This window comes from Novosphingopyxis baekryungensis DSM 16222 (assembly GCF_000420305.1).
Taxonomy (GTDB): domain Bacteria; phylum Pseudomonadota; class Alphaproteobacteria; order Sphingomonadales; family Sphingomonadaceae; genus Novosphingopyxis; species Novosphingopyxis baekryungensis.
In genome coordinates this window covers 1-103,232 of sequence record NZ_ATUR01000010.1, presented here as the reverse complement: position 1 = coordinate 103,232, position 103,232 = coordinate 1, and the positions used below count along the sequence as shown (strand labels likewise).

The following is a 103,232-nucleotide window of genomic DNA, read 5'->3' as shown; positions in this document are numbered from 1 at the left end:
GGACGCTGTCTGGCACCGCGCCGCTGTCATTGAGGGCATCGAGCACCAACTCCCACAGCCCTAACAAGGTCCAGCGCCGAAACTGGCGATAGACGCTCGACCACTTGCCGAACTCTTCAGGCAGATCACGCCAGGCAGCACCAGTGCGAGCAATCCAGAAAATGCCATCCAGAACAAGCCGGTGGTTGGAGGCAGGCCGACCGCCTTGCCCACGCACCGCCATCAAAAAGGGTTCAAAGAATGCCCACTCCGCATCCTCCATCAGCAACCGCGCCAAGATAACCTCCGCAAAAGCTATCTTGAATCACAACTCAGCCCGTTTGTGAATCCAGTTTGTCAACAGGGCCTAGGCTTTTTTGAGCAGCGGCTGCATCCGAGCCGCGGTGCCAATTATGCTCTAAACCTCTGAGGGCGAGAAGAAGGGTTCCAAGTTCCGTCTCGAAAAGCTGCGCCGCCTCTGCGGCAATGCCGAACTTGGCAAATAGCTCATGCCGGTCCTTCATGTTTGCAAATTCCATCTCTAGCTGCGAATTCTTCACCTGCCCGCCCCTTTGTTAGATATGCAATTATAAAAACATCGGGTTCTACAATAATACCATTTAACTCTTTGTAGTTTTTACTATGAACGCACATATATTTTAATATAAGTTATTAATACAACATTTACTGTCTTGTTTTGAAGGAAATAAGGTTTAGGACCGATATATGCTCCAGGTTATTTTCGGCGATGATGAGCATACTGCCGAGGACGGCGCGTACAAACGCTGTCTAGCCGCAAGAAAGTGGCTATATGTCACCACAAGCGCATTACTTATTGTAAATTTTGGGTTATACGATGCTTCCGCATTTAAGGCACTAATCTCACTATTTTCGCTTCCTGAGGTCGTGCTGAAAAGGTCGCTACTGGTAGCAAGCATCTATCTTATATTACAATATAGCCTCATCGTAGCTCAACTTATTACAACATATGATCTTATTTTGAATGAGCGCTTCAAGCTGAGAAAATTTGATGAAATGGATGCTGCTAGAAAGCGGCTTACGGCGGCGAGAGATAGCTATGCAAATAACAAGGAAAAGTTCGCAGGCAACGAAAAAATAGCTGTAGAGCGGCGCAGTTCAGCTCGCGCTTTGTACTTGTCTGACCTCGAAAATTCTTCCGGTGCAACAGTTGCGGGAATTCAAGGAGAGCTAGACAACCTCAGCGGACATGATCAAGAAACGCGTTTGAGATATGCTCAATTGAGAAATAAGTCCAGACTAGCTCTTGAAGCGCGGCGCTTCGATGAGCGTTATGCGGATGAATATAATTCATATATAGAACAATACGACGCCGAATTAGTGAACTCTAGGTCAGAGGTAGCGCAGGCAGAGCAGCTCATATTTAGTCTGCTCCAAGACGAGCCATCTGAAAGACGAGGATACAAATTTACTGAGCGATTATTTGATTTATTTAGAACATCTCCACCTTATTTCTTAGTAGCTTATTCATGGTGGAGTTACTGAATCTCAATCAGTGGTGACGGCGACCAATTAAGTCCTCTGTGAGGAGTTGTTGCTCAGATATCGAACTAATAGTATTAGCTGTTGCTAAATATCAGAACATGCTACGTTTTTTCGACGCACTTAAAGGTAACGTGTGAACGAGATAACATCAATCGCGATGAACACAGTGACGTGGCTGGAAGCGCATGAGGGGTTGTCGGGCTGGGCGCAATTTGCGGGCGCAATGCTTGCTTTGGTTGTAACCTATCTGACCGCGTTCATTCCAATCTGGAATCGCAAGCGCCAACTTCGGAAGGCTGCCGCTCGATTGCTATCGCATAGCTACGAGGTGCTAGAGAGCTACCAGCGGACAACCCCCAAATTTCTCCCGGAATCATTAAGTCTTCGCGGCGGCGTCATGGTTATTACCGGGGTGATTGACGAGATCAGCCGATTCCCTGTCTACGAACTGGACGACCAAGGTAGCCGGTCACTGGCACGTCATCTTGTTGCGGTGAATGTTAGCCTGCTCCACATCAGGTTGGTGTTTGAGAGCATGGCTGTGAACATTGAGGGCCGTATAGCGACATTTGAAGAGAGGGACATTCTCCTTGAGGCTTTGAACCAGCAGCTTGAGTTGGTACGCAAAATGATAGCGGGCGAGGAGCTGGAACGTCCTGTATGGCCAGGTGCCGAGACCTAGCGCTCGCTTGGAAGCTGCGGCTCGTTAGGTTGAAGCGGAGCTAACAAGGCTTTGTTACAATGTAGAATTGGACGAGAGGATGTTTGCGCTGGGGAATGTTAGTAACAGCGCTGGAAATATACCATACTTTAGATCCTTTTCACGTAGGCTCGTCCAACGTGCGCTTTCGCGATTGCGGTCGACGATTTCTGTGCGACGTTCGCATAGTTGCAGAAGGACGGCGTCACCATCGTCTCGCCGCCGCGCGAGCTGCCTAACAGCGGCGGGAGTCGGTTCGCTTTTATTTATGATAATTTTATTTATGCAATGAGCAGATGCTGGTGGAGCGGCTTAAGCCTGCGTGACACGGCGCGAGTAGCCATCCATCCGCCACCGTTCCCTCTTTGTTCTGTCCTACACGCCCCTCTTTTTGGCATAAGCGGCGCATGACCGAGTCCGTGCCACACCCCCAATCCACCTCCTCCGCCCCGCTTGCCGACGGCCTGCCGGCCGATCCGCTCGACTTCGTGCCCTTGCCATGCCGGGCGTCGAACGGGTGGACGGCGGCGCGGCAGCGGGGGTTTATCGCTGCCTTGTGCGAGCTGGGGCTGGTCGGCGCGGCGGCCGAGGCGGTGGGGATGAGCCGGCAATCGGCCTATCGGCTGCGCGCGCGGGCGGCGGCGCGGGGCGCGGCGGACGCGGTGGGCGCGGGCTTCGTCGCGGCGTGGGACGCGGCGATCGATCAGGGGGAGACCGAGGCGCTGTCGCTGGCGCTCGACCGGGCGGTCAATGGGGTGGCCGAACCCTATTTCTACGGTGGGCGGCAATGCGGTGTGCGGCGGCGCTATGACAATCGCCTGCTGCTGGCGGCCATGCGGGCCATCGATGTGCGCCAGCGCGGGATTGCCGCGTCTGCGTCCGACGAGCCAAAGGCGCGTTCGGGCAGCGAGCACACGCGGCGCGGCGCGTCGCCAGCGGGCAACGGCTGAGCCGATGTTGGGCCCTTCCGCCTGTCACCTTTGTCACCCTTGGGCGGCGGGGGCGATGGTGTGCGCGGTCTCTTCCCAAGCCCCTGCCCATGCGCTAGACATCGTCGCGTCGCGCCAGCTGTTCGGGTCAGCAGCCGATCTGGTAGCTACACCGACGGACCTTGCTGATGCCCCACCGCCAAACTTCGGACCATGCGCAGGCCTATTGGCGCGATCCCGTTACCATCACAGGCAGCGTCGATCCGCAGGAACCGCAGGATCTGGCCACGGAGCTGACGCGGCTGGCGGAATTTCTGCCCACGCTCAGCTGGATCGCGCTGAGCGACGGATCGATCTTCTGGTACAACCAGCGCTGGCACGATTATACCGGGACCGAGCCGGAAACGATGAAAGGCTGGGGCTGGCAGTCGGTCCACGATCCCGACGTGCTGCCCGACGTGATCGCGGGCTGGACCGGCGCGATCCGGGACGGGCAGCCGTTCGAGATGATGTTCCCCCTGCGCGGCGCGGACGGCAATTACCGCACCTTCCTGACGCGCGTGATCCCGATCCGCGATACGGACGGCGTCATCGTGCGGTGGCTCGGCACCAATGCGGAGATCAGCGCACAGGTGCGGGCCGAACGGGCGCTGGCCGCATCCGAGGCGAAATATGAGGTGCTCACCAACGCCATGCCGCAGATGGTGTGGTCCACCCTGCCCGATGGCTTCCACGATTATTACAACGATCAATGGTATGAATTTACCGGCGTGGCGCCGGGATCCACCGATGGAGAGGGCTGGAACGGCATGTTCCATCCCGACGATCAGGAACGCGCGCTGGCACGCTGGCAGCATTCGCTCGACACGGGTGAGGCGTACGAGATCGAATATCGCCTGCGCCACCACAGCGGCACCTATCGCTGGGTGCTCGGGCGCGCGCAGGCCGTGCGGGACACGCATGGCACGATCACCCGGTGGATCGGCACCTGTACCGATATCGACGATGGCAAGCGGGCGGCGGAACAGAATGAATTGCTGAGCCGGGAGTTGAGCCACCGGATCAAGAATATCTTCGCCGTCGTTTCCGGCCTCATCAACCTGACCGCCCACCGGTCTGGCGAGGCGAAGCCCGCGCTCACCGCGCTGCTTGGGCGGATCAGGGCGCTGGCGCAGGCGCATGAGTTTGCCCGGCCGCACAGCCCCCATTCGCAGCCGGCCAGCCTGGCCGGATCACTGCAGGGCCTGCTGGTGGAACTGCTATCGGCCTATGGCGATGAAGGCACGGCGCGCATTACCGTGACGGGCGACGATGTGCCCATCGACGATCGCAGTGCCACCCCGCTGGCGCTGGTCGTCCATGAACTGGCGACCAACTCGGCCAAATATGGCGCGCTGTCCGCCGAAGACGGCACCCTGTCGGTCACGTCCAGCCTGGCTGACGACGAGCTGACGCTGACATGGAGCGAGCATGGCGGCCCGGACATCGCCGCACAGCCCGAGCGCATCGGTTTCGGCACGGAACTGGCGGAGCTGAGCATCAAACGGCAGCTTGGCGGAACGATCACGCGAGACTGGCGATCCAGCGGCCTTCAGGTGACGGTGGTACTGAAGGCGAGCTTGCTGCACCGCCCGTTTTGACGGCGCGGTATGCACAACAGGCCGTTAACCGGGTAGGGCTAGCCATCCTCGGCTGAGCGCACGATCTGGGCCAGCTCGGCTTCTTGCCACGGCTTGTCGATCACCCCGATCAGGCCATTCAGGTTGCACCCCATCTGTCCGGGATTGGCCGACAGGACATAGACCCTTGCGCCAAACTGGTTGGCCAGGCTGCGGGCAATGTCCGGACCGGTCAGCCCATCGCGCAGGTTGAGGTCCACAAAGGCAAGATCCGGCTTTTCCTTGGCCAGCTCCAGCGCGGTGCAGCGATCGGGCGCAATGCCGATCACATCGCAGCCAAGGTCCGCAATCGCGCTTTCCAGGTGAAGAGCGGCGAAGATTTCGTCCTCGACGATCAGTACTTTCATAGTCGAACAGGCCTCAATGGGTCATGCATTGGCAAGGGAAACGACCGATGCGTCCCCTTGAGTGAAAAACGAGATTACCGAACTCTGATACCAACTAAACGCATAACGCGCGAAGAATGCAATTCGAACCTGCCTGCCCAATTCATTTTTCCGGTATGGACCGCACGTGGCCCGCACATGGCCCCCCACTTTCCGGTCCGGAAATTGAGCGCTGCCTCTCCGGCAGATCAGAATGTCAGGCCGAGGGCCCAGCCGCCGATGGCGTAGCAGACCAGCGTGATGAGCAGAATGCCGATCAGGTTGAGAACGAAGCCGCCCCGGGCCATCTGCCTGATGGTGACCGCCCCGGTGCTGAACGCGATCGCATTGGGCGGCGTGCCGACCGGCAGCATGAAAGCGCAGGTAGCGGCAAAGGCGGCCGGGATCAGCAGCGTCATCGGATCGGTGCCAATGCCGATGGCCACGCCGCCAAGCACGGGGATGAATGTGGCCGCGGTCGCCGTGTTGCTTGTTACCTCGGTCAGAAACAGCACGATTGTCACCACCGCGCCGACCAGCAGGAGGATCGGCAAAGTCCCAAGACCACCCACCTGTGCGCCGAACCAGCCATCGAGCCCGGACGCGGCGACCGCGCTCGCCAAGCTGAGGCCGCCGCCGAACAGCAACAAGACGCCCCATGGGAGCCCTTCTTCTGCATCCTTCCAGTCCAGAACCATGCGCTGGCGTCCCTCCCCCGGCAAAAAGAACAGCGCGATGCCAGCCGCTACGGCCACGGCGGTATCGTCCAGCTGGCCGAACCAGCCGAGCCGCGCCTCCATGCCAGGAATGCTGGCGAGCACGCCCGGAACCACCCAGAGAAAGGCCGCGCCTGCAAAGACAATGCTTACCATCGCCTCGCCCTGACTGAACCGTCCGAGACGGGCGATCTCCCGGTCGATCATCTGACGACCGCCAGGTATTTCCCTGAGATCGAACCGGTAGAGAAACCGCGTCATTACGAACCAGCCGATCAGGATAAAGCCAAAGGCCAGCGGCATGCCGATCAGCATCCAGTCCAGAAAACCGATCGGCAGGCCAAGCGTATCCGCAGCATAGCCGGCCACGATGGCGTTGGGCGGACTGCCGAGCAGCGTGCCCAAACCGCCCATGCTGGCGGACCATGCAATAGCCAGCACAAGGCAAGTACCGAAACGGCCAATGTCATCGGCAGCATGTGCGCCCTGATTTACCGCGGAGCCGTTTGCCGCGGCTCCGTCTGCCGCTTGCCTTTGCCCGTCGGGGTCGCCGCACAGTCCTTGGTCTTTCAGTTGATCCGCGACCAGCGCCAGTACCGAAAAGCCGATTGGCAGCATCATCAGGGTGGTGGCCGTGTTGGAGACCCACATGGACAGGAACCCCGTGGCCAGCATCATGCCCAGCACGATGCGATTGGGGCTGGTGCCGACGCGTGCCAGCGTCAACAGAGCCACACGGCGATGCAGGTTCCACTTTTCCATCGCGATCGCGATCAAAAAGCCGCCGAGGAACAGGAACACGATAGAGCTGGCATAGGGTGCTGCCGCCTCCCCCACCGTCTGCCCGGTCACGGCAGGGACGATGACGATCGGCAGCAGGGATGTGACGGCAAGCGGGATGGCTTCGGTCATCCACCAGATGGCCATCAAGGTCGCGATGGCGGCCACCCAGCGCGCATCGGGCAGCACTTCCTGCGCCGCGCCCATGGCCAGCCAAACCGCCGCGGCCGCGGCCACACCCGCCAGCCGCAGCGCCCAGATAGTTGCCGCCGGGCGCGGCGCGCTTTGGCTCATCACTGAATCGGTCATCCGGGGTCGCTACCGCAGAAGGCTGGGAAAAGGCGCGCTCAGAACGCCGCTTTGGCAGTGGCCTCGTTCAGCATGGCCGCGCGCACCATCGGGATGGGCGGGCCGCCATAGCTCAGAAACTCGTCGTGAAACGCCTTCCACTTGCTGCGATCCCCCTTGGTCCAGTCTTCCCGCAGCTTGCGGATCATCAGCTTGCCCATGGTGTAGTTCAGATATTGCGGATCATAGGTGCCGCGCGCCGCCTGTTGCCGGGCATTGCCTTCGTCCTGGAAGCATTCATTGCGGAACAGATCATAGCTCTGCTGCACCGTCATGCGGCCCGTGTGCAGGCGAATGGCCGAAAGATAGCGGCAATCGCGCAGCAGCGCGTTGCTCAGCTGGCCGATATGCGTTTCCGGATCGAAATCGTTCAGGCCCGCATCGTACATCATCTCTTCGCTATAGTGCGCCCAGCCCTCGGCAAAGGCATAGCCGACGAACAGCTGGCCGAAAATGCTATCCGACCGGTTGGCGTGCAGGAAATTCAGGAAATGGCCCGGCCATACTTCGTGGACGGAGGTGAACAGCAGGTCCTTTACGCCGGGCACATAGGCATCGCGCGTTGCCGCGTCCCAGCTCGGGTCCGGCGGGGAAATATAATAGACGCTGGGCAGGCCAGTTTCATAAGGCCCGGGTATATCGATATAGGCGCTGTTCTGCCGGTTATAGGGCGGAGACTCCTCGACCATCGCCTGCTCGGTGCCGGGAATGGTGACGATGTCCTTGTCGATCAGGAACTTGCGCAGCGTGGGCAGCTGACGGCGGGCCTCGGCCACCGGGCCGCCTTCGGGCTTGTCCGCGCCCATTTTGGCGATGCAATCCGGAATGGACGCGCCGGGCGCAAACTGTTCGCAGGCCGCACGCAGGGCCGCCTGGTTGCGCGCCAGATCCGCCTCGCCGATCCGCTCCAGCTCGGCCAGCGGCGTGTCCACGCCTTCGGTGGTCAGAATCATCTTGCTGAAATTTGCCGCGCCGATGGCAAAGCCGGTTTTGGTGCCGGGTCTGGAGCCAACGTAGCCGCTCAGATCCCGCATCGCGGCCGACGCCCTGGCGGCGGCGACATCGAACTGCCGCTGCAGCGCCGGATCCTTCACCTCGGCAAAGGCGGCCTTGGCATCGCCGCTATAATAATCGGCAAAGCCCCTGAAACCGGCCTGACCATATTTCACGAACGTCTCGGGCAGTGGCAGCTTCAGATTGGCCTTGATCTGCGCGGCGGCAGCGGGAACGTTTTCGGCATAGGTGATGAACGCCTTCATCCGCGTGGTCGCATCGGCGTAGGGCCGCGCGATATACACATTGGGATCGAGCGCGCCGACATAATAGGCCGGGTTCTTTGCCGGGAAATTCGCGTCTTCGATGAAAAACAGCTGCCCCTCGGCCACATGCACCAGATAGTCGCGCTCGAACCGCTCCTGTTTCGTCAGGCCGCTCAACGCTTCGGCATCGCGGATAGTGCTCTTGAGAAAATTCTTCTGTGCCGCGATCCCGGCTGGGCTCCAATCCGGCAGCAAGCCGTCAAATTGATGTTTGCCCTGATAGACCGCGACATTGGGGAACTGGTTGAAATAACCGGTCAGGAAGGCGTCGCGGAAATTGGCCCATTTGCCCTGCTCCAGCGTGGTGCCGGGGGCGGCCGCCACGGCGTTCTCGCTCCCGGACGATATGGTCTGGCAAGCGCTCAGGGCCAGAGCGGCAGTGGAAACGGCAAGCATTGCGAGCAAACGGATCTTGGGCATGAATGAAAGACTCCTCTAAGGCGAGAGAGTGACACAAGCAGGCGGGCGCGCCAAGCCGCTGCATGCCCGCAACGGCATTTGCGCCGCCCGCCAGGCGCGCGAGCCGATACAGCCAGTCTCTGCCGGTTGCGATCACAGCGTGGATTGCACCGCGCGCCGGGCACGGCCATAGCGCGGCGATGAGCGCCGCCCCCCACCCCTTTCGCATCGCCAATTTCCGCTATTACTGGTTCGTCCGGCTGTTCAGCATGCTGGCGGTCTATGCGATGATGCTGATCGTGGCGTGGCAGGCCTATAATCTGGCGCGCGAGACGATGGGCATCGCCGGTGCTTCGGCCCGCCTGGGGTTGATCGGCCTGCTGCAGTTCGTGCCGCTATTCTTCCTCACCCCCGTCACCGGCTGGGTGGCCGATCACTGGGACCGGCGCTGGGTGGTGCGGATCGTGCTGCTCGCGCTGTCGGCGATTGCCGGCACGCTGGCCTTCCTCACCTGGTCGGGCGCGATGACGCTGGCGGTTCTGTATTTGATGGCCGTGCTATTGGGGACGGCGCGCGCCTTTCTCGGTCCGGCACAAGGTGCGCTCGCCCCCAATCTGGTGCCCAAGGAAGTGCTGCCGCAGGCCATCGCGCTCAGCACCATCGCCTGGCAGTTCGGCGCGCTCGTCGGCCCCGGTATCGCCGGTCCGCTCTACGGCATCGCGCCGCATCTGCCCTACACCCTGTCCGCCATCCTCTACGCCGCCTCGGCCCTGTGCATGTTCCTGATCGGCGATGTGCCGCGCAGCGCGCCCAAGCGCACCGGCCCGATCGAGCAAATCATCGAGGGCGCACGCTATGTCTGGCGCAACAAGCTGGTGTTCGGCGCGATCACGCTGGACCTGTTCGCCGTGCTGCTGGCCGGTGCGACGGCGCTGATCCCCGTCTTCGCGCGGGACATTATCGATCTGGACTGGTCGGCGGATCTGATCGGTGGGCCGGTTGGGGACTGGGTGCGCGGCAGCCCGGAACATGCCCTCTCGCTGCTCGCCGCCTCCCCCGCCGTGGGCGCGGCCACGGTCGCGGCGATTTTCAGCATCGTGCCGCTGAAGACCAATGTCGGCGTGAAGATGCTGGTCGCCGTGTTCGTCTTCGGCCTCGCCACCATCGCCTTCGGTTTCTCCACCTTGCTGTGGTTCTCCATGCTGTGCCTGTTCATCGTCGGCGCGGCGGACATGTTCAGCGTCTATATCCGCCAGTCGCTGATCCAACTCAACACGCCGGACGACAAGCGCGGGCGCGTGGGCGCGGTGTCGCAACTGACCATCAGCGCCTCCAACGAGCTGGGCGAAGCGGAGTCCGGCTTTCTCGCGGCGTTGATCGGCCCGGCCTGGGCGGTGGTGGCCGGCGGGATCGGCGCGATGGCGATCACGGCGGTATGGATCAAGCTGTTCCCGCAGCTGGCCGGCGCGCGCACCTTCGATCCGTCGGACGAAGTGATGGCTTCGGAACCGGGCGAGCCCCGCGCCGGTTGAACAGGCAAACGCAACGCGAAAAAGCGAAGGGAAGATACCCATGAAAGCCGCCAATATTCTCGAAACCATCGGCAACACGCCGCATGTCCGCATGGCCAAGCTGTTTCCGGACCATGAGGTCTGGATCAAGTCCGAGCGGACCAATCCCGGCGGTTCGATCAAGGACCGCATTGCGCTCGCGATGATCGAAAAGGCGGAAAAAGACGGCCATCTGAAACCCGGCGGCACGATCATCGAGCCGACGTCCGGCAATACCGGCGTGGGCCTGGCCATGGTTGCCGCGGTCAAGGGCTACAAGCTGGTCCTGGTGATGCCGGAGAGCATGTCGATCGAGCGGCGGCGGCTGATGCTTGCTTATGGTGCCACCTTCGATCTGACGCCCAAGGAAGGCGGCATGGGCGGCGCGATCAGCCGCGCGCAGGAGCTGGCCAGCCAGACCGAGGGCGCCTGGGTGCCGCAGCAGTTCGAGAACGCTGCCAATTTCGAGGTACACAAGCGCACGACTGCGCAGGAGATCCTGACAGATTTCGAAGACAGCCCGGTCGACGTGATGATCACCGGTGTCGGCACCGGCGGCCATATCACTGGCTGCGCGGAAGTGCTGAAAGAGGCATGGCCGGACTTCAAGGCCTATGCCGTGGAGCCCGCCGGATCGCCGGTCATCTCCGGCGGCAAGCCCGGTCCGCACCCGATTCAGGGTATCGGGGCCGGTTTCATTCCCGGCAATCTGCACACCCAGTCGATCGACGGCGCTATTCAGGTCGATCCGGAAGATGCCAAGGAATGGGCCCGGCGCTCGGCGTCCGAAGAAGGCATGCTGGTCGGCATTTCCTCGGGCGCAACCTTGGCCGCGATTGCCAAGAAGCTGCCGGAGCTGGCCTCTGGAAGCCGCGTGCTCGGATTCAATTATGATACCGGCGAGCGCTATCTGTCGGTGCCGGACTTCCTGCCCGAACAATAAGGTCGGCTATTGAATTCCAAATGCCCGGCTGAACGTCAGCCGGGCATTTTGCCGAATGGGACGACATGGTTGCTGGCGGCATGGCCAATCTCGGCCCGGCCCAGATAGGCGATGCCCGATCGCGCACACCAGTCCCGTGCAATTTCTTCCGCGCTCGATCCGAACGGCCGGTCATTTTCCGGCACGGCATTGACCAGCCCCAGCCGAATGCCCGTCACGCCCTTGCCTTCCAGCGCCTGGGTGAGATGAAAGAACAGCCGGTCGACCGAATAGAGATATTCGGCCACCTCTTCCACGATCACGATATGGCCGGAAAGGTCCGGCATGATCGCGCTGCCGGTCATCATCGCCAAAGTCATGAGATTGAACGCGGCATAGCGTTCGCCCGCCACCAGCTCCGGCTCCAGCCCGCTGGGATCGCCGCGCACCAGCCAGTCGAGCGATCGCGCCACGGTATCCGCGCCGCCCTCGCGGGAGATATCGGTCACCATCGGTCCATGGGCCTGCCGTCCGATGCCGGCGCGGTACAGGCTGCCGAGTAGATAGCCCATGTCGCTATAACCCAGATAGGTCTTCTCAGCCGCCGGAGCCGCCAGCGCGGACACCGCCCGCTGCGCAATCCGGTTGGAGCCATAGCCGCCCTTGGCAAACCAGATCGCTTCCAGCGTCGGATCGTTCGCCATCTGCACGAAGGCGTCGAGGCGCTGCTGGTCCGTGCCCGCATAATGGCCATGTTCGTAAAAGCATTGCGGATGGAAAATCAGCTCGGCATCGGGATAATAGCGCTCAGCCAGCGCCCAGACGGCGGCGGCCTGATCCTTGCCCAGCGGTGTGGCCGGCGCACAAATCCCGATCCTCATCGCCTGTCACTCCCGCATTGTAAAATCCGCCGCCCCCGCATAGCGAACGGGCATGACCAAAGCCAATTCCTATTCCGGGGCCTATTTCTTCTGCGGCATCGGCGGATCGGGCATGCTGCCGCTTGCCTCCATTCTGGCCGCCCATGGCGCCGCCGTCGCAGGATCGGACCGCGCGCTCGATCAAGGGCGCAGCGATGACAAGTTCGACTGGTTGCGCGCCCAAGGCATCACGCTGTTTGCGCAGGATGGCAGCGGCCTGAAAGCCGGGCAGACGCTGATCGCCAGTGCCGCGATCGAGGACGATGTGCCCGATATTGCCGCGGCCAGAGGGCTCGGCTGTCCGCGCAAGACCCGCGCCCAGTTGCTGGCCGAACTGTTCAATGCCGCGCCGCTGCCCATCGCCATCGGCGGCACCAGCGGCAAGTCCACCGTCACCGGCATGACCGGCTGGATCCTGGCCGATTGCGGACTGGACCCTGTGATCATGAACGGCGCGGTGATGAAGAATTTCGTGGGCGAGGATGGCGGATTTGCCAGCGCCCGCGTGGGCGGCGGCGCGCCCTTCGTCAGCGAGGTGGATGAAAGCGACGGATCGATCGCGCTATTCGACCCGAAGATCGCGGTGCTCACCAATGTCAGCCTCGATCATAAATCGATGGACGAACTGCGCACGCTGTTCGGGGAATTTGCGCGCCGCGCCACCCATGTGATCTGGAATGCAGACGATGCCGAAAGCCGCGCGCTGATCGATGGCCTGCAGATTACCGGCGTGGCCGGCTTCGGCTTCTCCGACGGCGCGAATTTCCGCGCGATCGACGTGGTCGAAGAGCCCTTGGGCAGCCAATTTACGCTGGAAGCACGCGGCAAATCCTATCCGGTGACCATGCAGGTGCCCGGCCGCCACAACATCTCCAACGCGCTCGCCGCGCTGGCAGCGGCGGAAGCGGCGGGCGTGCCCATCGCGCAGGCCGTGTCCGCCATCGGGCGCTTCCAGGGGCTGCGCCGCCGTTTCGATGTCATCGGCACCGCCCATGGCGTGACGGTGATCGACGATTTCGGCCATAATCCGGAGAAAATCGCCGCCACCCTGCGCGCCCTGAAGGCTTTTGAGGGGCGTCTGCTCGTGTTTTTTCAACCCCATGGCTATGGACCCTTGCGCGTGATGGGAGAGGAGCTTGCCGCCATGTTTGCCGGGGAACTGGACGCGGCCGACCGTCTGTTTCTCTGCGATCCGGTCTATTTCGGCGGCACGACCGACCGTAGCGTCGGCAGCGCCGATATCGTGGCGCGCATTGAGGCCGCTGGCGGCAGCGCGGACTATGTGGCGGACCGTGCCGATGTCGGCCAGCAATTGACCGCGTTGGCGCAGCCGGGCGATCGCATCATCGTCATGGGCGCGCGGGACGACACGCTGATCGACTTTGCCGAAAATCTGCTACAGCGGATCGCGCAGGATGATCGCGGGTAACGCCGCGATCGCCGATCAGCCGGGGGGAAAGACATGATATCAATGCAGGCCATAGCGTGCGGCGCGCCGGGCAAGGTGGCGGCGCTGGCGGGATGCCTGTTGCTGTCCCAACCTGCCTTCGCTCAGGAGGAAGAAACGACGACCGACAAGCCGGACCTGCTGTTTCTGGTCGGTCTTGGCGTGCAGCTGCGCCCCTCCTTTCCAGGCGCGGACCAGTTTCGCCTGTCGCCCTTGCCGTTCGTCCGGGTCCGCCGTGAAGGCGATCTGCTGCCCGATCGCGCGCCGGACCAGAACAGCTCGATCCGGATTGTCGGGGGCCGCGAGGGGCTGAGCTTCGGCGGCACCTTCAACTTCCAGTCGCGGCGCGACGAGGATGATGTGGGCGCCGCGGTCGGCGATGTGGGCTCTACCTTCGAGCCCGGCGTCTTCGCGCAGGTCTTCGTGCGGGAGAATGTGCGATTGCGGGCGGAAGTGCGGCGCGGCCTTGGCGGCCACAACGCCTTTGTCGGCGATCTGGCCGGCGATTATGTGATCCGCGCACCGGACGACCGGTTCGTGGCAACCATCGGTCCGCGGCTGCGCTTCGCCGATTCGCGCTATCACCGGCGCTATTTCGGCGTCTCGCCGCAGACCGCCGCCGCCACCGGATTGCAGCCGTTCGATGCCGATGCGGGCCTCTATGCCGTGGGCGCCACGGCAGGCACGCTCTACCGGTTTACCCCCAGCTGGGGGGCGCTCGGCTATGTGGCCTACGACCGGCTGACCGGCAGCGCCGCCGATTCGCCCATCGTGCGCGCATTCGGATCGCGCAACCAGTTCTCCACCGGCCTGGCGGTGACCTATACCTTCGCCGTCAAACGCTAGCGCGCGAGGGGGCAAGCGGCAGGCCGTTCGATGGCGCTATCCCGGGTATGTTTGCGCTGATGAATGCTCGTGCGGATCGTCCCTTGGAACAGACGGGACCGGGCAATGTAGGAAATAATATTATACGGCCGCGCAATCGTCTCGTGCTTACTTTGTCAACTTTGGGCAATTTATGAAGCGGGGCGCATCCTTTCGGCCCCTTGTCATACGGTCCGGTTTCGCCTAGGGAGGCCGCTTCCGTCGGGGCATGCCCTGCCGGTTGCAAAGAAAGCCGGAGGGGCGTGTGCATGGTGCCGCGTCAGCGATCGGTGGTAAACAAGGATATATCCCATGCCGTTATACGAGCATGTGTTCCTGGCGCGCCAGGATCTGAGCCAGGCTCAGGTCGATGCACTCGCCCAGAACGCAACCCAGATTATCGAAGACAATGAAGGCAAGGTCACCAAGACCGAGACCTGGGGTCTGAAGACCCTCGCCTACAAGATTCAGAAGAATCGCAAGGCGCATTATGTCATGCTCAACATCGAAGCCCCCGCCGGCGTCGTTGCCGAGCTGGAGCGTCAGACCCGCGTGAACGAGGACGTCATCCGCTTCCTCACCATCCGCGTTGACGAGCTGGAAACCGAGCCTTCCGTGCAGATGCGCAAGACCGAACGCAGCGACCGCAAGGGCGGACGCGACGGTGGCCGTGGACGCGACCGGGACGAGAGGAACTAAATCATGGCACGACCCTTTTTCCGTCGCCGCAAGACCTGCCCCTTCAGCGGGGCCGACGCGCCGACCATCGATTACAAGGACACCAAGCTGCTCCAGGGGTATATCTCCGAGCGTGGCAAGATTGTCCCGAGCCGCATCACTGCGGTATCCGCCAAGAAGCAGCGCGAGCTGTCCCGCGCGATCAAGCGTGCACGCCACATTGGCCTGCTCCCGTACGTCGTAAAGTAAGGAGCCGCTGATATGGATATCATTCTACTGGAACGAGTCGAGAAGCTCGGCACGATCGGCGATGTCGTCACGGTGAAGGACGGCTATGCCCGTAACTTCCTGCTGCCGAACAAGAAGGCCCTGCGCGCCAACCGGGCGAACCGGGAAGTGTTCGAAGCCAATCGTGAGCGGATCGAAGCCGACAACGCCGCCAAGCGCGGTGAAGCCGAAACCAAGTCCAAGGACGTGGATGGCCTGGAAGTGACGCTCATCCGCGCCGCCTCCAACACCGGTCAGCTCTACGGATCGGCCTCGGTGCGCGACATCGAGAACGGCCTGAACGCTCAAGGCGCCGAAGTCAGCAAGTCGATGATCGTGCTGGACCGCCCAATCAAGGCGATCGGCATGTATGACGTGCGCGTGATGCTTCACCCCGAGGTGATCTCGATCGTCAAGGTGAACGTTGCCCGCTCCGAAGACGAAGCCGAACTGCAGCGCAGCGGCGTCGACGTCATCGCCAAGATGTTCGAAGACGATCAGGCTGAACTGCGTGAACTGGCAGCCGAAGTCACCAGCGATGGCGATGAAGACGGCGACTCCGAGAGCGCAGCTGACGCAGCTGAAGTGTTCGAGGATGCTGCCGTCGATCAGGCAGAAGAAGGCACCGCAGCCAAGGATGAGGGCACCAGCCCGCCGTCCGACGCCAACGCCTGAAGCCTTTAACGATCAAATAAAAAGGCGCGGGAACCGATGGTTCTCGCGCCTTTTACTTTGCCCGAAGCAAATTTGGCAGGCCGCGACCGCGCGGCCATGGCTTAATCAGTACGTACTGAAAAGAGCCGTGCCGACGGCCAGCAATGTGCCGCCTGAAAGGATGAGGGGGAGAATGTTTTTGAGCATGATTGAGCTTCCCGTTGACCAAGCCATTTGCTTGATATCCGATTAACGGGAAAGTCAGAATTGGGTTCCGCTGTCATGCCCGGCTGGCGATCGAGAACGCAGGGGCTGCTAATAGCCCATCAGGCTCATCACCTCTTCCCGGCTGCGCTGATCGTCCAGAAAACAGCCGAGTAGGCGGCTGGTCATCATCTGCACCCCGGGTGTCCGCACACCCCGCGCGGTCATGCAGCTGTGGCTCGCTTCGATGACCACCGCTACGCCGCTTGGCGCCAGCTTGTCCTGAATGCACTGCGCGACCTCGGCCGTCAGGCGCTCCTGCACCTGCAGACGCCGTGCATAGCCGTGCAGCACGCGGGCGAGCTTGGAGATACCCACCACGCGATCGGTCGGCATATAGGCGATATGCGCCCTGCCGATAATCGGTGCCATATGGTGCTCACAGTGCGACTGGAACGGGATGTCCTTGAGGATGACGAGCTCATGATAGCCGCCGACTTCCTCGAACGTACGGGAGAGATGAACGCCCGGATCGTCCAGATAGCCCTGGCAATATTCCTTCCACGCGCGTCCTACCCGCTTGGGCGTATCGAGCAGGCCTTCGCGATCCGGATCGTCACCGGTCCAGCGGATCAATGTGCGGATCGCTTCCTGCACATCGTCTGGCACCATCACGCGGCCATCGGGGCCACGCACCAGATCTCCGTCCACCGCATGATCGAATTCGCTCATATCGCACTCCTTGATGTGCAGCAGGCGCTATCGGTCAGCGGTGCAATAGGCAAGGTCCGCTCGGCCTGGATCAGGCGTTGCCGCCCTTGCGATCCTTGAACTTGCCGCCCTTGAACGGCTTTTTCGGACCGCCCTTGCCTTTGCCGAACTTGCCGCGTGGCTTGTCGCCCGGTGCAGCAGCCGCGCCGCCTTCCTTGCGATGCAGCTTGGGACGGCCCTCCTGGGGCTTGTCCCCATTGGCCCGGGCATCATAACGCGGCTTGCTCTCATGGCGTGGCTTGCGACCGGGACGGGTGCGTTCTTCCGGACCCTCTGGCGAGAAAGCGATGTGCACGTCATCGCGCTCGTCACCCTCACTCTGTCCGGCGGTGCGCGACAAGGCATCGTTGAATTTGTCGGACACGGCGCGCGGCACCTGAAAGAAGGTTTCCGACGGCCCGATGCGGATGGCACCGATGTCTTTCTTGGTGATGTGCCCGCGGCGGCACAGCAGCGGCAGAATCCAGCGCGCGTCGGCGTTCTGACGCCGCCCGATGTCCATGCGATACCATACGATATCCTCGAAGCCCGGGCGATGCCGCTCTTTCTGATCGGCCTTGCGGGCTTCCGGTGTGTTTTCGATCAGCTCTTCCGGCGCCGGCATCTTGGCACGGTGCGCCTGAACCAGTGCGGCAGCGATGTCTTCCGGACTGCGTTCGGCCATCAGGCGCGATGCGAGCGCGCGATCCTCCTCTTCGAACTCCACCGGTTGCAGAAGGGCCTCCAGAAGCCGCTCATGGTCCTGCTTGCGAATGGACTCGGGCGAAGGCGCATCGATCCAGCTGGCTTCGACCTTGGCGCCTTTCAGCATCGATTCCACGCGGCGTCGGCGCGGATAGGGCACCACCAGAATGGCCGTGCCCTTTTTGCCGGCGCGGCCGGTACGACCGGACCGGTGCTGCAGCGTCTCCGCGTCGCGGGGGATTTCGGCGTGAATCACAAGGCTGAGGGTCGGCAGATCGATGCCGCGTGCGGCCACATCGGTGGCCACGCAGACACGCGCGCGCTGATCGCGCAACGCCTGCATCGCCTGATTGCGCTCCGATTGGGAATGCTCACCAGACAGTGCGACGGCAGCGAAGCCGCGTTCCTGCAAGGTGGCGTGCAGGCGGCGCACGCTCTCGCGCGTGGCACAGAATACCATGGCCGTTTCCGCTTCGTGAAAGCGCAGCAGGTTCACCACCGCATGCTCGATTTCCGACGGGGAAACCGTCACGGCCTGATAGGCGATATCGCCATGGCCGCGATCTTCGCCGACGGTTGAGATGCGCAGCGCATCGTTCTGATAGCGCTTGGCGAGCGACACGATCGCCTTGGGCATCGTCGCAGAGAACAGCAGCGTGCGGCGCTGATCGGGCGTGGCGTCGAGGATCTCTTCCAGATCGTCGCGGAAGCCCATATCGAGCATCTCGTCCGCTTCATCCAGCACGGCGGTGCGCAGCGAGGACAGGTCAAGCGCATTGCGTTCCAGATGATCGCGCAGACGGCCCGGTGTGCCCACGACGATATGGGCGCCCTGACGCAGAGCGCGGCGCTCCTTGCTGGGATCCATCCCGCCTACGCAGGTCGTGATGACTGCGCCGGCCTTCTGATACAGCCATGCCAGTTCGCGGCTGACCTGCAGCGCCAGTTCGCGGGTCGGCGCGATCACCAGAGCCAAGGGCGCGGCGGGGATCGAAATGCGATCCTGATCGCCAAGCAATTCGGCAGACATGGCGAGACCAAAGGCAATGGTCTTGCCGGATCCGGTTTGCGCCGAGACGATCAGATCGCGCTCGGCAGCGTCGCTTTCGAGGACGGCGCCCTGGACGGCGGTCGGCTCGTCATAGCCACGGGCGGTAAGCGCATCGCGAAGGAGCGCAGGCAATTCGGGAAAGGGCATATATCTCGATTATCGTTGGCCGGTCGCAGTGCCGGCTTGGGGAATGGCGATCCGCGCCATTATGGAAATACCCCGATCGGCCATCGGGCCGAGACGATAATCTTTATGCATCGCTGGCGGGGAATGGTGCGCCCGGAAGGATTCGAACCTCCGGCCCCCAGATTCGTAGTCTGGTGCTCTATCCAGCTGAGCTACGGGCGCTTGGAAGGGCTGGCAATTAGGCAGGTGCGGCCGGTCTTGCAAGGGTAAATTTGCCAAATGCGGCTTTTATCCTCCATCTCTTTTCGCAAAGGTGCCGGCCAGCGCCTCGTACAGCTTTTCCCGGCAGACGAATTGGCTCGTCTGGCTGGCGATCAGCGCCGCGCCCAGCATCGGCAACATCAGGCCCCGGCTGAAGGTGGTTTCGCTGATGATGATGACGGCGGTCAGCGGCGCGCGCACGACTCCGGTGAAATAGGCGACCATGCCCAGCAGCACCACCGCACTGGCAGGCTCGGCCGGGAACATGAAGCGCAGCATATTGCCAAAGCCGGCACCGGTCGAAAGGCTGGGCGAGAAGATCCCGCCCGGCAGGCCCGCCACCGCGGTAGCCAGCGTGGCGGTGAATTTGGCGAAGCCGAACCATAGCGGCATGTCCTTGCCCTCGATCATCGCGCGCGCAGGCTCATAGCCCGTGCCCCATGTGCTTTGTGTGGTCACACCGAGAACCGCGACCAGGACGCCGCACAGACCGGCGGTGGCCAGCGGATAGGCCCTCATCCGCCGCGTCAATCCGCTGCCGGACCGGGTCGCCGCCAGAAGCAGGCGCGAGAAACAACCGCCGGTCAGGCCGCCAAGCGCCCCTGCCAACGGCGCGATGATCAGCGCGCTCTTGATCGACAGCGCCGATCCGGTGACGCCGAAATAGACATAATTGCCGGCCAGCCCCTGCGCGACCATGCCGGAAATCAGAATGGCGGTCATCACCAGCAGCGTGACGCGCTGCTCATAGGCCGCCGCCAGTTCCTCGATGGCAAAGGCGATGCCGGCGAGCGGGGTGTTAAACGCGGCCGCGACACCGGCCGCTCCGCCGGCGATATACATCGAAGTATGCATCGGAATGCGCATGATCCGGTGGCACTGGGCCATGACGGCCGCCGCCAGCTGTACGGTCGGCCCTTCGCGACCGGTCGACCCACCGGACAGCAGCGCACCGATGGTCAGCACCGCCTTCAGCAGCGCCGTGCGCAGCGAGACCAAAGGGTTGGCAAAGGTCGCCGAGGCGGATTTGGCCGCGATGACCTGCGGGATACCCGATCCACGGGCCAATGGCGCGAAACGCGTGGTGATATAGGCGATGACCATGAAGCCGACCGGCGTCAGCAGCAGCGGTGCATAGGGAAAGGCCTGCGCAAAAGCCTCGAAGCGGCCGGTGGCTTCATCGGCCAGCCTGGCGAACAGCAGCGCGACCAGCCCGATGGCCACCGCGCCCGCGCCGATCGCCAGGCGGCGGCGGAAGATATCGGAGCGCGGGCCGTGCAGGCGCAGCATCGCGCGCGCCCGCCGCCTGGACAGCGGTTTCACGCCACCCTCTGACGCGGCAGCGTTGCAGCGAGACGGATCGCGCGGTTCATGGCGCGATCCCTCCGCTCAGCTGGCGAGCGCAGCCTGCGCCGCTGCAAGCCGGGCGATCGGCACGCGATAGGGCGAAGCGCTGACATAATCGAGGCCGACCTTGGCGCAGAAGGCGATACTGGCGGGATCGCCGCCATGTTCCCCGCAGATGCCCAGCTTGATGCCGGGGCGGCTCTCCCTGCCCCGCTCCACCGCGATCTCGATCAACTGGCCCACACCGGCGACATCCAGGCTGACGAACGGATCGCGCGCGTAAATGCCCTTTTCGACATAGTCGCCCAGGAAGCGGCTGGCATCGTCGCGGCTGACGCCGAGCGCGGTCTGCGTCAGATCATTGGTGCCGAAGCTGAAGAACTCGCCCACTTCGGCGATCTCGCCCGCCATCAGCGCAGCGCGCGGCAGCTCGATCATGGTGCCGACCAGATAGGCGATCTCGCGCCCCTTTTCGGCGAACACTTCCTTGGCCACGCGGTCCACGATCTCGCGGGTGATCTCCAGCTCGCGCCGCGTGCCGACCAGCGGGATCATCACTTCGGGCAGCGGCGCAGCGCCGGAGCTGGCCTCCACATCGCACGCCGCCTCGAAGATGGCGCGCGCCTGCATTTCGTAGATTTCGGGATAGGTGATGCCCAGGCGGCAGCCGCGATGGCCGAGCATGGGGTTGAACTCGTGCAGATCGTCCGCACGGCGCTTGAGCATATCGACCGAGACGTCCAGCTCCTGCGCCAGCCCCACAAACTCCGCCTCCTCGCGCGGGAGGAATTCGTGCAGCGGCGGATCGAGCAGGCGAATGGTCACCGGCAGACCGGCCATTTCGCCGAAGATCGCGGCAAAGTCGCTGCGCTGTTCCGGCAGCAACTTGGCGAGCGCGGCGCGGCGGCCCTCCTCGTTCTGGGCCAGGATCATCTGACGCACCGCGCTGATGCGCCCCGCATCGAAGAACATATGCTCGGTGCGGCACAGGCCGATGCCTTCCGCGCCGAATTCGCGCGCGGTCTTGGCATCATGCGGGGTCTCCGCATTGGCGCGCACCTTCAGGCCGCGCAGATCGTCCGCCCATTCCATCAGCGTGGCGAAGTCCCCGGCCAGCTCCGGCTGCAGCGTCGGCACGCGGCCCGCCATCACCTGCCCGTTGCCGCCATCGATGGTGATGACATCGTCCTGATCGAAGGTGCGCCCGCCAACGGTCAGCGTCCTGGCCCTTGCATCGATCCGCAGCTCGCCCGCGCCCGAGACGCAGGGGCGCCCCATGCCGCGCGCCACTACGGCGGCGTGGCTGGTCATGCCGCCACGCGCCGTCAGGATGCCGGTCGCTGCGTGCATGCCGTGGATATCTTCCGGGCTCGTTTCCACCCGCACAAGGATCACGCTCTCGCCATTGGCCGCGAGCCGCTCTGCCGTATCGGCATCGAAGCAGACGGTGCCGGACGCCGCGCCGGGCGAGGCCGGAAGGCCGCGCGCGATCACGTCGCGCGGCGCATCGGGGTCCAGCGTGGGGTGCAGCAGCTGGTCGAGCTGCATCGGATCGATCCGCAGGATGGCCGCCTTGCGATCGACCAGCCCCTCGGCGGCCATATCGACGGCGATCTTGAGCGCGGCCTTGGCGGTCCGCTTGCCGGTGCGCGTCTGCAGCATCCACAGCTTGCCGCGCTCCACCGTGAACTCGATGTCCTGCATGTCCTTGTAATGCTGTTCCAGCGTTTCGAACACGGCGGTCAGCTCGCCAAAGGTGTCCGGCATCGCCTCTTCCAGGCTGAGCGGCTTGGCCCCCGCCGCCTCGCGCGCTGCCTTCGTCAGATATTGCGGCGTGCGAATGCCGGCGACGACATCCTCGCCCTGCGCGTTGATCAGATATTCGCCATAATAGGCATGCTCACCAGTCGACGGATCGCGGGTGAAGGCCACGCCGGTGGCCGACGTTTCGCCCATATTGCCGAACACCATCGCCTGCACGTTCACCGCAGTGCCGATGTCGTGCGGAATGTCATTGATGCGGCGATAGACGCGGGCGCGCTCCACGTTCCAGCTCTTGAACACGGCGGCCACCGCGCCCCACAGCTGATCGTGCACATCCTGCGGGAAGGCGTCGCCGCGCTCGTCCGCGACGATGGTCTTGAACTGGCCGACCAGCGCCTTCCAGTCGTCCGCGCTCATCTCGGTATCGTTGAAATAGCCCTTGTCTTCCTTGGCGATCTCCAGCGCCTCTTCGAACAGGCCATGGTCCAGGCCCATCACCACGTCGGAGTACATCTGGATGAACCGGCGGTAGCTGTCCCAGGCGAAGCGTTCATCCTCGGAAATGCGGGCCAGACCCTCCACCGTCTCGTCGTTGAGGCCAAGGTTCAGCACCGTGTCCATCATGCCGGGCATGGAGATGCGCGCGCCGGAGCGGACGGAGACCAGCAGCGGATCGTTCACATCGCCGAAGCGCTTGCCCGTCACCTGCTCGATATGCGCCACGCCGTCGGCCACTTCGCCGGTCAGGCTGTCCGGAAACGCCTCCCCCTCGGCGTAGAAGCGGGTGCACATCTCGGTGGAGATGGTGAAGCCCGGGGGCACCGGCAGACCGATGGACGCCATCTCGGCCAGATTGGCGCCCTTGCCGCCGAGCAAATTCTTGTCGCCCGTGCCGCCCTCGGCGGTGCCGCCTCCGAAGCGATAGACATATTGGGTGGCGGTCTGGGCGTCGGTCATCGGGTAGCTCCTTGGCAGAGTCTGGATAGGCAAGCGGTTGGACGATGCAGCAGGTTCACACGGGTCACACTGTCCAGGAGAGGAAACATCAGCCGTCGATCCGCGAGAAATCGGCGACCTGGTGCACGGCGGCCCGGAAGCGCGCGAGCAAGGCGAGACGCGCGGCGCGTTTATCCTCGTTCTCGTCGTTCACCGTCACCTCCTCGAAAAAGCGGTCTATCGGATCGCGCAAGGATGCGAGCGCGGCCATGGCCCCCTCGAAATCCTCCGCCTCGACCGCGGACGCGGCGCGCGTTTCGGCGCTGTCCAGCGAGTCGATCAACGCCTTTTCCGCATTTTCCGGCGTGTAGGACAGGGAAATCGCGTCGGGTGCCGCGTCGCTCGCCACGTCTTCCTTCTTCAGGATGTTCGCGGCGCGCTTATAGCCGGCCAGCAGATCGCGGCCCTCGTCGGTTTCAACGAACGCCTGCAGCGCATGGACGCGGGCGAGCAAGCGAACGAGATCGTCCTCCCCGCCGAGCGCGAACACCGCGTCGATGAGGTCGTGGCGAACGCCGGCTTCGCGCTGCTGGACTTTGAGGCGGTCTACAGCGAACTCGAAAAGCTCGTTTTCAGCTGCTGAGTAATAAGCCTGATATTTACCAGATGCTTGCCAAAATAACTTATGAAAACCGCATCTTAGGCCGTTCGACTGAAGCAACTGCAGTACGGAAATCATCGCCCGACGCAATGCAAATGGATCTTTCGATCCAGTAGGTTTTAAAGTTCTTCCAAAGAAGCCAACCAACGTATCCAGCTTGTCCGCCAAACTCACCGCCACCGTCACCGGCGCGGTGGGCACGTCATCGCCTTGCCCGACCGGCTTGTAATGATCGCGGATCGCATCGGCGACGCGTTGGTCCAGCCCCTCGGCGGCGGCATAATAACCGCCCATAAGGCCCTGTAATTCGGGGAATTCGCCGACCATCTCGGTCACCAGATCGGCCTTGCACAGCCGCGCCGCCTGCTCCGCCAGATCGGCCAGCGCGGCCCGCTCCAGATCCTCCCCACCTGTGGGGAGGTGGCTCGTCGAAGACGAGACGGAGGGGGGGTGCGTGCCCGCGCTATCGGTGCGATCCGCAGAGACCCCTCCACCACCGCTTCGCGGCGGTCCCCCTCCCCGTTCCGGGGAGGATGTTACGATCCCCTCTTCGACCAGCCACCGCGCGAGCTTGGCCACGCGGTCCACCTTGTCGGCGAGCGTGCCCAGCTTTTCATGGAAGACGATGGCCTTCAGCTTTTCGGCGTGGGTTTCCAGCTTCGTCTTGCGGTCGAGATCCCAGAAGAACTTGGCATCGGACAGGCGCGCGGACAGCACCTTTTCATTGCCCGCCACCACCGCCTTGCCGCCATCATGGGCATCAATATTCGCGGTGCAGACAAAGGCGTTGGCCAGCGTGCCATGCGCGTCCTGACAGACGAAATATTTCTGGTTCACGCGCGCGGTTAGCTGGATCACTTCGGGCGGCACGTCCAGAAAGGCCGCATCGAACCGGCCCAGGAGCGGCACCGGCCATTCGGTCAGCCCGGCATTCTCCACCACCAGCCCTTCATCGGCCACCAGCTCCAGCCCGGCAGCGCTTGCCGCCTGCGCCGCGCCGTCGCGCACGATCGCCTCGCGCTCCGCCTGATCGACGATGACATGGCACGCCCGCAATTTCTCGATATAATCGTCGGCGCCGCCGATGGTGATCGGTCCGTCATGATGGAAGCGGTGGCCCACCGTGTCGAAACCGCTATCGATATTGGCGATGGCGCACGGCACCAGATCCTCGCCCAGTATCGCGACGATGCCCTGCAACGGGCGCACCCATTTCAGGCTTTCCGTACTGGTAGAGGCGGCGCCCCAGCGCATGGATTTGGGCCAGCTGAACGCGCGGACGATCGCCGGAATCGCCTCGGCCAGCACATCGCGCGTGGCGCGGCCCGGCGTCTCGATCACCGCGAAGAGCACGGCATTGCCCTTCTTGTCTTCCCGCGCGACCAGTTGATCGCGGCTCAGCCCGGTGGAGCGCAGAAACCCCTCGATCGCCTTGTCCGGCGCATCGGCGCGCGGGCCTTTGCGTTCTTCGGACACCGCCTGCGTTTCATCGGCCAAGCCCTTGGCAATCAACGCCAAACGGCGCGGCGTGGAATAGACGTCGAGGGTTTCGGCCGTCAGTCCAGCCGCGTCGATCTGCTGCCGGAACAGCTTCTCCAGCTCCTGCCGCGCGGCCTTTTGCATCCGCGCAGGAATCTCTTCGGACCTGAGTTCGAGCAGAAAATCGGTCATCGAAAATCCTCCCCGCCTGCGGGGAGGGGGACAATGCCGGAGGCATGGTGGAGGGGGCTATCGAGCCTTGCCACGATGGCCGCAACAGCCCAGTCGACATCCGCCAGCACGTCCGAAGCCATCAGCCGAAGCACGTCATATCCCCGCGTCTCAAGATAGCGGTCCCGCTCTGCATCTCGCACGGCACGCTCGGCCACATCATGCGCTTTCCCGTCGACTTCCACGATCAGCTTCTCTTTCACGCAGCAAAAATCGACGATGTAGGGACCGACGGGATGCTGCTTACGAAGTTTATACCCAGTTTGTCCTGCGCGCAGGCGCTGCCAGATCAGCACTTCCGGCAACGTCATCTCTCGGCGGAGTTTACGTGCGCTGTAGGTTTGCGGGCGTCGCAAAGGCACCCTTGCGGGCAGCGGCGAACCCCCTCCACCACTCGGCAGCGCCGAGCGGTCCCCCTCCCCGTACCGGGGAGGATTTTCAAGTGCGCTCATGCCGCGCTCCAGTCCGGGTGGCGTGCCGTCCAGTCGGGCGTGTGGCGCTCGATATGCGCTTCGCATGCGCCCTTCGCCAGATCGCGCACGCGGCCCATATAGGCGGCGCGCTCGGCCACCGAAATCACGCCGCGCGCCTGCAACAGGTTGAACACATGGCTGGCCTTCACCGCCTGCTCATAGGCCGGGATCGGCAGCTTGGCGGACAGGCAGTTCTCGCTCTCCGCCGTGGCCTTGCGGAACAGATCGAACAGCGCCTCGGTATCGGCATGTTCGAAATTCCAGGCGCTCATCTGCTTCTCATTCTCCAGGAACACATCGCCATAAGTGGTTCCGTTTCCATCGAAATCCAGATCGTACACGCTGTCGACGCCCTGGATATACATGGCGAGACGCTCCAGCCCATAGGTCAGCTCGCCCGACACCGGTTTGCAGTCATAACCGCCCATCTGCTGGAAATAGGTGAACTGCGTCACCTCCATCCCGTCGCACCAGACCTCCCAGCCCAGCCCCCAGGCGCCCAGCGTGGGGCTTTCCCAGTCATCCTCGACGAAGCGGATATCGTGCAGCAGCGGATCGATGCCGATGGCGGTCAGGCTGTCCAGATAGAGCTGCTGCAGATTGTCCGGCGATGGCTTCAGGATCACCTGATATTGATAATAATGCTGCAGCCGGTTGGGGTTCTCGCCATAGCGCCCGTCGGTCGGGCGGCGGCATGGCTGCACGAAGGCGGCGCGCCACGGGTCCGGCCCCAGCGCGCGCAGCGTGGTCGCCGTGTGGAACGTGCCCGCGCCCATCTCCAGATCATAGGGCTGCAGGATCAGGCAGCCCCGGTCGCTCCAGTAATTGTGAAGCGTGAGGATCATCTGCTGAAAGCTCAGCGGCGTATCGGGCGGCGTTTGGGCGGCCACTATGGTCCTTTCGCATATGCGAGATAAAAACAGGGCCACGCCTTGGCTCAACCCCCGTTGCGGGTCAAGCCGGGGCGGGCTGCATCCTTTGGCGCGAGAAATCATGGCAGCAGGGCGAAGAGGCCTTATATTCAGCCCAAATGAGGAGATTATCTGTGGCAAAATCCGTATTTCGCACATCCGCACTGGCCGGCGCTCTGGGCCTTGGCATGGCGGGGCTTTCGCCTGTCGCAGCGCAGGACCGCGCGGCCCCGGCGGTGGAAATTGCACCCGAGGCGGCCGTGGAGGCGGCATCCAAGACGATCGCGGCCGATCCGGCGCTATGGCTGGTCGAGGACGAGGATACCAAGATCTATCTGTTCGGCACCGTGCATATGCTCAAGCCCGGCATGCAGTGGTTCGACGGGCCGGTAAAATCGGCCTGGGACAGTGCGGACGAGGCGGTCTTCGAAATCGTTCCCGGAGACGATCAGGCGGCGATGGTCGCCACCTTCCAGCGGCTCGGCACCGATCAGACCGGGACCAAGCTGCGCGAGCGGCTGGATGGTGAGGACCGGGCACAATATGAAGCCGCGCTGACGACCCTGGGCATCCCCGCCCCGGCGTTCGACAGTTTCGAGCCGTGGCTGGCCACCATGAACTTGTCGCTGATGACCTTTGCCAAGGCCGGGTTCGACCCCAATAGCGGTGTCGAGCAGATCCTGATGAGCAAGGCCAAGGCGAGCGCCAAGCCGATGACCGGGCTGGAAACGGTGGAGGAGCAGCTGGGCTTTCTCGATACGCTGCCCATGCCGAGCCAGATCACCTGGCTCAACGAAACCGTCGATACGCTGCCGGACGCCGAGGAGGCGCTCGACGAGATGGTCGGCGACTGGGCGGCGGGCGAGCCGGAGAAGCTGGCGGAGCTGCTGAACGAAGGCATGACCGATCCGGTGCTGCGCGAAGCCATGCTGACCAGGCGCAACGCCAATTGGGCCAAGTGGATCGACGCGCGGATGGCCAAGCCCGGCACGGTGTTCATCGCCGTGGGATCGGGCCATCTGGCGGGCGACGGCAGCGTGCAGGAGCAGCTCAAGGCCTATAATCTGACCTCACAGCGTATCGCCTATTGATAGGGGCCTGCCGGTCATGACCGCCGGGCGGCGGGGCGCCAACATGGTGCACTGCCGCTGGTGATGGCAGGCGCTTTCTCTTTCGCGCGCTTTTGGTTTTGAACGGGCGCGCGTCGCCGCTAAAATAGGTGCGATGCGCTTCCTCCTCGCTCTTCTTTGCACGCTGGTGCTTGCGTCATGCTCGGACACGGCGCGCTATCGGATCGATCCGGATGCCCGCCCAGCCCTGTGGCAGTTGCAGTCCGCGGACGGGGCCCCGCGCGGTTATCTGTTCGGCACCGTGCATCTGCTGCCGGACGGCGTGAACTGGCGCAGCGATCGGCTGACCGCTGCGATGAACGGGTCCGACACGTTGGTGATCGAAGTGCTGGGCGCGGATGATCCGGACACGCTATCGGCGGCGTTCAAGGCCCTCGCCTTTTCCCCCGGCCTGCCCCCGGTGGCGGACCGACTGCCCGCCGATCTCAAAGATTCGCTTGCCGCTGCCAGGCAGGGCACCGGTCTTGGCGGGCTGATGCTCAACCGCATGGAAAGCTGGGCCGCGGCGCTGACCCTGGCCTCCGCCCAGCATGAGAAACTGGGGCTGGACCGCGACGATGGCGTGGAGACAGCGCTGCTCGCCAGCTTTCGCGCGGCGGGCAAGCCGATCCGCGGGCTGGAGACCATTTCAGAGCAGCTGGGCGCGTTCGACCGCCTGCCCGAAGCCGATCAGCGGCTGATGCTGCGCGATGTCGTGGCCGACCGGTCCGATGCGCGCGCGCAGTTCCAGCAGCTGCTCAGCGCCTGGGCCAGCGGGGACGAGGCGGCGCTCGCCAAACAGTCCCAGGGCGGTATGATGGATCAACCGCGCATTCGCGACGCGGTGCTGGTGGCGCGCAATGCGGCCTGGGCGCGGCGGATCGATGCGATGCTGACGCGCGGCGACCGGCCCTTCATCGCCGTGGGTGCCGGCCATCTGGTGGGGCCGGACAATGTGCGCGCGATGCTGGAGACGATGGGATATAAGGCGGTGCGGGTGCAGTAGCGACCGCCCTCTTGCCTTGACGGCTGCCCACGCCTATAGCGCGCGGCTTGTCCGGCATATTCATCCCTGGAGGGTGCCGGGCGCAAACCATTTGGAGATTTATTATGAGCGATCAGCTGACCCTGTCGGCCGAAGCGCGCGAGCGGGCGGGCAAGGGAGCCTCCCGTGCATTGCGTCGTGAAGGCCGCGTTCCTGCCGTGATCTATGGCAACAAGAAGGACGCCGTGTCCATCCATGTCGAGGAAAAGGAGCTGTACAAGCTCCTCATGACCGGCCACTTCATGAACAGCGTTATCGAAGTGACGCTGGACGGTTCCACCGAGCGCACGCTGCCCAAGGACGTGCATTTCGATCCGGTCACTGATCGCCCGATGCATGTCGATTTCCTGCGTCTGGACAAGAATTCGAAGATCGACGTGAACGTGCCCGTGGTGTTCGTGAACGAGGAAGCATCCCCCGGCCTGAAGCGTGGCGGCGTGCTCAACGTCGTGCGTCACGAGCTGGAACTGCTCTGCGCTTCGGACAAGATCCCCGGCGAGATCGAGATCGACGTCACCGGCCTGGAAGTCGGCGATTCGATCCATATCTCGGCGCTGACGCTGCCCGAAGGTTCGGAAAGCGCGATCACCGACCGCGATTTCACCATCGCCACGATCGTCGCACCGTCCGCGTTGAAGCGTGAAGAAGGCGAAGCCGGCGGCGAGGACGAGGTCACCGAGACCGAAGTCACCGAGCAGCATGCCGAGACCGTGATGGGTGAGCAGGGCGAGGAAGCGGACAAGTCCTGATAGTGAGGATCTTGCCTTTCAAGACCATGATCGGGGCGGCGGCATTGCTGGCCGCCCCGATTGCATTTCCGGCTGGCGCGCTGGCGCAGCAACCGACGGCGCAGAGCGATTTTTCCTGCCATGCCCTGCTGGAACAGCGCAGCCTGACCGTCCGCGCCGATGGGCAGATGGACCCGCAGACCAAGGCGCAGCTGCTGCGTAATCTGGACGTCATCACCGCCTTTTACCAAGGCCGCATCAGCCAGTTGCCGGCAGACGGTGCCTTGGCCATGCTGAACCGGGGCAAGCAGGTGGTCGCCGTGCTGACGCCCGCGCAGAAAGACACCGAGGCGCAGAATTGCGCCACCGTTTATGCCTCCATGGCGGCCACGATGGACCAGCTGGATCAGGGCATCGAGCCAAGCGCGCCCTGAGCGCTTTACCCGCAGGAGAAATATCATGCAGCTCTGGGTCGGCCTCGGCAATCCGGGCCCGCGCTATGCGCTGCACCGGCACAATGTCGGCTTCATGGCGCTGGACGCCATCGCCGAGATGCACGACTTCCCTGCCCCGTCGAAGAAATTCGCCGGCTGGGTGATCGAAGGCCGGTTCGGATCGGAAAAGATCCTGCTGCTGAAACCGGCCACCTTCATGAACGAAAGCGGCCAGAGCGTGGGCCAGGCGATGCGGTTCTATAATCTGGAACCGAAGGACGTCACCGTCTTCCACGATGAGCTGGATCTGGCCGAGTTCAAGCTGAAGGTGAAGACCGGCGGCGGCCATGCCGGGCATAACGGCCTGCGCTCCATCGGCGCGCATATCGGCGCGGATTTCCGCCGCGTGCGGCTCGGCATCGGCCATCCCGGCTCCAAGGAGCGCGTGAACGGCCATGTGCTGGGCAATTTCGCCAAGGTAGAGATGGACGATCTGGCCGATATGCTGGGCGCCATCGGCGCGGAAGCCGAATGGCTGGCCAAGGGCGACGATGCGCGCTTCATGAGCGAAATTGCGCTGCGGATGCAAAACAACTAAGTCGTAGGCCTTCGGCCTGCGATCTGGCTTTTTTCTCAATGGGGACCGCCCATGTGCGGCCTCGACACTTTCGAATTCGGGAATATTTCATGGGTTTCAAATGCGGTATCGTCGGGCTGCCCAATGTCGGCAAGTCCACCCTGTTCAACGCGCTGACGGAAACGCAGGCGGCGCAGGCGGCGAACTATCCTTTCTGCACGATCGAGCCGAATGTCGGCCAGGTCGCGGTGCCGGATCCGCGGCTGGATGCCATCGCCAAGATCGCGGGCAGCGCCAAGATCATCGAGACGCAGCTGGCGTTCGTGGACATTGCCGGCCTGGTGCGCGGTGCCTCCACGGGTGAAGGCCTGGGCAACCAGTTCCTCGGCAATATCCGCGAGGTGGACGCGGTTGTCCATGTGCTGCGCTGCTTCGAGAATGACGACATCCAGCATGTCGAAAACAAGGTCGATCCCATCGCCGATGCCGAGACGGTGGAGACCGAGCTGATGCTGTCGGATCTGGAAAGCCTGGAAAAGCGCGTCCCCGCCCTCCAGAAAAAGGGCAATTCGGGCGACAAGGACGCCAAGGCGCAGGCCGCCGTGCTGACCAAGGCGCTCGATCTGCTGCGCGAGGGCAAGCCCGCGCGGCTGACCAAGCTGGACGATGAGGAAGAGGAACGCCTGTTCGCGCAGGCGCAGCTGCTCACCGCCAAGCCGGTCCTGTACGTCTGCAATGTCGAGGAAGACGCCGCCGCCGAGGGCAATGCATTTTCCGCGCGCGTGTTCGAAAAGGCCAAGGCCGAGGGCGCCGAGGCGGTGATCGTCTCCGCCGCGATCGAGAGCGACCTGGTGGGCATGGACCGCGCGGAGAAGATGGAATTCCTGTCCGAAATGGGGCTGGAGGAAACCGGCCTCGCGCGCATCATCCGCGCCGGATATGAACTGCTCAACCTGCAGACCTTTTTCACCTGCGGCCCGAAAGAAGCGCGCGCTTGGACCGTCCATAAAGGCGCCAAGGCGCCCGAAGCCGCAGGCGAAATCCACAGCGATTTCCAGCGCGGCTTCATCCGCGCCGAGACCATCGCCTATGACGATTATGTCGAATATCAGGGCGAGGCCGGCGCGCGCGAACATGGCCGCCTGCGCCAGGAGGGCAAGGAATATCTGGTAAAGGACGGCGACGTGCTGCTGTTCCGCTTCAACGTGTGATTGCGGCACGGCGGCTCTGCTGGTTTATACTGCTTGCGGGATTCGCATGGGGTAGCATCACCCACGGTTCGGACTTCGTCCAGTATGGATGGGCACCCTACCGACATGGAACGCCTGCAATCAACGGTTTCTGGAACGCCCTGCTTTTCCTGGACCTATCGGTTCTGATCCTATTTGCCTTGGGCAAGAGGAAAGCTGCCTTGCTATTCGCCCTTCTGTTGATGATCGCAGATGTCACAATAAACGTCTATGCAGCGACCTTGGAAGCCGCAGAATTTGGCTCTGCTATAGCGGTACAGGCGGCCTTTCTCGGTTTTATCGTCGGGTCGATGCCGATGCTGTGGTTCGCGCCGGAACAGGAAAGCGCCGCAAAAGGAGAATAAGATGAAGACGCTCGTTCTGCTGATCCTGACGCTCATTAGCGCTGCCCCCGCAATGGCACAGGAAGCGCCCGCCCCGGCAGCTGAGCGTGCGCCCACCATCCTGATCTCGATCGACGGGTTTCGGTCGGACTATCTCGATCGCGGCATCAGCCCGAATATCGCGGCCATCGCTGCGCAAGGCACCAGCGCGCCGATGCGCCCAAGCTTTCCCACCAAGACCTTCCCCAATCATTATACGCTGGTGACCGGGCTGCGCCCCGACCATAACGGTATCGTCGGCAACAGCATGATCGATCCGCGCCGCCCATTGGTGAAATTCTCGCTCGGCGATCCCAGACAGGCGCTCGATCCGTTCTGGTGGGACGAGGCCGAACCGATCTGGGTCACCGCCGAAAAGCAGGGCGTGCGCAGCGCCACCATGTTCTGGCCAGGCAGCGAAGTGCCGATCCATGACAGCCGCCCGGAGGACTGGCAGCGCTTCGACCAGAATGTGACCGGTCGCCAGCGCGTGAATGCCGTGCTCGACTGGCTGCGCCGGCCCGCCGACATCCGCCCGCAGTTCATCACGCTGTATTTCGATACCGTGGACACCGCCGGCCACCGCTTCGGCCCCGATAGCGACGACGTGAACGCGGCGATCCGCGATGTGGATGGAGAGATCGGCCATCTGCGGGCCGGGCTGAAGGCGATGGGCATGCAGGCCAATATCGTGATCGTGGCCGATCACGGCATGCGCGCGACGGACGATGCCCGGGTGATCCAGCTGGCGGATATCCTGCCGCTCGACAGCTTCATCATGGTCGAGGGCGGCCCCTATGCCGCTGTCGAGCCTGCCGCCGCGACTGACACCATCGTCTATGATGCCCTGTTGCAGCCGCACGATCATATGAACTGCCAGCGCAAGGAAGACCTGCCCGAACGGCTGCATTATGGCAGTAATCCGCGCGTGGCCGCCATCATCTGCATTGCCGAAGCCGGTTGGACCATATTGGCCGGCGAGCCGCCCTACCCCGTCACCGGCGGCGCGCATGGCTATGACAATAATGATCCGGAAATGCTGGCGCTGTTCGCCGCCAGCGGGCCGGACATTACCGGGCAGGCGCCGGGCACATTCGACAATGTCGATATATATCCGCTGCTCGCGCGCCTGATCGGCATTACGCCGCTCGCCAGCGACGGCAATAGCGCCTTGGCCGAGGCTGTCACGCGCCGATAAGTCGGCTTGAGGCGGCAAACCGGGCTGGCGCAAAAAATGACGCTTGCCATTGCGCCCGGCCCGATCAACTATCGCGGCCATGCAATATTATGAAGATCTGGTCGTCGGGACCAAACAGGCTTTTGGCGAATATGCCGTCACCCGCGAAGAAGTGACGCGCTTTGCCGAAAGCTACGATCCGCAGCCTTTCCATTTGGACGATGCCGCCGCGGCGCAGACGCATTTCGGGCGCTTGTCCGCCAGCGGATGGCACACCTGTTCCATGACCATGCGCATGATGGTGGACCATTGGAAGGAGCACGCCATGGCCTCGCTCGGATCGCCGGGTATCGATGAACTGCGCTGGCTGCGCCCGGTCTATCCCGGCGATGTGCTGCGCGTGGAAAGCGAACTGGTGAGCAAACGCCGTTCCGCCTCGCGGCGCGATATGGGCCTTATCAAGAGCCACCAGACCACGTTCAACCAGCATGACAAGCCCGTGCTCAGCATGGTTTCCAATGGATTGATCAAGGTGCGGGATCCCGAAGCGGACGACTGACCGCGCGGAAGCACGCGCGCTATCCGCGCAACCGGCTGCTCCGGGCGCTCGCCGGACCGCCGCAGATCACGCGCCGCAGGTATATAGGCCCAGCGGGTATTCCTGCTCGGCGCCCTCGGTGATGACCGTCATCGTGGCCGGCCAGCTTTGCGCAGCCTGCTCTTCCGTTTCGGCGTCGCTATCATCGTCGGCAGGGCCGGCAGCCGGTACGGGCACCGGTGCGCCGGGCGTATCTTCTCGCACAATGGTGATGGTCAAACCGTCACGGTTCTGGAAAGCCGGTCCCTCGGTTAGATAATTATAGCCGCCGTCGCGCATGGCATCGAGCCGCTGGATGCCGCTGGTCAACCGCACGACAGCGCGCGGGCGGGACGTGACGCCAAGCGGCGCGGCGGCCACCAGCAGAAGCTCGCCCGGGGCGGAGGTGAAGGTGCAACTGCGCCCCGGCTCGATCGACGCGCCGAAATCGCCGGTCGTCACCGCGCTCAGATTGAGCGATGCGGCATCGCTCTGTGCCACCTGCGTCTGCGCGGGCGACGCGCCGAGACTGGGTCCGGAATTGACCTGATCCAGTTCCGCCACGCTGCGATCCGGCTGGAACTCGTCCACAGGCACGGTGTCGGCACAGGCGGACAGGAGCAGGACGGCGGCGGCGCTGGCATAGAGTGTTTTCATAAACGCCGAGATAGCCTGTCCAACCAGCCTTTTAAAGCGTCCAGGCCGAATTTTACAAAGCCCGGCTCGCGCAATTTCTTGTTTCCGCGCGTTGGTCATGGGAACATGGAAGAGCCGTCAGCTCATATCTGCTTTCCTGCAGAAACCGCCATGCTCAAGACCCTCCTCATCCCGTCCTATGCGCACATGCTCAGGGCTTTGTCGGAATGGCTCGGCAAGGCGGATGAAGCTGCGGCGGAGCCCGCTGCTTTGAGCACGGCGGCGGAGCCCGCTGCTTTGAGCACGGCAGGGATCGTATAACGAGGGCCGCACCTTCAGGCACGGCCCTCCAACGATTTAAACCAAGTTACGGTCAGGCAATGCCAAAAGTAACATTTTTAATCTTCGTCTCGAACTTTTCATCCGAACGGCGCTTAGCCGTCCGCATCCCATAACCGATCATGCCGAAGCCGAAGAGCATCATGAGCCAAGTGGATGGCTCTGGAACGGCTGCCGCCACGTTCTGGGACACTGTTCCGCCAAGTGCAAACTGTCCGCCCGCCGCACTCTGAATACGAGACAATGCCGTGCCATTCAGCGAAATGGATACGATGTTATTTGAGTCCGCGGCAGAAAACTGGCGAGAACCGTAAAAAGAACCGCTACCAAGGTCATTATGAAGAGCGATGCCCGCTAAGTCCCCATTTCCGCGCGTCTGATCCAAAGCAGCCAACGTTGCGTTCGTATCGAACAGGCGATACACTGGATTGCCCGAAACACCTGCCGCATTAAGCGAGAGAGTGGCTGACTGAACCGCACCCGCAAAAGACGAAAGGTCGAATACGCCCCAGTTGTTGTATTGGACCGTGCCGAAATCACCCGCGAGATAGTTGGAATTGTTCCTGTCATGCTCGCCAGATGAAGTAATCCAACCGTGATCCAGTGACAGATAGTTCGTACCGTTGACGGTCAACGTCCATGGAGTTGATGGCGAACCACCAAAGGCATAGGTTCGCGCGGCGGCAGGGGTTGCGAAAGCGAGGCCAAAAGCGGCCAATCCGATAACATGTTTGATTTTAAACATTGGGTTTCCCTCATCATCAGATCAAAGGCAAAATTGCTTTTAGATTGATCGACTCGCCTATTAATGTTTTGTTAAGCCTTTGACAACTGTCGGGAACTTTTACAGCTCTCAAGCATGTCGTGACGTCTCGACTATCTGTTCGACAGCCCGACCGTGGGCGGTTCAGTGGAACGTTCGACGATTGCAAGCGTCAATGCTATGGACTTTACCAAGCAAGCGAGCGATCCGTTAACAGTTTGGCGCGCTGCCGCCTTTGCAGGATCGCTCTGTGTCAAAACCGCCGCAATACAAAGACAGATCGCCCTTAGCCCGAAATCGCCGAGGACTATCCCCTTCAAACTAGCTTAAAAACCGGGGCGCAGCAGCGCATCTCGCAAATGAGGAAACACCGCCATGCTCAAGACCCTCCTCATCCCGTCCTATGTGCATATGCTCAAAGCTTTGTCGGAATGGCTCGGCAGGGCGGATGAAGCAGCGGCGGAGTCTGATGCTTCGGGCGATGCTGTGCTGGCGGCGCGGCTGGCGCCGGACATGTTCCCCCTGTCCACACAGATCCGCTTCACCTGCATGCAGGCGCTGGAAGGGGTCAGCCGGATGCGCGGAAAAGCTTTTCCGCCGGCCATCGCAACGCTGCTGAGCGAAGGCCGCGAGGCGGGTGAGCAGCCCGGCACCATCGCCGGGGCGCGCGCCCGGATCGCCGAGACGCTGGCGGCGCTGGAACAGGATGCAGCCCGCGATTTCGTCTATGACCCGCAGATGCCGATCGCGCACGAATTGCCCAACGGCATGATCTTCGATCTGACGGCCGAGCAATATGCGCGCGACTGGGCGCTGCCGCAGTTCTATTTTCACCTCAACACCGCCTATGCCATTCTGCGCGCCAATGGCGTGGCCCTCGGCAAGGCGGATTATGTCACCCACATGCTGCCGCTGATGCGCTCGGAAACGATGCCGGGCGGTTGAGCGAACAGACTATTTCCGCCCGAACAGCTTCTCCACATCGCCGAGCCCCAGTTTCACCCATGTCGGTCGGCCATGGTTGCATTGGCCGGAGCGCGGGGTGGCTTCCATTTCGCGCAGGAGATGGTTCATCTCGGCCACGTTGAGAACGCGGCCTGCGCGGACCGAGCCGTGGCACGCCATGGTGGCGGCGACATGATCGATGCGTTCCTTCAGGCTCAGCGCCTCGTCATAGGCGGCCAGTTCGTCGGCCAGATCCTCGATCAGGCCGCGCACATCGCCATCGCCCAGCATGGCGGGCACGGCGCGCACCAGCATGGCGGCGGGGCCGAAGCGTTCCAGCTCCAAACCGAAGGCGCTGAGTTCGTCCGCGCGCGCTTCCAGCCGGTCGCAGCCGGTTTCCTCGATCTCCACCACTTCGGGCATCAGAAGGCGCTGGGCGGGCACATTGCCGGTGCCTGCCTGCGCGCGCATCCGCTCAAGCACCAGTCGTTCATGCGCGGCGTGCTGGTCGACGATGACCAGCCCGTCCTCCGCTTCGGCCACGATATAGGTCTTGGCGACCTGGCCCCGCGCCACGCCGAGCGGATGGGTGGTGGCTTCAGGAACCGGTTCGGTGGCAGGCTCTGCACGGCCCAAGGGCGCCGCGAAGGGCGTGACAGGTTCGCGCAGCCGGCCGGCTTCTCCGTGGTAGGAAGGGGCGGCGTTGGGGGCGTAGCCTTGCCGGGCCAAGGCTTCCAGCCCTGTGGACGGCCCCGCCCCTGGTCCTTCCCCTGAAGCGGGGGGAAACGGGCTGGGCGCAGCCGCGACGGCGGGCGGCGACCATAAGGTCCGCTCCGGCACTACCGGCTCCTGCTGCCACAACCCTTCCGCGCCTGCTGCCGTGCGGCTGACGCTGCGGAAGCCCGCGCCTTCCAGTGCGCGGCGCAGGCCGGAGACGATCAGCCCGCGGATCATCTGCGGATCGCGAAAGCGCACCTCGGTCTTGGCGGGATGGACGTTCACGTCCACCGCTTCGGGCGGGATATCGAGGAAAAGCGCCAGCACCGCATGCCGATCGCGCGCCAGCATATCGGCATAGGCCCCGCGCACCGCGCCGGTCAGCAGCCGGTCCTTCACCGGGCGACCGTTGACGAACAGATATTGATGATCGGCCACGCCGCGGTTGAAGGTGGGCAGGCTTGCCACCCCGCCCAGCACCACGCCGTCGCGCTCCAGATCGACCGGTACGCTGTTCTCGATCAGGCCTGGCGCCGTCAGCGCGGCGACACGCTCCGGCCCGCTCATGTCCGGTTGCACGGACAAGGTGCGCCGCCCGTCATGGTCCAGCGTGAAGCCGATTTCCGGTCGCGCCATGGCCAGCCGCTTCACGATATCCAGCGCGGCGGCATATTCGCTGCGCGGCGTGCGCAGGAATTTGCGCCGCGCGGGCACCTTGGCGAACAGTTCCTCCACGCGGATGCGCGATCCCGGCGGGATGGCGGCGGGCCCTTCCGCCGTCACCGCCCCATGATCGACGGTGCGGCTCCAGCCCTCGCCATCCATGGTGCGGCTTTCGATCGTCAGCCGCGCGACCGAGGCGATGGACGGCAACGCCTCACCGCGAAAGCCGAGCGTTTCAACGAGTTCGAGCGCTTCATTCTCGCCCAGCAGGCTTTCAGGCAGCTTGGACGTGGCGTGCCGTTCCAGCGCCAGCGCCATCTCCGCGCGGTCCATGCCGCAGCCATCGTCCGACACCTCGATCAGGCCGAGGCCCCCGGTACCGAGGCGGATGGCGATGCTGCGCGCGCCGGCATCGATGGCGTTTTCGACGATCTCCTTCAGCGCGCTGGCGGGCCGTTCCACCACCTCGCCGGCGGCGATGCGGTTGATCAGGGATTCGGGGAGCCTTCTTATTGACATGGGCTGCGATCTAGACGAAGCGCAGGCAACAGGCGACTCCCTATAGCGCGACATTTTGTTCCGCGGCCCTACAGGCGGCGACGTTCATGCTATAGGGTGCGTCAACAGGGACCCGCCCCCGTCGTAAACGGGCAATCAAGGCACAGGACACGTCATGGTTTTCAGTCGGCTTTTCAAATTCAACTCGCATGACATGGCGATCGATCTCGGCACCGCCAACACGGTGGTCTATGTGCGCGGACAGGGCATCGTCCTGAACGAGCCGTCCGTGGTCGCCATCGAGACGCTGCAGGGCATCAAGAAGGTGCGCGCGGTGGGTGACGACGCCAAGATGATGATGGGCAAGACGCCGGACAGCATCGAGGCGATCCGCCCGCTGCGCGACGGTGTGATCGCGGACATCGACGTGGCCGAGCAGATGATCAAATATTTCATCCACAAGGTGCACGGCAAGCGCCGCATGTTCAGCTATCCCGAAATCGTGATCTGCGTGCCATCGGGCTCCACCTCGGTCGAGCGGCGCGCAATCCGCGACGCGGCGAGCAATGCCGGCGCATCCGAAGTGTTCCTGATCGAGGAGCCCATGGCCGCCGCGATCGGCGCCGACATGCCGGTGACCGAGCCGATCGGCTCCATGGTCGTGGATATCGGCGGCGGCACCACCGAAGTGGCGGTCCTGTCCCTGCGCGGCCTGGCATACACCACCAGCGTGCGCACCGGCGGCGACAAGATGGATGAGGCGATCGTCTCCTATGTCCGGCGTCACCATAATTTGCTGATCGGCGAAGCCACGGCAGAGCGGATCAAGAAGGAATATGGCATCGCCCGCGCGCCTGCGGACGGTATCGGCCAGACGATCCACATCAAGGGCCGCGATCTCGTGAACGGCGTGCCCAAGGAAATCGCCATCAATCAGGGCCAGATCGCCGAGGCCCTGTCCGAGCCGATCGGCACCATCGTGGAGGGCGTGCGCATCGCGCTGGAAAATACCGCGCCGGAACTGGCCGCCGACATCGTCGATCAGGGCATCGTGCTCACCGGCGGCGGCGCGTTGATGGCCGGGCTGGACGAGCAGCTGCGCGACGAAACCGGCCTGCCGGTGACCGTGGCCGAAGATCCGCTCACCTGTGTCGCCATCGGCACCGGCCGTGCCATGGAAGATCCGATCTTCCGCGGGGTTCTGACCACCGCCTGATCCGGCGCCGTTCGCAACAGGGGGAGAGAGTAGCATGGCCCCGCCGCCCAATCGGCGTCCGGGTTTTTCCCGCAAGGCGCAATATGGCATCTTCGCCGGCTATGTGCTGGCGGTGGCCGGCGCCTTTGCCGGGTTGCTGCTGCTTGCCGTGTCGCTGTTCGATCCCACCGGTTTTGCCGCGCTCAAGACGATCGGGCGGGAGGCGACCGCGCCGGTGGCCGAGGGCGTGGACGGCGGACGCCGCGCCGTCGGCGGTGCCGGCAGCGCGATTGCCGCCTATGTGAACGCCGGCCGCAAAAATGCGAAGCTGGAACAGCAGGTTCAGGCCTATCGCGGCGAGCTGATCAAGGCCCGCTCGCAGGAGCGCGAGATCGAACGACTGCGCGCCATGCTGGGGCTCGCCAGAAACACCGCCGAAGTGGTGGCCGTCGGCCGCCTGATCAGTTCCAGCGCATCGTCCACCCGCCGCCTCGGCACCCTGTCGATCGGCGCGCAGAGCGGCGTGCGCGAGGGCCAACCAGTGCGCAATCCCAAGGGACTGGTCGGCCGCATATTGAATGTCGGCCCGCGCACCGCATCGATCCTGCTGCTGTCCGATCCGGAAAATGTCGTGCCCGTCCGCCGGGCCAGCGACGGCCTGCCCGCTTTCTCCACGGGCCTTGCCAATGGCGATGTGGAGATCCGTGCGATCAATGCCGGTCAAAATCCGTTTCGTGCGGGCGATGTGCTGGTGACGAGCGGCAATGGCGGGCTGTACGCGCCGGACATTCCCGTGGCGCGCATCCTGCGGCTGACCCCGGACGGCGCGGTGGCGCGGCCCTTCGCCCAGCCGGCGGACACCAGCTATGCCATGGTCCAGCGTGTGTTCGTGCCGCTGGAAGAAGCACCGGCGGCCGGTGCGTCGGCCAGTGACGCGGAAGGCCTGCCTGTCGTCGAATCGCCCGGGCCGTGAGCCAGCCATGAGCCGCGCCCCCGCCAACGCCTATCCCCGGTCGCGCCGCCGCCGATACAAGTCGCGCCTCTACCGCCGCCAGTCCCCGCTGATGGCGATGCTGGTGCCGATTGCATCGGTGCTGATCGCCTCGATGATCACCACCTTGCCGATCCTGTCCAGCCTGCCGCTGCTGCCGCCGCTGGGCCTGATGATGCTGATCGCCTGGCGCCAGATCCGCCCCGGCCTGTGGCCCCTGTGGGTGGGCGCGCCCTTCGGTCTGTTCGATGATCTGTTTTCGGGCCAGCCCATCGGCAGTGCGGTATTTCTGTGGTCCATCGTGGTCATCGCGCTCAGCGTGGTGAATGACCGTACCAACTGGCGCGATTACTGGCAGGACTGGCTTATCGCTGCCTTGTGCCTTATATTCGCGATAACAGGGGGCATGCTGTTCGTTGGGCTGGTGTATGAACCGGCCGGGCTGGAGCCATTGGTGCCACAAATTTTGCTGTCGATCTTCAGCTTTCCCGTTTTCGCGCGTCTGGTTTCCATGCTGGACCGGTGGCGGCTGGCCGCATGATCCGTTTCCGCCGAGGCAATAAGCGCAGCAAGCCGGCCAGAACCGTCAGCGGTGCGCAGCAGGAGTTCACCTTCACCCGCCGCGCCCTGTTCGTCGGCGGCGTGCAGGGCGCGCTGGGCCTCGCACTCGCTGGGCGCATGGCCTATATTTCGCTGGCCGAGAATGAGCGTTACAAGCTCCTGTCCGAAAGCAACCGGGTCAATCTGACCTTGCTGCCGCCCCGTCGCGGCTGGTTCATCGATCGCTACGGCAAGCCGATTGCGGACAATCGCGCGGATTTTCGCGTCGATATTATCCCCGAGCGCGTGACCGACAAGCAGGCCACGGTGCGCGAGCTGGCCAGCCTGCTCGATCTGAGCGACGAGGACGTCACCCGTATTACGAAGGAGCTGGACGAGAAATCGGGCTTCCAGCCGGTGCAAGTGGCATCGGGCCTGGATTGGGAGCGTTATGCCGCGGTCTCTGTGCGCCTGCCCGATCTGCCCGGCGTGTCTCCGCGCCAGGGCTTTTCGCGCCGCTACCCCGCCGGCGCGGCGGTGGGGCATCTCATTGGGTATGTCGGCACCGCCAACAAGGAGGAGTATGACAAGAACAAGGATCCGCTGCTCATCACGCCCGGCTTCAAGATCGGCAAGGATGGGCTGGAATCCGCGTTCGAGGACAGCCTGAAGGGCAAGCCGGGGGCCAAGCGGGTCGAAGTGACCGCCACCGGCAAGATCGTGCAGGAACTGACCACCCGGTCGGATATTCCGGGCAAGCCGGTGCAACTGGCGCTGGATGTCGATCTGCATCATTATGCCGCGCGCCGTCTGGGCCGCGAATCCGGATCGGTGGTGGTGATCGATTGCCAGACCGGCGGTATCCTGACCCTCGCCTCCATGCCCAGCTTCGATCCGAACAGCTTTTCGGATGGCATCGGCGTGAGCGAATATGCCTGGCTGCAGCAGGACGATCATGTGCCGCTGCGCAACAAGGCACTGAAGGGCCTGTATCCGCCCGGTTCGACCGTGAAACCCATGCACGCGATGGCGTTTCTGCAAGAAGGCGTGAAGCCGACCGATGCGATCATCTGCGGCGGTGGACGGCGGATCGGAAATCGCTTCTTCAATTGCTGGGGCAATCATGGCCGCACGGATATGGCCCGCGGCATCTATCAGAGCTGCGACAGCTATTTCTATCATTTCGCGCAGGAAGTGGGTTTCGAGAAAGTGGCTGCCTTCGCCCACCGCCTCGGCATGGGCGCGGAATTTCCGCTGCCGGTGACCAGCCAGTTCTACGGCACGGTGCCAAGCCCCTCCTGGAAGCAGGAGAAATATGGCGAGCCGTGGCGCACCTATGACACGGTCAATGCCAGCATCGGCCAGGGCTATTATCTCGCCAACCCGCTGCAGCTGGCGGTGATGTGCGCGCGGCTTGCCACCGGCAAGAACCTGATGCCGCATCTCATCATGGACCAGGAACCGCCCAAGCCGGAGAGCCTGGGCTTCAAGGATGAGCATATCGCCTATGTGCGCAGCGCCATGAAGGATGTGGTCAACGGCCCCGGCACCGCCGGGCGGGCGCGTCTGCCGCTCGACAATGTGCTGCTGGCGGGCAAGACCGGTACGGCGCAGGTGGTCAGCCTGTCGGTCGGCGATGGCAAGAACACGCGCTGGAAATATCGCGATCACGGGCTGTTCATCTGCTTCGCGCCCTATGACAATCCACGCTATGCCTGCGCCGCGGTGATCGAGCATGGCGGCGGGTCCGGCGCTGCCTATCCGGTGGCGCGCGATGTGCTCACCTATCTGTATGACAAGCGCAAGGCGATGGACTCGCTGCTCGCACTGGAAAAGCAGTGGGGCGGCGATATCCAGCAGCGCATGGCCAGCGATCTGGCGCTGTTCCGTGCGCGCCGCGGCAATCCCGCGCCCGATGGCTCCACGTCCGGTGGCGACGCAGCATCGTCTCAGCCGGCGGAGCAGACCACGTGAACGCGCGTTCCAACGGCATCGTGCCGGCGCCCATCGCGGAGCTGCCGTGGAAGCTGATGCTCCTGCTGTTCTGTCTGGCCGGTTTTGGCGCCGTGGTGCTGTACAGCGCTGCGGGCGGCAGCCTGCTGCCCTGGGCCGCGCCGCATCTGCTGCGGTTTACGGTGGCATTGGGGCTGGCCATCGGCATTTCGCGCTTTTCGCCGGATTTCTGGAAGAAAATGACCTTCCCGATCTACGGCGCGGTTCTGGCGATGCTGATCCTGGTGGAGTTGCTGGGCCAGATTGGCGGCGGCAGCCAGCGCTGGCTCAATCTGGGCGTCATCACCCTCCAGCCGTCGGAACTGATGAAGCCGACCATCGTGCTGACGGTGGCCCTGTTCTTCGATCGTTTGCCCGCGAGCAAGCTGCACACATTCGATGCCATCTGGCCGCCGCTGGTGCTGATGGGCTTTCCCTCCGCGCTTGTGCTGTTGCAACCGGATCTCGGCACCACCATCACGATCGTCGCGGGCGGCGTGGTCGTAGCGTTCATGGCGGGCCTGCCGATGCGGCTGTTCGTGGGTGCGGGCGCGGCGCTGGCGGTGCTTGCCCCCCTGGCCTTTTTCTTCGGGCTGCAGCCCTATCAGCAACGCCGCGTGACGACCTTCATGGATCCCTCCGCAGATCCGCTGGGCGCGGGCTATCATGTCAACCAATCGGCCATCGCCATCGGATCGGGCGGATTATGGGGCAAGGGCTTTCTGGATGGCACGCAGAGCCATTTGAACTATCTGCCCGAGGGCCATACCGATTTCGTCTTCGCCACCATGGCGGAGGAATGGGGCTTGGTGGGCGGCATCGCCATTCTGATCGGGTTCGCGCTGCTGTTCAGCTGGGGCTTCCGCGTCGCGCTGCGGTCCAACACGCGATACGGCAAGCTGGTGGCGGCCGGATTGACCACCACGATCTTTTTCTATGTCTCGATCAATCTGATGATGGTGATGGGTCTGGCCCCCGTCGTCGGCATTCCCCTGCCCTTTCTCAGCCATGGCGGCAGCTCCATGCTGACGATCATGATCTGCATCGGCCTGATCATGTCGATCGATCGCAAACCCGGCCGGCGGGGCGGCGCGTTCTCCTCCTGAACAAGGCGTAAGCGCCGCGCGGGCGTGTGCACGCGCCTAAGCATGCGCCATGATCCGCACGGTCGCGCGCAAGCCCAGCGGATATCGTCATCGATGTGGGAAAATGGTGGACGCACTTGGGCTCGAACCAAGGACCGGCCGATTAAGAGTCGGCTGCTCTACCAACTGAGCTATGCGTCCATTCTCGCGAGGAGAGGCGCCCGTATAGTGGCTTTGAAAAATGCGTCAAGCGCTTCCATCGGGCCATCGCAATATAAGGCTTCGCGGCCTTGAGCCTGGCCGCCGGAAGGTCTCCGCTGTCCGGTTTTTCCCGTCCACCGCGCATCACCCGGGCAGGCTGTGCGATGCGCTGCAGGCGGCTGAAAACGTTGCGGAATGAAATCATTTCTTGCGTACAGGGCCTTAGCTTGGGATTAGGGGTTGAAGATCAGCATTTGCTAAGGGGCCCCTCCATGACCGACCACAAACCACACCGGGGGCCGACGCGCCGAACGGTGCTCAAGGGCGGAGTGGCCGCCGGCGCCGCGCCGCTGGCCTTTCAGGCTGCACAGGCGCAGGACGCACCCGCTGCGCCCAATGTGCAAAAGCGTGACGTGACGCTGACCGTGAATGGTCAGGATCGTGCGCTGAATATCGATACCCGCGCCAGCCTGCTCGATACGCTGCGCAACGATCTGGAACTGACCGGCTCCAAAAAGGGCTGCGATCATGGCCAGTGCGGTGCCTGCACCGTGCATGTGAACGGGGAACGCGTGCTCAGCTGCCTCACGCTCGCCGCCACGGTCGAGGGCAAGGCGATCACCACGATCGAAGGCCTTGCCGATGGAGACGATGCCCTGCATCCCATGCAGCAGGCGTTTGTGGACAATGATGCGTTTCAGTGCGGGTATTGCACGCCCGGCCAGATCATGAGCGCCATCGCCTGCGTGCGCGAAGGCCATGCCGATACGGACGCCGAGATCCGCGAATATATGAGCGGCAATCTGTGCCGCTGCGCCGCCTATCCCAATATCGTCGCTGCCGTGAAACAGGCCGCGCCCAAGGTCGGGAGAGCCTGATGCGCCCCTTCGATTATCAACGCCCCGCCCGCGCTGCCGAAGCCGTGCAGGCCGCCAGCGCCAACAGCATGTACCATGCCGGCGGCACCACCGTGGTCGATCTGATGAAGCTGGATGTGTGGCGGCCGGACCGGCTGATCGACATCAGCGGCCTCAGCGATACCAGCTATGATTTCGTGCAGCGCAAGGATGGACGGCTGCGCATCGGCGCGCTGACGCGCATGTCCTCGCTGGCGGACAATGCCATGATCCGCAGCGATTATCCGCTGCTGTCAGACAGCCTGTGGCTTGCGGCCAGTCCGCAGCTGCGCAACATGGCGCGGCTGGGCGGCAATGTGCTGCAGCGCACGCGCTGCCCCTATTACCGCGATACCGGCTATGATCAGTGCAACCGCCGCAATCCGGGCAGCGGCTGCGCCGCGCTCGACGGCGGGGTGACGCGCAACCATGCCGTGCTCGGCGTGTCGGACCAGTGCATCGCCACCTATCAGGGCGATTGGGCGCAGGCGCTCATCGCGCTGGATGCGAATGTGGAACTGCTCGGCAAGGACGGCCCGCGCGCCATCCGCTTTGCCGATCTGCACCGTCTGCCCGGCGACAATCCGGCGCAGGAGAACAATCTGCGCACCGGCGATCTGATCACCGCCTTCTCGATCCCCGACAAGACGTGGAAGCGCAGCAAATATCTGAAGATCCGTGACCGCGAATCCTATGCCTATGCATTGGCCAGTGCCGCCGTGGCGCTGGACATGGAAGGTGATACCGTGCGCGATGTCCGCATTGGCCTTGGCGGTGTGGCGACGGTGCCCTGGCGCGCGAGCGAGGCGGAAGCCGCATTGAAGGGCCAGACGCTCGACGAAGCGAGCGCCACGCGCGCGGCGCAGATCGCCTTTTCCCGTGCACAGGGCACGCAGGAAAATGCCTTCAAGATCAAACTCGGCCGCGAGACACTTGTCCGCGCGCTCCTCGAAACCGCGCAGATGGAGGGCTGATCCCATGGCCGACAACAGCAAAGCCGCCCCCGCCCCGAAAGAAAATATGGGCCAGCCCATCGCGCGCTATGAAGCCCGCCAAAAGGTGATGGGCGGCAAGATCTATTCCTCCGATCTGCCCGTGCCCGGCAAGAAGGCCTATGCCTGGATGGTCACCAGCACCATTGCCAAGGGCCGCGTGACCGGCATCGACGAGACCGCCGCCAAAGCGGTGCCCGGCGTGCTCATGATCATGACGCACAAGAACCGCCCGGCGCTGGGGGACATCGCGTCCTTCCTGAAAGGCGGCATGTTCGTCACCGACAACAACACCCTGTCCGGCCCCACCATCGAACATGAAGGCCAACCGGTGGCCATGGTCGTGGCCGAAACGTTCGAGGGCGCGCGCGAAGCGGCGCACAAGCTGAAGGTCGGCTATGCCGCCGAAAGCCCGAGCGCCACGTTCGAAAGCCCCGGCGTCACCACCAGGCCGATGGGCGAGATCAATCCGCGCTACAAGCCGGTGAAGTTCAAGGACGCCGCCGCGGCGCTCGCCGGGTCCGCGCACCGCGTGGATGCCGAATATTCCACGCCTATTCAGCACCACAACAGCATGGAGCTCTATTCCACCACCGCCTATTGGGATGATGGCAAGCTGGTGCTGCACGAGCCCAGCCAGTTCGTCTGGGGCCTGCGCAAGGGTGCGGCTGCGCAGATGAAGATGGACGAGGACAATGTCCGCGTGAAATCTCCTTTCGTCGGCGGTGCCTTTGGCGGCAAGGGCGCGATCACCGTGCGCACCGCGCTTGCAGCGCTCGCGGCGCGCCAGCTGAAGCGTCCGGTGGAGCTGGTCGCCACACGCGCACAGGGTTTCACCATCTCCGGCAACCGGCAGGAAACGCAGCACAAGATCTCGCTGGGCTGCGATGCGCAGGGCAAGCTGACCGGCTATGATCACAGCATGTGGGAGTTTACCTCCCGCGTGACGCCGTACAATAATGGCGGCCTAGACAATTGCGCGGCGATGTATGATTTCGGCGCGGTCAGCGGCCAGAATTACATCGTGCAGGGCGATCGCAACGTGCCCAATTTCATGCGTAGCCCGGCCGAAGTGCCGAATATCTACGCGCTGGAATCGGCGATGAATGAGCTGGCGGCGGCCGCGAACATCGACCCCGTGGCCTTTCGCAAGATGAACGACACGCGCGTCAATGTGACCAATGGCGCGCCTTATACCAGCCGCTCGGTCAACGCATGCTGGGACGCGGCGGCGGCCAGCTTCGGCTGGGACAAGCGCAATCCGGAGCCCGGCTCCATGCGCGATGGCGACTGGCTGATCGGCTGGGGCTGCGCCATGGCGACCTATCCCACGCAGATGGCGCCGTCCGCCGCCAAGATCGTCCTCCGCAAAAACGGCACCGCCCTGATCGAGGTCGCCGCGCATGATGTCGGCACCGGCTGCTACACCATCGCCGCGCAGGCCGCGGGCGAGCGGCTCGGCATCGATCCCTCGCGCATCACCGTGCAGATGGGCGACAGCCGCCTGCCGCCCGGTCCCATCTCCGGCGGATCCATTTCCACCGCCAGCGTGACCTCGGCCATCTGCGATGGCTGCGACCGGCTGTTGACATCGCTCGGCCTGACCGCAGACGATGCCAAGGCATCGGACAGCGCGGATCGGCTGGCGGCGGCTCTGGCCCGCTCGGGCCGGCCGGTAGCCGAAGCAACCGGTGCCTGGGCGCCGATCGGTGCGCCGGACGATGCGATCGACCGGCTCTATGATGGCGGGCTGGTGTTCGTTGGCGGTGCCGGTGAAAAGCGCACCATGTTCGCGTTCGGCGCAGAGATGGTCGAGGTGCGCATCAATGCGCGCACCCGCGAGATCCGCGTGCCGCGCATGGTCGGCGCTTTTGCCGCAGGCCGCATCATGAACCCGCGCACCGCCCACAGCCAGTATATGGGCGGCATGATCTGGGGCATGGCCAGCGCCCTGCTCGAAGCCACCGAGATCGATCACAAGCGCGCGCGCTACACCAACGACAATATCGCCGAATATCACCTGGCGGTGAACGCCGATATTCCGGATGTCGACGTGATCATGGTGCCGGAGGTCGATGACGAGATCAACATTCTCGGCGTGAAGGGTATCGGCGAGCTCAGCAATGTCGGCACCGCAGCGGCCATCACCGATGCCGTCTGGCACGCCACCGGCAAGCGCGTGCGCGATCTGCCGGTGACGATCGACAAGATTATCTGACGATAAAAAAAGGGGGCCGATCGCGTGCCCCCTTTCCTACCGCAGCTGCCGTCTTTCCTAACGCAGCTGCCCCCTTTTCTACCGCAGCTGACTGTCCTTGCTGCCGCGACGGTTGATGCCGCCGGCCTGTCGCGCCTTGTCGCGTGACGCCTGGCATTCGACACAGGTGCGCACGCCCGGAAGCGCAGCGCGGCGTTTTTCGGGAATATCCTCCCCGCAGATATCGCAATATTCCGCGCTCTCGCCGTGGGGCATATGCGCCCGCGCCGAGGCGACAGCGTCGCTGATCGTATCGTCGATCTGATCCTGTACCGCACCGTCCCGTGCCCATCCGCCTGCCATTGGTCCTGTCCTTCCAATATCTTTATGAGCCCGGATATGGGGAGGCGCATGCGTCCTGCAAAGGACTTGCAGCCCCCAAGCATTTCTATGCAGCGATGCGGGAACGGGGGCAGCCGCCATCGGTTGACCGGCAAACTCCCCCTCTCCTCCAAGAAGAAAAGAGTCGATCATGACCGACCATAGCCTGCTGTTCGAACCCATCCGCATGGGCGATCTTACCCTCCCCAACCGCGTGCTGATGGCGCCATTGACGCGCAATCGCTCGCAGGGTGACGGGACGCCCAGGGAATGGGCCGAAACCTATTATCGGCAGCGCGCCAGCGCCGGGCTGATCTTCTCCGAAGCCACGCAGATATCCGACATGGGCAAGGGCTATCTGGACACGCCGGGCATTTATACGCAAGCGCATGTCGATGGCTGGAAGAAGGTGGTGGACGCGGTCCATGCCGGTGGCGGACGCATTTTCTGCCAGCTCTGGCATGTCGGCCGGATCAGCCATGTCTCGCTCCTGCCCGAAGGCAAGCAGCCCGTCTCCGCCAGCGCCATCCAGGCCGATGCGCAGACCTACACCGCCAACGGTTTCGAGCAGGTGAGCGAGCCGGTCGCGCTCGATGCCGATGGCATTGCCAAGACGATCGCCGATTTCCACACGGCCGCCGAATGCGCCAAGCGCGCCGGTTTCGACGGGATCGAGGTGCACGCGGCCAATGGCTATCTGCTCGACCAGTTTCTGCAGGACGGCGTGAACAAGCGCGACGATAATTATGGCGGTTCGATCGAAAACCGTATGCGCCTGCTCAGCGAAGTGCTGGACACGGTGAGCCAGGTCTATCCCGAGGAGCGCATCGGCGTGCGCCTTTCGCCACTCGGCCAGGCCGGCGATATCTCTGACAGCAATCCGGAAAAGCTGTTCAGCGCAGTCTATCAGAAGCTGTCGGAGCGGGATCTGGCCTATCTCCACGTGGTCGAGGCGTTCCCCGGCAGCGATGGCGACAGCGAGGCACAGGCCCTTATCCGCCGTCTGCGCGAGCAGTATGACGGCTTCTATATCGCCAATGGCGGCTATGATGCCGAAAGCGCGGTCAGCGAAATCGATGGCTGGAATATCGATGCGGTGACCTTTGGCCGGTCGTTCATCGCCAATCCCGATCTGCCCGAACGCTATCGGCGCGATGCCAAGCTGAACAAGCCCGATCAGGACACATTCTATGGCGGCGATGAAAAGGGCTATACGGACTATCCGTTTCTGGACGATCGGCACTGAGCCCGCTGAGAACCAGTCCAAGCTTTCAGGGCGGTGCGCTTGGCGTGCCGCCCTTTTTCATGCGGGCTATCAGCCCCAGCGCTTGGTCCAGCCGCGGGTCACGGTCACCATGTCGCCAAGCCTGGCACGCGCGAACAATTTCGCCGCGAAGTCATCCGGCACCCCGACACAGCCATGCGTGGCATAGCGATTATCGACATTGGACGAATGGATCGCCACGCCGTCCCAGGTCAGCCGCAGCATATAGGGCATCGGCGCGTCATAGAGATTGGACACATGGTCCTCGTCCTTCTCCAGGATGGGGAACGTGCCGAGCGGCGTCGGCTTGTGATCGGCGCCATAAATGATGGTCGCCCGGCCGACTTCATAGCCCCCGCGATAGGCGTAAATCTGCTCGCTATCGATATCCACCACGATGCGCAGCGGCAGATCGGGGGCGTGCCGGTCATCCCAGATCCATTCGCCTGATTCCAGCGGGGACGGGAGCTCGCGAACGGTGGTGGGGCGGAAGGCTGCGGCGGAGGCTGTCGGCGCCGCGTTATTTGCCGCCGCCTGCGTGCCTGGCGCGGAGAGGCGACGCGGTGCCCGTGCATCGGCCGCCTGCTCATTGATCCGGCGCGGCGGCTCCCCGGCCTTTTCGCGAACGAAACCATCCGGATCAACCCAGATGTCCGGTTCGCGCGCGGTCTGCGCCGTCGCTTCGTCATTGCCCGTCAGGCTGACCAGCATGAACGTTATGCCGAACAATACCGGAAGCAGGATCATCATCTGCAAGGAATATCGGGCGAGTTTCATCAGGGCCATGTCCTGCATTCTACAATGGTGCGCGGACATGCCAAGCGCCGTGCGCGCATCGTATCAGTGCGAGACGCCGGTCTAGGAAAGGTTAAAAGCGCGCCCCCGGACGAAAAAAAGGGCGCGTTCGACATGCGAACGCGCCCCATATTGGCCGTGATACGATGGCTTAGAAGCCAGCGCGCACCGTGATGCCGTAGGTCCGTGGTTCGGCGAGGAAGGCCGAATAGGTCTGCTGCGATGCCACGAACGGCGTGTTGAAGGCCACCTGCGTATAGTCCACGTTGAACAGGTTCTGGGCGAACACTTCCACCGAATACTGGTTGTCGGGGGCGCGAACGCCCAAGCGTGCATTCACCAGCGTGAAGCCATCCTGTTCCTTGCCATACAGCAGATCCGAACCGGTGTTGTAATCCCCCACCGTGCGGACGTTCATATAGGCGAGACCCGAGAAGCCCGAATTGCCGAGCGGCGGCGTCCAGCTGGCCGATGCGGTGGCCGTGATCTCCGGCGCGTTCGACAGATTGTCGTTCGGCAGGAGGCGCAGAGCCGGATCGAGCGGCGAGCCATTGTCATTGCCGATCAGGTTGTTCTCATAGGTGGTGTCCGCATAGGTCAGACCGGCGGTGAAGCTGAGATAGCGCGTGGGGTTGATCGAGCTTTCCAGTTCGACGCCCTGCGCCACCACACCATATTTCACGTCATCCGGATCGCAGACGCCGGTTGTGTCGCTGGCATCGCGGTCCCCGCCGGCCAGATCGGTGGAGCAGGCGTTGATATTCTGCACCAGGAAGACCGAACCGTTGAAGGTGTTCAGCTGGAAGTTGCTGAACTCCTGACGGAATGCGGACAGACCGAACGAGAATTCGCGCGTGCCGTATTTGGCACCGATTTCGTAAGAATTTACCGTTTCCTGCGCGAACTGGAGGTTCGCCACATCGCCTGCCACCAGCGGGCCGGCAATCACGCCTGCGCCGGACGCACCGGTCAGGCCGGAACGATCGAGGTTGAAACCGCCGCCCTTATAGCCACGCGAATAGCTTCCGTAGACCAGCAGATCGTCGGTCGGCTTGTAGCTGAGGATGGCCGTACCGGTCACCTCTTCCTCGTTGCGCTTGTCGTTGAGCGTCAGACCATCGATTTCCGACGTGCTGTTGCCCTGACAGGACAGCGAGATCAAACCGCCAGCAAGACCGGCAAGGGCTGGTACGCCGAGCAGCCCAGAAAGCAGTGCACGGTTCTGCGGGCAGATCGTGTTGTCATTGCCAAGAAGTGCATCGAACGTCTTGGTTTCATTGGTGTACCGCAGACCCAAGGTCAGATCGAGGCGATCGGTCAGATGGACGATGTTGTGCGTGAATGCTGCAAAGCTTTCACTGTTCTGGTTGTAGACGTCTCCGGTCCCGCCAAGATCGTTGAGGTTGGCGAGATTATCCAAGCCAGCAAAGATCAGCCCGGTTGCTGGGCCAAATGCTCCAGCGCCGCCATTGGCACCCTGCAACACGGCACGTCCACCCGCACTGATACAACCCGTGCTGCCTGGTGAGGCAAGTGCTGGATTGATGGCATTGATGATGCGGCATGGCGCAAAGGCACCATATTGCGTGCCGAAGCGCAGATTGTCCTGCACCTTCAGATCTTCATTGGCGTAGAAGCCGCCAACCAGCCAGTCGAGGCGATCGTTGAACGCCGAACCCTGCAGGCGCAGTTCCTGGGTAAAGGTGTGGAACTGGCGCGATCCGGCATTGTCCGCAGGCGCACGATAGAGAATATCGACCTGCGTATAGTCGGTGTCGGAACCCTGGAAGTTGTTGAACTCGCGGTAGCCGGTGATCGAGGTCAGCTCGACATTGCCAAGGTCATAATTGACCTCGAGCGACGCGCCGTAATCCTTGGTCTGGCCTTCGAACGAACGACCGGGCGTGACGTAGATGTCCCGGTTGAACGTGCTCTGCGTAAGCGCATTGGGGTTCTGACCGAGACCCAGCAGGATCGGGATGATCGGGTTCTGCGTGCTGGTGAGCGCCGGGGCACCGATATTGGGACGGTTATAGCCGTCGAGGCCGGGACTGACGCGCGCGAGCGGCGCGAATTCCGGCTGTACGAAGGTGGCGGCGCAGCAGGCCTCGTTCTTCTCGGAATAGTCGAGCACCAGACGAGCGGTCAGCGCGCTGGTTGGCTCGAACAGCAGCTGACCACGAACCAGATACCGGTCGCGATTGTTCACATCGACATTGTTCACGACGTCGTTGTAGAAACCGTCACGCTTGAAATAGACGCCATCGACGCGCGCTGCGAGGGTTTCGCCGACCGGCAGGTTCACGCCGCCTTCGAACTTCATCGCGTCGTAATTGCCGTAGGTGAAGGCACCATAGCCGTTGAATTCGAATTCCGGCGGCGCGGTGTAGATCGAGATCAGACCGGCGGAGCTGTTGCGGCCACCGAGCGTGCCCTGCGGGCCGCGCAGGATTTCCACGCGATCGATCGGGCCGAGTTCGCTGAGCGCATTGCCCGAACGCGAACGATAGACGCCGTCGACGAACACTGCGACCGAGCTTTCGAGGCCGGGGTTGTCGCCCACGGTGCCGATGCCGCGGATACGCGCCGAGCCATTGGCTTCATTACCGGTGGAGGACACCAGCAGCGACGGCGCGACCTGGTTCAGCTCGCGAATGTCGCTGGCGCCGGACTTGGCCAGCTCTTCGCCGGACACGGCGTTCACGGCGATCGGAACATCGGCCAGCGACTGCTCACGGCCCTGGGCGCGAACGATGATGATACCGGAATCGTCGACTTCGGTCGTGACGCTGCGGTCTTCCACCTGCGCGCGCTGCGTGACGGTGTCCTGAGCCGGCGCGGTGGCGGCGGCCTGCGCGAAAAGCGCGCCCGGCAGGGCAAGCGCTGTAACGGCGACGGAAAGCTGAAGCGCGTGACGGACGCGGACGTGCGAACGGGTGGTCATGGTGGCATTCTCTCCTGATTATTTCATCGCCTGGATTATTCAGGCGTTGGGTATGCCAGTCGCACCTACCGGTGAAATTTGCGCAAAACAAGCCAAACCCGCACAGAAGTCAGCAAAATTGCACTGCTGTTGCCAATTTGCACTGGTAGCGAAAAACAACCGTTTCCAAGGTTGGCCACGGAAATCGGAGGAATTGGATCAGGACAAGGCGGCGCAGCGGGCGGTTGTGAGCCAGCGGCTCAAGGCCATCGCAACCATCAGTTGGATCGGCCGGATCAGCTGGCGGTGATGCGATCGGTGCGGGCGCTGACGCGATACTGCATGCCGTCACGGCCGAAGCTCAGCTCCGACGTGCCGCGCATGTCCATCGGCACGATGCGCTTCAGGATATCGGTGCCGAAGCCACGCCCTTCCTTGACCGGACGGTCACCGCGATCGAACTGCTCGCGCCATTCGAACTGCAGCACATCGCCATCGGTGGACCATCCAAAACCGATCTCGCCGACCTCCACGCTCAGCGCGCCATGTTTGACCGCGTTGGTCGCCAGCTCGCCGATCATGAGCGTGACGACGAATGCGCCGCGCGGCGAAAGCAGGAAGTCAGCCTCCTGCTGCACCGTGATGCGGTGGCTTGGCCGATCGGAACGATAGCTTGCCAGGACATTTTCGACCAGTTCGGTCATGCCCACGCTTTTCCAGTTCTGATCGGCAAGAAGCTGCTGCATCCTGCCGAAACTGGCAATCTTCTCCTGCAGCTTGTGGATCAGCGTGTCCTTGTCCGGCGTATCGCGCCCGATCAGCGACACCAAAGATCCGATATGCGCATACATATTGCCCATGCGGTGCTTCAGCTCGGCATTCACAACCGACAGGTCTTCGATCTGCTGGCTCAGGGCAATGCCGACCATCACCGTTTCGGCAAGATCGGCCAGCACGGCGCGCTCCCGTTCGCCCAGCCCCTCGCGCGGCGCATCGTCGATCACGCAGACTGTGCCGATCGCATGACCATCGCGGGTCACTAGCGGCTGTCCGGCGTAGAAGCGGATCTGCATGTCGCCCGTCACCAGCGGATTGTCGGCGAACCGCGGATCCAGCCGCGCGTCCGGCACGATCAGGACCTCATCGGGGTTGCGGATGGCATGATCGCAAAAGGCGATGCCGCGAGCAGTCTGGGTCAGGTCCGTGCCGTGGCGCGCCTTGAAATGCTGCGTGTCGCCGTCCAGCAGGGATACGAATGCCACTTTGGCGTTCAGGCCATAGGCGGCCAGACGCGCAATACGGTCGAGCCGCTCCTCATTGCCGCTCTGCAGCAGACCGGTGGCATGCAAAGCCTGAAGGCGCTGCGCTTCGTTCATTCTAACCCAGCCCCCTTATCCAGACCCTTGACCAACCATCAGAACATAGCGTCCTCTTACAACTGGCCCAGCCAGACAGTGTCGCGATCTGCCCCGTATCAGCAGGAATTGCGCGAACAGTCCAACCGGTATTTTCCACCGACCCCGCGTTCCGCAGCGTCGTGCATCACGGTCAGGCCGCCTCGGCGCGGCGCTCCGCCATTTCATCGTTCAGCATCTCGGCCAGCAGGAAGGCCAGTTCGAGCGACTGCGACGCGTTAAGCCGGGGATCGCAATGCGTGCGATAGCGGTCGGCCAGCATGTCATCGGTCACCTCGGCTGCGCCGCCGGTGCATTCGGTCACGTTCTGGCCGGTCATTTCGATATGGATGCCGCCGGCATGGGTGCCTTCGGCACGGTGCACATCGAAAAATCCGCGCACTTCGCCCAGAATGCGCTCGAACGGGCGGGTCTTCAGGCCGCTCGGGCTTTTCACCACATTGCCGTGCATCGGATCGCAGGACCAGATGACCTTGTGCCCTTCCCGCTCCACCGCGCGCACCAGCGGTGCCAGCCCGGCGGTCACCTTGTCATGGCCGAAGCGGCTGATCAGCGTGATCCGTCCCGCTTCACGCTCCGGGTTCATCACGTCGAGCAGGCGGATCAGCGCATCCGGCTCCAGGCTTGGGCCGCATTTCATGCCAATGGGATTGGCCAGCCCGCGCATGAACTCGACATGCGCCGAGCCTTCGAACCGCGTGCGATCGCCGATCCACAGGAAATGCGCGCTGGTGTTGTAATATTGCTGGCCGGTCGGGCCGGGCCGCGTCAGCGCCTGCTCATAGGGCAGCAGCAGCGCCTCATGGCTGGTGTAGAAGGGGGTCGACTGCAGCTGCGGCAGGCGCTCCGGGTCGATCCCGCAAGCAGCCATGAACGCCAGCGCCTCGTCGATCCGGTCGGCCATGTCTTCATAGGCCTTGGCCCATTTGCCCTGCCCCATGAAATCCAGCGTCCATTGATGGACCTTGCCGAGATTGGCGAAGCCACCGCCGGCAAAGGCGCGCAGCAGATTGAGCGTGGCGGCGGCCTGGCTGTAGGCGCTCAGCATGCGCTGCGGATCGGGCTCACGCGCGCCGGCCTCGAAATTGATGTCGTTGATGATATCGCCGCGATAGCTGGGCAGTTCTTCTGCGCCCTGCACTTCGGTCGGTGCGGAACGCGGCTTGGCGAACTGCCCCGCCATGCGGCCCACCTTCACCACCGGAAGCTTGCTGGCATAGGTCAGCACCACCGCCATCTGCAGGATGACGCGAAAGCTGTCGCGGATATTGTCCGGATGAAATTCGGCGAAGCTCTCGGCGCAGTCCCCGCCCTGCAGGAGGAAGCCCTGCCCCGCCTGCACCTTGGCCAGTTCGGACTTCAGCGCATCGATCTCGCCGGAGAACACCAGCGGCGGATAGCTGCCGAGCGACTGCTCCACCGCCTGCAACGCGGCTCCATCGCGATAATCGGGCATCTGAATGCCTTCATGCGCGCGCCAGCTCTGCGGGGTCCAATCGGTCGCCATGTCTCTCATCCTTCGATACCGGCAACAGCGCCGGTTTCCGCCATGCCCTACAATATTGGCGCGCATGCGTGAAGCATCCAGGCCGATAGCTTTTCTTCATCACACAGAAGCAGTGCGGCGATGAAGCGGGATTTTGCCCCACCGCCCGTAGAACCCCGCCATCATGTGGCTGGAAGACGATGCAAACACTCAGGGCGCCGACAACCGACGCCAGCGTGCCTGCGATCTAGCGTGCCTTGCCGCTGTCCCTGGCCTTTGGCGTGGCACCGGGATCGGCAGCGGGAGACTTGTCGACAGGCGTGATGCGCCCTGACTCGGCCTCTGCCGCCGGTTCGCCGCGGATGCCGCGATTGGTGGTCAGGTAAGTCGCGAAACTGGCCAGCCAGTGGCTGCCGGAATAATTTTCTCCGGTGACCTTTTCCAGCCCGGCAGCGGCATGCTTGTCCGCCGTGGCGAGCAGCGATGCGCGGCGCGTGTCGTTTTCGGCCAGACCGCTGGCCATGCCGCGCAGCGCCCAGGCGCGCGACAGGTTCAGCCCGTCCAGATGCACCAGCTTGCCGTCGGTGGGGTCGCGCACTTCGCCCACGGCCAGCCAGTCGGTCGATCCGTCGGTGGGCAGGCCCGGCAGGAAGCCGGTCAGCCAGACGCGATATTCGTCGCGCGGCAGCACGCGCCGCATCAGATCCGCTTCCATCAGACAGGGAGACAGGAAATCCTCGCCCGACGGTTCATAGCCGATCGGACAATTCTGGTCCTCGCCATAAAATTCGCGTGCCTTTTCGCTCACCATCTTTGACAGGCCCTGATCGCCATGCTCACGAGCATAGTCCAGCATCAGGCCGAAGGCGAAAGCGGTCTGGTTATGCGTGCCCTCGCGGATCGGATAGACCAGCTTGGGAATCCAGTCCTTCAGCTTGTTGAGCACCACCGATTCCAGTGGCTTCAGATTCTGCACCAGCGCCGCAGCCGTCTCGCCCTTCGGCCCACCGCGCGCCGCGATCTCTTCCAGCTCGGCGATCAGCTGCAGGAACCAGGCCATGCCATAGGGCCGCTCGAAACTGCCCCGGTCCGCGCCCATCAGATATTTGGCCTCGGCCGCGATATTCTCAGCGCTCAGATTGCGCACCAGCGCCGTGCGCGCCTCCTCGCTCAACGTGCCGAGCTTGTCCTGCCCCCAGAGCCGCGCAAGCATCCAGTGTCCGTGCACCGAGCTATGCCAGTCGAAACAGCCATAAAAGGCCGGGTGCAGCTGCTGCGGCGATTGCACATCGTCCGGGCCGCTCAGCACATGGCTGATCTTGTTGGGATATTGCTTGTTCACGCAGGCCAGTGCCAGCCGGGCAAAGCGTTGGGCCTGATCGTCCGCTTCGCCAGACGTCACCGCATTCTCCTCCGACGGGGTGGGCACCGAGCTAGGCGTGTCGGCGGCCGGATCAGGCTGATCGTTCTGCGCATTGAAATCGCACGCGGCGATCGACAATATCAGCGGCGCTGCAACCCATAACTTCCACGTCATTCTCATATCTTTCCATTCGACCCGCCAAGATGCTCAGCACGCCTTCCTTAGCGCGCCTGCTCGCGAGTTTGAAGCGCTCCGTTGCCATATGCGCCGCCCCACCTGCCGCACCATCAATCGCAACGAAAGGAGTGGCGCGGGCCGGTCATCACTACAGGCTGGAATGATGACCTTGTCGTTTTGGATGCACCGCCGCGCAAAATTAAGTCTCTGGGCCTGCCGCGTCCCGCTGTGATACAGGGCGTATAACACCCGGTGATTGTGCGAAAAATCCTGTCATTCAGGGGCGTTGGCTTTTTGGAACTATGATGAAATCGATTCGGTTGCGCAATGTATTGAGCTCGCTGACGCCGCGTGCGCTGCGTCCGCATTTTGTCGGGCCGACGGAACTGATCATCGTTCTGATCGCATTTTCGATGCTCGCGTTCGTGCCCGGTTTCGCGCAGATGACGGCAGATAATGACGCGCTGGTGGATGCGGCAAACAGCGGCCTTGGCGATGCCGAGATTGCGGCGAGCAATTTCCCCGGATCGGCCTTTTACTTCATGGATCAGCGCAGCCTGCCCGCCGCCGATGCATGGCAGGAGCCCGCCGCGCATGGCCAGGGCCTGCCGAGCGAAGATGGCGCAAGCGAGCTTCCCGTTCTGCCCGCCGGCGCGGCGAAACCATTTTTCGTCAAGGCCGGCACCAGCGACTATAGCCGCGCCCTGCAATGCCTGACCGACGCGATCTATTATGAAGCCGCGCTGGAGCCGGACGTCGGGCAGGAAGCCGTGGCGCAGGTGATCCTGAACCGCGTGCGCCACCCCAGCTATCCAAACAATGTCTGCGGCGTAGTCTATCAGGGGTCCGAGCGGTGGAGCGGATGCCAGTTCAGCTATAGCTGCGATGGATCGATGGCGCGTGGCCGTCAGCCGCTATACTGGAACCGGGCGCATGATGTGGCCACCAGGGCGCTGAACGGATCGGTTTACGCGCCCGCTGGCCTCGCCACCCATTATCACACCACCGAAGTGCACCCTTATTGGGCGCCCAGCCTGCATTTCATCGGCACCATCGGCGCGCACCGTTTCTATCGGTTCCGTGGCCAGGCCGGCACCGCGCCCGCCTTCCAGCGGGCCTATGCCGGCGGCGAGCCGCTACCCGGCCCGAAAGCCCGCCTGCCACGCCCCACCCCGGCGAGCGAGCTGCCCGACCCGATCGAGCTGCAGCGCGCCTATGAGCGTGACTATGCCGCCGCCAAGGCGCAGGCCGAGCGGCAGAATCGCAGCCTAGCCGCGGCGCAAGCGGCCGCGCCTTCGGCTGGCAATCCGGTGGCTCCCGTCACCAGCTATGCCAAGCCGGACTATTCCAGCGCGGCCAAGGCGCGGGGCGGCGAGCAGGCCTTTGCGGCCAGCAACCTGCCGGACAGCCGGGTGAAAAAGGAATATCAGAACAGCGGCAGCTGGAAAGACCCTGCCATGCGTCCAGCGCGCTGAACGAACGGGGCGTGCCGCGCCGACAAATCCGGCGCGTCAGGCGGGGCAGCGCTTTAGCTCGGTGGGAACGTCTCCTTTAAGATATAGCAGCGAATTGCCGTCCGGATCGATCGTCAGGCGGTCGGTGCGTTCGGCGATCATCTTGGGCGCCACCAGCCGCAAATGGACGGAGATCGATCGGTCCCCAAGCTGCGTGACCACCAGCGGATCGCCCGTAACCTTTGCAAATTGCACCTCCGATGCGCCGATGATGATGCGCGCACCGGCCGGCTCCGTTCGGCATTCGTCCAGCGTCTTCGCCCAGCGGCCGCGAAACGGCTCCGATATCACCGGTTCGGCCTGCGGTGCGGGCTCATCGGCTTCCGGCGGCGCATCGTCGATAGGCGAAGGAGAGCCGGGCACGATCTCGATCGCGTCTGTGCCATCCGCCGCTGCCGACCCGTCGGCCATGGGCGCATCCGCCGCCGCTCCGCCCAGCCCATCCTCCCGCGCCGCTTCTCCGCATCCGGCAAGCAGCGCGAATGCCATGATCGTGACGACAGGCTTGTGCATCGATAGTATCTCCCGGACATGCGCCCGGTGGACCGGGCCGAACGAGACAATAGCGCCATTCGCATCGCCAAAGCCATCATGATCGGCTAGGTCCTTTGCCTGGCAGCGGGAGAACAGCCCATGGGTATCGTCGAATTGCTGGGGCTGGCCGCCAGCGTCAGCCTGTTGTCCGGCTGGCGGCTCTATCTGACCGTGCTGGCCACGGGCATCGCCATGCGCACAGGGTGGATTGCCCTGCCCGAGCATCTGGAATTCCTCACCGCCTTTGCCAACCCATGGGTCATCGGCATCGCCGCTTTGGGCACGTTGGCGGAGTTTTTTGCGGACAAGGTGGCCCTGGTCGATAGCCTGTGGGACAGCATCCACACCGTCATCCGCCCGCTGGGCGGCGCGCTGCTCGCCATGGCGGTGATCGACGCGGGCGACCCTGCCTGGCAAATCGTCGCCTTTCTCGTCGGCGGCGGCGCGGCTTTTGCCGGGCACGCCACCAAGGCCACCACCCGCGCGGCGGTGAATGTCAGCCCCGAACCGGTCAGCAATATCGCCGTATCGACGGGGGAGGATATCGCGGCGGGCGGCCTCCTGCTGCTGATGTTCGCCAATCCGGTGGTGGCCGCGGTGATTGCGATCGCTCTGCTGGGGCTGACCATCTGGCTCCTGTGGAAAGGCAAGCAGTGGCTGCGGCGCGTTCTGCCGCCACCCCCGATCGAGGTGCCTCATAGCGCTCGGCCACCACGCCCGCCCGAAGGCCGATAGGCTGTTAGGCTGTTAGGCTGTTAGGCTGTTAGGCTGCGCAGCGCACGATCACAGGCAACCGATCGGCCATCCACGGGTTCCTCTGGCATCGCGCCGCCATGATACCATATGGAGGCCATCCTGTGGGGCGCCCTTCCCATAGTATCCCATAGCCCGACTTGACCCACCAGAACATTTGCGGAACAACGCCAGCCATGAGCCTTACCCATATTTCCGTCCGCGGCGCGCGCGAGCATAATCTCAAGGGCGTCGACGTCGATCTGCCGCGCGACAAGCTGATCGTCATCACCGGCCTGTCCGGCTCGGGCAAGTCCAGCCTGGCGTTCGATACCATCTATGCCGAGGGGCAGCGGCGTTATGTCGAGAGCCTGTCCGCCTATGCGCGCCAGTTTCTGGAGATGATGCAGAAGCCCGATGTGGAGCATATCGAGGGCCTGTCTCCCGCCATCTCCATCGAGCAGAAGACCACCAGCAAGAACCCGCGCTCCACCGTCGCCACGGTGACCGAGATCTACGATTATATGCGCCTGCTCTGGGCGCGCGTGGGCGTTCCCTACAGCCCGGCGACCGGCAAGCCGATCACCGCACAGACGGTCAGCCAGATGGTCGACCGCGTCATCGCCCTTCCGGAGGGCACGCGCTATTATCTGCTCGCCCCCGTAGTGCGCGGGCGCAAGGGTGAATATCGCAAGGAAATGCTGGAATGGCGCAAGGCCGGCTTCACCCGCGTGCGCGTGAACGGCGAATTTTACGATATCGAGGACGCGCCCAAGCTCGACAAGAAATATAAGCATGACATCGAAGTGGTGGTCGACCGGCTGGTGGTCCGCCCGACCGAGGAAGAAGGCGGGCAGGAAACGCGGCTGGCCGACAGTTTCGAGACCGCGCTGCGGCTGGCCGATGGCCTGGCCTATGTCGATCTGGCCGATGGCGTGGTGCCGGGGCGCGGGGATGAGGCCGCGTCCAGCGGCGCGATGAAGGGCACCGGCATTCCGGACAACCGCATCGTCTTTTCCGAGAAATTCGCCTGCCCCGTCAGCGGTTTTACTATCCCGGAGATCGAGCCGCGGCTGTTCAGTTTCAACGCCCCCCAGGGCGCCTGCCCCGCCTGCGACGGGCTGGGCGAGCGGCAGGAGTTCGACGAACAGCTGGTGGTGCCGAACGAACTGCTCACGCTGAAAAAGGGCGCGGTCGTGCCCTGGGCCAAATCGAACCCGCCCAGCCCCTATTATATGCAGGTGCTCGGCAGCCTGGCCAAAGCCTATGACTTCGATCTGGAGACGCCCTGGCAGGATATGCCGGAGGAAGCGCGGCAGGTGATCCTGCACGGCACCAAGGGCAAGAAGGTCAAGCTTACCTTCAAGGACGGGCGCAAGAATTACAGCGTGGACAAGCCGTTCGAGGGCGTGATCGGCAACCTCAACCGCCGCCTGCTGCAGACCGAAAGCACATGGATGCGCGAGGAGCTGAGCAAGTTCCAGACCGCGCAGCCCTGCGAGACCTGCCACGGCGCGCGGCTGCGGCCCGAACCGCTGGCGGTGAAGATTGCGGGCGAGGATATCAGCATCTCCACCCGCCGCAGCGTGGTCGACGCGCTGACATGGTTTTCCTCGCTCGATCAACACCTTACCGCGCAGCAAAGCCAGATCGCCAAGGCCATTCTCAAGGAGATTGTCGAGCGGCTGGGCTTCCTCAACAATGTCGGGCTGGACTATCTCAATCTGGACCGCACCAGCGGCACCCTGTCCGGCGGCGAGAGCCAGCGCATCCGCCTCGCCAGCCAGATCGGCAGCGGCCTGTCCGGCGTACTCTATGTGCTCGACGAGCCCTCGATCGGCCTGCATCAGCGGGACAATGACCGGCTGCTGGAGACGCTGAAACGTCTGCGCGATCTGGGCAATACCGTGATCGTGGTGGAGCATGACGAGGACGCGATCCGCACCGCCGATTATGTCGTCGATATGGGCCCTGGCGCGGGCGTGCATGGCGGCGCGGTGGTGGCCAAGGGCACGCTGGACGATATCCTCAACACCGAGGGCAGCCTCACCGCCGATTATCTCACCGGGCGGCGCGAGATCGCCGTGCCGGACAAGCGCCGCAAGGGCAATGGCAAGAAGCTCACCCTGTCCGGCGCCACCGCCAATAATCTGAAGGACGTCACCGCGTCGATCCCGCTGGGCACCTTCACCTGCATCACCGGCGTCTCCGGATCGGGCAAATCCAGCTTCACGATCGACACGCTCTATGCCGCCGCCGCCCGCACGCTGAACGGCGCGCGCGTGATCGCGGGCCCGCACAAAAAGGTCACCGGCCTGCAGCATCTGGACAAGGTGATCGACATCGATCAGTCCCCCATCGGCCGCACCCCGCGGTCCAACCCGGCCACCTATACCGGCGCGTTCACCACGATCCGCGACTGGTTTGCCGGTCTGCCGGAGAGCAAGGCGCGCGGCTATCAGCCGGGCCGTTTCAGCTTCAACGTCAAGGGCGGCCGGTGCGAGGCGTGCAAGGGCGACGGCGTCATCAAGATCGAGATGCACTTCCTGCCGGACGTCTATGTCACCTGCGAGGTGTGCGACGGCAAACGCTACAACCGCGAAACGCTGGAGGTGAAGTTCAAGGGCCACAGCATCGCCGATGTGCTGGACATGACGGTGGAAGACGCCGTGGAGTTCTTCAAGGCCGTGCCGCCGATCCGCGATCGCATGGCCATGCTGTACGAAGTGGGCCTGGGCTATATCAAGGTGGGCCAGCAGGCCACCACCCTATCGGGCGGCGAAGCGCAGCGCGTGAAGCTCGCCAAGGAACTGGCCAAGCGCTCCACCGGTCAGACGCTCTACATCCTGGACGAGCCGACCACCGGCCTGCATTTCGAGGATGTGCGCAAACTGCTCGAAGTGCTCCACCGCCTGGTGGAACAGGGCAACAGCATCGTGGTGATCGAGCATAATCTGGACGTCATCAAGACCGCCGACTGGATCATCGACATGGGGCCGCTGGGCGGCGTCAATGGCGGCGAAGTGGTGGCCGAAGGCACGCCGGAACAGGTCGCCAGGGAAGAAGGCAGCTTTACCGGCGCCTATCTGGAGCACATGCTGGGGAAGTAAGGCGATGTGAACAAAAAATCATTCGCACATCTTACAACCCACTAATCAAACCGCTCAACCGTGGTTTTTGAACAAACATGAAGAAGAAGAAGAAGAGCATAACGCGCAGCCTAGGTTCTTTAATAGCTCTCGCCCATTGCCGCAATCCAAAATAGTCTACGACCTTCAATTGCGACCATCGGAAAATGCTATCCTAAGATTGCGCTCTAAGTTCTTAAATATAGGCCCGGTTTGTGACGAGCTCAATTCGTATAGTTGCTTGTATCCGAATTTTGCAAACCGGCCTCTGCGCGATAATTGGCTGACTAAAAGTTCGAATACGGTCTTGCCACGCAGCATTTGGAGATAATAGCACGATAACGTATTTCGCAGGCTTTGCTCCGCATCATTCAATGGGTCATTTAGATCGACGGACAAAATCTTATTAGGATGCGAAGACAACAGTAACTCTTCGTTAATATTGCTTCCAAGCAATATTCGCGCATGCGCAGTGCAAATCAATGCCTTTTCCTGTGTGAACTTTACTAACTCAGCGGGCTCTAACATATTTAACATGTCAAAATCCATTAACAAATCGTTCTCAATAGAATAGCCGACTGTGTAAAAAAGATTGTTTCCCACATACTCATCTGGAATGCCGAAATATACCCAATCGTCGAGATCTACTAGCGCGCATGTATTATCTTTTCGTTCATCTGGTAATTTTTGCCAAACCTCGAGGACCTTAGGACGGCCATGTAGCGGCAACAAGCTGACGCCAATATCAGCCATCCGTTCCTCGATTTTTCTCATGACACGATAGTCGTCCGAACCCTCAGTAAGCACTGTCGGCAAAGAAGAGTTTCTCAATAAAGCGAGAGCGTCCTCAACGGTCACTGGGTTATGCATTATCAAGCTCATCCCCGCGACGGTTCGCCAACGCGATTTCTTTTTCTGGATACTTTCCATATATAAAAGGTGAATGCGTTGCTATTATAAATTGGTTTGACTTTTTTTGTGACTCGAGAGTTGGAAAAAGAGTTCTTTGCCAGTCTACGTGTAGGCTCAATTCGGGCTCGTCTATAAATATCGGTATTCCGCTAAAGAAAGCATTATAGCAAATAAAGCTAAGCATTTGCTTTTCACCAGCCGACAGTAAATCAGAGCTTATGGCATTGGCAGCATCGCCAAAGCTCAATCTCTTGGTAAACTGAATTGACTTATGAGCGAATATCTTAGATATCATATCTTTTACAGCATTAAAGGGTGCCATTGTACGTACTCGAAGTAAATCTGCGCGTTCAATCTTTTCCGCAATATCGTCGAGTACTTGGCTTGCTTCCAGAGCTTCTTCTATATGGTTTTCACCATGCTCTACACGAAAGTCTCTGATTTCCTTAATAATGCCTTGAGTCATTTTGGATTGTATTTGCGTCGAGGCCTCGCTCAAGGCAGTGTAGCGCCTCAGCAACAACTCAGATATATCGAACGTAGAAATTGAAGTAACGAAGTTATGTTCGGCGTTTGTAAGTCTTTGCGATATATCTGATACCGACTTCTGGAGATCGCTCGTACTTTGGCGACCAAATGCAAAAAGGCCCGTGCCGCCGCGTTGCTTTTCCGTTCCTCCAATTGAGAAACCACCTTCAATTCTTCGAAAAGTAGGGAAGAAAATTGAACCAGATATAACTTGTGTCAGCTCCTTAAATACGTCTCTCGCGTCGCTATTGAAACCACGTTCCTCGTCAGTAACGTCGTAGACATCTTGCCTTTGGCCATCCTGCTCGAACCAACCACTACAGGTATGTACAGCGTGCTTCCGTACAAAAATCGTGTACTTGGATGTCTCTAATGTAAATTCATCAAACTGCACTTCTTCTAAAAGGTGGCTAAAATTTCCGCTTACCGCATACCACAGTACTTTAAGTAGATTTGTCTTTCCTGCACCATTGTATCCTGTAATAATATTGAGGTCATGATGAAAACGCAGATCGAGATCATCTTCTTTCCCCAGGAATCCTCTTATCGAAAGGCTCTTTAGTTGCATATTTTCCTCCAAGAAAGGATCTGGCCGATTGATATGTCAGTGTCTACAATCAGAGCATTGTTATTTAATGGCCTAGCTCAATCATTCTTACTTTTACAACCCACGTTGCTTAATTATTGATCAATCCGCTGAATTATCAGCTGGCTTGATCATGCTATCTGCCGAATTCTCATTTGTCGCTCCGTAACTCCTCTGACGTCAGACACGCACCCCAATTAGCTATCTGCTTGAAGGGGTTCGGCTGCCAGAAGATACTGAACAAAAGCTGTGTTCTCTCCCAGCTACGTGACCGTATCGAACTTTCACTTTGAACTTAACCCTAGAAGCTGCGCTATAGGATCAGCTTATTGAGCAGGAGATAGCCAGGCATAGGCCAGGTAGCGGGGCTTGCGCGAGCAGAGGCCTTTGCGGGCCCCGCTCCCTCCGCGCCGCCGCTTGGGACTGGCCGCGGCGCTGTACATAGCTGGACCCCGGCTCGGGGGCCGGGGAGACGGGGCGTTCGGTCTTGCCGCACTCGAAACCCAACAACATTCCCTCTGTCCTACAACCCCCCTCATGCATTATATGGTCGGTCCGCTGAACAATCAGAGGACCGAATCAATGCTGCCCACAGACCCCATGTCATCGCCGTCCGGCGCGCCGTTTTCGCACGATGCGTCCGGCGGGTCGCTGCCTGTGGGCGCGGGCTCTGCGCGGGCGGATGAGGCCGGATCGGCGCCCTGCCCCCTCCCCGCTCGTCAGCCGCGCCAGAACAGCGCTTTGGACCGCGCCCCATCGCCCCGCGACATGCGGCTCACCGGTTGGACGCCGCAGGTCAAATGCGGTTTTCTGGAGGCGCTCGCGCGGTGCGGGAATGTGCGCGATGCCGCTGCCTTCGTCTCGATAAGCCGGGAGGGGGCGTATAAGCTTCGGCGGCGAGACCGGGCCTTTGCGCTCGCCTGGGAAGGGGCGCTGGTGCAGGCGCGCGAGCTGGCCGAGGATGTGCTGCAGGACAAGGCGCTGAACGGCATCACCGAACAGCTTTCTTATCATGGCGAGGTGATCGACACGCGCACGCGGTTCGACGGGCGGCTCCTGCTGGCGCTGCTTGGGCGGCTCGACAAGCGGGCGGAGAGCGAAACGGCGATGCTGGGCGCGGACCGGTTCGATGCGCTGCTTGATGCGATCTCGGCGGATGCGGATGCGGGCGATCTGCTGGAAACGCCGGCCGAGGCGCGCGCGCGCGCTGCGGCCGAGGCGCAGGCGGCGCGGATTGCGGCGGCGCAGGAGGACGAGGCCGCGCAGGAGGACGACACCCACATGATCTGGGACGAGGGGGACGAGTGGTACACCGACTATCCAGCCCCGCCCGGTTATGACGGCATCGAGGATGGCGACTATGGCGATGCGGACTATCGCCGCACCCTGAGCCCCGAGGAGCTGGCGGCGCTGGGGGTGGAAGAAGAGGCGGCGGATCTGGCGCGGGCCGAGGCACAGCGCCGCGCGGCCTTCGGGCTGGATGCGGTCGACGGGGAAGATGAGCGGGAGGAGCAGGAGCAGGAGCAGGAGCAGGACGAGGAGGAGACGGCGGGGGCAGAGATTGCGTCTCTGGACAGTTGACCTGTGTGAACCGGAGTGGCGGGGCGCACGCAACCAGCGGGGCCGGTGCCGCGTTCCCAGCGCACCACCCTCCCGAAGAAGGATCACTCCCCCATGACCGACAGCACCGTGCGCTTGCCGCCCATTCCGCCAGCCGAGCTCAGCGACGAGCAGAAGCCGCTCTATGAGGACATGAAGAAGGGCATCAGCTCGGACTTCAACGCTTTCCAGACCATGGTGCAGGACGGCCCGGCCAAGGGCGCGCTGATCGGCCCGTGGAACCCGTGGCTGCACGAGCCGAAGATCGGCCGCGCGATCTGGGATCTGACCGAGGCGATGACCGCCGAAGCCAGCCTGCCCGAGCCGGTGCGGCAGGTCGTTATCCTGGTGGTCGGCGCGCAGTTCGATGCGGCCTATGAGCTGTACGCGCATATCGCGGTGGCCGAGAAGGTCGGCATGGACGATGCCCGGCTCGCCTTGCTGTGCAGCGGCATCAAGCCGGCGGACCTGAGCGCGGAGGAAAGCGCGGGCTATGACGTGGCGTTCGCGCTGGTCAACGGCGGCACCCTGCCCCGCCCGGCCTGGGACCAGGCGGTGGCGATGTTCGGCCAGCATGGCGCGAACGAGATGATCTACCTCGTCGGCCTCTATTGCATGGTCTCCACCACGCTGAACGGCTTTGCCGTCGGGGTGCCCGAAGACGCGTGACCTGCACAAAAAAGGGGCCGCAAGGCGCGGCCCCCTCATCTGACGCTAGAATGAGCGGTCAGCCCCGGCGCGCGTCGTAATAGGTCACGGCGCTGTCCGGCGTGCGGTTATGATAGACCACCTTTTCATCGCCGATCACCAGCCGCTCGACCGAACCCATGCGGCCGTCTTCCAACCGGAACGCCACCACGCGCTCGGCCTTCTGATCGACCATCATGTCCTCGATCGTGCCGATGACCACACCAAGCTCGTCATAGAGCTCCCGGCCACGCAAATCCTGCTCGCTATGCACAAGCTTCCAGTCATCGAGCCGGTCGAAATCATCGAAGCGGCTGTCATGTTCAAATTGTTCGGCCATGTTAAATCTTCGCTCCATCCTGGAGGTTGATACCGGTCGCACGGATCACCGCGTCTACACCGGCGGGTATGTCGACGCGAATATCGTCGGGCAGATCGGCTGGATTGACCACCGAACCATCGATCGAGACCACGGAACCCGGATTGACGTCGATCATGCCTTCCTTCGCGGTATCGGGCGTCTGCGTTTCATCGAACACGACAAGCGCGCGATTTTGTTCGCTATCGCCAATGTAGAACGACATGTCGCCGGAAAGCGACTGCACCGCTACGTTGTTCAGATCGACATCACGGCCGATCAGCTGGGCGATGACAACACCGGGACCATAAATGGCCATGCCATCGGTCAGTGCCCCCATTTCCGGTACGGTCACTTCGGTCGTTTCTTCGACCATGCTGGTGTCCGCAACGACGGGAACTTCGCTGTCATCGTCCGATGCAGCAACCGCCCACCAGATGAGCGCGGCAACCACCAGCGCCAATAGCAGCCAGATCCACCAGGGGATGCCGCCTTTTTTCTCTACAGGTATTTCAGCCATGAATGTTTCCTTCCCATTAGCTCCGCCGGAATGAATTATTGCGGAGCCTCCGGGAAGACAGCGCTGTAGAGACGCTAGAGTTCCCTGTAATCCGGACTTGTTCCCGCAACCTTTAAATTTGTTAAGTCGCGATTGTACTTAATTTGGTCCAGATTTTCCGCGAGAATTTGGTTTGTTTACCCAGCGTTTGGCCAGTGTATTTGATTGATAATGCGCAGTGGCCAACGCATCATTTTACGATACCGTCGCATGCTTGACGTTGCACTTGCGCGGGAACCGCCGCACCTGCCGACCATTTCACTCCCGATACGACCGGCGGAGCGCGCCCTACCCATTCAGGAGATGACAGCATGACCCATTCCTTTCGCGGAGCCCTTGGCGTGAGCCTGATCGCAGCGGCAGCCACGCTCGCGGGATGCGCGACGGTGGCCGGCACCGTCGGCGAGAGCTATAACACCGCGCTGGTCGGTCAGCAGGAAGTCCCCGGCCCCGGCGATCCGGATGGCACCGGTACCGCCAAGATCACCGCCGACGCCACGACCAACCAGATCTGCTATGACCTGACGGTGCAGAACATCACCCGCCCCACCGCTGCGCATATCCACAGCGGCGCGCGTGGTGACATGGGCCCGCCCGTGGTAACGCTGGAAGCGCCGACCAATGGCGCGATCAGCAAGTGCATGCGCGTCGACAAGCAGGTGGCCGCCGCCATCATCGCCAATCCATCGGGCTATTATGTCAATGTCCACACCGCCGATTATCCCAATGGGGCCATCCGCGGGCAGCTATAAAGGCTGCTATAGCTAGCAGCCATGGACCTTGACGGTACCTGCGAAAATCTACCGATCGTCGCGCGCCTAATAACACTATGGCGAGGCCGCTTATGCCGTGCAGGCAAGCTGACCGGCCCTGCGGAACAGGCTTGGCCTCTCCGCATCACCGTTGCATAGCGCGGGGCATGACCGATCCATCTGCACCCGCATCTTCCATGACCCAACCGCCCGCCCCCGCCATTGTCCTGGTTCGCCCGCAACTGGGTGAAAATATCGGTAAGGCGGCGCGGGCCATGCTGAATTTCGGCATGACCGATATGCGGCTGGTCGCGCCGCGTGACGGCTGGCCCAATCCCTCCGCCGGCCCTGCTGCCAGCGGGGCAGACATCGTGCTGGAAAAGGCGCGGCTGTTCGACACGGTGGCCGAGGCGGTGGCCGATTGCGCGCATGTTTACGCCACCACGGTGCGCAAGCGCGGGGTGACCAAGCCCGTCATGACACCGGAGGCCGCCGCGCGCGAATGGGTGCGCGAAGAAGGCGGCACGGCGCTGATGTTCGGCCCCGAACGCTCCGGACTGGATACCGAGGATCTGGCGCTGGCGCGGACCATCGTCACGGTGCCGATCAATGCCGAATTCGGCTCGCTCAATCTGGCGCAGGCGGTGATCCTGACGGCGTATGAATGGAGCAAACATGACGCGGCGCTGTCCCAGCCGACCCGGATCGAGGATGAACCGCCCGCGCCGCAGGCGGAGCTTGAGTCCCTGATTGCGCATATGGATGCGGTGCTGGATGCGCGCGGCTATTTCGAGCCGCAGGATCGTGCCCCCAAGACGCGGTTGATGCTGCGGACATTGCTTACCCAGCCGGGCTGGAACAGCGGGCAAGTGCGCACCATGCGCGGCGTGCTCAGCCGGCTGGAACGTCAGCCACTGGAAGGCCGCGAAGGGCCGACTCAGCGTTCGTCGAACCGATCGAACTCATAAGCGATGGAGCTTTCCACCAGCTGATCCCACAGCGCTGCAATGATATTCGAAGGCAGGCCCAGTCCAGCGGCATAGCTGGCGGCATTCTCGATCACCTCCGCCTTGCGCGCTTCATCCCGCACGGCCCCGCGATCCGACTTGATCCGGGCGGCGGCGTCCATCATTGCGAAGCGCTGCACGAGCAGGTCGACCAGGGCGCGGTCGATCGCGTCCACATTCTCGCGGACTTCATGCATGCTTTCGGGCTGGTCTATCAGGTCTGGATTCGGCATGCGCGGTTGCTAACCGCCCGCGCGGCGCTTGTCGAACGCCAAGCCGGGGCAGAGGCATATTGTCTTGAACGATGGCAAAGAGCAGACGCCTGTCATCCGCTTCGCAATCCTACATTGCAAGCCATGGCGGCAGCTTCGGCGATGACCATGATTGACTTTGCCAGCCAGCCCCCCTAGACGCGCGCCTTCGCAATGGGCCCTGCACTCCGGTGAAGCAGAGGCCGCGTCCGGCTATATAGTCTGGCGGTGCGGTACCGGAAATGACGTTGTAGCAAATTGGAGACAGATGATGTCGAAGCGTAAATCTTCGAAGTACAAACTCGATCGCCGTATGGGCGAGAATATTTGGGGCCGCCCCAAATCCCCCGTCAATCGCCGCGAATATGGCCCCGGCCAGCACGGTCAGCGCCGCAAGGGCAAGCTGAGCGATTTCGGCATTCAGCTGCGCGCCAAGCAGAAGCTGAAGGGCTATTATGGCGATGTGACCGAAAAGCAGTTCAAGCGCGCCTATACCGAGGCGAGCAACATGAAGGGCGATACCAGCCAGAACCTGATCGGCCTGCTCGAGCGTCGCCTCGACATGGTGGTGTATCGCGCCAAGTTCGCGCCGACCATCTTTGCCGCGCGCCAGATCGTCAGCCATGGCCACATCAAGGTGAACGGCGTGAAGTGCAACATCGCCAGCCGTCAGATCGCCATCGGCGACGAGATTTCGCTGGGTGACAAGGCCAAGGAAATGGCGCTCGTCATCGAAGCGCAGGGCCTGGCCGAGCGCGATGTGCCGGATTATGTGGCGCAGGACGGCAATGACAAGGTCAGCTTCGTGCGCGTGCCGACGCTGGACGAAGTGCCCTATCCTGTGAAGATGGAGCCGAACCTGGTCGTCGAGTTCTACTCGCGCTGATCGGTTTGCCGACAATATGATGACGAAAAAGGGCGGTCCGTTTGGGCCGCCCTTTTTCATTGGGGCCGCCGCTTGCCCCCGCTGCATCGCTCTGCCAAGTCTGGCACACCCCGCGTTTTAACAGAGGATCGCCCCCCTTCATGTCCATCAAGCTTCTGACCGCCACCGCCCTGCCCGCGCTCATGCTTGCGGCCTGCACCCATGTGCCGGACGCCGCGACGCAGAGCCTCGATCAGCTGACCGGCCGCGCGCCCGCCGGCGATGGCATGGCAGAGGCGGCGGGCGGCGCGATCACGGTGCCGCCGATCTCCGAGCAGACGATGAAGGACGTGACGCGGGAACTGTCCTCCGATGCATTTCAGGGCCGCGCGCCGGGCACGGTGGGGGAAGAAAAGACCAAGGCGCTGATGGTGCAGCGCTTCCAGGCGGCCGGTCTGCAGCCGGGCAATAATGGCAGCTGGTTTCAGGACGTTCCGCTGGTGGAGATCACCGCGAAGGATTTCTCGCCGCTCACCGTCACCGGCGGCACACAGCCGCTTAGCTTCCGCAATGGCAGCGATTTCGTGGCCGTCACCTATCGCGAGACGCCCTCGGTGGACGTTACAGGCAGCGAGATGGTGTTCGTCGGCTATGGCGTCAACGCGCCGGAGCGCGGCTGGAACGACTATGCCGGCGTCGATGTGAAGGGCAAGACGGTGGTCATCCTCGTCAACGACCCGGATTTCGGCACGCAGAGCCTGGACGGCCCATTCGGCGGCCGGGCGATGACCTATTATGGCCGCTGGACCTACAAGTTCGAGGAAGCGGCGCGTCAGGGCGCAGCCGCCGCGCTCATCATCCATGACACCGCGCCCGCCGCCTATGGCTGGAACGTGGTGGAATCGAGCTGGACCGGCCCGCAATATCTCGCCCAGTCGGATGACAAGGGCGCCAGCCAGACCAAGGTGAACGGCTGGATCCAGATGGACGCCGCCAGGCGGATCTTCGCGGCATCGGGCAAGGATCTGCCCGCGCTGATGCAGGCCGCGCGGCGCAAGGGGTTCAAGGCGGTGCCGCTGGGCGAGAAAGCCAGCCTGTCCTTTGCCAATGATTTCAGCCGCAAGATGTCGAGCAACATCGTCGGCCTGCTGCCCGGTGCCAAGCGCCCGGACGAGCATGTGCTCTACACCGCGCATTGGGACCATCTGGGCATCTGCAAGCCCGCGCCCGACGGAGACAATATCTGCAATGGCGCGGTCGACAATGCCACCGGCAGCGCCGCGCTGGTCGCCTTGGCCGAAGCGCATGTGAAGGCGGGCACACCGGATCGCTCGATTGTGTTCCTCGCCGTCACTGCCGAAGAGTCCGGCCTGCTCGGATCGCAATATTATGCCGAGCATCCGATCTATCCGGTGGCGACCACGGTGGGCGGCGTGAACATGGACGCCTTTTTCATGGCCGGCCCGGCGAAGAATCTGACCGTCATCGGCATGGGCAAGAGCGATCTGGACGGCTATCTAAACGGCGCCGCCACCGCCGAGGGCCGCACGCCGGAGCGCGAGCCGACGCCGGAAAAAGGCTATTATTACCGCTCGGACCATTTCAGCCTGGCCAAGAAAGGCGTGCCGATGGCCTATTTCGAGGGCGGCGAGGATCTGGTGGACGGCGGCCGCGCGGCGGGCGAAGCGGCGGCGCTGGACTATGTCGAGAACCGCTATCACGGCCCCAAGGACGAATATGATCCCAGCTGGGACTGGTCCGGCGTGATGGCCGATCTGCGGCTCTATTACCGTCTGGGCCGCGAGCTGGCGATGACCAGCGACTGGCCGAACTGGAAACAGGGCGATGAATTCCGCGCCATCCGCGATGAAACCGCCGATCAGCGCGCCGCGCAGTAAGACCCGATCATGACGTCAACGCACTCCTTCCGTCCCTTGCCCGAATGGGCCCCGCATGACGCCGTCTGGATCGGCTTTCCCGGCGATCCTGAGGAATGGCCCACCGGCCTGTCCGATGCGCAGGCCAATGTCGCCGCCTTTGCCGATGCGGTGCACGCCGATGGCGCGGGCGAGCGGGTGGAGCTGATCGCGCGGAGCGAAGCGGATGCCGAAATCGCGCGCAGCCTGACCGGTTCGGGCATCGACATCTCCGTCATTCCCTTCGGCGATATCTGGCTGCGCGACACCGGCCCGATCATCGTGAGCAATGGGACGAGCCGCCGGGCACGCGGGTTCGGCTTCAACGGCTGGGGCGGCAAATATGTGATGTCGGGCGACGAGCTGGTGCCGGCCGCGCTGGCGGAGCGCGCCGGACTGCCGATCGATGAGAATGAGTGGATTCTGGAAGGCGGCGCGATCGACGGGGATGGTACGGGCCTGGCCGTCACCACCGCCGAATGCCTGCTCAACCCCAATCGCAATGCAGGCGTGCTGCAGCAGGATATCGAACGCTGGCTGGAGACGGATCTGGGCATCGACCGGCTGCTCTGGCTGGGCCATGGCCTGCATAACGACCATACCGATGGCCATGTCGACAATCTGGCGCGCTTCGTGGCACCGGGCCTGCTCGCCATCCCGGAACCGGCAGGCAGCAGCGATCCCAACCGCGATGTCTATGCCGACGCCGCCCGCCGTGCCCGCGCCTTTGGGCTGGACATCGCGCCCCTGCCCTCCCCCGGCAAATTCGTGCAGGATGGCGAGATCGTGCCCGCCAGCTATATGAATTTCTACATCGGCAACGCCGCCGTGGTGGTCCCCACCTATGGCCGCCCCAATGACGACGCCGCCATCCGCGCGATCGGCGCTCTGTTCCCCGGCCGGCAGGCGATCGGGGTGGACGCCACCGGCATCATCCGCGGCGGCGGCAGCTTCCATTGCTGTAGCCAGCAGCTGCCGGCGCTGTAAGACGGCATCACAACAAGTCTGGGAGAGACGCTATGAAATACTGGATTGCCGCCGCCGCTCTGGCCACCACACCGCTGAGCGCCACCATCGCGCAGGATATGACGGGTCACCACGAAGCTGGCCACGACATGGCCGGGCACGACATGAACGCGATGCCCGGCATTTCCGATGCGGCGCAGGCCAGGCTGGCCGCCGTGCTGGCCGATCCCGTTCGTGCGGACGATGCCGCGCGCGACGCCTATCGTCATCCCGCCGAAACGCTCGCCTTCATGCGGGTCGAACCGGACATGAAAGTGGCCGATTATGCCCCCGGCGGCGGCTGGTACACCCGCGTGCTGGCGCCCTATCTGGCCGATGACGGCCAATATGTCGGCCTGTTCTTCGCGCCCAACACGCTGCCCTTCCCGGATGCCTCCAAGGAAAAGATCCGCGCGCAACCCGCCGCCTTTCCAGCCGAGGAAGCCCGGTCCAACATCCCCGAAAGCAGCCTGATCGCCTATGGCACCGATACCGTGCCGGAAGACCAGCTGGGCACGTTCGATCGCGTGATCGTGGCGCGGATGATGCACAATCTGATGCGCTGGAACGTGGCCGATAACGAGCTGAAGGCGATCCGCGCGATGCTGAAGCCGGACGGCATGCTGGGCATTATCCAGCACCGCGCCAAGGAAGATGCCCCTGCCAGCTATACCGACGGCAACAAGGGCTATCTGCGCCAGCAGGACGTCATCAGCTATGTCGAGGCGCTGGGCTTCGAATTGGTCGGCACCAGCGAGGCAAATGCCAACCCCAATGACAGCGCGGACTATGCGGACGGCGTATGGACCCTGCCCCCCAGCTTTGCGCTGAAGGATCAGGACAAGGCGCGGTACGAAGCGATTGGCGAGAGCGATCGCATGACGCTGCTTTTCCGCAAGCGCAGCTGAGGAATAACGGCGCGCATCCGGCATGGCTCGATCCGCCTGCCATGCGCGCCGTCCAAAAAACTTTGCCCCGGTTACAGCAGCCCTTAACTATTATACATTAGTTGCAGGATCCTGTTCTTGGGGAAATGAACTTTGACGCTGACGGTCAGCTTCTACGACGTCATGTTCGGTCTGATTGCCGGCCTTGCCGTGCTGTCCTTCGTCTGCCTGGCGACCATGCGGGGCCAGCGGGCGCTGGCATGGCTCACCATGGCGCTGTTCATCGGCGCCATCGAGATGCAGATCGTGAAACTCGGCCCCTCATTCTGGATGGCGGCTTCCGTCTCGATGCTCATTCCAGCGGCACATTGGTGCTTTACGCAATCCGTTCGCACCACGCTTTTGCTCGGGCCTTCCCCGGCATGGCTGAACCGCACGGTGGTGCTGCTGACCGCCTGCTCGCTGGTCCTGCTGGCCGTGGGTGCCAATGATCTGGCGCAGACCATACCGTTTCAGATCGCCGCTCTTATGGCACTGGGAGACAGTATCGGCAGCCTGTACCGGGCACGTCGCCATGCGCTGGATCATGCGCTTCTGGGCGTGCAATGCCTGATGGCGGTCATGATCGTGCTGCGGATGCCGCTGCTCCCCGTCATCCTGGGCGGGCAATCGCCGCTCACCAATTTCACCCAGTCTGAAATTCTTGGCCACATCCTGACCCTTTGGGCGGTCATCGGCCCGGCCGCCGTGGCCCTGCTGATCGCCAAGGTGATCATGGCGATGGTGGAAAGCTACCGTAACCGGGCCGAGCGGGACGATCTGACGGGCCTGCTCAACCGAAGAGCGTTCGAGCAGATGCGGATCGACAGCGAGAGCGCGCTGCTGGTGCTGTGCGATATCGACCATTTCAAGCGGATCAACGATCGTTACGGTCACCCGGTCGGCGACCGGGTCATCCAGAAGCTGGCCTATATGCTGCACGATGCGCCGGGATATGCCGCCCGGGTCGGCGGAGAGGAGTTTGCGCTGCTCCTGCCCAATGCGTCCATACAGGAAGCGCGGGAGGTCGCCGATGATATCCGGCGGAGGTTCAGCGAGACGCGCGTGGACGACGTACAGGAAGACGGCATGCTGAGCGCAAGCTTCGGCATCGCGCCATCGCCGATGGGCAGCGCCCTGCACCTGGCGTTCTCCCAGGCCGATATCGCGCTCTATCAGGCCAAGCGAACGGGCCGCAACCGCGTGGTGCTGTTCAGCGCGGCGGAGCACCCAGACGGGTCGGACATGCTCGTCGCCGCCTGAACCGCTTTGGGCAGGCTCTGCCTCCAACGTAAAAAGCCGCCGCCTATGCGGATCGTGAGACAGGCACACGCACGCCGTTGCGGCCAGTGGACGCGATCCTGCCGGTCTGTCTTTTCGCTGTCCTACATGGCCGTGGCAGCCTTATATCTGTTGTCATGACTCATGTGACGCCCTCCACCCGCCTGCCCGCATCGGCCCGTCCGGGCGCGCAGGAAGAACCGCTCCTGGACAGTGTGAACTGTGTGACCCTGGGCCTGCGGTCCGCGATGGACGGCGTGCCGGCAATGCGCGCGGGCGCAGCGGCGGGCGGCATCACGGCGGGTGTGGACTTCGCGCGCGCAAAGTCCAAATAGGGCAGCATGACCAAGATCACCGTCGCTGCCCTGCAGCTCGCCCTCGATGCCGACATCCACAGCAATATCGACGCCGTCAGTGCGCTGGTGGAAGAGGCCGCCAGCCGCGGCGCGCAGATCGTTCTGCCGCCCGAGCTGTTCGAAGGCCCCTATTTCTGCAAGACCGAAGAGGAAGCGGTCTTCGCCACCGCCCGCCCGGTCTATGAGCATCAGTGCGTGCTGGCGATGCAGAAGCTCGCGGCCTCGCTCAAGGTCGCGATCCCGTGCAGCTTTTTCGAAAAGGATGGCCATCACCACTATAACAGCCTGGCCATGATCGGCCCGGAGGGCGAGCTGATGGGCGTCTATCGCAAGTCGCACATCCCGGATGGGCCGGGCTATGAAGAGAAATATTATTTCCGCCCGGGCAATACGGGCTTCAAGGTCTGGGATCTGTTCGGCGCGCGGATCGGCGTCGGCATCTGCTGGGACCAGTGGTATCCGGAGTGCGCGCGCGCCATGGCGTTGATGGGGGCAGAGCTACTCTTCTATCCCACGGCCATCGGATCGGAACCCTATGACGCCACGCTGGATACCCGCCACATGTGGCGGCGTGCGATGCAGGGCCATGCCGTGTCCAACTGCATGCCGGTGATCGCGGCCAACCGCATCGGCGTGGAGCAGGGCCAGGCCTTTTACGGCCACAGCTTCATCACCGATGAGTGGGGCGAGCTGGTCGAACGGTTCGACAGCGTGGAGGAGACCGGGGTGCTGTTGCGTCGCATCGATCTGGCCCAGGCCGCCATGCACCGCGCGGGCATGGGCTTCTTCCGCGATCGCCGTCCGGATCTGTACGGCCGGCTCGGTGAAGATCGCTAGAGCCCCAACGAAAAACGGCCCCGGATCGCTCCGGGGCCGCTCAAACGGAAAAGCGTTACGCTTACTGCGTGTCGCCCATGCCGGTCTCGCTGGGAGCGATCTCGCCATTGTCGTCCATCTGGTTGGCTTTTTCTTCGCCAACTTCTTCGACCATGTCGGCCTTGTTCTCAAGTGCTTCTTCCTGCACTTCGCTCGTGGCGTTGTCGGCCATTTCGTCGATCTGATCAGCCTGTGCTTCTGCGCTATCTTCAACAGCGTCGGCTTCCTTGCTCTGGCAAGCCGTCATCAGGGTGGCGGAGCTCAGCAGAGCCGTGGCGATTACAAATTTACGCATGATATTCTCCCTAGTTGATCGCGGTCTAACCCGCTCGATCGGCGCGCAACTTCGCGATATGTGCGACCAGTTGCAAGCGAAAAGCGCCGAGCTGCATGGCCCCTTCCCGCTTCGGCACAGGCAATTCTTTGAAGAGGACAGAGGAAATGCAGCAAAATCAGCGGGAAAAAGCGCAGCAGCTCGGTGTTCAATCGGTCTCTCGTGTCGCGTCGAGGCCGTCTCGAAGCGACAGCGCGCGTTCGAACACGGCCTCAAACATGGCCGCGGTCAACCGTCCGGTATTCGTATTGTAACGCGAGCAGTGATAACTATCGATCAGGATTCGGCCATCCGGCAAGCGATGCTGCCGATCATGCCCGAAAGGATAGGCGGCCAAACGCCCGCCGGCATGCCGCACGAAGCTGTCATGCGCGATCTTGCCCAGGGCGATGAAGATGCGCGCCCTGGGCAACATCGCTTCCTGCCGGCTCAGAAATGTACGGCATTCGTTGATTTCCGCGGCGGTCGGCTTGTTTTGCGGGGGAAGGCATTTCACCGCGTTGATGATGATCACGCCATCCAGCGTCAGACCATCGTCGATGCGCGCGTCATATTGGCCTCTGGAAAGACCCATTTTGTCCAAGGTCGCAAACAACAGATCGCCGGCATAGTCTCCCGTGAACGGGCGTCCGGTGCGGTTGGCGCCATGTTTCCCCGGCGCCAGGCCAACAATGCCCAGCCATGCCGCCGGATCACCAAAGGCCGGTACGGGCGCATTCCACCAATCGGGATGCTCTGCGCGAAGCTCGTCGCGGAACGCCGCCAGTCGCGGGCAGAGCCGGCAGTCAATGGGCGGTTCTCCGTCTGCGAGCGGCATATCGATGAGCGTTTTGTCCATGGCCATCCCTGCCTAAACCTCCCCGGCCCAGCTTGCCAACCCTCGCTGCACGCACCTAAGGCCTGTCCTGATCAAGGTAGAACCATGTCCAACCAAACGCCCCATCGCTATCTCATCGCGCTCGGTTCGAATCGTCGCAAACTCGGCATGGTTACGCCGCAGCGTGTGATCCAGGGCTGCCTGCAGGCGCTCGCGCGGGACTTCCCTCTTGACGCCATCTCTCCCGTTCGTCCATCCGATCCTTTGGGCCCCTCCCGAAGGCGCTATGCAAATGCCGCGGCCATTCTCACCACGCCGCTTGATCCGCCACGTCTGCTGGCGGAATTGAAGGCCATGGAACGGCAGTTCGGCCGTCGCCGCGGTCAGCGATGGGGCGAGCGGGTTCTGGATCTGGATATCATTCTCTGGTCCGGCGGAACCTATCATTCGAAACACCTCACCATTCCGCATATCTCCTTTCGCGCGCGCGCCTTCGTGCTCAAACCCGCCGCGCAAATCGCCCCAGCCTGGCGCGATCCGGTGACCAACAGGACGCTTCGGCAGCTGGCCAGTCGCTTTTTGCATCCCAAGCCGCTTGACCCGGAGCCGCACCCTTTCTAGGGCACCGGTCGGTGGGGGCCCTTAGCTCAGTCGGTAGAGCAACTGACTTTTAATCAGTAGGTCGCTGGTTCGAACCCAGCAGGGCTCACCACTCTCTTTTCCTCAAACAGTTACCGGCTTGCGAACCAGATGGTGTGGCGCGGGCCTTTGCCGTTGGCGCGCGCGCGTACGGTGACTTCGTCCACGGCCATGCCGCTGGTTTTCAGTCGCTTGGTGAAGGCGCGGTCTGGGCCGGCCGACCAGTAGGCGACCACGCCGCCCGGCTTCAGCGCCGCCCTGGCCGCGGCGATCCCCTGCGTACCGTAAAGCCCGTCATTGGCCGCGCGCACGAGCCCGTCGGGGCCGTTATCGACATCCAGCAGAATGGCGTCGAACTTTCCGCGCGCCTTGCCGATCGCCTCACCGACATCGCCGAGCGTCACCGACACGCGCGGATCGTCGAGGCAGCCATCGGTCAGCGTTTCCATGGGGCCGCGTGCCCAATCAATGATCTCCGGCACCAGCTCCACCACCTCGACCGCAGCATCCCCGGCAAGCGAGCGCAGCGCAGCGCGGAGCGTGAAGCCCATGCCATAGCCGCCGATCAGCCAGCGCTGGCCGGCGCGGCCCTTCAAGCGTTCCGCCGCCATGGTCGCCAGGGCTTCCTCGCTGCCGCTCATCCGGCTGTTCATCAGCTCGTTGCGGTCCAGCACGATAATGTGATCATCACCGCGGCGGTACAGTTTCAGGTCGTCCCCACCGGGGATATGGGCGGTATCGAGATGCTCTCTTGGTGTCATGCACCGCTCTTGCCGCCCCATGCGCGAGAAGACCAGCTTGAAGCATGGGCGCACCGGGCCTAGGTGCCTCCTTCTATGGCCGATCCCCCTATCCTCTCCTATGAAGGCCTTGGCCTGGTGCAAGGCGCCGGCTGGCTGTTTCAGGACCTCGACATTCACATTGGCCCGCGCGACCGGCTCGCGCTGATCGGGCGCAACGGCGCGGGCAAAACCACGCTCCTGAAGATGCTCGACGACCGGATCGAGGCGGACCGCGGCCAACGCAAGATCGTGCCCGGCACGCATGTCGTGTTTCTGGAGCAGAACCCGGACTTCGCACCGTTCGAGACGCTGCGCGACTTTGCGGTCCATGGGCCGGACGGGCCGGAGGAATATGCCGTCGAGGCCATCGCCGATCAGCTCGGCATCGACCTTTCGACCGAAGCCGCCACCGCCAGCGGTGGCGAGCGCCGCCGCGCCGCGCTGTGCCGTGCGCTGGGCAGCGACCCCGATGTGCTGCTGCTGGACGAGCCGACCAACCATCTCGATCTCGGCGCGATCGAATGGCTGGAGGACTGGTTGAAGCGCTACAAGGGCGCCTTCCTCGTCATCAGCCATGACCGTACCTTCCTCACCCGCCTGACCCGCACCACGCTGTGGCTCGATCGCGGTGCGCTGCGGCGCAAGGAGGTGGGCTTTGGCGGCTATGAGGAATGGATGGAGCAGATTGCCGCAGAGGATGCGCGCGCTGCCGACAAGCTGGACGCCACGCTGAAGCTGGAGGCCCGCTGGCTGGAGCGCGGCGTGACCGCGCGGCGCAAGCGCAACCAGGGCCGCCTCAGCCGCCTCTACGAAATGCGCGCGCAACGCGCCGCCATGCTGGGGCCGACCGGTCCGGCCAAACTGGCCATCGCCACCGATGACAGCCGCACCAAATCGGTGATCGTGGCGGACCATATCACCAAGAGCTTCGACGGACGCCCCATCATCCGCGATCTCAGCCTGCGCGTGCAGCGCGGGGACCGGATCGGCATCGTCGGGCGCAACGGCGCGGGCAAGACCACGCTGATCAAGCTGCTGACCGGTGAACTGGAACCGGACAGCGGCAAGATCACCCTGTCGCCCACCCTGTCCAGCGTGCTGATCGACCAGCAGCGCAGCCTGATGCAGCCGGAGCGCCGTGTGCGCGACGTGCTGGCCGATGGCAGCGACTGGATCGACGTGCGCGGCGTGCGCAAGCATGTGCAAGGCTATCTCAAGGACTTCCTGTTCGATCCGGCGATGATCGACACCAAGGTCGGCATCCTGTCCGGCGGGGAGAAGAGCCGCCTGCTGCTGGCGCGCGAGTTCGCCCGTGCCTCCAATCTGCTGGTGCTCGACGAGCCGACCAACGATCTCGATCTGGAGACGCTGGACCTGCTGCAGGAGGTGATCGGCGACTATGAGGGCACGGTGTTGCTGGTGAGCCATGACCGCGACTTCCTCGATCGAACGGTGAACCTGACGCTGGGCCTCGATGGCTCCGGCGACGTCGACATCGTGGCGGGCGGCTATGCCGACTGGGAAGCCAAGCGCCGTGCCCCGGCCGCCGCCGCCAAGGCCGCCAGCCGCAGCGCCCCGCCTCCGCCGCCAGCACCGGCTGCGAAGGCGCGCAAGCTGAGCTACAAGGACCAGCGCGATCTGGAGCGCCTGCCCGGCCTGATCGAGACCATGGAGAGCGACATCGCGGCAGGCGAAACGGCGCTGTCCGATCCCGATCTCTACACCCGCGATCCCGGCCTGTTCGAACGGCTGACCAAGGCACTCGACGCCAAGCGGGCCGAGAAGGACAAGGCCGAGGAGCGCTGGCTGGAACTGGCCGCCGAGGCCGAAGCGCTCGAAAGCTAGGGTCACACAGGTCACACTGTCCAGAGCGGGAAATACGCCCCGCATGGAAGGCACACCGCCAACCGGCGCGCGGCCGGGCGTGCCCGGAGGTGCCGAGCCGCACGTGAGCGCCGCCGGGCCGCAGATACCGGAGCCGGTTCGGCAGCGTGCGATGTTGCGATCCCACGGCGCTTCCTCCCGTCAGCCCGGCAGCCGATAATAGCCCGCGAGCCGATCGAGCGCGATGCGCAGCACCAGCTTGCCAGAGCGGGCCGGCCAGCCCAGCCCGCGCTCCGCGCCCGGAACGCCCTGCCCGTCACAGATCACGCGCCACGCGATATCGGCCAAATCGCCGCCAAGCGCCGCCAGTGCGCCGTCGAACCGCTGCTTGGCCGCCAGCTGCATTTCCGTGGGATCGAGATGGTCCGCCGGGCCGCGCCGCCCCGTGCCGCGCGGCGCCGGGTCCCAGCCCATGGTTACGCGGGGGCCGAGGGCGGCGCGCTCATAATCCACGCGCAATGCCTCGCCCGCATCGAATTGCCGATCGGTCAGGTGACCGCGGGCATGCAACCAGCCGAGCGGCGATTCGGCCTGATTGACGGTGACGCTGCGCGCGGGCCGACCATCGGCCAGCGTGCGGCCACCATCGATACCGCGCTGCGCCAGTGGACGCGGATCGGCAAATTGCTTGGAACTGGCCATGAAACTTCTCCTATATGGTTCGATTCATGCCTTGCCATCAACATCGCTTTGTAGGACAGAGGAAAAACCCATTGGGTTAGGAGACGATCATATGCTTCACCGTATTCGCGATGTGCGCAAGGCCAGGGGCCTCACGCTGGATGAGGTGGCCAAGGCCTGCACCCCGCCCACCACGGCGCAGACCATCGGGCGGCTGGAAACTGGCACCCGCACGCTCTCGCTCGATTGGCTGAACCGGATCGCTGCGGCGCTTGGCGTGGACAGCAGCGCGCTGGTGGAATTGCCGGACCGGATCGATATCCCCGTGGCCGCCCGATTGACCGCAGACGGTGCGCGCGCGCTGACCGGCAGCGCCAGCCTTTCCGCCCCGCAGCCGAGCGGCACCACGCAGGCGCTGGTGGTGGAAACGGGCGTGGGCGATTACCGCGCGGGCGACGAAATCTGGATCGAGACTTTGGGTCCGGAAGATTTCGTCCGCGCGCTCAACCGCGACGTGCTGGTCCCGCGTCCGGCGGGCCGCTTCCTGTTCGGTCGCCTGATCGGCCGCGAGGATGGCAAGCTGCACTTGCTGCCTTTTGGGGCAGGCGCCCGGCAACAGGTGGTGGCCGATCCGCCGAGCATCGGCATGGCGGTGCGGCTGGTGCGTGGCTTGTGACCCAAAGCTGCGTTGCGTCTGCGCCGGATGGCCGCCGTGCCTTCGGCACCGCGCCCTATCGCCGGCTTTGATGGCAGCGCGACGCCCATGATCCCGCCCCTCAACATCCTGACCCTCGCCACGCTGTTCCCCAATAGCGCCGCGCCCAATTTCGGCGTGTTCGTCGCGCGGCAGACGGCGGCGCTGGCGGCGCGGGACGGCGTGCGGGTGACGGTGATCAATCCGATCGGCCTGCCGCCCTTCCCGCTTTCCCCCCATCCGCGCTATCGCGATCTGCGGATGTTGAAGCGGCAGGATCGATGGGACGGACTGACGGTCCATCGGCCACGCTTCACGCTGCTGCCCGGCCTGCCGGATCGCAACCCTGCCGCCATCGCGCGCGCCGCCCTGCCCTTGGTCCGGCGGCTGCATGCCGAACGGCCCTTCGATCTGATCGATGCCGAATTCTTTTATCCGGACGGCCCCGCCGCGCGGCTGATCGCCGCCGAACTGGGCCTGCCCTACACCGTCAAGGCGCGCGGGGCGGACGTGCATTACTGGGGCACGCGGAAGGGATCTGGCGCAGCGGTGCGCATGGCGGCGCGCGACGCGGCGGGCATGCTGGCGGTGTGTGGCGCGCTGAAGGACGATATGGCCGCCCTAGGCATGGAAGCGGACCGGATTGCGGTGCACTATACCGGCTGCGATCAAGCGCGCTTCCGGCCCGTCGACAGCAGCGCGCTGCGACGCCAATTAGGGCTGGAGGGTCCGGTCATCGCCACAGTGGGCGCGTTGATTGCGCGCAAAAGGCAGGATCTGGTGATCGCGGCGCTGGCGGACCTTCCCGGCGTCACGCTCCTGTTGATCGGCAAGGGGGAGCGGGAGGCGACGTTCCGAGACTTGGCACAAGGCAGCGGCGTGGCCAATCGCGTGCGGTTCGTCGGCGCGGTGGCGCATGACGATCTGCCGCAATGGCTCTCCTGCGTCGATGTGCTGGTGTCCCCCTCGGACAGCGAGGGGCTGGCCAATGCCTGGGTGGAAGCGCTGGCCTGCGGCACGCCAGTGGTGATCAGCGAGGCTGGCGGCGCGCGCGAGCTGGTGACCAGCGATGCGGCGGGCCGGGTGGTGCCGCAGGACCACGCCGCCATTGCGGGCGCGGTGCGCGACATTCTGGCGATGCAGCCGGCGCGGGCCGATGTGCGGGCGGCGGTGGAGCGGTTCAGCTGGGCGCGCAACGGGCAGGAACTGGAAGCCTTCTTCCGCCGGACGCTGGACGGTTACAGGCCGCGCTAGGCGCGGACCTGCCCCCGTGCACCGGCCTGCGCGGGCGCCTGTCCAGGCGGTCAGCCGAGCGGATAGAGCGCAGCGACGATCCAGCGTTCCTCGGCGCGCAGCACCGCCAGCGTGCGGGCCGCGGCGCGGCTGTCCATCGCCTCGATACCGATGCCCAGCGCCTCGATCTCCCGCCGGAACCGTGCGGGCGGCTGCACCAGCGCGTCGCCGGTGCCCAGCAACAGGAATTCCGGCAGCGGATGGCTGGCCAGCGCGTCCACGCCGTCCGCGACCGTGAAGTCGGACGCGGTCAGCGCGGCGATCGGCGGCGGGGACCAGTCATGCGCCTCGGTCTGCGTCAGGATGATCCCGTTGGGGAACACCACGTCACGCACCTTGAAGCCGGTGCCGGCAAAGCCGGTGATCTGGGGCCCCTCGCCTTCCTCGCGGGTAAGCTTGACCATGGTCTAGCTGGTATAGCCTTCGCGGTCCTTGCCCGGCGCACCGGGCTTGGCGTCCAGCGGCACGAAGCTGTCCGGGCCAACCTTCAGCCAGACCAGGATCGGCGCGCCCCAATAGATGGAGCTATAGGTGCCGACCACGATGCCCAGCGTCATCGCCGCAGTGAAACCGAAGATGGTGTCCGGCCCCAGCAAGAGCATGGCCACCAGCACGATCACCATGGTCAAGCTGGTCATCACGGTGCGCGACAGCGTTTCGTTGACCGACAGATTGAGCAACTGGCCGATTTCCATCTTGCGATATTTCTTCAGATTCTCGCGGATACGGTCATAAACCACGATGGTATCGTTCAGCGAATAGCCGATGATGGTCAGCAGCGCGGCGATGATGTTGAGATCGAACTCCAGCTGCGTCAGCGCGAAGAAGCCGAAGGTCAGCGTCACGTCGTGGAACAGCGCGGCGAGCGCTCCCACGCCGAACTGCCATTCGAACCGCACCCAGATGTAGATGGCGATCGCCACCATGGCCGCCAGCAGCGCGATGGTGCCCTTCTGGAACAGCTCGTCCGATACCTTGCCGGACACGCTGTCCACGCCATCGACGCGGGCCTTGGGATATTCGGCCTGAATGGAGCTGACGATGGACTTGGTCATCGCCGCGGCCGCGCCGGTTTCGCCCTCGGCTTCCTTGGGCAGGCGCATGCGGATCGACACCTCATTGGGCTGGCCGAACCGCTGGATGGTTGGCGAACCATAGCCCAGCGCGCCGACCGAATCGCGCAATTCGGATACCGGCGCTTCCTGGCTGTCCACAAAGGTCACGCGGATCATCTGGCCGCCGACGAAATCCACGCCGAAGTTCAGGCCGCGCGTGGCGACCAGAACGATGGACAGGATCATCAGCAGCACGGACAGACCCACGGCGGGCTTCCGCCACTTCATGAAATCGATATTGGTGTTGTCGGGAACGAGCTTGAGCAGTTTCATAAGACCCGCCTCCTCAAATATGCAGTTCGGTGGGGCGGTTGCGCCGCACCCAGCCGGCCACCCACATGCGGGTGATGGTAACGGCGGTGAACACCGATGTGATGATGCCGATCACGAGCACCACGGCAAAGCCGCGGATCGGCCCGCTGCCGAACAAGAACAGCAGTACGGCGGCGATGACGTTGGTCAGGTTCGCGTCGAAAATGGCGCGGCTGGCTTCCTTATAGCCCACCTCGATCGACTGGATCACCCGCCGGCCCCGTCGCTGCTCCTCGCGTATACGCTCATTGATCAGCACATTGGCATCGACCGCCGAGCCCACGGTGAGCACGAAGCCCGCAATGCCCGGCAGCGTCAATGTGGCGCCGAACAGGCTCATGATTCCCAGGATCAGCAGCAGGTTGATGATCAGCGCGGCGTTGGCATAAAGGCCGAAGCGGCCATAGGTCAGCGCCATGAAGGCCAGCACGGCAAAGGTCGCGACCGCGGCGGCAATGCCACCCGAGCGGATCGAGTCGGCGCCGAGATCCGGCCCGACGGTGCGCTCTTCCACGATCTTCAGATCGATGGGTAGCGCGCCGGAGCGCAGCGCGATGGCCAGATTGTTGGCCGTATCGACCGTGAAATTGCCCGAAATCTGCGAGCTGCCGCCCAGGATCGGTTCCTGGATCACCGGCGCGCTCAGCACCTTGTCGTCCAGAATGATGGCGAACTGCTTCTGCACATTGTCCTGCGTCAGCTTGGCAAAGCGCTTGCCGCCCGGCGTATCGAACTGGATGGTGACCACGGGGCGATTGTCCTGGTCGTAGCTTTGCTGCGCGCCGGTCAGGCTATCGCCGCTGATGCCGCCCAGACGGCGCACCGCGATATTGCCGGTGCCATCGTCCATCGGGAAGACCTGCGATCCGATGCGCGCCCGGCCTGCCTGCGTGTCTTCCGGCGGATTTTCATAATCCACCATCTTGAAGTCCAGCTTGGCCGTCTGGCCGAGCAGTTCCTTCAGCGCCTGCGGATTGTCCAGGCCCGGCACCTGCACCACGATACGGTCCTCGCCCTGCCGGATAATGGTCGGCTCGCGCGTGCCCAGCTCGTCGATACGGCGGCGGATCACGTCGGTGGCGGTGGCCATCGCATCGTCCAGATTGCGCGCAATGCCCGCTTCGGACGGAGTCATCTGAAAGCGCGTGCCGTCGACCACGCGAATGGTCCAGTCCCGCTGCCCGGTCAGCCCGGCGCCGGTGGTCAGCCCCTGCACCGCCTCGCGCGCCGCATCGACCTGGCTCTGATCGGCCACGGTAAAGCTCAGCCGCCCGCCGGTGCGGGAAATCTCGCCATAATCCACGCCATCGGCATCGCGCAGCGACGCACGGACATTCTCTTCCATCTTCTCCAGCTGCTGCTCACGCACCTGCACCGGATCGGCTTCCAGCAGGATGTGGCTGCCACCGGCCAGATCGAGACCCAGATTGATGGTCTGCTTGGGCACGAAATCCGGCAGCGAGGCGACGAATTTGGACGGCAGCAGGCTTGGCAGCGCCAGCACCACGCCGACAATCAGCAGCAGCGTAAGGAATATCCGCCGGGGTTGGGTAAAATCGAGCATCGTTCTGGTCTGGTCCCGTCAGCATGGACGCTGAAATGAGAAAAATGCCGGCATGATCGCCGGCACCGGATGTGCCGTGAAGGCTCAGTCGTTCGCCGGGCTCTTGGCACCGTTCTTGGGCACGACATCGGCCAGCGTGGTCTTGACCGCGCGCACGACGACGCCCTTGGCCAGTTCCACATCGGCATAATCGTCGGTCACCTTGACCACCTTGCCCATCAGGCCGCCGCCGGTCACCACATCATCGCCGCGCACCACGGCGGCCACCTTGGCGGCATGCTCCTTGGCGCGCTTTTGCTGGGGACGGATCAGAAACCAGTAGAATACGATAAAGATCAGAACCAGTGGCAGGATCTGCATGATGGCACCGGCGCCGCCACCGGCAGCCTGGGCGTGGATAAGCATGGACGTCATCGATGTTCCCTCAAGGAAATATGGTATCGCAGGCAGCCCCATTGGCTGCGCAGCCCGGCATGGGAACCGGCTACGGAAGTGGGCGGGCGATTATCACCCCTCGCGCGCCTGCGCAACGGCGATGCGCATCCCGTCCGTCGCGCCAATAGCCCGCGCCATGGATATTCCTTGGCCTGGCCCCTTGCACTCCCCCGCCGCCCGGCATATAGGCCGCCGCTCGGTCGGGACGTAGCGCAGTCTGGTAGCGCATCACACTGGGGGTGTGGGGGTCGTAGGTTCGAATCCTATCGTCCCGACCATTTTCGATAGCGACATCATGCTCCGCGCAGTGGATCGATGGTCGCATCGCTTTACGATCCCGTCTGAGCCGACGCGCCTTGTTCCTGCATGGTCTGGTCCGGCAGCGGCGCCATCCCTTCCCAGCCGCCACCAAGCGCCTTGAACAGCGTGATGCTGTATTGCCGCAGCTGCGCGTCGCTGGCGGCGAGCTGCTCCTGCGCTGCCAGCAGCATAGCTTGCGCCCGCAGCGCTTCATCCTCGGCCACAAAGCCTGTGGCATAACGCGCCTGCATGGCCTTAGCATTGGCATCGGCATCGGCAACGGCCTGCGCCAGCGCGCCATTGCGCCGCCGTTCCCCGTCGATCTGCGCCAGGGGGTCCTCGACATCACGCAGCGCGCCGAGCACGGTCTTGCGATATTGCAGATAGGCCTCATCGCGCGCCGCCTCGCGCTGACCGATGGCAGCCTTGCTCCGCCCGAAATCGAAGACCGGGAACTGACCGAGCGCGCTGCCGGTCAGCTGCAGACTGTCCCCGCTGATCAGACTGGTGAGCGCGGTGGAGATCAGCTGCGCCATCCCGGTCAGATTGAATTTGGGGTAAAGGTCCGCCACCGCCACGCCAATGTCGGCGCTGGATGCGGCCAGATTGCGCTCCGCCGCGCGGATATCTGGGCGGCGGCGCAGCAGATCGGACGGCAGGCCCGGCGGCACCACCGGGGCGGCCACCAGCGGCGCGGCAAAGGACTGCAGCTGTTCGTCCAGCGCACTTGGCTGCTGGCCCAGAAGGATGGCGATGGCATGGCGCCGCACCACCATATCGGCCCGGATCGGCGCCATTCTGGCCTGCGCGGCATTCAGCGCGCTGCGGGCATTGATGGCATCGATTCGCGGGCTCAGGCCAACATCGGCATTATGCCCGGCAATCGCCACGATGCGCTGCTGCGCCGCGATTTCTGCATCGATCACCGCCAGTTGCTGCGCATCGAAGCGCAGCGCGAAATAGGCCTGCGCCACTTCGCCGGCCAGCATCACGGCGGCGTCGCGGGCGTTCCAGACCATCGCCTCGCTGCGGGCCTGCGCGCCCTCCACGCCGCGCCGCGCGCCGCCGAACAGGTCCAGCTCCCAGCCTGCATCGAAACCGGCCGAATAGGTGGTGATCCCGGTGCCCGGCAACGCTAGCCCGTTGGGGGCCACGCCGCCGCCGCCCGTGGTGCCGTCGCCGCCCCCACCACCGCCGGAAAAGGCCCGCGCCAGATTGGCCAGACCGGCATTCTTGCTCAGCTCGACATGGCTGACGCCGGCCTGCGCGGACAGCGAGGGCAGCCCGCGCGTGCGCGCCGCGACTTCCTGCAGGCGCGCCTGCCGCACACGGGAGAGGGCAATCGCAATATCCGGGCTGTCGGCCAGCGCCCGGTCGATCAGCGCGGACAGCTGCGGATCGTCATAGGCTTTCCACCATGCGGCCAGGTCCACCGGCTCGCCAGACGTCGACGGGTCGACCGGGCCGGAAAAGGCCGGGGGCAGCGCGGTTTCTGGCGGTGCATAATCCGGGCCGACGGTGCAGGCCGACAGGGCCAGGCTGCCCAGCAGCAGCGATTTCGATAGGTTTTTCAATGTGCCGCTCCTTGCGGGGCCCCGCTCTGGCGTTTCGATCGCATCAGGAAGACCAGCGGAGAAACGACGATCGCGATGATCATGAGGAAATGAAACACGTCGATGAAGCTCAGCATCGCCGCCTGCCGCTGGACCTGGGAATAGAGAATGGCCAGCGCGGTCTGGTCCTGCGCGGCGACGGCGCCGCGGGCCTGGTCCATCCAGTCATTATAGTTCGGATCGAGCGGATTGAGATTGGCGACCATGTTGGACTGGTGGAATTGCACCGAATGGGCGAACTTGGTCTGCGTGATCGAAATGCCGATCGACCCGCCCAGATTGCGGCAGACATTGAGCAGGCTGGAGGCCTGCGCCGTCTGCGTCTGCTTGAGCCCAACATAGGCCACCGCGTTGATCGGCACGAACAGGAACGGCAGCGCCACCGCCTGGAACATGCGCGCGATCGCGGCATCGAAAAAGCCGAGATCGGCATTGAGCTGCGCCATGTTCCACAGCGCCACGCCCTGCATGAGCAGCGCGGGAAACAGCAGCCAGCGCACATCCACCTTGTCGCTCAGCCGCCCGGCGACGGGCACAGCGGCCAGGGTGGCAAAGCCGCCAAAAGTGAGCGCCAGCCCGGCATCCAGCGCGCTATAGCCGACCACTTGCTGCAACAATTGCGGGATCAGCTGCGTCGTGCTGAACAGGATAATGCCGGTCACCAGCATCATCAGCAGCGTGACCGCGAAATTGCGGTTCTTCAGCAGCCGCAGATTGACCACAGGATCGTCATGATTGAGTTCCCACACCACCAGCGCGATGAGAGAGACGGCGGCAATCGACGCGGTGGCGATGATCAGCGGGCTGGCGAACCAGTCCTCCCGCAAGCCGCTGTCCAGGGTGTATTCCAGAAAGCCGAGGCCCAGGAACACCAGCGCCACGCCGATATAATCGATCCGCAGACCGTCCTTGAAGCGCGCGCGCCGGTCGATCGTCACCTGCTCTGGCTCATGCACGAAGATAAAGACCAGGATGACGGCAATGATCCCGACCGGCACGTTGATGAGAAACACCCAGTGCCAGCTGACATATTCGACAATATAACCGCCCAGCGTGGGGCCGAGCACCGGGCCGACGACCACGACCACGGCGAAGGCGGCAAAGGCCATGCCGCGCTTTTCCGGCGGGAAGGTATCGGCGATGATCGACTGTTCCACCGGCGCCAGACCGCCGCCGCCGATCCCCTGCAAAACCCGCGCGATCACGAGCGTCGTGAGGTTGGGAGATATTCCGCACAGCAGCGAGGCAAAGGTGAACAGCGCGATCGACAGCAGGAAATAGCGTTTCCTGCCGATCGCATCGCTCAGCCAGCCGGACAGCGGGATGATGACGGCGTTGGCCACGAGATAGCTGGTCAGCACCCAGGTCGCCTGATCGGTGGAGACCGACAGGCTGCCCGCGATATGATCGAGCGCGACATTGGCGATGGAGGTATCGAGCACCTCCATGAAGGTCGGCAGCGATATGATCGCCACGATCAGCCACGGACTATATCGGCCCGCCGCCGAACGCGTCGGCGTCCAGCCATCGATTCTGGCCGCGCTTGCCATGGACTATCGCACCTTGACGGTGGGAATGGCCGACATGCCGGGGCCGATGGGGTATTTGCGCGGATCCGGCCCGTTCTTGACATCAAACGTAATGCGCACGGGCACGCGCTGCACCACCTTCACATAATTGCCCGTGGCGTTCTGCGGCGGCAGCACGGCAAAGGCCTGCCCTGCGCCTTGCTGGAAACTGTCCACCCGCCCCTTGAACGCGACGCCGGGAAACGCATCGATGGAGATATCCACCGGCTGGCCGACCCGCATATGTTCCAGCTGGGTTTCCTTGAAATTGGCGGTGATCCACATGGTTTCCGGGATGATTGCCATCAGCTGCGATCCGGGGGCGACATAGGAGCCGATATTCACCTGCCGATTGACCACCTGACCGGCGATCGGCGCGGTCAGGCGCAGATTGTTGATGTTGGTCTGGGTGGCCGCGGCCGCCGCCTGCCGTGCGGAAATGGTGGCCTGCGCCACGTCCGCCTGCTTGCGCGCCACGGTGACGGCGGCGGCAGCGCTATCGATCTGGCTGCGCGCGGCAGCGGCCTGCGCTGCGGTCTGCCGGGCTTCCTTGCGCGCGGCGTCAAGCTGCTGACCGGACACGGCGTTGGGGTCCAGCCGGGCCAGGTTCTGGTAGCGTTGCAAATCCTGCGCGGCCTTTTGCGCCGCCGCGATGGGCACCTGCGCCTCGGACAGCGCCTGCTGCCGCTGGGCCTGCGCGGCGTCGATCTGCGCCAGTTGCTGGCGATATTGCTCGCGCGCCTGATCCACATTGGCCTGCGCTTCGTCCAGCCGGTCGACCTGCCCCGTCGGCTCGATCACCGCCAGCAGCGTGCCCGCCTTGACGTGGCGATTGTCCAGATCGGCAATGCTGGTCAGCGTGCCCGCCTCCTGCGCGGCCAGCCGCACGATATGCGCATCGACAAAGGCATCGTCCGTGCTCTCGAACTGGCGGCTGTGCAGATAATAAAGCGTTCCGCCGATGGCGATGGCCGCCACCAGCACGATCAGGACAATCCAGAAGACCGGTTTCTTGAACAGGGATTTCTTGGCCGGACCGTCCGCCTCCGCATCGTTCAAAGGCGCATCGTCGCGTTCGCCTGGCTGCGTATCGCCGGGCCTGTTCGCGGCACTTGATTCTTCCGGCGTCCGGTTTTCGTCCGTCATCTGGGCATCTGTCGTGGGGGCATCGGTCATGGGAGATCTTTTCCGTTGGCTCTGGCGGCCAGTCCGTCGAGAATGGAGATTACCGCGGCATCCAGGCAGGCCTGAACGTCCGCGCGCGTATCGGGATCATAATGGTCGCGGCCAAGCTGGCGCAGCAGCGCAGACTTGGAAGATCGCGGGCTGAGGCTGAGGCCGAACAGGCCGGACGCCGTGATGATGGCCGTGCGGCTATCAACGCCCGTCGCGATCACGATCAGCCGGGCCACCGCGGCATACAGGCGGGCGAGAAACCCGTCATAGATATGATCGAACGCCGCCGTCGGATGGGCCTGTTCGCGCAGAATGAAGCGCGCATGATCGGCCTGTTCGCCTTGCGAGACGCGCTCCGTCAGCGATGCCAGCAGGGCGCGGATCGTCCGGCGCGCGCCCGCCGCATCGTCCTGCGAAATGGCCGCCGCCTCATCGAAATGCAGCGCCATCGATTGCGTCAGCTTGTTCGCGATATGGTCGGCAGCGGCCAGATACAGGCCCTCCTTGCCGCCATAATGATAAGTGATCGCCGACATGGCGGTGTCCGCCGCCTTGGCGATCTGCCGCGTGCTCGCGCCTTCCGGCCCGTGCAGGCCGAAGATCGCGATGGCAACGTCGAGGAGTTTGTCCGGAGTCACGGGCGCCATTTAGTTCGTTCGAACGAACCGTGCAATGGGCCGGTGAAATTTTCAGGCCAATCTTGGCCGTTCGGCCTGTTCAGGTGACCTGTTCGATCGCGGCCTCGATGGCGTGATAGACAAGGTCCAGGTCTTCGTCCGAAATGCAGTAAGGCGGCATGATATAGACCGTGTTGCCCAGCGGACGCAGCAGGACATCGCGCTCCCGGAAAAAGGCGAGCAGCCGGGGTGCCAGATCGCTCAGATAGCCCGCGCCCGCGCCGATATCGATGGCGGCAATCGTGCCGATCTGCCGCGCATGATGCACCGCGTCATGCTCTGCAAGGGCCGACAGCCGCGTCTCCTGCCGCGCCGCCAATGCGGCTATGCGGTCGCGCACCGGCTCCTCGCGCCAGATGGCCAGATTGGCGTTGGCCGCCGCGCATGCGATGGGATTGGCGGTGTAGCTGGACGAATGGAAGAACATCCGCGCCCGGTCTGCATGATAATGCGCCTGAAAGATCGGCTCTGCCGCCATGGTCACGGCCAGCGGCACCGCCCCGCCCGTCAGCCCCTTGGACAGGCACAGGATATCGGGCACGATACCGGCCTGTTCGCAGGCCAGCAGCGTGCCCGTGCGCCCCCAGCCGGTCATCACTTCATCGGCGATGAACAGCACATCGTGCCGGGCGCAGATGCGGCGCATCTCGGCCAATGTCTGCGCGGAATAGACCAGCATGCCGCCCGCCCCAAGGATCAGCGGCTCGACGATGAACGCCGCCGCGCCGGCGCGGCAGGCGCGCTCCAGCGCATCCAGACAGGCCTGTTCATGCCCGTTGACAGGAAAGGGTATCGTCTCGACGTCGAACAGCAACGGCTCATAAGCACGGTTGAAAGCGCCGCGCGCGCCCACCGACATCGCGCCGATGGTATCGCCATGATAGCCATGTTCCAGCACCAGAATACGGTGGCGCGCCTCCCCACGATCCAGCCAGTAACCAAGTGCCATTTTCAGCGCGACTTCCACGCTGGTCGAGCCGGAATCGGAAAAGAACAGGCGCGTCAGACTGTCCGGCATGATCGCGCGCAATCCTGCCGCCAGCCTTTCTGCCGGTTCATGCGTCCAACCGGCAAAGATGATCTGGTCCAGCCGCGCGGCCTGATCAGCAATGGCCGCGGCGATACGCGGGTGGGCATGGCCGTGGGTGGTCACCCACCAGGACGAGATCGCGTCGATGATCCGCCGGCCGTCCGCCGTGAACAGTGCGGCCCCTTCAGCGCGCGCGATGCGCGGGATCGGTTCACGCAGGCCATGCTGGGTGAAGGGGTGCCAGATCGGGCTGTCGGTCATCGAAAGTCTTTCCTGTCGAACGACTTGGCGAAGGCTTCTGCGAGCGTTTCCCGGTTGAGCGGGGCGAGCATCGGCAGACGCCCGAGCCGCTTCACGCCCGCGATGCGGCAGATGATGGCCTCGCTCTCCTCTTCGGGCGGGCCGTTGAACGCGATGCCGAGAATGGGCACGCCGCGCGCCTTCAGGGCCTCCACGGTCATCAGGCTATGGTTGATCGTGCCGAGCGCCGTGCGCGCCACGATGACGACCGGGCAGCCCCAGCGCTGGAACAGATCCGCATAGAGCAGGTCCGCGCGCAATGGCACGAGCGCGCCCCCCGCCCCCTCGATCACCAGAGCGCCGTCCACGTCCGGCAGAGCGAGCCAGGCCGGATCGATGGTGACGCCGTCGATCTCGGCGGATCGATGCGGCGAGCAGGGCGTGGTCAGGCGATAAGCCTCGGGCAGGATTCGCGCCGCTGGAATGCCGAGCCCGGCGACCCCGCCGGCATCCCCGCCCGCCTCCAGCCCCGCCTGTACCGGCTTCCAGTAATGGGCACCCAGCGCATCGGTCAGGGCGGCGGCGAACACGGTCTTGCCGACATCGGTATCGGTGCCGGTGACGATGATGGGGCTCATAACAGGTCCTTCAGGCAAGCGGCCAGATCGGTGACCTGTTGCTCGGTGATATTCAAGGTCAGCGTGATCCGCAGCCGGGCGCCGCCTTCCGGCACCGACGGTGGGCGGATACCGCGAATATCGTAGCCGCGCTGCTGCAACGCATGCGCCATGTCCATCGCCCGGCCTGCATCGCCCAGCACCACGGGCTGGATGGCCGACCCCGACGGATCGATGCCGATAGCCGACCATGCGCGCCCGGCATGGTCGATCAGCCGATGCAGGCGGTCCTGTCTTGCCTGGCCGCCTGACAACAGCATCAGGCTCGCGCGCACCACGGCGGCGATCAGCGGCGACGGGGCGGTTGAGAAGATGAACCCGCGCGCGCGGTTGATCAGGAATTCGCGGACCGGCGCAGCGCAGAGGATCAGCGCGCCTTCACAGCCCAGCGCCTTGCCGCAGGTACGGATGACGATAGCATGCGCCTGCCGGTCCATCCCGTCCGCCAGGCCCCGCCCCTGCGCGCCATAGACGCCGGTGGCATGCGCCTCATCGATCAGAAGCATCGCACCCTCGCGCTGCGCCAGCGCATCGAAGGCTGCCAGCGGGGCGCGATCGCCATCCATGCTGTAAAGGCTTTCCACCGCAATCCAGACATGACCGGTGCCGCCCTGCTTACGCCACGCGGCGATGGCGTCCTGTGCAGCGGCTGGATCATTATGGGCAAAGGCACGGAACTCGGCGCGGCCAAGGCGCATGCCTTCATGGGTGCTGGCATGGATCAGCGCATCGTACAGCACCAGATCGCCGCGCTGCGGTAAGGTGGCCAGCAGCAGGGTATTGGCCGCATAGCCGCTGCCGACGAACAGCGCGGCCTGCGACCCGAAATGCGCCGCCGCTTCGGCTTCCAGCGCAATATGCTCGCCATCATTGCCGCGCAGCAGCCGGGACCCGCCGGAGCCCAGCGCGACGCCGCGTGCCAGCGCATTGCTGGCCGCATCCCGCAGGGCAGGCGCGCGGGCGAGCCCAAGATAGTCGTTGGAGGAAAAGTCCACACCCGCAATCGGCCGCAAGGCCCGCCGCCGGCCTTGCCGGCCCAGCGCGTCGAGATCGCGCTGCATCTGATCGAGAGAAGTCATGATGGCGCCCTATGGCACCACCGGGCGGCAATGGAAAAGGGCGGATTTCGGCACAATCACCGCGCCCACGCCCGCTCAGACCATGCGCCGATGCTCGATCAGCCGATGGCCGGTGGCGTGGGTATGCGGAGCGGTGCCGACCGCCCGCCCCTATTCGCCGACCGCTTTTTCCACGCGCACCCAATCGACATACATGGCGATATCGCCGCGCTGGATGCGGCTGACGGTCGCTTGCGGCAGACCGCTATAGGGTTCTTCGATGCCATTGACCTTGGACGGATAGACCCCGCCCAGCGCAAAGTTCAGGATGACATATTGTGGCCGGTCATAGACCCACTTGCCATAATGTTCGACCATGGCGCGGGTGACGCGATAGGTCGGGCGGCCATCCACCTTGAACACCAGCTCGTCGGGCGATCGATCGACCGAATAGACATGCCAGCTGGTCACATCGGTGCCGTCGTCGAAATAGAATCGGTTCACCAATGGTGTTTCGCCGGAATAGCCGGGGCCGTGCATGGCCACGGCGGTCCAGCCCTTTTCGCCGACATATTCCATGATGTCGGTCTCCCCGCTGCCGGGCCATTCGCCATAGCCGAGCAGCCAGAAAGCGGGCCAGACCCCCACCGCATCGGGCATCTTGATGCGCGCGGAGGCCGTGCCATAGGTGAAGGCGAACTTCTCGCTGGTATCGATCCTGCCCGAGATAAAATCGGCGGTGCGCCCGGTCGGGGTCTTGTATCCCTCGCGAAAGACCGGCTTCAGCGCCAGCACGCCGCCATCTGCGCCCTCGACCGATCCCTCGGGCAGCATCTGGATGGTTTCCGGCGCATCGACATAGGCCTGTTGCTCATTGTTCACCCAGAAGGCGGGCCCTTCGACATTCCACTTGCTGCGGTCCAGCGCGCCGGCATTGAACTCATCGGCAAACAGCGTCGATCCGGATGAAGATGCCGGCGGGGCGGGATCGGCCATGGTCTGGCACCCGCAGAGTGGCAGCACCGCGATGGCGGCCCATTTGGCTATTCTCGGCATCTCGTTTCCCCTTATTCTCTTATCGCAAACAGGCGGCGCAGCGGATCGACGCAGCAATCAGCCGGCTGGCGCAGGGCATGGCAGATTCTCGCCCACCGCCTCGATTTTGGCAGACGCCAGGATCATCGCAAATCCGCTCTCCGCCTCAAGCCGCATCGCATTGCCCATCTGTGTCATATCCGCCCCGGCATCGACAAAGCAGCGCAGCGGCACCATCAAGGTGCTGGGCTGGCCGATCGGGAGCCGGGCGATGCGATCGCTGATATCCAGACGCTGATTGCCCATCGCCAGCACCACCGTCCCCGCGCCGCGCTGCACGATCTGCCCGTCGATCCGCAACGCAAAGGCACCGTTCAGCTGCCGCGACAGATCGGCTGCCGGCCCATCGATGCTGACCGCGCCGTCGCCGGTCCAGACGATCTCCTTGGCGTCTTCCTGCGCATTGAAGTCCACCGATCGCGTCGTGACGGCATTGGCCGGACTGTTCACCGGCGGCGATCCCACGATCCGGGCGCCGCCCGCATCGGTAATCGTCATGACCCAGGGGGACTGCGCCTTCCCGGCCCCGAAGAAATTCTCCACATTCAGCGCGGCAGCCACGTCGATCACCGGATCCTCGGAAAGCTGCGGCACCATGGTGGATGCGCCGTAATCCAGGCCATAACCCGCCGCGAAGAGCGGCTCCGTCACTGGCGAGCGCGCATCTGCCGGCCAGGCAAAGGGCAGTCTGCCGGTAAAATCATGCATGGTCGTGCCGTCGCGGCGCGCGACGAGCACATCCGCTACGCCCGCCCCCTGCGATCCCGGCAGCCACGCCGCCACAAACGCGTCCGAAGCGTTGATTTCCGGGTTCACGAACATCGGACGGCCCGAGAGAAACAGCGATACCACCGGTATGCCCGCCGCCTTCAGCTTCTGGAGCAGCGCCAGGTCGGTTGCGCCGGCAGGCTGATAATCCAGCGTGGGAACATCGCCCTGAAACTCCGCATAGGGCGCCTCGCCGAACACCATGATGGCCACATCGGGCCTGGCCGAAAAACTGCCGTCGGCCGATAGCTGCGCGCTGCCGCCCGCCTCTCCGACGGCGGCGGAAATGCCCTCCCAGATGGTCTGGCCATTGGTAAAATCGGACCGCACGACATCGGTGCCTTGCCAGCTGACCGTCCAGCCACCGGCCTGCATCGCCATGTCATCCGCGCCCTTGCCGGCCACCAGCACCCTGGCACCGGGCTTGATCGGCAGGGTCGATCCGTTGTTCTTCAGAAGAACCAGCGACTTGGAGACCGCTTCTCGTGCCAAAGCGAGATGATCGGGCGCGCCGATGGCGGCATAATCACGGCGCACCGGCGGGCTTTCCTCCAGCAGGCCCAGCTTGGCCTTTACCCGCAAAATGCGGCGCACGGCATCGTCCAGACGCGTCATGGAAAGCTTGCCCGAACGGGCATCGCGCAGCGTGCTGTCGAACAGGCCCTTCCAACTGTCGGGTGCCATGAACAGGTCCAGCCCCGCTTCCAGCGCCTTGGAACAATCGGTCACGGTGCAGCCATCGATCTGCCCATGTCCGTTCCAGTCTCCGACCACCAGCCCCTCAAATCCCATGCGGTCCTTGAGCACATCCGTCAAAAGCGACCGGTTGCCGTGGTTTTTTACGCCGTTCCAGCTGGAGAAGCTGGCCATGACGGTCAGCGCGCCAGCGTCGATCGCGGCAGGATAGCCCTGCGCATGGGTGGCAATCAGCTCGCGTTCGGAAATTTTGGCATCGCCCTGATCCTTGCCGCCTTCCGTGCCGCCATCGGCCAGAAAATGCTTGGCGGTGGCCGCGACATGGTTGGCCGCAATATCTTCTCCCGCGCGCAATGGACCCTGCAGGCCGAGCGTCATCGCCTTCGCATAGGCGACTACGAGGGCCGGGTCTGCCGAATAGCCCTCATAACTGCGGCCCCAACGCAGATCCTGCGGCACCGCAAGGGTCGGCGCGAAGGTCCATTCTATCCCGCTTCCGGCGATCTCCGCCGCGGTGACCGCGCCGATACGCCGAATCATCTCCGGATCATGCGCCGCGCCCAAGCCGATATTGTGCGGCAACAGCGTGGCGTTTGGAATATTGTTGTGGCCATGCACGGCGTCCACGCCAAACAGGATGGGCACGGCTATGCCATCGGCCCGCGGCGCCATGGAGGCGGCGCGAAATTCGGTGACGAGCCGGTCCCATTCGGCGGCGCTGGCACGCTCATCGCCATATGGTCCGCTATTGCCGCCAGCCAGGATCGATCCCAGCGGATATGCGGCCAGATCGGCCGGGTTGATCGTGCTGATATCGGCCTGAATCGTCTGGCCGACTTTCTGCTCCAGCGTCATCGCTGCCAGCATCCGGGCAATGGTCGCTTCGGTGGCGGCATCGGTGATGGCGGACGGACTGTGGGCGCTGGGCCAGAGCGCGGCATGCGCCTCGGCGGACAGCGCCGCGTCATCTTGTGCCGCAGAGCTGGCCGACGCCGTGCCCATAGGTGGCATTTGCGTGCAGGCCGCCGTGCCGCACGCCAGGAGCGCCGCCAGCAGCGGCCTTTTACCGATCAATCCCATCCCCGCCTCACTTTTACAGTTGTGAACGTTATCAAAGACGGGGTTACACGGCTGGTTTTGAATTTCAAGCCGCTTTGGGCAAGGCCTTGATCGTGGTCAGCAGGATACAGGCGAAGGCGGCCAGCATGGCGAGCAACCAAAATAATGGCGCGAAACCGAAGCTGGGCACGATCGCGATGGTCAGCCACGGCATGATGAGCGATGGCACGGTGTTGGTGAGGTTGAACAGCCCCAGATCCCGTCCTCTTGTGCTCGGGCGCGGCAGCACCCGCAGCATCTGACTGGCGTGTAGCGACAGGAAAACGGTGGTTGCCAGACCGAACAGAATATACCCCGCCAGCGCGCCGACGATACCGTCGGACGCCGCCATGATCACCAGTCCGCCCGCGGAAAGGCCGGCAGTCCAACGCAGCGGAATGATCGCTTTTCCATTCCGGTCGGCCCAGCGCCCCGCGAACAGGGCCAGGGGAATAGCGACAACCAGAACGACGCTGAAAATGCGGGCGCTGTCTGCATCGCGGATGTCCGGATTGATGGAACGGAAATAATAGAGCAGATAGGCGAACAGGGCCGCTTCGGAAATTTGTACGGCGAGCCGGGCGATCCACATCCGCACCATGCCGCACTGCGCAGCCGATCTGTGGTGGATATCGCGCGGCGATGTCGTCATTAGTTCCGGAAATGCGACCGGGCGGCCGAACAGCAGCAGCGGCAAGACACACGCTATGATCATGGCGGCGACCACCATGAATCGCCCCTCTGCCGCCGCCAGACCCGGTATGGTGATGACGGCGCCCGCCGCGGCCCCCGCAGCTGGAGCAAAGGCGAGCAATCCGCCAAGCATGCCCTTCTGCCGATCGGGCACCAGATCACCGCCAAGGGCTGCCAGGGGACCAAGCATCATGTTCAGGCCGAACTGCCACAGGATCAGCACCGCCACGAGGGGCACCACAGCACTGATCTGCGACATCGCCATCAGCAACGCGACATTTAGAACCAGCCCCGCCCCGATCCACCAGTTCCGCGTGCCGCTGATGTCGCTCAGCCAGCCAAAGACAATGCCGCCCAAGCTCGCCGCAATCGCTCCGGCAAAGCTGATATAGCCAAGCCATTGGACCGCCTGCCCCACTGCAAGGTCCGCCACGCGCAGTGGCAGCAAAAGCGTGAGAAAAGGCACATAGGACACGGCTCCTCCGGCCCATGCGAGTCCGTAGAGCCACATGAACCGGCGCGATTGCAGGCGATGGGCGTGAAGAGGTGCCGCCTCATGGGGCCGTGCCATGGATCGTTTCCCTAACCTCGCGGACCCTCTGCATAAGCGGCTTTGGCCTTTCTTGCCAAGACCGGGATGCGCTGCTGCCGAACCACGCGGGTTTAGGACGAAAAAAAAGCCCCGCCGGTGGGGCGAGGCTGTTTTGTTTGGTTGCGGGAGCAGGATTTGAACCTGCGACCTTCAGGTTATGAGCCTGACGAGCTACCGGACTGCTCCATCCCGCGATGCGAGACCTGCAAGGTCCCGAAGATGATATCGATGATCTCAGGGGATAAACGAAGCCAGAGGCTTCGCAAGGCCGATCGGCCGCCGCGCCTTATGGCGCGATAGCCAAAGCCGCGGATGCGGCTACCGGCGCCTGAGGCCAAAATAATGTCATTATGAATGGGTTTTCCCTTGATGCGCCGGCTGCAATGCCTGGCGACGACCTACTCTTCCAGTGCTTGAGCAATAGTACCATCGGCGCT

General features: G+C 63.4%; 96 protein-coding genes and 5 tRNA genes. 52 read left to right on the top strand and 49 right to left on the bottom strand.

Features of this window, described 5'->3' with window-relative positions; genetic code table 11:
• Positions 1-262: transposase (locus G410_RS0114950; protein WP_022674466.1), on the bottom strand; the 262-nt coding region annotated here is incomplete at its 3' end.
• 49 nt (positions 263-311) lie between these two features.
• Positions 312-539, bottom strand: coding sequence for a hypothetical protein (locus tag G410_RS0114945; RefSeq protein WP_156851984.1), 228 nt, complete (start codon positions 537-539; stop codon positions 312-314).
• A gap of 166 nt (positions 540-705) precedes the next feature.
• Between G410_RS0114945 and G410_RS0114940 the strand changes: the two genes are divergently transcribed.
• From G410_RS0114940 to G410_RS17090, 4 genes are all read left to right on the top strand, one after another.
• Positions 706-1,503: a hypothetical protein gene (locus tag G410_RS0114940; protein WP_022674464.1), complete on the top strand. Its 798-nt coding sequence runs from the start codon at positions 706-708 to the stop codon at positions 1,501-1,503.
• Positions 1,504-1,660: 157 nt separating this feature from the next.
• Positions 1,661-2,185, top strand: coding sequence for a hypothetical protein (locus tag G410_RS0114935; protein ID WP_022674463.1), 525 nt, complete (start codon positions 1,661-1,663; stop codon positions 2,183-2,185).
• Positions 2,186-2,610: 425 nt separating this feature from the next.
• Positions 2,611-3,153 (top strand): hypothetical protein, encoded by a 543-nt coding sequence (locus G410_RS17095; protein ID WP_022674462.1) that lies wholly within the window; start codon positions 2,611-2,613, stop codon positions 3,151-3,153.
• Between the two features lie 167 nt (positions 3,154-3,320).
• Positions 3,321-4,772: a sensor histidine kinase gene (locus tag G410_RS17090; RefSeq protein WP_022674461.1), complete on the top strand. Its 1,452-nt coding sequence runs from the start codon at positions 3,321-3,323 to the stop codon at positions 4,770-4,772.
• A gap of 38 nt (positions 4,773-4,810) precedes the next feature.
• On the opposite strand, the gene G410_RS17085 is transcribed toward G410_RS17090, so the two are convergent.
• The 3 genes from G410_RS17085 to G410_RS0114910 all read right to left on the bottom strand — a co-directional run bounded on the left by G410_RS17085 (position 4,811) and on the right by G410_RS0114910 (position 8,759).
• Positions 4,811-5,158, bottom strand: coding sequence for a response regulator (locus G410_RS17085; RefSeq protein ID WP_022674460.1), 348 nt, complete (start codon positions 5,156-5,158; stop codon positions 4,811-4,813).
• A 227-nt stretch (positions 5,159-5,385) separates the two neighbouring features.
• Positions 5,386-6,981, bottom strand: a complete 1,596-nt coding sequence (locus G410_RS0114915) for an SLC13 family permease (protein WP_022674459.1) — start codon at positions 6,979-6,981, stop codon at positions 5,386-5,388.
• Positions 6,982-7,019: 38 nt separating this feature from the next.
• Positions 7,020-8,759: a DUF885 domain-containing protein gene (locus G410_RS0114910; RefSeq protein WP_022674458.1), complete on the bottom strand. Its 1,740-nt coding sequence runs from the start codon at positions 8,757-8,759 to the stop codon at positions 7,020-7,022.
• A gap of 179 nt (positions 8,760-8,938) precedes the next feature.
• Here G410_RS0114910 and G410_RS0114905 point away from each other — a divergent pair, with 179 nt between their 5' ends.
• Positions 8,939-10,270, top strand: coding sequence for an MFS transporter (locus tag G410_RS0114905; protein ID WP_022674457.1), 1,332 nt, complete (start codon positions 8,939-8,941; stop codon positions 10,268-10,270).
• 40 nt (positions 10,271-10,310) lie between these two features.
• Positions 10,311-11,231 (top strand): cysteine synthase A, encoded by a 921-nt coding sequence (gene cysK / locus G410_RS0114900; RefSeq protein ID WP_022674456.1) that lies wholly within the window; start codon positions 10,311-10,313, stop codon positions 11,229-11,231.
• Between the two features lie 35 nt (positions 11,232-11,266).
• Here the strand turns inward: cysK and G410_RS0114895 are convergent, their stop codons facing one another.
• Positions 11,267-12,091 (bottom strand): LD-carboxypeptidase, encoded by an 825-nt coding sequence (locus G410_RS0114895; protein ID WP_022674455.1) that lies wholly within the window; start codon positions 12,089-12,091, stop codon positions 11,267-11,269.
• Between the two features lie 52 nt (positions 12,092-12,143).
• On the opposite strand from G410_RS0114895, the gene G410_RS0114890 reads away from it, so the two are divergent.
• The 5 genes from G410_RS0114890 to rplI all read left to right on the top strand — a co-directional run bounded on the left by G410_RS0114890 (position 12,144) and on the right by rplI (position 16,061).
• A complete protein-coding gene (locus tag G410_RS0114890) occupies positions 12,144-13,559 on the top strand; it encodes a UDP-N-acetylmuramate--L-alanine ligase (protein ID WP_022674454.1) in 1,416 nt (471 codons plus the stop codon).
• Positions 13,560-13,601: 42 nt separating this feature from the next.
• On the top strand, positions 13,602-14,423 hold the full coding sequence (locus G410_RS17570) for a MipA/OmpV family protein (protein ID WP_022674453.1): 822 nt from the start codon (positions 13,602-13,604) through the stop codon (positions 14,421-14,423).
• A 330-nt stretch (positions 14,424-14,753) separates the two neighbouring features.
• Positions 14,754-15,140, top strand: a complete 387-nt coding sequence (gene rpsF, locus G410_RS0114880) for a 30S ribosomal protein S6 (RefSeq protein ID WP_022674452.1) — start codon at positions 14,754-14,756, stop codon at positions 15,138-15,140.
• Positions 15,141-15,143: 3 nt separating this feature from the next.
• Positions 15,144-15,368, top strand: coding sequence for a 30S ribosomal protein S18 (gene rpsR, locus G410_RS0114875; protein ID WP_022674451.1), 225 nt, complete (start codon positions 15,144-15,146; stop codon positions 15,366-15,368).
• A 12-nt stretch (positions 15,369-15,380) separates the two neighbouring features.
• Positions 15,381-16,061, top strand: coding sequence for a 50S ribosomal protein L9 (gene rplI, locus G410_RS0114870; protein WP_022674450.1), 681 nt, complete (start codon positions 15,381-15,383; stop codon positions 16,059-16,061).
• A gap of 294 nt (positions 16,062-16,355) precedes the next feature.
• Here the strand turns inward: rplI and folE are convergent, their stop codons facing one another.
• From folE to G410_RS0114830, 8 genes are all read right to left on the bottom strand, one after another.
• Positions 16,356-16,976, bottom strand: coding sequence for a GTP cyclohydrolase I FolE (gene folE / locus G410_RS0114865; RefSeq protein WP_022674449.1), 621 nt, complete (start codon positions 16,974-16,976; stop codon positions 16,356-16,358).
• Between the two features lie 70 nt (positions 16,977-17,046).
• On the bottom strand, positions 17,047-18,897 hold the full coding sequence (locus G410_RS17075) for a DEAD/DEAH box helicase (protein WP_022674448.1): 1,851 nt from the start codon (positions 18,895-18,897) through the stop codon (positions 17,047-17,049).
• 124 nt (positions 18,898-19,021) lie between these two features.
• Positions 19,022-19,098: transfer RNA gene (locus G410_RS0114855), tRNA-Arg, on the bottom strand.
• A gap of 66 nt (positions 19,099-19,164) precedes the next feature.
• Positions 19,165-20,427, bottom strand: a complete 1,263-nt coding sequence (locus tag G410_RS0114850) for a chloride channel protein (protein WP_022674447.1) — start codon at positions 20,425-20,427, stop codon at positions 19,165-19,167.
• A gap of 99 nt (positions 20,428-20,526) precedes the next feature.
• On the bottom strand, positions 20,527-23,205 hold the full coding sequence (ppdK, locus tag G410_RS0114845) for a pyruvate, phosphate dikinase (RefSeq protein ID WP_022674446.1): 2,679 nt from the start codon (positions 23,203-23,205) through the stop codon (positions 20,527-20,529).
• Between the two features lie 88 nt (positions 23,206-23,293).
• Complete coding sequence (gene glyS, locus G410_RS0114840) at positions 23,294-25,516, bottom strand: glycine--tRNA ligase subunit beta (RefSeq protein WP_022674445.1); 2,223 nt, start codon at positions 25,514-25,516, stop codon at positions 23,294-23,296.
• Complete coding sequence (locus G410_RS0114835; protein WP_245559381.1) at positions 25,513-26,007, bottom strand: endonuclease domain-containing protein; 495 nt, start codon at positions 26,005-26,007, stop codon at positions 25,513-25,515. The genes glyS and G410_RS0114835 overlap by 4 nt, the downstream gene beginning before the upstream one ends.
• A complete protein-coding gene (locus G410_RS0114830) occupies positions 26,004-26,873 on the bottom strand; it encodes a glycine--tRNA ligase subunit alpha (RefSeq protein WP_033317744.1) in 870 nt (289 codons plus the stop codon). The genes G410_RS0114835 and G410_RS0114830 overlap by 4 nt, the downstream gene beginning before the upstream one ends.
• Positions 26,874-27,073: 200 nt before the next feature.
• On the opposite strand from G410_RS0114830, the gene G410_RS0114825 reads away from it, so the two are divergent.
• The 9 genes from G410_RS0114825 to G410_RS0114785 all read left to right on the top strand — a co-directional run bounded on the left by G410_RS0114825 (position 27,074) and on the right by G410_RS0114785 (position 34,180).
• The gene (locus tag G410_RS0114825; protein WP_022674442.1) at positions 27,074-28,030 is read left to right on the top strand and encodes a TraB/GumN family protein; all 957 of its coding nucleotides are present in this window, start codon (positions 27,074-27,076) and stop codon (positions 28,028-28,030) included.
• 133 nt (positions 28,031-28,163) lie between these two features.
• Positions 28,164-29,054 (top strand): TraB/GumN family protein, encoded by an 891-nt coding sequence (locus G410_RS0114820; RefSeq protein WP_022674441.1) that lies wholly within the window; start codon positions 28,164-28,166, stop codon positions 29,052-29,054.
• 104 nt (positions 29,055-29,158) lie between these two features.
• Entirely contained in the window at positions 29,159-29,842 is a 684-nt protein-coding gene (locus G410_RS0114815; protein WP_022674440.1) for a 50S ribosomal protein L25/general stress protein Ctc, read from the top strand.
• Positions 29,843-29,853: 11 nt separating this feature from the next.
• A complete protein-coding gene (locus tag G410_RS0114810) occupies positions 29,854-30,255 on the top strand; it encodes a hypothetical protein (RefSeq protein ID WP_022674439.1) in 402 nt (133 codons plus the stop codon).
• 25 nt (positions 30,256-30,280) lie between these two features.
• Entirely contained in the window at positions 30,281-30,853 is a 573-nt protein-coding gene (gene pth / locus G410_RS0114805) for an aminoacyl-tRNA hydrolase (RefSeq protein WP_022674438.1), read from the top strand.
• An 89-nt stretch (positions 30,854-30,942) separates the two neighbouring features.
• The gene (gene ychF, locus G410_RS0114800; protein ID WP_022674437.1) at positions 30,943-32,043 is read left to right on the top strand and encodes a redox-regulated ATPase YchF; all 1,101 of its coding nucleotides are present in this window, start codon (positions 30,943-30,945) and stop codon (positions 32,041-32,043) included.
• A 200-nt stretch (positions 32,044-32,243) separates the two neighbouring features.
• On the top strand, positions 32,244-32,426 hold the full coding sequence (locus tag G410_RS18100) for a hypothetical protein (protein WP_156851983.1): 183 nt from the start codon (positions 32,244-32,246) through the stop codon (positions 32,424-32,426).
• A gap of 1 nt (position 32,427) precedes the next feature.
• Complete coding sequence (locus G410_RS0114790; protein WP_022674435.1) at positions 32,428-33,642, top strand: alkaline phosphatase family protein; 1,215 nt, start codon at positions 32,428-32,430, stop codon at positions 33,640-33,642.
• Positions 33,643-33,721: 79 nt separating this feature from the next.
• Positions 33,722-34,180, top strand: coding sequence for a MaoC family dehydratase (locus G410_RS0114785; protein WP_022674434.1), 459 nt, complete (start codon positions 33,722-33,724; stop codon positions 34,178-34,180).
• Between the two features lie 66 nt (positions 34,181-34,246).
• Here the strand turns inward: G410_RS0114785 and G410_RS0114780 are convergent, their stop codons facing one another.
• Positions 34,247-34,855 (bottom strand): hypothetical protein, encoded by a 609-nt coding sequence (locus G410_RS0114780; protein ID WP_022674433.1) that lies wholly within the window; start codon positions 34,853-34,855, stop codon positions 34,247-34,249.
• 150 nt (positions 34,856-35,005) lie between these two features.
• On the opposite strand from G410_RS0114780, the gene G410_RS17070 reads away from it, so the two are divergent.
• Entirely contained in the window at positions 35,006-35,155 is a 150-nt protein-coding gene (locus G410_RS17070) for a hypothetical protein (protein WP_022674432.1), read from the top strand.
• 52 nt (positions 35,156-35,207) lie between these two features.
• On the opposite strand, the gene G410_RS17565 is transcribed toward G410_RS17070, so the two are convergent.
• A complete protein-coding gene (locus G410_RS17565; RefSeq protein WP_022674431.1) occupies positions 35,208-35,918 on the bottom strand; it encodes a PEPxxWA-CTERM sorting domain-containing protein in 711 nt (236 codons plus the stop codon).
• A gap of 393 nt (positions 35,919-36,311) precedes the next feature.
• Here G410_RS17565 and G410_RS0114765 point away from each other — a divergent pair, with 393 nt between their 5' ends.
• Complete coding sequence (locus G410_RS0114765; protein ID WP_022674430.1) at positions 36,312-36,881, top strand: DUF1993 family protein; 570 nt, start codon at positions 36,312-36,314, stop codon at positions 36,879-36,881.
• 9 nt (positions 36,882-36,890) lie between these two features.
• On the opposite strand, the gene mutL is transcribed toward G410_RS0114765, so the two are convergent.
• Positions 36,891-38,780, bottom strand: coding sequence for a DNA mismatch repair endonuclease MutL (mutL, locus tag G410_RS0114760; protein WP_022674429.1), 1,890 nt, complete (start codon positions 38,778-38,780; stop codon positions 36,891-36,893).
• A 154-nt stretch (positions 38,781-38,934) separates the two neighbouring features.
• Between mutL and G410_RS0114755 the strand changes: the two genes are divergently transcribed.
• From G410_RS0114755 to rodA, 5 genes are read left to right on the top strand one after another with little or no spacing between them, the layout of a single operon-like run.
• Entirely contained in the window at positions 38,935-39,975 is a 1,041-nt protein-coding gene (locus G410_RS0114755) for a rod shape-determining protein (protein ID WP_022674428.1), read from the top strand.
• A 34-nt stretch (positions 39,976-40,009) separates the two neighbouring features.
• Positions 40,010-40,927, top strand: a complete 918-nt coding sequence (locus G410_RS0114750; RefSeq protein ID WP_022674427.1) for a rod shape-determining protein MreC — start codon at positions 40,010-40,012, stop codon at positions 40,925-40,927.
• Between the two features lie 7 nt (positions 40,928-40,934).
• Positions 40,935-41,486, top strand: coding sequence for a hypothetical protein (locus tag G410_RS0114745; RefSeq protein ID WP_022674426.1), 552 nt, complete (start codon positions 40,935-40,937; stop codon positions 41,484-41,486).
• Positions 41,483-43,459 carry a penicillin-binding protein 2 gene (gene mrdA / locus G410_RS17060; protein WP_051137327.1) on the top strand — a complete coding sequence of 659 codons (1,977 nt, stop codon included), beginning with the start codon at positions 41,483-41,485 and terminating at the stop codon, positions 43,457-43,459. The genes G410_RS0114745 and mrdA overlap by 4 nt, the downstream gene beginning before the upstream one ends.
• A 56-nt stretch (positions 43,460-43,515) precedes the next feature.
• The gene (gene rodA, locus G410_RS0114735; RefSeq protein WP_051137333.1) at positions 43,516-44,583 is read left to right on the top strand and encodes a rod shape-determining protein RodA; all 1,068 of its coding nucleotides are present in this window, start codon (positions 43,516-43,518) and stop codon (positions 44,581-44,583) included.
• Positions 44,584-44,687: 104 nt separating this feature from the next.
• Here rodA and G410_RS0114730 read toward each other — a convergent pair.
• Positions 44,688-44,763, bottom strand: a tRNA-Lys gene (locus G410_RS0114730).
• A 272-nt stretch (positions 44,764-45,035) separates the two neighbouring features.
• Between G410_RS0114730 and G410_RS0114725 the strand changes: the two genes are divergently transcribed.
• The 3 genes from G410_RS0114725 to G410_RS0114715 are packed head-to-tail and all read left to right on the top strand — an operon-like array spanning position 45,036 to position 48,869.
• Complete coding sequence (locus G410_RS0114725; protein ID WP_028971539.1) at positions 45,036-45,641, top strand: (2Fe-2S)-binding protein; 606 nt, start codon at positions 45,036-45,038, stop codon at positions 45,639-45,641.
• Complete coding sequence (locus tag G410_RS0114720; RefSeq protein WP_022674424.1) at positions 45,641-46,633, top strand: FAD binding domain-containing protein; 993 nt, start codon at positions 45,641-45,643, stop codon at positions 46,631-46,633. The genes G410_RS0114725 and G410_RS0114720 overlap by 1 nt, the downstream gene beginning before the upstream one ends.
• Positions 46,634-46,637: 4 nt before the next feature.
• Positions 46,638-48,869 (top strand): xanthine dehydrogenase family protein molybdopterin-binding subunit, encoded by a 2,232-nt coding sequence (locus tag G410_RS0114715; RefSeq protein WP_022674423.1) that lies wholly within the window; start codon positions 46,638-46,640, stop codon positions 48,867-48,869.
• A 78-nt stretch (positions 48,870-48,947) separates the two neighbouring features.
• On the opposite strand, the gene G410_RS0114710 is transcribed toward G410_RS0114715, so the two are convergent.
• Positions 48,948-49,211 carry a DksA/TraR family C4-type zinc finger protein gene (locus tag G410_RS0114710; protein ID WP_022674422.1) on the bottom strand — a complete coding sequence of 88 codons (264 nt, stop codon included), beginning with the start codon at positions 49,209-49,211 and terminating at the stop codon, positions 48,948-48,950.
• A 169-nt stretch (positions 49,212-49,380) separates the two neighbouring features.
• Between G410_RS0114710 and G410_RS0114705 the strand changes: the two genes are divergently transcribed.
• Entirely contained in the window at positions 49,381-50,475 is a 1,095-nt protein-coding gene (locus tag G410_RS0114705; protein WP_022674421.1) for an alkene reductase, read from the top strand.
• Between the two features lie 69 nt (positions 50,476-50,544).
• On the opposite strand, the gene G410_RS17840 is transcribed toward G410_RS0114705, so the two are convergent.
• Both G410_RS17840 and G410_RS0114695 read right to left on the bottom strand, forming a co-directional pair.
• Entirely contained in the window at positions 50,545-51,270 is a 726-nt protein-coding gene (locus G410_RS17840) for a L,D-transpeptidase family protein (RefSeq protein ID WP_245559380.1), read from the bottom strand.
• Between the two features lie 169 nt (positions 51,271-51,439).
• Positions 51,440-54,232, bottom strand: coding sequence for a TonB-dependent receptor (locus tag G410_RS0114695; protein WP_022674419.1), 2,793 nt, complete (start codon positions 54,230-54,232; stop codon positions 51,440-51,442).
• Here G410_RS0114695 and G410_RS18095 point away from each other — a divergent pair.
• Complete coding sequence (locus tag G410_RS18095) at positions 54,231-54,521, top strand: hypothetical protein (RefSeq protein ID WP_156851982.1); 291 nt, start codon at positions 54,231-54,233, stop codon at positions 54,519-54,521. The genes G410_RS0114695 and G410_RS18095 overlap by 2 nt on opposite strands.
• Here the strand turns inward: G410_RS18095 and G410_RS17560 are convergent.
• From G410_RS17560 to G410_RS17050, 3 genes are all read right to left on the bottom strand, one after another.
• Positions 54,508-55,587 carry a GAF domain-containing protein gene (locus G410_RS17560; RefSeq protein WP_022674417.1) on the bottom strand — a complete coding sequence of 360 codons (1,080 nt, stop codon included), beginning with the start codon at positions 55,585-55,587 and terminating at the stop codon, positions 54,508-54,510. The genes G410_RS18095 and G410_RS17560 overlap by 14 nt on opposite strands.
• A gap of 172 nt (positions 55,588-55,759) precedes the next feature.
• Positions 55,760-57,133 (bottom strand): class II 3-deoxy-7-phosphoheptulonate synthase, encoded by a 1,374-nt coding sequence (locus G410_RS0114680; RefSeq protein ID WP_022674416.1) that lies wholly within the window; start codon positions 57,131-57,133, stop codon positions 55,760-55,762.
• A 226-nt stretch (positions 57,134-57,359) separates the two neighbouring features.
• Complete coding sequence (locus G410_RS17050; protein WP_022674415.1) at positions 57,360-58,649, bottom strand: DUF2891 domain-containing protein; 1,290 nt, start codon at positions 58,647-58,649, stop codon at positions 57,360-57,362.
• 308 nt (positions 58,650-58,957) lie between these two features.
• Between G410_RS17050 and G410_RS17045 the strand changes: the two genes are divergently transcribed.
• Positions 58,958-60,127 (top strand): cell wall hydrolase, encoded by a 1,170-nt coding sequence (locus G410_RS17045; protein WP_022674414.1) that lies wholly within the window; start codon positions 58,958-58,960, stop codon positions 60,125-60,127.
• Between the two features lie 36 nt (positions 60,128-60,163).
• On the opposite strand, the gene G410_RS0114665 is transcribed toward G410_RS17045, so the two are convergent.
• A complete protein-coding gene (locus tag G410_RS0114665; protein ID WP_022674413.1) occupies positions 60,164-60,679 on the bottom strand; it encodes a hypothetical protein in 516 nt (171 codons plus the stop codon).
• Between the two features lie 120 nt (positions 60,680-60,799).
• On the opposite strand from G410_RS0114665, the gene G410_RS0114660 reads away from it, so the two are divergent.
• Both G410_RS0114660 and uvrA read left to right on the top strand, forming a co-directional pair.
• Positions 60,800-61,435: a DUF4126 domain-containing protein gene (locus tag G410_RS0114660; protein ID WP_022674412.1), complete on the top strand. Its 636-nt coding sequence runs from the start codon at positions 60,800-60,802 to the stop codon at positions 61,433-61,435.
• Positions 61,436-61,629: 194 nt separating this feature from the next.
• Positions 61,630-64,542: an excinuclease ABC subunit UvrA gene (uvrA, locus tag G410_RS0114655; protein ID WP_022674411.1), complete on the top strand. Its 2,913-nt coding sequence runs from the start codon at positions 61,630-61,632 to the stop codon at positions 64,540-64,542.
• A 165-nt stretch (positions 64,543-64,707) separates the two neighbouring features.
• Here the strand turns inward: uvrA and G410_RS0114650 are convergent, their stop codons facing one another.
• Both G410_RS0114650 and G410_RS0114645 read right to left on the bottom strand, forming a co-directional pair.
• Positions 64,708-65,418 carry a hypothetical protein gene (locus G410_RS0114650; RefSeq protein WP_156851981.1) on the bottom strand — a complete coding sequence of 237 codons (711 nt, stop codon included), beginning with the start codon at positions 65,416-65,418 and terminating at the stop codon, positions 64,708-64,710.
• Positions 65,419-65,422: 4 nt separating this feature from the next.
• On the bottom strand, positions 65,423-66,568 hold the full coding sequence (locus tag G410_RS0114645; protein ID WP_022674409.1) for an AAA family ATPase: 1,146 nt from the start codon (positions 66,566-66,568) through the stop codon (positions 65,423-65,425).
• A gap of 600 nt (positions 66,569-67,168) precedes the next feature.
• Here G410_RS0114645 and G410_RS17555 point away from each other — a divergent pair.
• Together G410_RS17555 and G410_RS0114635 are read left to right on the top strand one after the other, a co-directional pair.
• Positions 67,169-68,167 carry a hypothetical protein gene (locus G410_RS17555; RefSeq protein ID WP_156851980.1) on the top strand — a complete coding sequence of 333 codons (999 nt, stop codon included), beginning with the start codon at positions 67,169-67,171 and terminating at the stop codon, positions 68,165-68,167.
• Positions 68,168-68,260: 93 nt separating this feature from the next.
• Entirely contained in the window at positions 68,261-68,854 is a 594-nt protein-coding gene (locus tag G410_RS0114635) for a carboxymuconolactone decarboxylase family protein (protein ID WP_022674407.1), read from the top strand.
• Positions 68,855-68,912: 58 nt separating this feature from the next.
• Here the strand turns inward: G410_RS0114635 and G410_RS0114630 are convergent, their stop codons facing one another.
• Positions 68,913-69,212, bottom strand: coding sequence for a PRC-barrel domain-containing protein (locus G410_RS0114630; RefSeq protein ID WP_022674406.1), 300 nt, complete (start codon positions 69,210-69,212; stop codon positions 68,913-68,915).
• A 1-nt stretch (position 69,213) separates the two neighbouring features.
• The gene (locus G410_RS0114625) at positions 69,214-69,750 is read right to left on the bottom strand and encodes a hypothetical protein (RefSeq protein ID WP_022674405.1); all 537 of its coding nucleotides are present in this window, start codon (positions 69,748-69,750) and stop codon (positions 69,214-69,216) included.
• Positions 69,751-70,100: 350 nt separating this feature from the next.
• Between G410_RS0114625 and G410_RS0114620 the strand changes: the two genes are divergently transcribed.
• Both G410_RS0114620 and G410_RS17035 read left to right on the top strand, forming a co-directional pair.
• Entirely contained in the window at positions 70,101-70,541 is a 441-nt protein-coding gene (locus G410_RS0114620; protein WP_084489276.1) for a CHRD domain-containing protein, read from the top strand.
• Positions 70,542-70,738: 197 nt separating this feature from the next.
• Positions 70,739-71,509, top strand: coding sequence for an RNA methyltransferase (locus G410_RS17035; protein ID WP_022674404.1), 771 nt, complete (start codon positions 70,739-70,741; stop codon positions 71,507-71,509).
• On the opposite strand, the gene G410_RS0114610 is transcribed toward G410_RS17035, so the two are convergent.
• Positions 71,479-71,781, bottom strand: coding sequence for a chorismate mutase (locus G410_RS0114610; RefSeq protein ID WP_022674403.1), 303 nt, complete (start codon positions 71,779-71,781; stop codon positions 71,479-71,481). The genes G410_RS17035 and G410_RS0114610 overlap by 31 nt on opposite strands.
• A gap of 289 nt (positions 71,782-72,070) precedes the next feature.
• On the opposite strand from G410_RS0114610, the gene rpsD reads away from it, so the two are divergent.
• The 7 genes from rpsD (at position 72,071) to aguB (ending at position 78,985) form a co-directional block, all read left to right on the top strand.
• Positions 72,071-72,685, top strand: a complete 615-nt coding sequence (gene rpsD / locus G410_RS0114605; protein WP_028971533.1) for a 30S ribosomal protein S4 — start codon at positions 72,071-72,073, stop codon at positions 72,683-72,685.
• A 140-nt stretch (positions 72,686-72,825) separates the two neighbouring features.
• Positions 72,826-74,562 (top strand): M28 family metallopeptidase, encoded by a 1,737-nt coding sequence (locus tag G410_RS0114600; protein ID WP_022674401.1) that lies wholly within the window; start codon positions 72,826-72,828, stop codon positions 74,560-74,562.
• A gap of 9 nt (positions 74,563-74,571) precedes the next feature.
• Positions 74,572-75,567 carry an agmatine deiminase family protein gene (locus G410_RS0114595; protein WP_022674400.1) on the top strand — a complete coding sequence of 332 codons (996 nt, stop codon included), beginning with the start codon at positions 74,572-74,574 and terminating at the stop codon, positions 75,565-75,567.
• 32 nt (positions 75,568-75,599) lie between these two features.
• Positions 75,600-76,493 (top strand): class I SAM-dependent methyltransferase, encoded by an 894-nt coding sequence (locus tag G410_RS0114590; protein ID WP_022674399.1) that lies wholly within the window; start codon positions 75,600-75,602, stop codon positions 76,491-76,493.
• A 132-nt stretch (positions 76,494-76,625) separates the two neighbouring features.
• A complete protein-coding gene (locus G410_RS17550) occupies positions 76,626-77,774 on the top strand; it encodes a GGDEF domain-containing protein (protein WP_022674398.1) in 1,149 nt (382 codons plus the stop codon).
• Between the two features lie 155 nt (positions 77,775-77,929).
• Positions 77,930-78,127, top strand: coding sequence for a hypothetical protein (locus G410_RS0114580; RefSeq protein ID WP_022674397.1), 198 nt, complete (start codon positions 77,930-77,932; stop codon positions 78,125-78,127).
• 6 nt (positions 78,128-78,133) lie between these two features.
• Positions 78,134-78,985: an N-carbamoylputrescine amidase gene (aguB, locus tag G410_RS0114575; protein ID WP_022674396.1), complete on the top strand. Its 852-nt coding sequence runs from the start codon at positions 78,134-78,136 to the stop codon at positions 78,983-78,985.
• Between the two features lie 61 nt (positions 78,986-79,046).
• Here aguB and G410_RS0114570 read toward each other — a convergent pair whose 3' ends face one another.
• Both G410_RS0114570 and G410_RS0114565 read right to left on the bottom strand, forming a co-directional pair.
• Entirely contained in the window at positions 79,047-79,319 is a 273-nt protein-coding gene (locus G410_RS0114570) for a hypothetical protein (protein ID WP_022674395.1), read from the bottom strand.
• Positions 79,320-79,506: 187 nt separating this feature from the next.
• On the bottom strand, positions 79,507-80,196 hold the full coding sequence (locus G410_RS0114565) for a uracil-DNA glycosylase (RefSeq protein ID WP_211215035.1): 690 nt from the start codon (positions 80,194-80,196) through the stop codon (positions 79,507-79,509).
• Between the two features lie 84 nt (positions 80,197-80,280).
• Here G410_RS0114565 and folK point away from each other — a divergent pair, with 84 nt between their 5' ends.
• Positions 80,281-80,796: a 2-amino-4-hydroxy-6-hydroxymethyldihydropteridine diphosphokinase gene (gene folK / locus G410_RS0114560; protein ID WP_022674393.1), complete on the top strand. Its 516-nt coding sequence runs from the start codon at positions 80,281-80,283 to the stop codon at positions 80,794-80,796.
• A gap of 15 nt (positions 80,797-80,811) precedes the next feature.
• Positions 80,812-80,887: transfer RNA gene (locus G410_RS0114555), tRNA-Lys, on the top strand.
• Between the two features lie 19 nt (positions 80,888-80,906).
• Here the strand turns inward: G410_RS0114555 and G410_RS0114550 are convergent.
• Positions 80,907-81,575: a spermidine synthase gene (locus G410_RS0114550; protein ID WP_022674392.1), complete on the bottom strand. Its 669-nt coding sequence runs from the start codon at positions 81,573-81,575 to the stop codon at positions 80,907-80,909.
• A gap of 75 nt (positions 81,576-81,650) precedes the next feature.
• On the opposite strand from G410_RS0114550, the gene G410_RS0114545 reads away from it, so the two are divergent.
• Complete coding sequence (locus G410_RS0114545) at positions 81,651-83,441, top strand: ABC-F family ATP-binding cassette domain-containing protein (protein ID WP_022674391.1); 1,791 nt, start codon at positions 81,651-81,653, stop codon at positions 83,439-83,441.
• 180 nt (positions 83,442-83,621) lie between these two features.
• Here G410_RS0114545 and G410_RS0114540 read toward each other — a convergent pair whose 3' ends face one another.
• Positions 83,622-84,122, bottom strand: a complete 501-nt coding sequence (locus G410_RS0114540; RefSeq protein WP_022674390.1) for a DUF6456 domain-containing protein — start codon at positions 84,120-84,122, stop codon at positions 83,622-83,624.
• A 91-nt stretch (positions 84,123-84,213) separates the two neighbouring features.
• Here G410_RS0114540 and G410_RS0114535 point away from each other — a divergent pair, with 91 nt between their 5' ends.
• Positions 84,214-84,777, top strand: a complete 564-nt coding sequence (locus G410_RS0114535; RefSeq protein ID WP_022674389.1) for a helix-turn-helix domain-containing protein — start codon at positions 84,214-84,216, stop codon at positions 84,775-84,777.
• Between the two features lie 87 nt (positions 84,778-84,864).
• Positions 84,865-86,049, top strand: a complete 1,185-nt coding sequence (locus G410_RS17025; protein WP_051137331.1) for a glycosyltransferase — start codon at positions 84,865-84,867, stop codon at positions 86,047-86,049.
• Positions 86,050-86,099: 50 nt separating this feature from the next.
• Here the strand turns inward: G410_RS17025 and G410_RS0114525 are convergent, their stop codons facing one another.
• The 4 genes from G410_RS0114525 to yajC all read right to left on the bottom strand — a co-directional run bounded on the left by G410_RS0114525 (position 86,100) and on the right by yajC (position 89,493).
• Positions 86,100-86,492 carry an MTH938/NDUFAF3 family protein gene (locus G410_RS0114525; protein WP_022674387.1) on the bottom strand — a complete coding sequence of 131 codons (393 nt, stop codon included), beginning with the start codon at positions 86,490-86,492 and terminating at the stop codon, positions 86,100-86,102.
• Between the two features lie 3 nt (positions 86,493-86,495).
• Entirely contained in the window at positions 86,496-87,476 is a 981-nt protein-coding gene (secF, locus tag G410_RS0114520) for a protein translocase subunit SecF (protein ID WP_022674386.1), read from the bottom strand.
• Between the two features lie 13 nt (positions 87,477-87,489).
• Positions 87,490-89,079, bottom strand: coding sequence for a protein translocase subunit SecD (gene secD, locus G410_RS0114515; protein ID WP_022674385.1), 1,590 nt, complete (start codon positions 89,077-89,079; stop codon positions 87,490-87,492).
• A gap of 84 nt (positions 89,080-89,163) precedes the next feature.
• Positions 89,164-89,493 carry a preprotein translocase subunit YajC gene (yajC, locus tag G410_RS0114510; RefSeq protein WP_022674384.1) on the bottom strand — a complete coding sequence of 110 codons (330 nt, stop codon included), beginning with the start codon at positions 89,491-89,493 and terminating at the stop codon, positions 89,164-89,166.
• 222 nt (positions 89,494-89,715) lie between these two features.
• Here yajC and G410_RS0114505 point away from each other — a divergent pair.
• A tRNA-Pro gene (locus G410_RS0114505) sits at positions 89,716-89,792 on the top strand.
• Between the two features lie 51 nt (positions 89,793-89,843).
• Here G410_RS0114505 and G410_RS17020 read toward each other — a convergent pair.
• From G410_RS17020 to G410_RS0114450, 11 genes are all read right to left on the bottom strand, one after another.
• Positions 89,844-91,388 carry an efflux transporter outer membrane subunit gene (locus G410_RS17020; RefSeq protein ID WP_022674383.1) on the bottom strand — a complete coding sequence of 515 codons (1,545 nt, stop codon included), beginning with the start codon at positions 91,386-91,388 and terminating at the stop codon, positions 89,844-89,846.
• On the bottom strand, positions 91,385-92,977 hold the full coding sequence (locus tag G410_RS0114495; protein WP_022674382.1) for a DHA2 family efflux MFS transporter permease subunit: 1,593 nt from the start codon (positions 92,975-92,977) through the stop codon (positions 91,385-91,387). The genes G410_RS17020 and G410_RS0114495 overlap by 4 nt, the downstream gene beginning before the upstream one ends.
• A gap of 3 nt (positions 92,978-92,980) precedes the next feature.
• Entirely contained in the window at positions 92,981-94,171 is a 1,191-nt protein-coding gene (locus G410_RS0114490; RefSeq protein WP_022674381.1) for an HlyD family secretion protein, read from the bottom strand.
• Positions 94,168-94,818, bottom strand: a complete 651-nt coding sequence (locus G410_RS0114485; protein WP_022674380.1) for a CerR family C-terminal domain-containing protein — start codon at positions 94,816-94,818, stop codon at positions 94,168-94,170. Before G410_RS0114485 ends, G410_RS0114490 begins: the two co-directional genes overlap by 4 nt.
• Positions 94,819-94,888: 70 nt before the next feature.
• Positions 94,889-96,139, bottom strand: a complete 1,251-nt coding sequence (locus G410_RS0114480; RefSeq protein ID WP_022674379.1) for an adenosylmethionine--8-amino-7-oxononanoate transaminase — start codon at positions 96,137-96,139, stop codon at positions 94,889-94,891.
• The gene (gene bioD / locus G410_RS0114475; RefSeq protein WP_022674378.1) at positions 96,136-96,756 is read right to left on the bottom strand and encodes a dethiobiotin synthase; all 621 of its coding nucleotides are present in this window, start codon (positions 96,754-96,756) and stop codon (positions 96,136-96,138) included. Before bioD ends, G410_RS0114480 begins: the two co-directional genes overlap by 4 nt.
• Positions 96,753-97,874 carry an 8-amino-7-oxononanoate synthase gene (locus G410_RS0114470; RefSeq protein WP_022674377.1) on the bottom strand — a complete coding sequence of 374 codons (1,122 nt, stop codon included), beginning with the start codon at positions 97,872-97,874 and terminating at the stop codon, positions 96,753-96,755. Before G410_RS0114470 ends, bioD begins: the two co-directional genes overlap by 4 nt.
• A 150-nt stretch (positions 97,875-98,024) precedes the next feature.
• Positions 98,025-98,909, bottom strand: coding sequence for a glycoside hydrolase family 16 protein (locus G410_RS0114465; RefSeq protein ID WP_022674376.1), 885 nt, complete (start codon positions 98,907-98,909; stop codon positions 98,025-98,027).
• Positions 98,910-98,966: 57 nt separating this feature from the next.
• Complete coding sequence (locus tag G410_RS17015) at positions 98,967-101,492, bottom strand: glycoside hydrolase family 3 protein (RefSeq protein ID WP_245559379.1); 2,526 nt, start codon at positions 101,490-101,492, stop codon at positions 98,967-98,969.
• A 64-nt stretch (positions 101,493-101,556) separates the two neighbouring features.
• Positions 101,557-102,774: an MFS transporter gene (locus tag G410_RS0114455; RefSeq protein ID WP_022674374.1), complete on the bottom strand. Its 1,218-nt coding sequence runs from the start codon at positions 102,772-102,774 to the stop codon at positions 101,557-101,559.
• Between the two features lie 138 nt (positions 102,775-102,912).
• Positions 102,913-102,989, bottom strand: a tRNA-Met gene (locus tag G410_RS0114450).
• Positions 102,990-103,232: the final 243 nt, after the last annotated feature.

Coding starts and splice junctions, on each gene's coding strand:
- G410_RS0114535 (WP_022674389.1), top strand. CDS start 84,214: ATGCTTCACCGTATTCGCGATGTGCGCAAGGCCAGGGGCCTCACGCTG.
- G410_RS0114780 (WP_022674433.1), bottom strand. CDS start 34,855: ATGAAAACACTCTATGCCAGCGCCGCCGCCGTCCTGCTCCTGTCCGCC.
- G410_RS17075 (WP_022674448.1), bottom strand. CDS start 18,897: ATGCCCTTTCCCGAATTGCCTGCGCTCCTTCGCGATGCGCTTACCGCC.
- G410_RS0114480 (WP_022674379.1), bottom strand. CDS start 96,139: ATGACCGACAGCCCGATCTGGCACCCCTTCACCCAGCATGGCCTGCGT.
- aguB (WP_022674396.1), top strand. CDS start 78,134: ATGACCAAGATCACCGTCGCTGCCCTGCAGCTCGCCCTCGATGCCGAC.
- rodA (WP_051137333.1), top strand. CDS start 43,516: ATGCTCCTGCTGTTCTGTCTGGCCGGTTTTGGCGCCGTGGTGCTGTAC.
- G410_RS0114545 (WP_022674391.1), top strand. CDS start 81,651: ATGGCCGATCCCCCTATCCTCTCCTATGAAGGCCTTGGCCTGGTGCAA.
- G410_RS0114660 (WP_022674412.1), top strand. CDS start 60,800: ATGGGTATCGTCGAATTGCTGGGGCTGGCCGCCAGCGTCAGCCTGTTG.
- ppdK (WP_022674446.1), bottom strand. CDS start 23,205: ATGACCGACGCCCAGACCGCCACCCAATATGTCTATCGCTTCGGAGGC.
- G410_RS0114905 (WP_022674457.1), top strand. CDS start 8,939: ATGAGCGCCGCCCCCCACCCCTTTCGCATCGCCAATTTCCGCTATTAC.
- uvrA (WP_022674411.1), top strand. CDS start 61,630: ATGAGCCTTACCCATATTTCCGTCCGCGGCGCGCGCGAGCATAATCTC.
- G410_RS0114570 (WP_022674395.1), bottom strand. CDS start 79,319: ATGCGTAAATTTGTAATCGCCACGGCTCTGCTGAGCTCCGCCACCCTG.
- G410_RS17050 (WP_022674415.1), bottom strand. CDS start 58,649: ATGACGTGGAAGTTATGGGTTGCAGCGCCGCTGATATTGTCGATCGCC.
- rpsR (WP_022674451.1), top strand. CDS start 15,144: ATGGCACGACCCTTTTTCCGTCGCCGCAAGACCTGCCCCTTCAGCGGG.
- G410_RS0114610 (WP_022674403.1), bottom strand. CDS start 71,781: ATGCCGAATCCAGACCTGATAGACCAGCCCGAAAGCATGCATGAAGTC.
- G410_RS17070 (WP_022674432.1), top strand. CDS start 35,006: ATGCTCAAGACCCTCCTCATCCCGTCCTATGCGCACATGCTCAGGGCT.
- glyS (WP_022674445.1), bottom strand. CDS start 25,516: ATGACCGATTTTCTGCTCGAACTCAGGTCCGAAGAGATTCCTGCGCGG.
- G410_RS0114680 (WP_022674416.1), bottom strand. CDS start 57,133: ATGGCGACCGATTGGACCCCGCAGAGCTGGCGCGCGCATGAAGGCATT.
- G410_RS0114590 (WP_022674399.1), top strand. CDS start 75,600: ATGAAATACTGGATTGCCGCCGCCGCTCTGGCCACCACACCGCTGAGC.
- G410_RS17045 (WP_022674414.1), top strand. CDS start 58,958: ATGAAATCGATTCGGTTGCGCAATGTATTGAGCTCGCTGACGCCGCGT.
- G410_RS0114665 (WP_022674413.1), bottom strand. CDS start 60,679: ATGCACAAGCCTGTCGTCACGATCATGGCATTCGCGCTGCTTGCCGGA.
- G410_RS17840 (WP_245559380.1), bottom strand. CDS start 51,270: ATGAAACTCGCCCGATATTCCTTGCAGATGATGATCCTGCTTCCGGTA.
- G410_RS17570 (WP_022674453.1), top strand. CDS start 13,602: ATGCAGGCCATAGCGTGCGGCGCGCCGGGCAAGGTGGCGGCGCTGGCG.
- G410_RS0114485 (WP_022674380.1), bottom strand. CDS start 94,818: ATGGCGCCCGTGACTCCGGACAAACTCCTCGACGTTGCCATCGCGATC.
- G410_RS0114635 (WP_022674407.1), top strand. CDS start 68,261: ATGACCGACAGCACCGTGCGCTTGCCGCCCATTCCGCCAGCCGAGCTC.
- G410_RS0114815 (WP_022674440.1), top strand. CDS start 29,159: ATGAGCGATCAGCTGACCCTGTCGGCCGAAGCGCGCGAGCGGGCGGGC.
- G410_RS0114495 (WP_022674382.1), bottom strand. CDS start 92,977: ATGGCAAGCGCGGCCAGAATCGATGGCTGGACGCCGACGCGTTCGGCG.
- folK (WP_022674393.1), top strand. CDS start 80,281: ATGTCCAACCAAACGCCCCATCGCTATCTCATCGCGCTCGGTTCGAAT.
- G410_RS0114470 (WP_022674377.1), bottom strand. CDS start 97,874: ATGACTTCTCTCGATCAGATGCAGCGCGATCTCGACGCGCTGGGCCGG.
- G410_RS0114895 (WP_022674455.1), bottom strand. CDS start 12,091: ATGAGGATCGGGATTTGTGCGCCGGCCACACCGCTGGGCAAGGATCAG.
- G410_RS0114745 (WP_022674426.1), top strand. CDS start 40,935: ATGAGCCGCGCCCCCGCCAACGCCTATCCCCGGTCGCGCCGCCGCCGA.
- G410_RS0114630 (WP_022674406.1), bottom strand. CDS start 69,212: ATGGCCGAACAATTTGAACATGACAGCCGCTTCGATGATTTCGACCGG.
- pth (WP_022674438.1), top strand. CDS start 30,281: ATGCAGCTCTGGGTCGGCCTCGGCAATCCGGGCCCGCGCTATGCGCTG.
- mrdA (WP_051137327.1), top strand. CDS start 41,483: ATGATCCGTTTCCGCCGAGGCAATAAGCGCAGCAAGCCGGCCAGAACC.
- G410_RS17560 (WP_022674417.1), bottom strand. CDS start 55,587: ATGAACGAAGCGCAGCGCCTTCAGGCTTTGCATGCCACCGGTCTGCTG.
- G410_RS0114595 (WP_022674400.1), top strand. CDS start 74,572: ATGACGTCAACGCACTCCTTCCGTCCCTTGCCCGAATGGGCCCCGCAT.
- bioD (WP_022674378.1), bottom strand. CDS start 96,756: ATGAGCCCCATCATCGTCACCGGCACCGATACCGATGTCGGCAAGACC.
- cysK (WP_022674456.1), top strand. CDS start 10,311: ATGAAAGCCGCCAATATTCTCGAAACCATCGGCAACACGCCGCATGTC.
- secF (WP_022674386.1), bottom strand. CDS start 87,476: ATGAAACTGCTCAAGCTCGTTCCCGACAACACCAATATCGATTTCATG.
- G410_RS0114785 (WP_022674434.1), top strand. CDS start 33,722: ATGCAATATTATGAAGATCTGGTCGTCGGGACCAAACAGGCTTTTGGC.
- yajC (WP_022674384.1), bottom strand. CDS start 89,493: ATGACGTCCATGCTTATCCACGCCCAGGCTGCCGGTGGCGGCGCCGGT.
- G410_RS0114850 (WP_022674447.1), bottom strand. CDS start 20,427: ATGCTGCGCCTGCACGGCCCGCGCTCCGATATCTTCCGCCGCCGCCTG.
- G410_RS0114490 (WP_022674381.1), bottom strand. CDS start 94,171: ATGACCGATGCCCCCACGACAGATGCCCAGATGACGGACGAAAACCGG.
- G410_RS0114755 (WP_022674428.1), top strand. CDS start 38,935: ATGGTTTTCAGTCGGCTTTTCAAATTCAACTCGCATGACATGGCGATC.
- G410_RS0114540 (WP_022674390.1), bottom strand. CDS start 84,122: ATGGCCAGTTCCAAGCAATTTGCCGATCCGCGTCCACTGGCGCAGCGC.
- G410_RS0114835 (WP_245559381.1), bottom strand. CDS start 26,007: ATGAGCGCACTTGAAAATCCTCCCCGGTACGGGGAGGGGGACCGCTCG.
- G410_RS0114725 (WP_028971539.1), top strand. CDS start 45,036: ATGACCGACCACAAACCACACCGGGGGCCGACGCGCCGAACGGTGCTC.
- G410_RS0114625 (WP_022674405.1), bottom strand. CDS start 69,750: ATGGCTGAAATACCTGTAGAGAAAAAAGGCGGCATCCCCTGGTGGATC.
- G410_RS0114790 (WP_022674435.1), top strand. CDS start 32,428: ATGAAGACGCTCGTTCTGCTGATCCTGACGCTCATTAGCGCTGCCCCC.
- G410_RS17015 (WP_245559379.1), bottom strand. CDS start 101,492: ATGGGATTGATCGGTAAAAGGCCGCTGCTGGCGGCGCTCCTGGCGTGC.
- G410_RS0114705 (WP_022674421.1), top strand. CDS start 49,381: ATGACCGACCATAGCCTGCTGTTCGAACCCATCCGCATGGGCGATCTT.
- G410_RS17085 (WP_022674460.1), bottom strand. CDS start 5,158: ATGAAAGTACTGATCGTCGAGGACGAAATCTTCGCCGCTCTTCACCTG.
- folE (WP_022674449.1), bottom strand. CDS start 16,976: ATGAGCGAATTCGATCATGCGGTGGACGGAGATCTGGTGCGTGGCCCC.
- G410_RS18095 (WP_156851982.1), top strand. CDS start 54,231: ATGGTGGCATTCTCTCCTGATTATTTCATCGCCTGGATTATTCAGGCG.
- G410_RS0114940 (WP_022674464.1), top strand. CDS start 706: ATGCTCCAGGTTATTTTCGGCGATGATGAGCATACTGCCGAGGACGGC.
- G410_RS0114750 (WP_022674427.1), top strand. CDS start 40,010: ATGGCCCCGCCGCCCAATCGGCGTCCGGGTTTTTCCCGCAAGGCGCAA.
- G410_RS0114765 (WP_022674430.1), top strand. CDS start 36,312: ATGCTCAAGACCCTCCTCATCCCGTCCTATGTGCATATGCTCAAAGCT.
- G410_RS17565 (WP_022674431.1), bottom strand. CDS start 35,918: ATGTTTAAAATCAAACATGTTATCGGATTGGCCGCTTTTGGCCTCGCT.
- G410_RS0114695 (WP_022674419.1), bottom strand. CDS start 54,232: ATGACCACCCGTTCGCACGTCCGCGTCCGTCACGCGCTTCAGCTTTCC.
- G410_RS0114720 (WP_022674424.1), top strand. CDS start 45,641: ATGCGCCCCTTCGATTATCAACGCCCCGCCCGCGCTGCCGAAGCCGTG.
- G410_RS0114465 (WP_022674376.1), bottom strand. CDS start 98,909: ATGCCGAGAATAGCCAAATGGGCCGCCATCGCGGTGCTGCCACTCTGC.
- mutL (WP_022674429.1), bottom strand. CDS start 38,780: ATGTCAATAAGAAGGCTCCCCGAATCCCTGATCAACCGCATCGCCGCC.
- G410_RS17555 (WP_156851980.1), top strand. CDS start 67,169: ATGCTGCCCACAGACCCCATGTCATCGCCGTCCGGCGCGCCGTTTTCG.
- G410_RS17095 (WP_022674462.1), top strand. CDS start 2,611: ATGACCGAGTCCGTGCCACACCCCCAATCCACCTCCTCCGCCCCGCTT.
- G410_RS0114600 (WP_022674401.1), top strand. CDS start 72,826: ATGTCCATCAAGCTTCTGACCGCCACCGCCCTGCCCGCGCTCATGCTT.
- G410_RS17035 (WP_022674404.1), top strand. CDS start 70,739: ATGACCCAACCGCCCGCCCCCGCCATTGTCCTGGTTCGCCCGCAACTG.
- G410_RS0114915 (WP_022674459.1), bottom strand. CDS start 6,981: ATGACCGATTCAGTGATGAGCCAAAGCGCGCCGCGCCCGGCGGCAACT.
- rpsF (WP_022674452.1), top strand. CDS start 14,754: ATGCCGTTATACGAGCATGTGTTCCTGGCGCGCCAGGATCTGAGCCAG.
- G410_RS0114820 (WP_022674441.1), top strand. CDS start 28,164: ATGCGCTTCCTCCTCGCTCTTCTTTGCACGCTGGTGCTTGCGTCATGC.
- G410_RS0114645 (WP_022674409.1), bottom strand. CDS start 66,568: ATGCAACTAAAGAGCCTTTCGATAAGAGGATTCCTGGGGAAAGAAGAT.
- rpsD (WP_028971533.1), top strand. CDS start 72,071: ATGTCGAAGCGTAAATCTTCGAAGTACAAACTCGATCGCCGTATGGGC.
- G410_RS0114565 (WP_211215035.1), bottom strand. CDS start 80,196: ATGGACAAAACGCTCATCGATATGCCGCTCGCAGACGGAGAACCGCCC.
- G410_RS0114715 (WP_022674423.1), top strand. CDS start 46,638: ATGGCCGACAACAGCAAAGCCGCCCCCGCCCCGAAAGAAAATATGGGC.
- G410_RS0114935 (WP_022674463.1), top strand. CDS start 1,661: ATGAACACAGTGACGTGGCTGGAAGCGCATGAGGGGTTGTCGGGCTGG.
- G410_RS17025 (WP_051137331.1), top strand. CDS start 84,865: ATGATCCCGCCCCTCAACATCCTGACCCTCGCCACGCTGTTCCCCAAT.
- G410_RS17090 (WP_022674461.1), top strand. CDS start 3,321: ATGCCCCACCGCCAAACTTCGGACCATGCGCAGGCCTATTGGCGCGAT.
- secD (WP_022674385.1), bottom strand. CDS start 89,079: ATGCTCGATTTTACCCAACCCCGGCGGATATTCCTTACGCTGCTGCTG.
- G410_RS0114455 (WP_022674374.1), bottom strand. CDS start 102,774: ATGGCACGGCCCCATGAGGCGGCACCTCTTCACGCCCATCGCCTGCAA.
- G410_RS0114890 (WP_022674454.1), top strand. CDS start 12,144: ATGACCAAAGCCAATTCCTATTCCGGGGCCTATTTCTTCTGCGGCATC.
- G410_RS0114580 (WP_022674397.1), top strand. CDS start 77,930: ATGACTCATGTGACGCCCTCCACCCGCCTGCCCGCATCGGCCCGTCCG.
- ychF (WP_022674437.1), top strand. CDS start 30,943: ATGGGTTTCAAATGCGGTATCGTCGGGCTGCCCAATGTCGGCAAGTCC.
- G410_RS0114525 (WP_022674387.1), bottom strand. CDS start 86,492: ATGGTCAAGCTTACCCGCGAGGAAGGCGAGGGGCCCCAGATCACCGGC.
- G410_RS0114710 (WP_022674422.1), bottom strand. CDS start 49,211: ATGGCAGGCGGATGGGCACGGGACGGTGCGGTACAGGATCAGATCGAC.
- G410_RS0114830 (WP_033317744.1), bottom strand. CDS start 26,873: ATGATCCTCACGCTTCACAATTACTGGAGCGACCGGGGCTGCCTGATC.
- G410_RS0114550 (WP_022674392.1), bottom strand. CDS start 81,575: ATGACACCAAGAGAGCATCTCGATACCGCCCATATCCCCGGTGGGGAC.
- G410_RS0114620 (WP_084489276.1), top strand. CDS start 70,101: ATGACCCATTCCTTTCGCGGAGCCCTTGGCGTGAGCCTGATCGCAGCG.
- G410_RS0114910 (WP_022674458.1), bottom strand. CDS start 8,759: ATGCCCAAGATCCGTTTGCTCGCAATGCTTGCCGTTTCCACTGCCGCT.
- rplI (WP_022674450.1), top strand. CDS start 15,381: ATGGATATCATTCTACTGGAACGAGTCGAGAAGCTCGGCACGATCGGC.